Raw genomic sequence first — 115343 nt, 5'->3', positions numbered from 1 at the left:
TTGGAACCGCCCGCGGGCCGGAAGCGTCCGAGCGCCCAGTCCGCGAGTGCCGGCAAGGTGAGCAAGAGCACGCCGGGCACGTCCCACTTCCACTGGAGCGGAGCGCGCACGGCAAACAGGCCCACCATGGCGGCCAGGAGCACGGGGTACGTGCCCAGGCAGCGCGCGCAGATGCGCACTCCGCCCAGGACGTAGGTGCGGTTGTATTCATCCTCCCGGTGGTGGCTGAGCCAGAACACCCTGCGCTCCTTCCGTTGCGGGGGACTCCCCGGTCACTCGGGCCTCCGGCTCCGCCAGGAAGCAGGCGGCGGTGTGGCCATTGCCCAGCACATATAAAGGAGGCGTCTCGCGCCGACAGCGCTCGAAGGCGTGGGGGCAGCGCGGGTGGAACGCGCACCCCGGCGGCGGCGCCAGCGGCGAGGGCACATCTCCCTGGAGGATGATGCGCGTGCGCTTGCGGTCCGGGTCCGGCACGGGAACGGCGGACAGCAGCGCTTGCGTGTACGGGTGGCGCGGGCGGCGGTAGAGATCGGCCGCGTTGGCCAGCTCGACGATCTTCCCCAGGTACATCACCGCCACGCGGGTGGAGATGTACTCGACGATCTTGAGATCGTGCGCGATGAAGACGTAGGTGAGCTTCAGCTCGCGCTGTAGATCCACCAGCAGGTTGACGATCTGCGCCTGGATGGACACGTCGAGCGCGCTGATGGGCTCATCCGCGATGACCAGGTCCGGCCGCATGGCGATGGAGCGAGCGATGCCGATGCGCTGGCGCTGGCCGCCCGAGAACTCGTGGGGGTAGCGCTCCATCGCGTCGCGCGGCAGCCCCATCAGCTCCAGCAGCGCCAGCACCTTCTCCTCGCGCTCGCGCCCCCGAGCCAGTCCGTGGATATCGAACGGCTCGCCGATGATGTCGCGCACCGTCATCCGCGGGTTCAGCGAGGCGTACGGATCCTGGAAGATGAGCTGCATGCGCCGGCGCAGGGGCCGGAGCTCTCGCTGTGAGAGGCCCGCGAGTTCCTGTCCCTCGAAGCGGATGGAGCCGGCGGTGGGATCGATGAGCCGCAGCAACGTCCGGCCCAGGGTGCTCTTGCCGCAGCCGCTCTCCCCCACCAGTCCGAGCGTCTCGCCGCGCACGACGTCGAAGCTCACGCCATCCACGGCCTTCACGGTGCCACGCACGCGCCCCAGCAGGCCGCCGCGCACTGGGAAGTGCGTCTTCACGTCTCGGACCTGGAGGAGCGGCTCGGTCATGGCGCGGGCACCGGGTTGTGGCACGCGGCGGACTGCCCGTCACGCTTCAGCTCGAGCGGTGGATCCACCTTCCCGCATATCTCGAGCGCACGCTCGCAGCGATCCCGGAAGCGACAGCCCACGGGCAGCCGGCGCAGGCTCGGCACCATTCCAGGGATGGTCTTCAGGCGCTGGCGCCCTGCCCCGCTCTCCGTGTCCTGGAACGAAGGAATGGAGCGCAGCAGGCCCGCCGTGTACGGGTGCGCGGGCCGACTGAAGAGAGCGCGCACCGGAGCCTGCTCCACCACACGGCCTGCGTACATCACCACCACCGCGTCGCAGCTCTCGGCCACCACGCCCAGATCGTGGGTGATCAGCATCACCGCCATGCCGCGCTCGGCCTGCAGCCGCTTGAGCAGATCCAGGATCTGCGCCTGGATCGTCACATCCAGCGCGGTGGTGGGCTCGTCCGCGATGACCAGCTCCGGGTTGCACGCCAACGCCATGGCGATCATCACCCGCTGCCGCATGCCTCCGGAGAGCTGGTGCGGGTATGCATCCACGCGCTGCTCGGGCGCGGGGATGCCCACCTGACGCAGCATCTCCATCGCGCGCGCCTTCGCCTGCTTCCGATCCAGCTTCTGATGCAGCCGCACCGTCTCGCCGATCTGCTCGCCCACCGTGTACACGGGATTGAGCGACGTCATCGGCTCCTGGAAGATCATGGAGATGTGGTTGCCGCGGATGCGGCGCATCTCCGCCTCGGGGAGCGACAGCAGATCCCGACCCTTGAAGCGGATCTCCCCGCCCACCACGCGGCCCGGCGGATCAGGCACCAGCCTCATGACAGAGAGCGCAGTGACGCTCTTGCCGCAACCGCTCTCGCCCACCACACCCAGCGTGCCACCGGGTGGAATGGAGAAGGACACATCGTCCACCGCCAGCACCGAGCCCTCTTCCAAGGAGAACCGGGTCTTCAGGCCGCGGACTTCGAGGAGGGGTTCGCTCATGGGCAGGGGCTCGGGACGCAGCGGGAACCTCCCGGCACGTCCCTCACTTCCGGGACAGCTCGTCCAGGAACTCCTCCTCCTGGATGACCCGCTTCTTGATCAGCAGCCGGACGAGGGCCGCCACCATCTGCGCGGGCATGATCTTCTGCGTGGGAGCAGCCGGCTCCTCGCCTTGCGAGAGGCGCTCGAGATCATCGAGCACCGCCAGATCCTCCTCGGAGAAGTTCGGCGGCAGGTTGCGCTCGGGCGGCTTCACGTTCTTCGCAGCCCCGCCGAACATGATGACCGGCACCTTCGGCTGGTCGGGGCTCTCCGCCGCCTCGGGAGGCGGTGGAGGAGGCTTCTGCTGCGGCGAAGGCGGAGGCTGTGCCGGGCGCTTCTTCGTCCCGAGCAGATCGTCGATGAAGTCGTTGGCGGCCTCCTTGGGAGGAGGCGGCGGCGTGGCCGGCGACGGGGTCAGCAGCGGAGGCCGCGGCCGGGGAATGGGCGGAGTGTCCTCGTCGTGGGTCACCCAGTTGCCCTGCACCACGGGTGAACCGCGCTCGATCTTCATCCCGCCGTCGCCGTGCTCCTCGTCCACCGCCACGGCCTGAACGATGTCCAGCTTCTCCCCGCGCGCCTGGATGAGCGCGTTGTCGATGTCATCCGACGCGGCCACGTACACGCGGAGCGTCTTGCGGAGCTGGAAGCGCAGCTCGTCGAGCAGGGAGAGATCGCCCGGATCCTCCACCGCCACGTGGAGCCGCTCGTTCTTGCCCTCCTGCTCGAGCTTGAACGGGACGATGCGGTGCTCGGACTGGAAGTCGATCGCCAGCAGCGTCGCGACATCGTGAGGGATGTCCGGCAGCTCCACGAAGGGCAGATCGAACTGCGTGGCGAGCACCCGCGCGAGCTGCTTGGGGGTGATCATCCCCATGGACACCATCACCGAGCCCAGCCGATGGCCGCGGCCATAGGACCGCTTCTGGCCCAGCGCGGTCCGCACTTGTGCGTCCGTCGCGTAGCCAGCCTCGACCAGCAACTCGCCGATCTTCTTGCGCATGACCACGGATGTTACCGCTTCACCTTGGCGAGGTACTCCTCGCGCGTGAACACACCCTTCTCGATGAGCAGCTCCACCATGGCCTTGAGGGCCGCCACTTCCTTGCGCTGGACCTCCTCGACGGTCTTCAGCAACTCAGAGGGATTGCCCGAGGCCGCGGGCTTCACCGAGGGTACATCCGAGACGGAGGGGCGCGCGGGCGCAGGGGCGCCTCCCCCCACCGGAGCAGGCCGGGGCGGGGCCGACACCTGCTGCACCGAGCCGTCCTTCATGTTCTTGATGACCGTGCGGCCGTGCGCATCCATCACCTTGAAGTTGGTGTCCGCGTCGGCCAGCTCCGCGTTCTCCTCGTAGAGCCGGGCGTAGGCGCGGGCAATCGAGGTGCGCCCGGCCACGTTGGGCACGATGCGGCACTTGGTGATGGCGCGCAGTTCGTCCAGGTGGCGCACGTTGAGCGGGTCCGCGACGGCGACAACCAGCGTCTTGCCATCGTCACGCAGCTGCAGCGGGAGCACGGAGAAGTCCCGAGCCGTCTGCGGCGGGACCTTGGAGCGAACGTGCGGAGGGAGTGTCTGGACGGCGTCCAGGTTCACGGCCGGGATGTTGAGCTGCTTGGACAGGGCCCGGACCAGGATGTCCTCGGACACGAGGCTCATCCGGACCAGGATCTCTCCCAGCTTACCTCCCCACTTCGCCTGCTCCGCGAGGGCCGCTTTGAGCTGGCTCTCCTGAAGCACGTTCGCTTTGATCAGCAGTTCACCGAGCTTGATCTGTGCCATGTCGCATCCGGGGGGAAACCCGACAGTCCCCGTAAGGGGCCCATTTTAGACCGAGATTTGCGTTTGCAGGGCATTTCCCGCCGCAGAATTCAGGAGCCGGGCGGTCCGGAGGGCGAGGGAGCAGGCCCCGGGCCCACTTCCTTCCCCTGGGCGTCCACCTCCACCACCCGAGCACCCTCGGGGGGAGCCAGCTCGAAGAGGGTCAGGTCCGGAGGCCCGTTGAGCGCCACATCACTGTAGCGCAGGCGCAGCTCCGTCTGGGCCGCCTCGGCCAGGAGCTTCACCTCCTTGGGAAAGACCACGGAGCCCTGCTCCTTGAAGTTGCCGAAGGCCAGATCGTACGCGGGAATGCCGCGCACCTCGCTGCGGACCACCCGGTGATACCGGGTATGCACGTAGAGCGTCTGGGTGACGGGGCCTCGGAAGAGCTTGAGGACGTAGACGCCCTCGTCCCGATCCAGGGTGAGCGTCTTGCGCTCGGGGGGGATGAAGGCCACCTGCCCGAGCATCACGGCCACCAGCTCCTCGCTCGGCAGCACCACCGGCAGGAAGCGCGAGACGTTCTCGGGGCTTGCGGGGCCCTGGTAGAAGACGTTGCCGTCCGTCTGGTACAGCCCGAAGCGTTGGCCGTCCGACACCAGCGCGGCCACCGGACGGTTGAAGAAGTCAAAGGTCTCCATGTGCAGGAGGCTCGGCCGGGAGATGGCCAGGAACACCGAGAGGGTGCCACTGCCCTGGGGAGAGCTGACGTGCAGCTTGGCGTCTCCCTGGATTGTCACCAGGTTCTGCTGGGCCTGGGTCACCAGCTGATAGAGCTTTTCCGGGTCTTCGATGGGTCCCTCGGGACCGAACTCGATGCGGTGGGGACAACCGGAACAGACAAGGACCAGGAAGATTGCTGCAGCTGCGCGGTTCATGGCTTAAGTCTCGGTCCTCGCCGAGCCGCTTGGCCACCATTCCATGAGCTTGAACGAACTTCTCCACTATCTGCGCCTGGGCGGGGTCACCCTCGCCATCCTCCTGCTGGCCTCCGTCGTGGCGCTGGGGGTGGCCATCGAGCGTCTCATTGCCCTCTGGGGGGTGAGCGAGCGCTCCCGGACCCTCGGCGAGACGGTCCAGAAGCACCTGCTGCGCGGGGACGTGGCGGCGGCCCGGACTGCCGCCGAGCGCTCGGACGCCGTCGCGGCGGACATCTTCCTGGCCGGGTTCGACCGGATGGAGCGGGTGAAGCTGAACGGGGGCGGCGTGGAGTCGGCCGTCGAGCGCGAGCGGGCGCAGGTGGGCCTGAAGCTGCGGCGCAACCTGTGGGTCCTGGCGACCATTGGATCGATCACTCCCTTCGTGGGCCTGTTCGGCACGGTGGCGGGCATCATGAAGTCCTTCAAGGACCTGGGCCTGGACGTGGATGCGGGCGGTACGGGCGGCACGGCGGCGGTGATGACGGGCATCTCCGAGGCGCTGGTGGCCACGGCGGTGGGCATCCTGGTGGCCGTGCAGGCGATGGTCTTCTACAACTACTTCCAGGCGCGGCTGTCTCGGGTGCTGGTGGAGCTGCGGCTGATGGGCGATGAGTTCGTGGAGCTGCTGAAGGAGCGCCCCACTCCACCGGCTCCGGCCGCGCCTGCTCCCGAGGCGACGGCTCGCGGCGACGCCTCGCACGCCTGAGCGGAGGTTCCACCGATGGCGATGGGCAAGACTCCGGGGAACCGGGACGGCGACGAGGGAGACGAGGGCGTCTTCGCGGAGATCAACATCACTCCGCTCACGGACATCTTCCTCGTGCTGCTGATCATCTTCATGGTGACGAGCACGGTGATCGTCCAGCAGGGTCCGGGTGGCGGAGCCAAGGCGGGCCTGAAGGTGAACCTGCCGAAGGGCGGCGCCACGGACGTGACGGCGCGATCCACGGACCTCTCGGTGGCAGTGCTGGCGGATGGGCGGTACGTGCTGGGCGGCAACGTCGTCACCCAGGACGAGCTGAAGGCCGCCTTCGACAAGGCGAAGGGTGAGAACCCGGACACGCTCGTGATCGTCCAGGCGGACGAGGGCGTGCCGCACGGCACCGTGGTGGCTGTCATGGAGATGGCGAAGAAGGCGGGCCTGGCGCAGCTCGCCATCGGCGTGCGCGAGGGCGAGTAGCCGCGCTCGAGTCCCCGGGTTCCTTGAGCGAACGTAGAGGAGGGGCCCTGTCGGGCGCGGATTGCGCCAACCTGTATGCTTGTTGGACAGGTTCGGCCCCAAGCTGCCGACAGCGGGGAGCCCCAGCGGTTGTCCGGCGGAGACATGCGCTTCACCCGGCGGGACAGGATGCTTGCACTCGCCCCGCACCTACGTTCCGGCCTCCTTTCTCGCAGCAGGAGGTCGTCATGCGGTGTGAAGAAATCATGAAGCGCGACATCGAGTGTCTGTCTCCCCGGGACACGGTGGAAGCCGCCGCCCTGAGGATGCGGGACCAGAACATCGGCTTCCTGCCCGTCTGTGACACCTCGGGCAAGGTGCTCGGGACCCTGACGGACCGGGACATCGTCGTCCGCGTCCTCGCCGGCAAGAAGCCGACGAACACCCCCGTGGAGACCATCATGACGCGGGAAGTCGTCTCCTGCCGCCCTCAGGACGGCATCGAGAGGGCCGAGCAGCTCATGGCCCAGAAGCACAAGTCGCGCATCATGTGCCTGGACGACAGCAGCCGCCTGGTCGGCATCATCAGCCTCTCGGACATCGCCCAACACGTGGATGGAGCGCACGCCCTGGAGACGCTCCGGCAGGTCAGCGAACGCGAGGTCCGCGCCTGACCTCGGACGTTGGAACCAGGGGTTTCCCCTAGGCTTTTTCGGTTCTGGCGGGGCTGATCTGGAGTGCAACTTTTTTCCAGATCAGCCGATAATTCCGCCACCATGAAGACTTCCCGAACCGATACGCGCCCGACGACCACCCGCACCGACGCCGCGCGCGAGACGCCCAAGGCGCAGCCCCGCAACGAGCTCAAGCCCCAGGCCCGCGCGCTGGACGGCGGAGCCTCCTTGTTCGACTCGAAGGCCAAGAAGGCCCCGAGCGCCGAGGCTCTGGGCAGCGCGGCGATCGCGCTGCAGCCCTCGCGCGTGGCCCCGGGCAGCTTCCCGAGCGTGGCGGACGTCAAGGCCATCGCCGACATGAAGGATCCGGTGGCGCGCAACTACGCCATCACCCAGGGCTACCACGACTTGTCCAACGCACTGGGCGAGATGCTGGGCAAGGAGAACGCCAACTGGTCCACCTTCGCCACGTGGGCCTCGAAACAGGCCGGCACCAGCATCCGCCAGGAGGATCTGCCCAAGTTCCTCATGGACGCCATCAAGGGCTCGGGCCCGGTGGGCGAGGCCATCTCCAAGGCGGATGATGTGCTGCGCAAGCTGGGGCTGCCCGCGCTGCCCATCGGCGACATGGTGGCCGGCGCCAACGAGGCGCTCAACAACGTGAGCAAGGCCATCGCGGACGGCAACCAGTTCGTCTTCCGCGAAGTGGGCCAGGAGTTCGCCCGCTTCGTCGACACCTTCCAGAACGACACCCAGTTCGACAAGGCCAAGGTGGACGCCTACCTGGCGAAGTTCCCCGCGGACAAGCCGCTGCTCAAGGAAGCCTTCGGCACCTACGCCCAGGCCATGTTCGAGAAGGATCCGAACAAGAAGGCCGAGATGATGCTCCTGGCCAACGACAAGATCGGCCTGCACGAGCAGACGCAGCTCCAGCCCTTCATCGAGAAGGCCCTCAACAGCCCGGTGAAGGACACCTTCAAGAAGATCCTCGACCAGACCATCGACGCGGGCATCCAGGGGCTCCCCTTCGGAGCCAAGCAGGCCGCGCAGCTGCTCAAGCGCACGGGCGCGGTGGACGCCGTCGTCAACCCGCTGGTGGATGCCATGGCCGGTCTGTTCCGCCGCTTCTCCACCGAGCACATGATGAAGCTGGCCGTCCCCGGTGGCGCGCTCAAGCTGGGCAACGATCTGCCCCCGCCTCCGGAGTTCGCCAAGGACATCTTCCCCAAGGATCTGCGCTCCATCGAGAGCCCGGAGCTGAAGCAGCTGCTGTCCCGCCTGGACAAGTCCCAGGACAGCCTGAAGAACACCGGCGCCAAGGACTGGAGCAAGCTGGATCAGCGCATGAACTACATCGTTGACCTGTTCCGCTCGCGCCAGTCCGACCCGCACCTCTTCGATCAGCCGTTCGGCCGCGCCGGCCGCTACCCGGTGGCTCCTTCCGCGCAGCCGCGCGTCAGCTGAGCGGGTCGGTTTTTACCCCTTCCTTCCGGGGAAACTGGGTTCTTGGGAAATACTTCTTAATTTCCCGAATCCATGGAATTGGCTTATAACGCGCTTGCCCTGTGGCCGAGCGGCCACGGGGTGAGAAGCGTTTTTCGCTGATCCCCCACGAAAGGAAGTCCCCCGTGTCGAAGACCCCTCGTCATCTGCGTTGGCTGGTTGGAGGAGTTGTCGGTATCTCCCTGCTGAGTGCCTGCGGTGCCCCGGAGCAGCAGTCCGGTGACTCGCTCGATGTCAGCGCCCCTGAGGCCACCGCGGGCGAGGTATCTGTGAAGGTCTCCGTGGGCACCTCGTCCCTGGCCGCCAAGGACGACGTGCAGGTGACGGTCACCCTCACCAACGTGTCGGGCCACGCGGTGCGCCTGCTCAAGCGCAACACGCCGGTGGACGGCATCAAGAACGAACTGTTCTCCGTGACGCGCGACGGCGCGGCGGTGGCCTACATCGGCCGTCACTACAAGTGGGCGGCCCCGCAGGCCGAGGACTTCCTGACCCTGGGCGCCGGCGAGAGCGTCACCCGGACGGTGAGCCTGTCTGGCATCTACGAGTTCACGCAGACGGGCAGCTACGCCATCGCCTACGCCGAGGCGAACCACGAGGGCACCGCGCAGTTCACGTCCAACAGCGTGAACGTGTGGGTCGAGGGCCGCGCCAACACGCTGCCCGAGGAGTCCGGTGAGCGCGTGGTGTCCGACTTCGCCCTGTCCACCACGGGCTGCACCACCAGCCAGGCCTCGGGCGTCAGCTCGGGCTTCAGCGGCGCGAAGACGTACGCGACCAACGCGCTGAGCTACCTGACCAACACCACCCCGAGCGGCACGGCGCGCTACACCACGTGGTTCGGCACCTACTCGAGCTCCGGCTGGAGCACGATCAAGAGCCACTTCTCGTCCATCAGCAGCGCCTTCAACAACCAGTCGGTGGTCGTCAGCTGCGCCTGCACGGACAGCGCCTACGCCTACGTGTACGCGAACCAGCCGTACAAGATCTACGTGTGCAACGCCTTCTGGAGCGCGCCCACCACGGGCACGGACTCGAAGGCCGGCACGCTGGTCCACGAGATGAGCCACTTCACCGTGGTGGCGGGCACGGATGACTGGGCCTACGGCCAGAGCGCGGCCAAGAGCCTGGCCAAGTCCAACCCCACCAATGCGCGGGACAACGCGGACAGCCACGAGTACTTCGCCGAGAACACTCCCGCGCAGAACTGATCAGGCGCGGCAGGACTTGAAGTAAGGAAGGCGGGGGCGAAATGCCCTCGCCTTCTTCATTTCAAGGGACTCACTTCATGACTCGAGGACACGTCGGTTGGATCGCGCTGTGCTGCCTGACGCTCGGCAGCGGCGCCTGTACGGCACACAAGGAGGGAGCGGACATGACAGCCGCCCAGGAGACGGACGCCACGAAGCCGGGTGGCTCGCTGAAGTGCGAGCTGAGCGCGCCTCCGAGCGTGAAGGCCGGAGAGCCCGTGGTGCTGACGTTCCGGATCACCAACTCCACGGCGGAGACCCTGTACGTGCTGAAGTGGCGCTCACCGTTCGAGGGCGAGCCGCGCAGCAAGTTCCTGGAGATCACCCGCGACGGCGCCGAGGTGCTCTACCAGGGGCCCATGATCAAGCGAGGCAATCCGTCGGTGAACGACTACGCCACCGTGGCCGCGGGCACCACCGCCGAGATCAAGGTCGAGGCGTCGCTGGCCTACGACTTCTCGCAGCCGGGCAACTACCGCATCGCCTACGGGGGCCCGCTGATGGACGCCACCACCCAGCAGGCCGAGGTGCCTCGTCCCCTGGACCAGCACCGCTCCGTGCCGTTCCAGTGCCCCGAGGTGCAGCTGACGGTCACCGCTCCCTGAGCTCCCGCCGACCCTCTGAAACACGACGGCCACCCGGGTGAAGACCCGAGTGGCCGGTGTGGAACCGCCCGTGGCTCCCAAGTGGAGCCCGGGACGGACTACAACGAGGCCGCGAACGCGGCGTCGGGGATCTGCATGGCCGAAGCATCCTCCTGGGCCATGAGCCGCGCCGCCTGCTCCACGTTGGGCAGCACGTTGCGCGCGAACCAGAGCGCGCTCCACTTCTTGCCGTCGTAGAAGGCCCGGTCCGGATCCGTGGCCGACAGCTTCTCGGCCGACTTCTCCGCCAGCACCGCCGCGTCCAGCAGCAGCCAGCCCACCGCCACCTCGGACATCATCTGCAGGAAGCGGTTGGCCGACAGCGGGATGAGCGCGACCTTGCTCGGCTCTTGCGACCAGCCCAGCAGCGCCATGGCGCTCGACATGAGCCCCTCTTGCGCCGCCGCGAGCTGCTTCACCTCGGCCCCGAACGTCTTGTGCTCGCGGTTGGCCTCGATGAACGCGCCCACATCCTCCATGAACTGCTGGAAGTGCGCGCCACCGGCCTGGCCCAGCTTGCGGCCCACCAGGTCCATGGCCTGGATGTGGTTGGTGCCCTCGTAGATGGAGAAGATCTTCGAGTCGCGGCAGTACTGCTCCACCGGGTAGTCCTTGACGAAGCCCGCACCGCCATACACTTGGATGGCTTGCGCCGTCAGCCGGAAGGCCTGGTCGGAAGAGTACGCCTTCACCAGCGGAGTCAGAACTTCGACCTGGCCGCGGTGATAGGCAGCGCGATCATCGTCCTTGCCAGCCAGCTGCTTGGCCTTGTCCGTGTGCATGGCCAGCTTGACGATCAGCGCGCGCATGCCCTCCACGTGCGCCTTCATCTCCAGCAGCATGCGGCGTACGTCCGGGTGCTCGAGGATGGAGACGCGCGGCGCCGTCGGATCCTTGAACTTGGAGAAGTGCCCGCCCTGCTTGCGCTCCTTCGCGTACTCCAGAGCGTTGTAGTAGGCCGCCGAGGCCAGCCCCAGGCTCTGGATGCCCACGGCGATACGAGCCCCGTTCATCATCTTGAACATCTGGCTCATGCCGACGTGCTCGACGCCGCCCACCAGCTCGCCGACACACTTGTCGTTCTCGCCGAAGTTCAGCACACAGGTGGCCGAGCCGTTGATGCCCATCTTGTGCTCGATGGAGCCCAGGCTCACGTCGTTGGACTCGCCCGAGGAGCCGTCCGCGTTCACGCGCATCTTGGGAACGATGAACAGCGACAGGCCCTTGGTGCCCGGCGCCGCACCCTCCACACGGGCCAGCACCAGGTGGATGATGTTCTCCGCCAGATCGTGATCACCCGCGGAGATGAAGATCTTCGTGCCGCGGATCGTGTAGGAGCCGTCCGGGTTGCGGCGGGCGGTCGACTTGGCCGAGCCCACGTCCGAGCCCGCGTGCGGCTCGGTGAGGCACATCGTCCCGCCCCAGGTGCCGTTGAGCAGCTTCTCCACGTACTGCTTCTTCTGGTCGGCGGTGCCGCACTCGGAGATCACCTCCGCCGCGCCGAACGTCAGCCCCGGGTACATGTTGAAGGCCGTGTTGGCGCCGCAGAGCATCTCCTCCACCGCCACCTGCAGCATCGCCGGCGCGCCCTGGCCACCGTGATCCGTGGCCACGCCCACCGTCTTGAAGCCCTGCTCCCAGAGCAGCTTCCAGGCCTCCTTGAAGCCCTTGGGGGTGATCACGGTGCCGTTCTCGATGCGGCAACCCTCGCGATCAGCCGTGGTGTTCAAGGGCCCAAGCACCTCCTTGGAGAACCGGTAGGTCTCCTGGATCACGGCCTTGGCCTCATCGGGGCCCCATGCTTCGAAGGGCGCCTGTCCCGCCACCTGCTCGAAGCCGAACTGCTCGAACAGGGTGAAGAAGAGTTCCCGAAGGTCTGTCTTGTAGTGGTTGATTCCGGCGGACATGGCCTCTCCCATCAAAAGGGGCTCGCTGCCTGGCCATACGAATGGTCAGCGGCGCCCGTGAGACAGGAAAAGTGTTACGTCGATTGATTCTAGAGTCAACCGGAAGTGACGCCTCGCGTCGTGTAGCGGGCAGACGACTCCCGCCGGTGTGTCCGGAACCCAGCGAGAGTGCTGGGTTTTCATGCCCAGGGCTTCTGGGGATTACTTCTTCAGCTTCTTGGCGGCCGCGATGGGAGCCGGCGTCGGCGGCCCGGCAGTGGCCGTCTTCGCGGACTTCTTGGTGTTGTTCGGAGCCTTCTTGGCGCCCGTCTCCTCGGTCTCCGTCCCGTCGCCCTGCCCGCCTGCCTGGGGAGCGAGGATGCTCTCGCGCGGCACTTCCACGACGATGGGAGCCTGGCCCGAGCGCTGCCGGTTCTCGTCCTCCAGCGAGTAGAAGAGCTGGATGACGGACTGCCCCTTCATCAGCAGCTCGCCGCGCTGGTTCTCCGCCCAGAGATCGATCTCGACGAAGTAGCGGCCGCCGCTGCCGTGCCGGTCGCTCACCCGGCCCTTGCAGACCACGGTGTCGCCCGGCCACACCATCTTGATGAAGCGCACGCCGTAGCGGCGCAGCTGGCCGCCGCGCGCCCAGTCGCTGATGAGCTGGCCGAGCATGCCCATGATGAGCATGCCGGGGGCATAGACGGAGGGCATGCCCACGCTCTTGGCGTAGACCTCGTCCACGTGCACGGGGTTGTAGTCGCCGCTGGCCCCCGCGTAGCGGGAGAGCTGGACGCGATCCACCGGTGCCTTGGCCAGGGCCGGGAGCTCATCGCCGACCCGGACGGACTCGAAGTACAGCTTGCGCGCGGGCATCAGGCATTCTCCTTCGAGGCACGGACGATGAGGGTGCGGCGGGCGCGGAACACCAGATTGCCCTCCTCGTCACGCCCCTCGTCCTCGATAACGGCCACGTCCATCTTCCCCGCTGGGCCGCTGCGCTCCAGCACGTCCGCCACCTTGGTGGCCACGTAGATGCGGTCCCCCGCGAAGATGGGACGCTCGTACTCGAAGCCCTGCTCGGCGTGCAGCAGGCTCTTGATGCCCACCCCGAGCAGTTCTCGCAAGTCCGCCGCCGAGTGGAACGACGCGGGGAAGGTGGGCGGCGCTACGATGGTGGGGTAGCCGGACGCCCGGGCGTACTCCTCGTCATAGTAGATGGGGTTGTAGTCGCCGATCGCCTCCGCGAAGCGTCGGATGGAGCCCTTCTCCACCTCGTTGAGCGTCGGCGGCGAGGAGCGGCCAATCGCGTTCTTGTCCAGCATTTCCCCTCCCTGATGCTTCTCTTTAGCGACCGGCAGGAAGCTCGAGCACGGTCAGCAACCCGGCCTCGGCGGCCGTCAAGCGTGGCGCGGCATTGACCAGCGTATTCGCGGTGGCCCTGTCGCCCGCAATCCCCCCTGGGATCTCCACAACTACTTTAGGGTCCGCGTCGATCTCGATGCGATCCTTGGGATCGTCCGCACCGACAGCAATCGTCAACTCCAGCCGGACCCGCTCCTGCTCATCCTCCAAACCCACGACAGACTGGAAAATGCCCGCCACCCGCCCCTGGCGCACGGGAAAGGCACCGCCGGTGATGTCCTCTTCGGCCAGCACCGGAGCGACCTCCTCCTCATAGTCGTCGCAGTCCAGCCCGAGCCCCAGGGCGCACAGGGCGGCGGACTCCACCAAGCCCACGTGGCCCAGCTGATCCTTGTCCACCAGGGCGAAGAACTCGTCCTCGGTCAGCCCGGCGCCCACCTTGCGCTGCAGGGCCTCGCGCCGGGTGCGCGCATCCACCACGCGGGTGATGGAGACACGCCGCACCGCGCCGCACGCCTGCCCCGCCGTGGCGACGAGGCGATCCATCACGAAGCCCGGGTTGACGCCGGTGCCCAGCACCGCCACGCCGGCCTTCTGCGCGGCCTTGTCCAGCTTGGTGGCCAGCTCCGGGTACTTCAGGAAGGGGAAGGCCAGCTCCTCGCAGGTGGACACCACCGGCACGCCGAGCTTCAGCGCGTCCAGCAGTTGCTCCATGACCTGGGGCAGCCGTGATCCGGTGGCATGCAGCAGCACCGCGCCGCGACGGCGGCCCAGCGCGCGCTCCAGCGAATCGGCCACCTTGAGCTTCGGCGTCGGCTGACCCAGCACGTCCGCCAGGGGGCGGCCCGCGAGCTGGGGACTGGTGTCCACCGCACCAATCAACTCCACCTCGGCCGAGGCCAGCGCGGCCCGCGCGATCTCCTGCCCGATGAACCCAAGCCCCATGACCACCACCGGGACCGGCCCTGCGGGGGCTCTAGCCATCGGAGAACTCTCCAGAATTCAAGGGGTTAGACTCATTTACAACGTCGCCGCGCACCATAAACCACCCCCTGCCGGGCAGGCAAGCATGACGTGGCTGTCAAGGACGTGCGGAGCTGGCTATTTGCTAGCAGTTTCCCGGGTTTGCAAACCTGGACTGAAGTCCAATGTGAGGGGCCCCCCCCTGTCTGCTGCGGAGTGAACGCGTGTATAACCCTCTCCAGACTTTGTTGCTGGAGACCCTCATCTCATGGACCGCATCCTCGTGGTGGATGACGACGTGCGCATCCTCGCCGCGCTCTCGCGCATCCTCCAATCCGAGGGGTACGAGGTTGTCACGCACAGCGATCCCGTCCAGGCCGCCCGGGAAGAAGGGTTTCAGGTCGTCCTGACGGATTTCATGATGCCGTACCTCAACGGCATCGAGCTGCTGTCGGCGCTTCGAGAGAAGAACCCGCGCGCAGTGCGGCTGATGCTGACGGCGGCCGCGGACTTCCGCACCGCCTCGGAGGCCGTGAACCGCGGCGAGGTGTTCCGGCTGCTGGGCAAACCCTGGTCCCTGGCGGACCTGACGAGCAGCGTGCGGCAAGCCTTCGAGCACTTCCGGCTGGTGGAGGCCAACGAGCGGCTCACTCGTGAGGTGGCTCAAAAGAACGAAGAGCTGCTGAACATCAACCGGGATCTCGAGCGCCTGGTGGTGGAGCGCACCACGGGCCTGCTGGACGGGCTCATCAGCGCGCTGGACTACCGGGACACGGAGACGCAGTGGCACTCGCGGCGCGTGTCGCTGTATGCGCGGCGCCTGGCCGAGGAGATCGGCCTGCAGGGTGCAGCGCTGGATATCGTCGAGCAGGGCGCTCTGCTGCACGACATCGGGAAGATCGGCGTGAAGGACTCGATCCTGCTCAAGCCCGGTCCGCTGACGCCCGATGAGTGGGTGGAGATGCGCAAGCACCCGGAGTTCGGTTTCCGGATGCTGGCGAAGATGCCGTACCTGCACGAGGCATCGCTCATCGTCCTGCAGCACCAGGAGCGGTGGGATGGCAAGGGCTACCCGGCCAACCTCACGGGCGAAGCGATTGTGATTGGCGCTCGCATTTTCGCCATCGTGGACACGCTGGATGCCATCACCTCGGATCGGCCTTATCGCAAGGGCCGATCGCTGCAGGTGGCGCGCGATGAGATCGAGCGCTGCGGCGGCACGCAGTTCGATCCGGCGCTCGCGGCGGCGTTCCTGCGGATTCCGGACACGGAGTGGATACGCATCCGTAGCCAGGTGGAGGCCATGGAGGCCGAGGAACTCGAGCGTTTCAGCAACCTCCCCCACCCGCTGACCCCGGCGCCGCCCCAAAGGCAAGCCACCGGGAGCTGATGGGCCGTCAGGGCTCGGCGCGCACCTCGAGGATGACGTCTCCCTCGAGCAGCGCGTCCACTACCTCCATGCCCGACACCACGCGGCCGAAGGCCGTGTAGCGCCCGTCCAGGTGTGGCTGCGGGGTGTGCGTGAAGAAGAACTGGCTGCCCCCTGTGTCCTTGCCCGACAGCGCCATGCCGATGACGCCTCGCTCGTAGGGGATGCGCGTCACCTCGCAGCGGATGGAGTAACCCGGGCCACCCTCCCCGTCTCCGCGTGGATCTCCTCCCTGCGCCACGAAGTCCGGCACCACGCGATGGAAGGTGATGTCGCGGAAGTAGCCCTTGCGCGCCAGGGCGTAGAGGTTGCCTGAAGTGACTGGCGCCTCCCGCGAGTCCAGGGCCACGCTGAAGTCTCCCTTGCGCGTGCGGAAGGTGAGCTTCGCTCCATCCGGCGCATCGGATGCTCGGAATGCTCCCACCGGGAGTTCCACGCGTGCAGAGCGAACGGGCTGGCCCGTCAGGCCCGTGAGCAGCTCGGCCGCCACGCGCCGCACGTTGGCGTGCGAGTGCACGAGCCACGTGCGCAGGACAGGCTCGGCCTCCTTCCCTACGAGGGCCACGAGCGCACCTCCGACCGGCTCGGCCAGATCCGTCTCGTGAGGCACACGAGCCACCAGGGCCTGGACCTCGGGCAAGGCCTCCAGTGCCTTCATCTTGCCCGCCACGAGCGCGGCCGCCGCCGCAACCACCGGGTCCTCCCCCTTCATCAAAGCTCGCACGGACTCCAGCGCCTCCGGCACGGGACGGGAGCTCAGCGCATCCAGCGCGGCCATGCGCACCCGCGCGTCCGGATGGTTCAGCCACGCCACCGCGTCCTTCGCGCCTCCCTGCCCCGTCGTCTGCGCCACCTCGCGCAGTCCCAGCGCCAACCGCCGTGCCTCGGGGATCCGCTCATTTCCACAGCGCAGCACCTCGGCGAGCGCTCCTGTCTGCCGATCCATGGCGGCCGCCAGCCGGCAGTCGAGCCATGCCACGTCATCGAGCGCCACCTCCGAGGCTCCTCGCGATGCCTCTCGGAGCGAACGCCGCAGCTCCTCGAACACGGGACGCCCTGAAGGTGGGAGCCCTTGCTGGGCCACGGCCAGGAGCGCATGCCCCGCAGCGGAGTTCCCCGCCGCGACGGCGCTCGCCTGACGCTTCAAGCCGCGCAGCGCTTCCAGCGTGGCACACGGACCGCTGCAGCTACCCGAGAGCTTCGCCAACGAGCGCGCTGCCTCGGCGGCCACCCGAGCCATCGGGTCCTCCAGCAGCCGGCCCAGCACGTTCGCATCCTCCTGCCCTGCAACGTCCGGGAAGCCCTTCGCACAGATGGCTCGGACCTCGGGCGACGCGTCCGAGACACACTGGCGCAGGAGTTCCAGCGCAGCAGGACGCCGGACGTAGGCGAGCAGGTACGTGGCGCCGTACCGAGTCTCCTGAGACTGGGTTGCCGCCAGCAACGCGCCCACCTTCTCCACGGGCACGTCCGCGAGCGAAGCCCCTCGTCGCGCCGCCACGCCCAGGGCCAGCGCCGCGCGTCCCGCCACGCCCTCCCGTGTATCTCCCAGCAGTTCGATGAGACGCTGCACCGCGCCGGGAGTCGTCACCTTGCTGAAAGACTCCAGGAGCGTCCGCCGCACCTGCCCATCCGACTCCGTCACCTCGGCGGCCCGGAGCGCCTCCGTGAGCCGGGCCTTCATCTCGTCCGGCAGCGGCTCCCACGAGAGCGCCAGCTCTCCCGCCGCAAAGGCCGCCTCATCCCGAACCTCCGGCTCCCTGGCCGCCAGACTGGCGAGGATGACTTCGAGCGTCGCGGCATCCTGGATCCGAGCCAGCGCCCGCAGGGCCCGGACCTGCACCTTCGCCCCCCACTCTCCCCGCGCCCACGTCAGGAGCTGCCCCTCTCCCAGCGAGCGGCGATCCTCCCATTCCGCGATGCGAGCCATCGCCTCGGAGTCCGCATCCTTCGAGGGAGAAGCGCTCCGGAAGCACGCCGACAGGCTGGCCACGAGTAGCAGGCACGCACCGACGCGAGAGGGCGGGTAGGACATGAGGGGCGGCGTAGGCCAAATCTCCGCTGAAATCCAGGGGTTACAACCCAACACGTTTGACTTGAAAAACGCGGCGCCAGACAATGGAGTTCCGTCTTCCTCTCAGGAGCTCTGGCCCTGAAATGCCCCGGCTGTGGCACCCAGGTCGCAAATGGCACGTCCATCTGCCCCAAGTGCGACTACATCATCGATTCCTCGTTCCTCTCCTCGGAGCCGCCAGTCCCGGCGGGTGACCAGGAAGAGTCCACGGCCGCGTTCCCGGATCCTCGGAAGGCCGCGCCTGCCGCTCCTCCGGCGCGCACCGCGAGCTCCGGCCAGCAGCGCCCCGTCACCAGCACGGGCACGCGGCGTGTGACGACTTCGCCGGGCAAGACGGGTTCGCGCCCCGGCATCAAGGCGGTGACGAGCGAGACCGCCAAGAGCGCGGAAGGATCCCCGAAGAGCAAGACGAATGTGCGCGCGGTGAGCAAGACGGTCAGCCGCTCCGTCCCCGCAGTGCGCCCCGCTCCGGCGCCGCAGAAGGCCTCGGATCCCTTCGCGGAGCTGGACGACACGGAGCCGCGCCCCGCGCCGGAGTATCCTCCGTACCCCAACTCAGGGCAGAAGGGCTACGCCGGCCCCAACACCACCGGGAAGATCGTGGCGCCCGAGGAACTCATCTCGGATGCGCGCGAGTTCGTCGGCGAGCTGTCGCGTCCGGACAAGATCGCCTTCGCGGGAGCGTGTGTCGCCGCCCTGTCCTGCTTCCTGCCCTGGAAGGAGACGGCCGTGGATGGGGATGTGCTGGGGCTCATGAGTTCGGGCATCGGCACGCTGCTCGGAGCGGCGGTCGTCATCAGCGCCATCTTCGTCCGGGTGCGCCGGACGATGCCCAAGTTCAACCCCATGGTGCCCTGGGGAGCGCAGATCGGCATGTCGTTCTTCTGCGTCCTCTACACCGTCATCTTCCTGAAGATGTCGTTCATCAACACCGAGGTGCCCTCCGCCATCGGCAACCGGATGGTCCTGAACTCCTCCCCCAGCTTCGGAGCGTTCCTCGGACTGCTGGGGGCCATTGGAGCGCTGACGGGTTCGGTGCTGGGGTTGAAGGAGCGCTGATGCCCAGCGATACTCCTCTCTCCCGGCTCACGGCGGCGCTCGATGCGACGGTGGTGGGCCAACCCCATGTCATCACCGATCTGGTGACGGCCTTCCTCGCCCGCGGTCACGTGCTGCTGGAGGGCGTGCCGGGCGTGGCCAAGACGCTCACCGCGCGCAGCATGGCCGCCGCGCTCGGGCTTCAGTTCACCCGCGTCCAGTTCACCCCGGACCTGATGCCGACGGACATCCTCGGCACCAACGTCTTCCACCCCACGGAGAACGCCTTCCGGCTGGTGCGAGGCCCCGTCTTCACCGAGGTGTTGGTGGCCGACGAGATCAACCGCACTCCGCCCAAGACGCAGGCCGCGCTGCTGGAGGCCATGGAGGAGCGCCAGGTCACCATCGACGGCACCACGCACCCACTGCCGCCGCACTTCTTCGTGGTGGCCACGCAGAACCCGCTGGAGCTGGAGGGCACCTACCCGCTCCCAGAGGCCCAGTTGGACCGATTCCTCATGCGCGTGCGCGTGGGCTACCCGGAGGCGGACGCGGAGGTCACCATGCTGCGAGGCTTCCACCAGCGCGAGGGCCGGGCCGCCTCGGTGGAGCGGGTGCTGGACGTGGCCACGCTGACGGAGTTGCAGGCCCGAGCCGCTCGCATCACCTGCGATGAGTCCATCCTCGCCTACGTGGTGAAGCTCACCCGCGAGACACGGGCCAACCCGAGGGTGCGCCTGGGGGCCTCTCCCCGCTCGGCGCAGGCGATCCTGGCCGCGGCCAAGGCGCGCGCGGCGTTGCAGGGCTCGGACTTCGTCACCCCGGACGAGGTGAAGGCGGTGGTGCCCAGCGTCCTCAACCACCGCCTGCTCCTGAAGGCCGAGGCCGAGGTGGAAGGCATCACCCCGGACGAGGTGCTGCGGCAGACCCTGGAGCAGGTGAAGGTCCCCCGGTGAGCCTGGGCCGCCCCGTCCCCACCGGGCTCGCCGTGGCGCTGCTGGCGGCGACGCTCGTGCCCTCGGCCCTGGCCGTGGCCAGCCCTGCCTTCGCATGGTTGGCGCTGGCGCTCGATGTGGCCGTGGTGACGCTGTGTGTGGTGGACTTCATGCGAGCTCCTCGGGCCTCGGACGTGGAACTCCGGCGCGAGGTGGAGCCCATCCTGCGCTCGGGCGTGGACAACCCCGTGCACGTGGAGCTCACCTGCCTGCGTGGCGCGCCGATCCGCGGCGAGCTCCGGGACGAGGCTCCCGTGGAAGTGGCGGTGGAGGGGCACCGGCAGCCCTTCTCCGTGGCACCCGGCCTCCGGCCGACGCGAATCACCTATACGGTGCGACCACCGGCTCGCGGGGACGTGCGCTTCGGGGATCTCCACCTGCGGCTGATGGGCCCGCTGGGGTTGTGCGCGCGACAGGTCCGCATCCCCGCCGAGCGGGTGGTGAAGGTGTACCCGGATCTCACCGCGCTGACGCAGGAGGCGTTGGCCCTGGCGCGCGCGTCGGATGCACCCGCCGAGAGGCCCCAGCGCCGCCCAGGCGAGGGCCGCGAGTTCGAGTCCCTGCGCGAGTACCGCATCGGGGACGACTACCGCACCATCGACTGGAAGGCCTCCGCGCGGCGAGCCCGGACCATGGTGCGGGTGTACCAGCCAGAGCGGAACCAGCCGGTGCTGCTGCTGCTGGACTGTGGGCGCCACATGGCCGGCAAGGTGGACGGCCGCCGCAAGCTGGACCACGCGGTGGATGCGGCGCTGCGGCTGGCCAAGGTGAGCCTGGATGCCGGAGATCTGGTGGGCGTACTCGCCTTCGCCAGTGACGTGCGCAGCTACCTGCCCCCGCGCAAGGGCCGCGAGCACCTGCGCCTGCTCACCGAGGCGCTCTACCGCGCCGAGGCAGCTTTGGAGGAGAGCGACTACGGCCGCGCGTACGACTTCGCCTTCGCGCGCAGCTCGCGCCGTTCGTTGGTGGTGCTCTTCACCGACCTGGTGGACCCGGATGCCTCGGGCTCCCTGGTGGCGCGCACGCTCATGCTGAGGCCTCGCCACCTGCCCCTCGTGGCCTCGCTGCTGGACGAGGATCTCCAGGCCGCTGCCACGCTCGTGCCCCGCGAGCCTCAGGATGCCTACACCCGTCAGGCCGCCGCGCGCCTGGAGGATGAGTACCGGCGCACGGCGGTGACGCTGCGGGATGCGGGCGTACTGGTCGTGCGCGCCCCCGCTCGGGGATTTGGCGCCGCGGCCATCAACACCTACCTGCACGTCAAGTCGCGCGGAATGCTCTGAGCTGGCGCCCGCCCCGTGCGGACTGGACTCCGGCTCGGATTGCGGGAATCCTACCCACCTATCAGGTTGGCCCTTATCTGGCCGCCTTGTAAGGTGGGCACCATGGGAATTCGCAAGCTCCTCATGATCCGGCCGAAGGAAGCTCCCCCCAAGCAGGAGAGCCCCTTGAGCCTTCAGCTCCTGCTCCCGAAGCAGATCGGGATCTCAGCCGACAGGCTGGTGGAACCCTTGCACAAGCTGCATCCGTCGCTGGCACAGGTGCGCGCCGAGGTGCGCAGCGGCGCCATCGCCCCGAACGTGATGCAGATGGGGCGCGTGCGATGGAAACACCACGTCGTGCAGATCACGCTCGTGGACGCTCCCATGGTTCCCGAGGCCATGGAGAACACCGTGGCCATCTCCCACTACGGAGACGATCTGAAGACCCGGGCACTGGCCCACGTCTCGCACATCGTTCTCCTCTACCGAGGCGAGGAGAAGGACCCGCTCGAGCAGTATGTGGCACTCGCCATGATCGCGGTGGGGTTGGTGCCCCTGGGAGCGTTCGTCGTGGTGAACGCGAGCGCCTATACCTCCTTCCCCCTTCAGCCGCTGGTGCCCCACGCCGGGGGAGATGTGGACAAGCTGCTGCGGAGCCTGCCCCTGCCCTCGCTCTTCGTGGGCTTCGTGACGATGCAGGTGGTCGGATGGGACGGGATCTGGGTACGCACCTGTGGGGCGCCGTTGATGAACCTGCCGGACCTGGCCCTGCATGTTCGCGGCACTGGCGAGATCGCGCAGACTCGGGATCTGTTCAACGCCATGCTCCACACCATGCGCGACGTCGATACCCAGTTCGGCGAAGGGGACATGGTGCAGGATGGTGACCAGAACTGGATGTTGCGCAGACCCCGAGTGAACGAGCAGTTCCTCGACAGTCCCAGGATGCTCGTGCTGGTACCGCAGCACTGACTCCCTGTCCTCACGTCGCGAGAGTCATCGCGTTCCCGCCGTCAAGTCCATTGTGGGGGACCTCTTCAATTCGCACGCACCACCGCGTCGCTGATAAAGAACCGTGCCAATCGCTCCGGAGCCGATTTTTCGGCCTCGGCAAAGACCCCCTTTACAGGGCGATCTTGGTTCCCAAAATGTCGGCCGCGTCAGAACGGACGCGCCCGCCATGAGTGGCGGTGTGCTCGCGAATGGATGGAGACAGGGTCTTGGGTGCGGAGGTCGCACGGGGTTTGAGAGTCGAAGTCGAGGTGTCGGCGGCGGCGACGGCGGCGCGGAGCGAGGGAGAGCCTGGACGGCCTCTCACGCCCTTTCATGAGCGGCTGCTCTCGGAGGAACTCACCCTCCGCAGCGCGGACTCGCACCAGCGCATGGCCAACGCGTTGTCCGAGGCCAAGGTCGACCTCAACCCGCATCAGGTGGAGGCCGCGGCGTTCGCGCTCGACTCGCTGTCGCGCGGTGGCTGCATGCTCGCGGACGAGGTGGGCCTCGGGAAGACGATCGAGGCGGGCCTCACCATCGGCCAGCTCATGGCCGAGGGAAAGACGCGCATCCTCATCCTCGCCCCGGCCACGCTCCGGGCACAGTGGAACAGCGAGCTGAAGGAGAAGTTCGATCTCGAGTCCGTCCTCGTGGATGGCCGCACGGTGCGCGCCACCGGCAACTGCTTCGATCAGCCCTTCCCCGTCATCTGCTCGCACCCGTTCGCGGCCAACAAGGCGGCGCTCGTGGCGGAGATCCCCTGGGACGTGGTGGTCATCGACGAGGCGCACCGCCTGCGCAACGTCCACAAGCAGGGCCACAAGACGGGCCAGGCGCTCCGAGCCGCGCTCCAGGGCCGCCCCAAGCTGCTGCTCACCGCCACGCCCCTGCAGAACGACTTGATGGAGCTGTTCGGGCTGATGTCGCTGCTGGACGAGCAGATCCTCGGCCCCGAGCACGCCTTCCGCACCCGCTACCAGGTGGACCCGGAGTGCGGCGGCTTGAAGGAGGACGCCGTCGCCGAGCTCAAGGAGCGGCTGTCCCCCGTAGTCCAGCGCACGCTGCGCCGCCAGGTGCGCGAGTACGTGCGCTACACCAACCGCCGCAGCATCGTGGAGGACTTCGCCCCCTCACCCGAGGAGCAGGATCTCTACGAGAAGGTCAGCGAATACCTCCGGCGCTCGGAGGCGGCGGCGATCGAGCCGGGCAAGAAGACGCTCCTCACGCTCTGCTACCGCAAGCTGCTCGCCTCCTCCACCTACGCCATCGCCCCCACCCTGCGGCGGCTCTCCGACAACCTGGAGAAGCGCCTCGAGGCGGCCAAGCTCGGCGCCCAGGCCCTGGCCCTCTTCGAGCCCGAGGAGGCCAAGCAGTACGCCGAGGAGGGCGAGGAGTGGTCGGATGATCCCGCCAAGCCCACCAATGTCCGCCTGCTCCAGAACGAGGTGTGGGAGCTGAAGCAGTACGCGGATCTGGCCGACTCCATCAAGGTGAACGCCAAGGGAGAGGCGCTCAAGCGCGCCCTGGATCGCACCTTCACGGTCATGAAGGCGCACCAGTGGCCGGAGAAGGCGCTCATCTTCACCGAGTCCAAACGCACGCAGCAGTACCTCTTCAACCTCCTCTCGGACCACGGCTACCGGGGGAAGATCTCCCTGCTGTCCGGGGACGTAGCGGCCACTCCCGAGGAGCGGCGCGCGCTGGTGGACGACTTCCGCAACCGCTCGCAGATCCTCATCTGCACCGAGGCTGGCGCCGAGGGCCTCAACCTCCAGTTCTGCAACCTGGTGGTGAACTACGATCTGCCGTGGAATCCCCAGCGCGTGGAGCAGCGCATCGGCCGGTGCCACCGCTACGGCCAGCAGCGCGACGTGCTGGTCATCAACTTCCTCAACCGGCAGAACGCCGCGGATGCCCGCCTCTTCGAGCTGCTCGAGAAGAAGCTCAACCTCTTCGATGGCGTGTTCGGCGCCTCGGACGAGATCCTCGGCGCCCTGGAGAGCGGCGTGGACTTCGAGCGGCGCGTGCTCGACATCTACCAGTCCTGCCGCCGCCCGGAAGAGATCAACGCGGCGTTCGACAAGCTGCGCTCGGACATGGAGCAGCGCATCAGCACGCGCATGACCGAGATGCGCTCCGTGGTGCTGGAGCGCTTCGATGGAGACGTGCGCCGCCGGCTGAAGCTCGCCAGCGAGCAGACCAAGGAAGTGCTCGCGCGGCGGCAGCAGGAGGCTCGCGCTCTCACGGGCTCCGTGCTGGGCAAGGGCGCCTCGGGCCGGCTCCAGGTGGCCAAGGCCGCCTACGCCGTGCGCGACAGGACGCACGATGCCATCAACTACCTGCAGCTCGATGCGGCGGGCCTGCCCTCCCGGTTGGCGCGGCTGGCCGGCAGCGAGGGCTGGTGGTTCGTCTACAAGTTCGAGCTATCGGGCATCAAGCCGGAGGAGAAGCTCGTCCACCTGGTGCTCGTGCGCGAGAAGGATGGTGGCTTCCGAGCCCTGCCGGTGCCCGACGGCGCGCACTTCGTGAAGCTCTCGGCCAAGGTGGAGAAGCGCCGGCAGCCCGAAGGCGTCTCCGTCTCCCTCATGCAGGAGCAGGCCCTGCTCTCGGCCAAGGACGAGCTGATCCGCGCCGCCGAGCGCCGCAATGCCTGGGAACTCGACCGGGCCCGCGAGCGCGCGGATCGCTTCGCGGAGGACTGTCTGCTCGAGTCCCGCGAGGCGGTGGAGAAGGCTCGCGAGCAGTGGGTCGAGGCTCGCAAGGCGGTGATGGCCGCCGAAGAGGCCGCGGACCGCATCAAGGCCCGAGCCCACTCGGATCGCCTGGAGCGCGAGTACCGCAAGAAGCTGGCCTCGCTCCGCAATGAAGAGGAGAAGCGTTACGCCGCCAAGGACCGGCAGATCGCCGACCTGATGCAGAAGGCGAAGGTGACCGAGAAGCGCTCGCTCATCGCCTCCGCCTACTTCTGGCTGAGCTGATTCCTCTTCCACCGCTGAATTCCAGCAGGCTCGAACACCCTGCCTGTCTGGACATACATTTCCTTCCTTCCCCTCTTGATGTAGCAACCTGAAATACATTAGAGGTTCCTGTGCGCGGTGGTGCTCTACGCCTCAGGAGGAACGGTCATGGCCAGCAAGCAGCGGGATCCGGGTGCCCAGGCGTTCAGCGCACGGAAGACGGGCACCCGCTTCGCGATGAGTCCGAACCGGGAGCTCCCCTGGGACGCGGAGGAGGACGCCCATCAACTGCTGTCCGAGCTCCCTCTCCTCTCGCGAGCAGTCTCCAGCGCGGAGCTCAGGCAGCGCCGCCACACGCCGCTGCCGCCTCCAGTGCCCGACTTTGACGACGAGCCCAGCGTGACGCCCTCGCTGCGCGCGCCGAAGGATCGGCCGATGCCCGTGGCGGCGCCGAAGAAGCTGGCCGCGAAGCAGAGCTCGAGCATCACGGACTTCCTTCGCTCGGCCTTCACGCAGCGCCTGTATGGCTCCAGCCGCTACCAGTTGCGCATCGGCACGCTGACCTCATCCAAGGCCGGCGGCAAGCGAAAGCAGCGAGAGCCCCTCCTGCTCGCCCCGAGCCAGGAGACGCAGCCCGCGATCCTGTGCGGCTGGCTGGACGCCTCGCGCAAGCAGGCCCAGGTCCGCAGCTACGGCGTGATGGCGCTGATGCACGAGAACCGTTACGGCGACGAGCCCGACATCTCCGAAGAGGAGTATGAGCGCTTCCTCAACAAGCTGATGGATACGCTGTTCGACGGCGGCATCCGGCTGGTGCTCCTCGCCCCCGACACCGGCGACTTCGAGACGACCCAGTTCAACCCCGTGCCGCAGCCGCAGGTTCGCCAGCCCGCCGCTGTCGTGTCCCTGCCGCCACGGCGCTCCCCCCGCGCCAGGCTCACGGTGGCGCTCCTCGCGGCAGCGGCCTTCGCGCTGGGAATGGGCGCGGAGCACCTGTTCTCCAAGACGGTGCACGCGCCCTCATGGCTCCAGCATGTGGGGCTCGTCCGCCGCTGAGTAAGAGCCCCACCGTACACCGGTCCTGCGCTCTACTGCCCCGGTTGCTGCGTCCCCGTGCCCCCCACCTGCGGCTGGAGGACGCTGGTGCTGCCCGTTGAGGGCTGCAGCAAGGGAGAGCTCTCCAACGGCGGAGGCTGGTAGCCGTAGCTGGTCGCGGTCGGCTGCTGCAGCACGTAGTTGCTCATCGGCTGCTGGAAGCCCGTGCTGAGCGACGAGTCCAGGCCCGTGCTCCCGGTCAGGCTGCTGCCCGTCAACAGGCTGCTGCTCCCGATCATCGTGCTGCTGTCCGTCGACAAGCTGCTGGTGCCCGTGAGCGGTTGCTGGAGCTGATAGCTCCCCGTCAGGGGTTGCTGGAGCTGGTAGGTCCCCGTCAGGGGCTGTTGAACCTGATAACTCCCCGTGAGCGGCTGCTGAAGCTGATAGCTGCCCGGCGCCTGCTGCTGGGTACTGTCCGTCGTCTGAGCGCTCGCTGTGCTGGCCACTCCCCAGGCCACCAGAGCGGCAGTCGCTGCCAGAATTGTCTTTCGCATGGTCGTCTCGCCCGTTGTCCAAGCCCAAACATGGGCGTGCGAGCTCGCGCGAGCCAAGGGACCTGCGAGCCCTCGGCCCGTCGCCCGCGATCCGAGCTACCTGGAGCGCTTGAGGATGTAGTCCAACCCGCCCACGCGGTACCACCGGTAGCCGTAGCCCTCGAGCTCCACGCGGTGCTGCCCGCGCCCATCCGCTTGCGAGTGGTCTCCCGAGAGCAGGTTCGCCAGCATCCCTCCATTCGCGCTCCCGGCCCCGAATGTGACGCTCCGGCCCTTCGCGTCGAAGTTGTGGAGGAACACCACCCCGTTGTTCCGCCAGTCGTACCGCAGCGCCAGCACATGCGGAGAGCTCGTCTTCAGCACGCGCCACTCGCCCCAGCCGATCTCCGGACACTCCTTGCGCGCGCGGATGATGCGCTCGGTCCAGTTCAGCAGCGAGTTCGGATCCCTTCGCTGCTCCGCCACGTTCACCTTCGAGTAGCCGAACGGGCCTTCCTTGATCACCGGAAGGATCGTCTTCTTCGCCGCGGAGAAACCGGCGTTCGGCTCGGTGGACCACTGCATGGGCGTGCGGACCGAGGCCCGCTCCTTGAGCGATAGATCCTCCCCCATGCCGATCTCATCCCCGTAGCGCAGCACCGGCGTCCCCGGCAGCGTGAAGATCAGGCTGTAGGCCAGCTCCAGCCGCCGCCGATCTCCCTCGAACATCGGCGCCAGCCGGCGTCGCAACCCTCGATCGTAGATCTGCATCCGCGGCTCGGGGCCGAACTCCTCGAACACCCGCTGGCGCTGCTCCTCCGAGAGCCGCCCCAGATCCAGCTCATCGTTGTTGCGCAGGAAGTGAGCCCACTGCGAGGTCTCCTCCGTCACCCGCGTGCGATCGAGCGCCCGAGCCAGCCCGCGCACCTCCCCGGTGGCCAGCGCGCCGAACACGTGCTGGTTGACCAGGAAGTTGAACATCATGTGCATCCGGTCGCCTTCGTCCCCGAAGTACTCGACGTCCTTGTCCGGAAGCACGTTGGCCTCCGCGAGCAGGATGGCGTCCCCAGCCCGCCACTGCAGGAACGTCCGCATGTTCCGCAGCATCTCGTACTGCTCGGTGTGCCGCCCGTGAGCGCCCTCGCGCTGGATGACGAAGGGCACCGCGTCCATCCGGAACCCGGACACCCCCAATTCCAGCCAGAAGCCCATGATGCGCTGGAGCTCGGTCCGCACCTCCGGGTTGGACATGTTGAGATCCGGCTGGAAGTTGTAGAAGCGGTGGAAGTAGTACTCCTTCGCCTTCGGGTGATAGCTCCACGTGGTCTTCTGCACGCCCGGGAAGACCATGCCCTGGTCCGCTCCTTGAGGCTTCTGCTTCGACCAGATGTACCAGTCCCGGTACTTCGAGCGCGGATCCCTCACCGCCGCCTTGAACCACGGGTGCTGATCCGAGGTGTGGTTCACCACCAGATCCATCAGGATCCGGATGCCGTGCTTCTTCGCCTCGTGGGTGAAGTCGACGAAATCCCCCAGCGAGCCCATTCTCGGATCGACACCATAGTAGTCGGTGATGTCGTAGCCATTGTCCCGCATGGGCGAGGGATTGAAGGGCAGCAACCACACCGCGTTGACGCCCATACCCGCCAAGTAGCCCAACCGACGCGCGAGTCCCTCGAAGTCGCCCACGCCATCGCCGTTGGAGTCCATGAACGTCTTCACGTCCAGGCAGTAGACGATGGCGTTCTTGTACCAGAGATCGTCAATCATCCCCGGGCTTCCCCTGCACGGGGGAGGCCAGAGGTTTCAGCCGGACCCAGGTGGCGCCCCACCCTCCATCGGCCTCGCTGGCGGACTGAAAAGATTCCACTTCGGGGAGCTTCGGGAGCAGGCCGTGGACGGTGCGGCGCAGCGCGCCCGTGCCCTTCCCGTGGATGATGCGAACGTCGAGCAGGCCCTTCTGACGACAAGCCCACAAGTACTCGGTGACGAGATCCTTCACGTCCCGAGGCTGAAAAAGATGCAGGTCGAGGTTCCCATCGACGGGAAGTTCGACCACCTCATCTTCAGAGGGAGCTTCCTCCTCCGGGAGGAGCGGCGGGGACGGCGGCTCGCTGGTTCTGCGGGACATAAGCGCCGTCAGCTTCCTGCTTCCTCCGCTCGGCTTCGAGCCGGGCCTTCTCCCGAGCCTCGCGGAATTGCTGGGACAGAGAGGTGACTTCGGTCCTCAGGGCGGTGAAGTGTTTTCCCACGTCCTTCATGGTGGAGCCGGACCCCTGCTCGCGCGTCTGCCCACTGCCCGCGCCTCCCGCGGAAGTGAGCTGCACCACGATTGCCGCCATCATGAGTGGCTTCATGGATCCCTCTTCTAGCAAGAGGTGTGCACGACCTTCCAGGTCAACTAGGTGTAAAATTCCTTACGCACCCCCCTGTGACGCATCCCGGCGTTCACTAAGTACCTGATCCAGGCTGGATGCGAGCTTGAGAGCAGACAGGGGAGCACTGCCTTCGGCCTTGTTGTTGATGATGACAAAGGCTGGCCGCCCCTTGTGCAGGGCAGCGGCGCAGATACCGGCCAGGGCCTCGCGGGTCACGGAATCCTCGTCCACGAGGCGGTCAAAGGGGGCGAAACGGGCGTAGGCCTCCTCGTAACCGAGGTGCGGAGGCAGCATCCACCGGGCCACCAATGCGCGGGACTCGAGCGCCCGCGTGCGAACGGCCTGGTGAACCACAGGAGGCATGTGCCTCCAGGCCGAGAGCACCGGAGACACGCCCAGCTCCGCGAGCACCTGGGCGAAACCCTCTGTGAGGAGCTCGTCGTTGCGGACCTCGACTGCATAGAGAGGTCCGCGAGGCAGCGCGGCGAAGAAGGCGTGGAGCCGCTCGATGAAGCGCCCCGGGCCTCCGAAGCCTCGTGTGTCCTGGGGCGGGAACTGGAAGACGAGAGGACCGGCCTTCTCGCCGAGTCCTTCCACGAAGGGGGCCACCACCATGTCCGCGGCGTAGCTGGCCTGGAGGAACCGGTCGTTGGGCTGTCCCCGGTGGACGCCATAGCGCTCGTGCTGGGGGTAGCGCGCCAGGGTGCAGACCTCGTGGGCCTTCACGAGGAAGCGAAAGCCGGGGGGCACCTGGGCGGCGTACTCGGAGAAGGTGACGGCGGAGATGGGGCTGTAGAAGGTGCGGTCGATGCCCACCGTGCGCAGCACCGGATGCTGTGAGTAGGCCGCGAGTCCGTCCCGGGCGAGCATCGACTGAGCGGCCTCCCGGTCGTAGACGATGCCTGCCCAGCCCGGGAAGGCCCAGGACGAGGTGCCCAGGAAGATGCCTGGGGGCAGGCGCTCGCCGAGAGTGCGCACTTCCTCTGAGACGGGAGCCGGCCCCACAGGCTCCGCCTTCCGGGAGCGACGGGCCTGCGTCGGGGAGACGCCACCGGTGAAGAGATCGAGTTGAGAGGGATCTCGCTGAGACATGAGCACTCCGGGGTCCTGAGCATTCGGCCACCGGAGACACGTCCGGCAGCCCGTGGAAGCGGGGATAACGCTACCAGGGATAGAATGCATCAGGTCGGGTCAGAAGTGCCCAACTCTCTACGTTGTCTGCCGGGGCCCCAGGCAACCGAGCACACACACGTGCTCCCCACGGGAGCCACTGCGGGCGCCTACACCTTGAGGCGGATCGCGCCGGGCAGCATCGTCATCTTCGCCGGCAGCCGCCCCGGCACCTCGCCGTCGATCTCGATGAGCACCTTCTGGCCCTCGATGCTGTCGGCCTCGAAGGTCCGGCACTGCAGGCGCGTCGTCCCCTTCCACGTCACGTGCTCGCCGCTGTAGATGCCTCGCGACTTGAAGAGGAAGTCCTTCAGCGTGTAGCCGGACCAGATGGTGACGTCGAACACCCCATCGTGCGTCAGCGAATCCGGCGCCACGCACATGCCGCTGCCGAAGTAGCGCCCGTTGGCCACCGCCACCACGTTGATGGGCAGCACCTGCTCGGCCCCACCGTCCGCGCGCAGCTTCACCGTGGGCGGCTCGAACCCGAACATCCCCTTCACCGTCCCCCACACGAAGGCCATGTTCCCGCCCAACGACTTGTTGCTCAGATTCACCTCGTTCGCCACGAACGCACTCACCCCCAACGAGGTGATGTTCGCGAAGTAGCGCTGCTCCGGCTTCCCCTCGTGGTTGATGTACTCCACCAGCCCCACGTCGAAGGGCTCCGTCTTCTCCGTGCGCAACCGCGCCAGCGCCGACTCCAGCTCCAGATCCCACCCGAACGCCCGCCGGAAGTCTCCGCCCGTTCCGCGAGGAATGACGCCCAGCGCCGCGTTCGGGTTGATGGCCTTGCCGTCCTGGAAGAAGCCGTTGACCACCTCGTTGATGGTCCCGTCCCCGCCCACCGCGACGATGCACTCGTAGCCGTCCTGGAGGGCCTTGCGCGCAATGCGCGCCGCATCCATGGCCCCTGCCGTGAACTCCTGCCCGAACTCACCGATGGCCCGACTCACCTGGGCGGACAACTCCGCCCAGCGCTTACCCGTCTGACCACCGGCGCTGCGCGGGTTGACCACGAGGAACGTCTTCATTCAGCCCCTTCCCTCCTGCCTGGAGACGCCTGTTTACGTGCTGGCGGGGCTTCGCACCACTCCGCGACGCGAGCCGGTAGTCCAGGCCCCTCACCCCGGGGCGTCACCATACCTTGTTCGCATCTGCCTGGGCGGACGCACCCGCGAGGACACGCCGAGAGCCAGAACCCTCACCCAGCGTAAGCGCCAGCAAGACACAGAACAGGCAGAGCTCAGCAGGACGGGCCAGCGGAAAGTCCACGAGCGCTCGGACCGCCAGCGCCACCAGGGCGGCGACCGCGGCCCGGCCGCGTGTCTCCTGCCATTGACGCCCTGCGCGAAGGGCCAGCAGCACCAGGAGCATCCGGGGCACGACGCCCACGAGCCCGAGTTCCAGGAGCCACTCCAGGTAGTCGAAATGGGCGTGATCCTGCAGCGCGACAAAGCCCTCCTGCGCGGCAGAGCCCCCGTGCGCCCAGTACTCCGCCTCCCACGAAGGCCAGAGGACGCGGAAGCTCCCCGGCCCGTGCCCGAACATCGGAGCCTCCAGCACTCGTGGAGCGGCGACACGCCAGAGATAGAGCCGGCCTTCCACCACCGCGCCGAGGGATCGCCCCCACACAGCGCCCAGCAGCAGCACCACGCCCAGGATCGCAAAAACCACGGCCCTCCATCCGAGACGCCGCGAGCCCTCCAACCTCCCAGTCGGCTCCGAGCCACGCGTCCACACGAGGCTCAACGCTGCGGCGCCGAGAGCAGGCAGCGTGCCCCAGGACCGCGTCGCGGCCAGCGCGCAGAGTTGGAGGACAGCCGCAGCGAGCCAGAGCCGACGCCAACGGACCTCGTTGGCGGAGAAGAATTCCCCCACGACGAGGCACAGGCTGACTCCCAGGTAAGCGGCGACGAAGTCCGGGTTCCCCAGCGTCCCGTAGATGCGCATCCGCTCACCAGGATGGGAAGAACTCCAACCCATCCAGCGAAAGGGATCCCACCCGAGAAACTGGAGCACGGCGACCAGCGCCAGCGCGGTACCGGCGCCAGCCACGGCGCGCATGGGAGCTCGCGGTTCGAACGGAGCCTGCAGGAGCGCGAGCAGCACGCACCCCGCCGCGGCATCCAGCCACATCCCTCCCGGGCGTGCAGCGGGCCCGATCAAGGAGGAGAACGCCAGCGATGCGATCCACAGCCCGGCCAGGACTCGAGGGGCCAGGGGCGCGGGCCGCGAGGCCCCCACGAACGCGCGCAAGAGCAGCGCAGCGGAACCAGCGGCCACCAATCCGGTCTTCACGCCCGAGAAGGGAGTCTCTCCCCCGGGCACCACGGCGAGCGTCACCGCCGCAATCCAAGTGCACACCAGCCACCGGGAGAGCCTGTCCCCGCTCACTCCCGGCAAGCCGTGCTGCTCTCCCAGCCCCACCCTCCGAGCCAGGAGTTGCTACTTCGCGACGGAGACGGAGCCCGTCACCGCCACATCTCCCGGCGCACCACAGGAGTTGCCCTGACCCGTCACCTTGCCCTGGTTCACCTGGAGGTGCAGGGACTGGCAGCCCACGGTCCCGGCCGCCGCCTTCTCCTGCGCCGCCTGCCCCTTCGCCATCGCCTTGTCCGAGATGGTCTTCATCTGCTCCGTGTACTTCTGGATACAGGTGCCCATCTGGGCCGGAGGCAACTTCATGCAATCCTGCTGCATCTTCTGCTGGATCTCGGCCATCTTCTTCTGGTTGTCGGCACTGGAGTAATCCGCGCGAGCCTCCTCCATCGCCTGATCGGACGCGGCTGTCTCCTCGGCCGAGCGCTGCACCGTCACCCGGTAACCATCGGGCTCGCGCGTGACGCTCACGGGGCGGGTGCCCAGGGACTTGCCGTCCTTGCCGAACCACTCGGAGGTGCCGCTGACGAGCACCGTGCCCGGCTGGGACGTGGTGCGCAGGCGCGCCTTCATCCCGTTGGCCAGCGCCAACTGCCAGGTGTAATCGCCCACCACCTGGAAGGCCTGCTTGGTGGCCGACGCCAGGCTCACCGGAGAGATGATCTCCACATTGCACGAGCCCGGCAACGCCAGGGTCGTCACCCGCAGACGCACCTCCACGCGGGTCTCCGTCACCTTCTCCGAGAGGATCTCCGTGCCCGCGCACTCGGTGTTCGCCATGGAGCCCGGCAGGAAGCGCCCGTTCACCGTCAGGGTCGTCTCCGAGCCCACCGACACCGTGGGCACCTGGCCGCTCTCCAGCTTGATCTCCGGCGAGGGATACTTCGCGAAGAGGGCCGAGCGGTTCTTGTCCAGCCCCTGCGCGCGGCGATCCTTCAGGGCCTTCTTCTCGAACTCATCCAGGCGGTTCTGGTTGGCGGCGGACCGAACCTCGGCCGCCCCGAGCAACCCTCCCAGGGCCAGCACGGCCGCCAGGAAACGCGAGCGTTTCATGAAAGATGGACTCCTCGACGAGACTGGCTCACGGAATGGCCAGGTTGAGCATGAAGTAGATCCCCTGGAGGTAACGGTCCAGGGCATTCATCAACATGGGCAGCACCGTGATGATGGCCACGCCTCCGGCCACCGCCAGGAAGTAGAGCACCACCGAGTACTCCACCATGGCCTGGCCGCGCGCGCGCCGCAGCCACCCTGCCCGCCGGGCCACGGCTCGAGACTCAGTGCGCATCATCCCCTCCCGAGCCCCCGCTCTCGGGCTTGTAGCCCGCGGGCATCTTGATGCGCTCCATGATGTACTGCTTGTCGACCTGGCCCTTGTCCTTGCAGCTGCCGTAGCATGCATCGACGACCTGCTTGGCCTGGTCGGAGCACATCTGCCGGGCCTGCTTGTTGGCGGAGTTCGCCCCCTTCTTGCAGGGCTCCACCATCAACTTCTCCATCATCTCGCACTGATCGGTGCAGGTCTTCGGCTTGTCTGCCTCGGTGAGGACCGGCTCGGGAGTCTTCGGCTGCTCCGCCGTCTTCTTCTTTCCCTCGGCCAGCGAGCCCCCGGCAGCCAACAACACGCTCAGGGCCACGATGCGAATGGCGTTCACGCGGATGTCTCCTCTACTCGAGCCAGACGAGGCTCACGGCAACGGTGTTGGGATCGGTATGTGGACGGGCCGAGATGGTCAGCAGCACGCCTTCCTTCTCGAAGCTCTCGGAGTCCTGCTGAGCGCTCTGCCCGATAGGCGAGAAGCCCAGGCGAGGCAATTCGCTGCGGTAGAACGCACGCACGTTCTCCGGCGTGGAGCCATTGACCACGAAGAAGGCACTGCGCGAGGAGCTCCCCGGCTCCATCTGCTGGATGGCCGAGGCCGCCTCGGAGTTGGGAGGCACGGGCAACCCGCCGGGCAGCGCCGGCTTCTGCACCAGCATCTCCTCCGGATTGCCGACGGAGGCCAGGATGACGGTGCCCGAGCCGTTGGGCACCAGCGTCACCGTCTTGAGGTTCTTGCTGCTCACGGGCCGGAAGCTCAGGTAGCGCACCCCGGGCGCCTCGGGCACATCCCCCAACAGGGGCCGGAACCCCATGTGGACGAACGTCTCGTAGTACGCCTGGGCCACGTCCTGCGGCGAATCCTCCACGATGAGCGTGGCGATCTGCATCTTCGCGCCGTTGATCAGCGTCTGCTCGCCCATGGGCTCCGGGCGCCGGCCCTTGAAGACGCTGAACGAGAACGGATCCGGATCCACCGGCTCTGGCGCTTCCTGCTCGCTCTCGAGGAGCTTCTTGCGGACGTACTCCTTCCACTCCTCATTCGAGAGTTGCGGGGCCTGGCCCGGCTGGGGAGCAGCGCAGGTGCCGCCGCCTCCTGGTGCGCCACAAGCCGAGCAGGTGCCTCCCTGCCCCCCCGCGGGCTGAGCCGAGGCAGGAGCCGCCTTGGAGCTGGAGGCCCCGCTCGCCGCCTTGGCGCTGGGGCTCGCCGTGCCCGCGGCGAACGCGGGAACCGCTGCCCACAGGCACACCGCGACGCTGAAGGGCTTCAGAAGCAATTGGCGTTCTCCGCGTTCCTGCAACCCATGTAGAAGGGCCCGCGGGCGTTGGCCGCGGTGCGGTAGTTGTTGTTCGGACCCGAGTACGGCGTGGACAGGAAGTCGCCACTGCCCAGGCCGGCGCCCTGCTTCTGGCCGGGAGAGCGCGGCTTGTAGCGCGCCGTCAGGTGCACCCCGATGATGTTGGGCAGGACGTTGTTGGAAGAGGTTCCCGGCGGGACGCTCAGCACCAACATCAGCTTCTCGCTCGTCCCCTTGCTCGTGAGCTGTGCCGTGGCGCCCACCGCCGCGGTGTAGGTCGCCGCGTTGGTCCCGTTGCTCGTGTACAGGTACTGCACGCGCCGGAAGAACGGGTTGGCCTCGGGGCTGCTCGCGCTCTGGCCGATGGTGGGCATCGCGCTCTTGGGCACGCGGAGGTCCGCGCTCGCCAGCGCGCCGTTGTACCGGCCCAGTGCCTTCACATCGTCGCCGTTCTTGGCGCCGTTGCGCAGCGCCCACGTGTTGAAGCTCACGGACGCCGTCTCATAGGCCACGATGTTTTCCAGGTCTCCACCGTCTCCCTGCCACTCGTGCACGCCCTTGCCCGTGGTGTCCTTGCGCAGCTTCATCTTGGACATCTCCACCTGGGAGAACTCCTGCATGAAGTCCGAGGGGATGATGTAGTTGTAGATGTAGCCCTTGGCCCAGCACCGCACCTCACCGCCCGTGTTGTAGCCCGTGGAGGCGAACTCCTTCATGTTGAAGTCCACGGTCCAGTTCAGGTCCTCGGAAAGGCCACACTGGAACTGGGTGTCCGTCGGCTCATCCTCCTCTTCGTCCACGTCGTCCTTCTTCACGAAGCGGAACGAGTACTGGGCGCCAAAGCCCGTGTGGTGCTTCTTGTGGCCCGACTGTGAAGGGTACTGAGAGCCGTCTCCGTTGCCCCGGAGGTAGGTCTCCTTGCTGTAGGTGGTGCCATCGAAGGGGTCCGCCCCATCGTCCACCGCGGAGGTGTGATCGGCGTAGACGATGCGCACCGCCTTCGCGACGGTGGCCAGCTCATTCTTGTCGTTGTCCGACTTCGAGGAGGGAGCGCCGAGGCCTCCATCCTTGAACGCGCCGGGTTCGGTGTTGCGCGTGGTGAAGTCCCACACGCCGGAGATGACCGTCTCCTGGAGATCCAGCTTCAGGTAGGCCGCGTCCATCAGGAAGATGGCGTAGAGGAACAGCGGCACCAGGATGATGTTGAGGATGACGAACTCCACCATGGCGGAGCCGCGAGCGCGCCGGCCCTGGGTGGAACGAAGAGCCTTCTGACGAAGGGAGTGCATCCTTCACCTCACTTGACGTTGACGGCGCTGCCGTTGATGGCCTTGACGCCCATGACGAGCGCGGCGGCATTGCTATCCACCGAGCCCAGCACCAGCGCCTCCGCATCGGTGAGCGGTGCGAGCTTGGCGCGCCAGAAGGGGTTGAACATGTTGGGGTAGTCAGACCAGTCGCCGATCCGGTGGTAGTACACCATGGCCTTGGAGAAGGCCTTGGACCGGGTGTTGTTGCTCAGCGTCAGCTTGGCGTCCTCGGGCCCCACCTTCTTCATGGTGACGGTGCCCGAGCCATCCTTGGCCACTTCCCACGGACCGCGCTGGCCATACTCGTTGACCCGCGTGTCCGTGCTCACCGCCGCGAACACGGAGGGCTGGTTGAACGGGTAGCTGGTGCCGATGTTGAACTCCTCGAAGCGAGACATGTCCAGATCCACGTTGTGGTTGGAGCCGCTGTGAGGGTTGTTGAAGAAGCCCAGGAGGCCACCGCTGTGGCCGTTGCTGTTACCCGAGGAGAGGTTGCCGGGGGAGAGGGGGCCCGCGGCCGGCAGCGGCAGCGACATGGCGCCGTGCCTCCAGGTACCTCCCAGCATGGCCGAGTCGACCGACGTCAACACCGAGCCCCGGACGTTGTTGCCCGCATCTCCCTGGAGCGTGGTGGAGTACTTGCCATCCCGGAAGGCGGTGTGGCCTCCGACGGCGGGCAACTGCGCCACCGTCCAGGTACCCGTGGGCCCCATCCACATGCTGGCCTTCACCTTCTGGCTGATGTTCGGGAAGAGCATGGGGGTGGGCGGCACCGGTCCCAGAGGGCCCGAGCGGTTCCACGCGAACTCCTGGCGCGAGGCGTTCACCGTCTCGGCCATGATCTGCTTCTTCACGTTGCTGTTGCTGCTGAAGAGCCGCAGCCACTGCTGCTCGTTGGCGGCGGTCATCGCGCCCTCGTCCGAGGTGACGGACGCGGCCTGCTGCATGTTGTTGGTCTTCAGCGAGCCGAAGTTGCCACCCGTCAGCATGCTGATCACGGACCCCTTGGACGCCATCTGCGAGGCGCGAAGCATCTGGATGTGGTTGTTGAGCGACGACACCGCCTGCGTCGCGGGCGCATCCAGCTTCTTCAGGCTGCTGCCCATCTTCCCGGAGATGTAGTCGAGCGTCAGCCCCGCGGCGTTCACCGTCGCCTCGGCCCCATCGATGCAGTGCTGGAAGCAGCACGGCGCGCAGCCGAACGGCGTGCAGCAGCAGAAGCACATGTCGTACTCCTCCGCGGCGATGGCGCTCATGATGCCCGCGGCGCTCACCTTCAGGTCGGCAAGCATCGCCGCCTCGGACATGTACGCGTGCACGTTGGCCATGCCCACGTAGGACGAGGCGATGGCGCGGTTGGTGTACGCCAGGTAGTTGAGCGTGCGCGCCTCGGCGACCGCCATGGAGAACGCCTTGGCGTCCGCGTAGTTCTGCAGCTTGATGCGCTGCTGCACCGCCACCGTCACGTTGAAGGTGATGAAGGTGATGAGCGCCAGGACGAGCAGCGCCACGGCCGCCAGGATGATCATCTGCCCACGCGAGCGTCGGGCGCTGCGGGCGCGGGGATGGGCCAGAAGGGGTCTCAGGATGCGTCTCATGAATCAAACCTCACTCACGACATCATCTCGAAGCGACTCTCGAGAACGGGACTAGCCCGGATGGGCGTAGGTGATGCACTCGTTCTTCTCGGGCAGCGCGAAGCGGCCGAGGTAGAAATTGCTCTGCATGCGCATAGCGTAGCTGACGTTGATGGGCACCACGAAGACTCCCATCTGCGAGGCCCTGGCCACCTGGCCCACCTGGGTCATGCCCACGTCCCGCGGCACGCCGTTCTTGTTGGGCATCATCAGCACCGAGGGAAGGCTGGTGCCCAGGTACGCCTTGGTGATCACCCAGTTGGCGAAGGGGATGGGCATCCGGTACAGCAACTGGATCTGCACCACCAGGCGCAGCCGGTTGAAGCGCCGCAGGGCGTTGGCGTCCCGGATGTAGGCCGCGGGGAAGGCATGCACCGCCGGGTCGTCGAAGTCGACCTCGTTGTTGGAGCCCTCGCCTCCCAGCGCCTGCTGGCCGGCCCTACCAATGGAGTTGGGACCCGAGCCATCCAGATCGCCCTTGAGCGGGCCACAGACGACCGTCTTCACCATCTTGTCGCCGCTGAGCAGCCGGTTGTCGAAGCTGACGTGCCGGGCGAACTTCGAGATCACATCGCCCGTGGAGCTGGTGGGCAGAATGGTTTCCGAGCTGCTGACCAACACCGGCAACAGGTGCAGGATGGCCGCCGCCTCGATGGCGCTCGGATCCGCGTTGTTCATGGCCCCTACGCGCGCGGCCCGGTAGGCTGCGTACTTGGCCATCACCCGCGCCTGGGCCGTCAACCCCATCTGAAGAATGCCGAGAATGAAGAAGACGAAGAGGGGCATGACCAGGGCCGCCTCGACGGCCACCTGCCCGGCTTCGTTCCTCCCTCGGCGCTGCGAAACCAGCAGCGAAAAGACACCCATACTGTAAGCATGACAGCCACAGCCAACCTGAACCATCGGTCAACTTGCCGACGCTAGCCTCCGCTGCCTTCTCTTTTTCTCAAGAAGATGGAGAGGTTGCACGATAGGCCGGTCCGGCTGGTACAAGGAAGGGGCTCCGTGGAATTGGATCCCGGACGCACCGAGGAGACGTGCCCCGTGTCGGCTCGACGGAACGTGAGGGGGCTGTGGGTAGTGGGATGTGGGCTGCTCGTCCTGATGCCCATCCTGACCTGGGGTCAGGGCGCGAAAACTGAGGATCTGCCGGCGCGGGCCACCTACCTGCAGGCCCTGAACGACTTCCAACAGGGGCGCGGCTCGCTGCAGAACCTGTTCACCCTGGGCCGCGCGGCCGCCCGAGAGCAGTTGGAATCCGTCATCGCCTGGGACGCGGCGATGGCGGCCGGGAAGATCCCGAAGAAGCGGTTCGAGCCCCTGCTGCCAGGCTTCCACGTCGGCACGGCCGAGGCCCTCTATGTGTTCGCCGACTCGAACTTCTTCCTCGAGCTGGCCCGGCGGCGAGGGGACGAGACCGACCGCCGCTTCTTCGAGCTCCTCCATCAGACCTTCCACGGCAGCACCTCGCGCCTGTACGTGGAGTCCATCACCGACACGACGGCCTGCTACCACCTGGGCAGCCGGGAGTTCATCTCGCTCTACCGGGACTGGAGCCGGTTCAAGGCCGGTGCCCCCAAGGCCTATGCGGAGACGGCGTCCGAGGAGCTCCAGACGCTGGAACAGACGCTGCTGGTTGCCACGTGTGCCTGTGGCACCCAGGAAGTCGTCGATGCCGGGTTCGAGGCCTTCTTGAAGACGTTCCCCAAGTCTCCCATCGCGGCCCAGGCTCGAGCGCGCCTGGATCGGATCCACAACCACACCAGTGACATCCAGTTCCGGTGCGGACAGGAGCTGAACCTGGGTCAGCCCCTGCCCTACGGCGTGCCCACTCCCGTTCCCTAGATTCGCAGGGATCCTTCAATGACGGTGACGGCGGCGCCGCCGACGCGCGCCCGCTCGAGCGCCCCCGGGCGTCCCTTCACCTCGAGTTCCAGGCGACCCGGTTTGCCGATGGCATCGCCCTGCTCGGCGCGCACTCGGACGAGGCCTCCCGCCTCGGGCAGCTTGAGCACCCCATGGTTGACCAGGTACTCGGCCAGTGGCCCGTGCGCGGAGCCCGTGACGGGATCCTCGGCCACCCCGAAGCCCGGCACGAAGTTGCGCGCGTGCGTCACGCTGCTGGCGTCCTTGGTCTCTCGGCAGAAGACGAAGACGCCTTCGATTCCGTGGGGTTGGCCGGCCCGTACGAGCGCCTCGAACCGGGGCGCCAACGCCCACACGTCCTCCCGGCGCAGCAGGGGCACGAAGATCCTGTGGCCACCAGCCAGCACGGGCAGCGAGCGGTCCACCATGTCCACCGTCCCGCCCAGCAACGACATCACCACCTCGATGGGCAGCGGACTCTCACGCCACGGGGGCTGGGGGGTGACGATCCACACGCGGCTGTGGCCGGCTTCCAGCGGCTCCAGTTCCACGTCGTACGTCCCCGCGCCGCAGTCGAGCTGGAAGTGCCCGGCGCGCCCCAGCAAGCCGCGCTCGCTCAGCAGGTGGAACGAGGCCACCGTGGCGTGGCCGCAGAAGTCGATCTCCCGCGTGGGCGTGAAGTAGCGCAGCCGCACCGCCTTGTCTCCCGGGCGGGAGAGCACGAAGGCCGTCTCCGAGGCTGCCGTCGCCGCGGCGATCCGCTGCATGGCAGGGGTGTCCAGGCCCCCCGAGTCCAGCACCACGCCCGCGCGGTTACCGAGTCCAGGCGTCCGAGTGAAGGCATCGACGATCGAGATCTGCATGCGTGCTCCCTCCGAGTCACAAATTGTCCCAACACAATTTGAGCATTAGATGGATACAATAAATGCATTGCGCCCACGATTGCGTCAATTGTATTCATTGTCACCATGACAACTTGGGCACCGAAGCTCCAGGGGCGGGAGGGTCCGCTGTATCGGGCCATCGCGGACGCGCTGGCGGCGGACATCGAGGAGGGGCGGTTGGCTCCGGGCACCCGGCTCCCCACGCACCGCGAGTTGGCGGAGGTAGTGGGGGTGACGGTGGGCACCGTGACGCGCGCCTACGCCGAGGCCGAGCGCCGAGGGCTGATCGGCGGCGAGGTGGGCCGAGGAACCTACGTGCGGCACCGGGAGGCGCCGCGTCGCCTGCCCTCGCAGACCGTGGTGGCCGCGGACGACACGCTGATCGAATTGGGGCTCAACTGGCCCGCGACGCCGGAGGGAGATCCCGCGACGGAGGCGCTGCGGCGCACGCTGGGGGAGCTCCAGCACTCGCAGACGTTGCTGGAGATGCTGGCGTACCAGCCCCACACGGGCCTGCTGCCGCACCGCGAGGCGGGAGCGGAATGGATCTCTCGCTTCGGGATCACGGTGCAGCCCGATCAGGTGGTGGTGTGCTCGGGCGGGCAGCACGCGATGGAGGTGGCGCTCCAAGCCCTCACGCGTCCCGGGGACACCGTCCTCACCGAGTCACTCACCTACCCGGGCATGAAGTCGCTCGCGAACAAGCTTCACCTGCGGCTCCAGGGAGTGGCCATGGACGCGCAAGGCCTCATACCCGAGGCGCTGGAGGCCGCCTGCCGCGGTGGCGCGAAGCTGCTGTACTGCATGCCCAACTTGCAGAACCCCACCGGCGCGGTGATGCCGCCCGAGCGGCGTGAGCGCATCGCCGCCGTCGTGCGTGCGCAGGGGCTCACGGTCCTCGAGGACGACGTGTACAGCCTGCTGATCGAGGACCGCCCTCCCCCGCTGTGCGCGCTCGTGCCGGAGGCTGGCTACTTCATCGCGGGCGTCTCCAAGCTGATCGCCCCCGGTCTGCGCATCGGCTACCTGGCGGCGCCTCGGAGAGGCACGGAGCGGCTGGCGGAGACGGCGGGCATGGCCGCGCGCATGACGCCTCCTCTCACGGCGGAGATCTGCGCACGGTGGATCCAGGATGGCACGGCGGACGATCTCGTGGAGCGCCGCCGCCAGGAGGCGCAGGAGCGACTGGCGCTGGCGCGGGAGTTCCTCGGAGAAGCGATGCCCCCAGGCGTGCACGGTCCCACCTACCATCTATGGATGGAGCTGCCGACACACTGGCGGAGCGAGGCCTTCAGCGCCCAGGCCCGGCGCAACGGCGTCTCCGTCACGGCGTCAGAGATCTTCGCGGTGGGCCAGGCGGTGGCCCCGGGAGCGGTCCGAGTCTGCCTCGGACCGCCGCGCACGCGGGCCCTGCTCACCAAGGGGCTCCAGCGCCTGCGAGACACGCTCGCGGGCGGGCCGGCGCCCCTGGCCAACATCGTCTGAACCGGGCGGCTACTTCTGCGTCGGAGGCGGCACGGGGCGGACGTGCACCTCCTTGAGCTGCTTGTCGTCCACCTCGCCCGGCGCGCCCGTCATCTGGTCCGTGCCCGTCTTCGTCTTCGGGAACGGGATCACGTCGCGCAGGGACTCGACGCCGGTGAGCAGGAACGCCAGGCGGTCCATGCCCAGCGCGATGCCGCCGTGCGGAGGCGCGCCGAACTTGAGCGCGTCCAACAGGAAGCCGAACTTCGTCTTGGCCTCCTCGTCACTGATGCCCAGGGCCTTGAACACCTCGGCCTGCACCTTCGGATCATGCAGACGGATGGAACCGCCGCCAATCTCGAAGCCGTTGAGCACCACGTCGTAGCGGTGGCACTTCACGCGGCCCGGATCCGTGAGCAGGTACTCCACGTCCCCATCGTGCGGGCGGGTGAAAGCGTGGTGCGCCGCCGCCCACGTCTTGCTCTCCTCGTCGTACTCGAACAGCGGCGGGTTCACCACCCACAGGAACTTCCACTGGCCGCCGCTGCCGTACTCGGGGATCAGCCCCAGCTTCTTGGCCACGTGCACGCGCAGGTTCGCCATCACCGTGTGCACCAGCGACTCGCGGCCGAACTGGAACAGGATCAGGTCGCCCGTCTTCGCATTCACCTTCTGGTTGATCGCCTGCCGCAACGCGGGGCTGATCGTCTTGGCCAGCGGAGACTGCGTCCACTCGCCGCCCTCGCCCACCTTGGCGCGCGCCAGGCCCCGGGCGCCGGCCTGCTTGGCGAACTCCTCCAGCTTGTCGGACTCGGCGCGGCTGAGCGCCTTGTCCGCGGGGATGACCATCGCCTTGACGATGCCCTTGTGCTGCACCGCCTCGTACATGAGTGGCACGCCGCCGCCCTCGCCGTGCTCGCGGATCAGATCCGTGAGCACGGTGTGCTCCAGCCCGAAGCGCAGGTCCGGCTTGTCATTGCCGTACTTCGCCATGGACTCATAGAAGTCCATCCGCATGAACGGCGTGGGCACGTCGATGTCGAGGATCTCCTTCCACAGCTTCTTGATGAGGCCCTCGATGATGGTGAAGACGTCGTCCTGGGTGACGAAGCTCATCTCCACGTCGATCTGGGTGAACTCCGGCTGCCGATCCAGGCGCAGGTCCTCGTCGCGGAAGCACTTGACGATCTGGAAGTAGCGCTCGAAGCCAGCCACCATGAAGAGCTGCTTGTAGAGCTGCGGGCTCTCGGCCAGGGCGTAGAACTTGCCCGGGTTGAGGCGGCTGGGGACCAGGAAGTTGCGCGCGCCGCCGGGCGTGTACTTGCCCATGAACGGCGTCTCCAGCTCCAGGAAGCCCTTCTCCACCATGTACGCGCGCGTCATCGCGTTCATCTTCGAGCGCGTGATCAGCGACTGCTGAAGCGGCCGGCGACGCAAGTCGAGGTAGCGGTACGCCAGGCGCTTCTCCTCGCTCGTCTCCACGTTGTCCTCGATGAGGAACGGCGTGGGCTCGGAACGATTGAAGATGGTGAGGGCGTCCGCCTTGATCTCGATCTCACCGGTCTTCATCTTCGCGTTCACGTTCTTGCCGCGAGAGACGACCTTGCCCCGGATGCCGATGCAGAACTCCAGCCGGAGCTGGCCGGCCAGCTCGTGGGCCTCCTTGGCATCCGGCTCGAAGACGACCTGGGTGAGCCCCTCGCGATCCCTCAAATCGATGAACACCGCGCCGCCGTGGTCTCGCCGGTTCTGCACCCAGCCGAAGAGGACGACGTCCTGGCCGATGTGCTCCTTGGTGAGCTGGCCGCAGCTGTGGGTACGCTTGACCTCGGTAATGAACGGGACCGCCATGACACCGCCTGCGTTGTTGAGCGTTTCAGGAAGGAAGAAGGGGCGGCACCATACGGAGCGTAGAAACGATGCGTCAAGGAATCCGGAGAGCTGACCACCTGCCGCCATGCTGTGCGCTGGGGGTCCTCCTGACACTTGGAGCCCTGCCCGCGGGGGCCACGACGCTGACAGCCGAGGTGAGCGCCACCCAGGACTCCCGGGCGCTGACGCTGCTGGGGGACGTGGAGCTGAGCAAGGAGACGACCTTCCTCACCTTCGGCTACAGCGGCCTGCGCCCCCAGCCGGATACCGCCGCCAGCCACCAGCTCTCGGCGGGCCTGGACCATGCATTCAACCTCCACTGGCTCGTGTCCGGCAGCCTGCTGGTCGGCCTGCCGAAGACGACGAACACCCCGCTGGCCCAGGAGCGGCCCCGGCTCGGGCTGCCGGCGCTGGCGGCCCGTACCTCGTACAACAGCCAGGGGCTCTCGCTCACGGCGGGCTACGACTCGGGCGGGTTCTCGGATCTGGAGTACGGCTTCGACGTGGGCGTAGGCCTCACCCGCTATCCCCTGCGCCGGGCGCTCGTCGCCAGACAGGGTACGAGCACGCCTACCGTCGAGTTCCAGCATGAGGAGCACCTGGGCGTGCTGAGGCCTTCGCTCGGCGTGAGGCTGCTGCCCGGTACGAGCTGGGAGATAGGCCTGCGCGGCAGCGTCTACCTCTATAGCGAGGATCCGCTGAGCGCCGGCCAGTTCACCGAGGAGGAGCAGAAGGCACTGGCCACGCGCTACGCCCAGGCCGGCGAGGACCGGGTGCTCCAGCGGGAGTTCCTCAAGCGACTGTACCGGGACCTCGGCACCTCGGTGGCCGGGCGGCTGACCGAGGTGAACGCCATGTCGGGCCTGCCGAGCGCGCCCGCTCGCTTCGACGTGAAGCCCTCGGTCTCCTACCGGTTCAGCTCGCGCGTACGGGGGCAGCTCTCCTACGTCTTCACCCAGTACGTGACGGGCCAGGGGCTCAGCCACGTGCTGTCCGCCCGGTGCACCATACGCCTGGGGGAGCCCATCCGGGTGTGGGCCGCCGCAGCCCTGCAAACGGACGTGCCCGAGGATGAAGCCGCCCTCCACACCGGCCTCGCCACGCTCGGGATGGAGTACACCTTCTGAAGGCCCCGGGTGCCGTAGTAGAACGCGGGTCATGCATCGAACACTCATTGTCGCCGCGCTCATGCTGCTCGCCGCGTGCGAGCCCGTGGCACCGGACCCGCTCCGCGTTCGCGCCCTGGTGCTCTCGAGCAACGGCAAGTACGTGACGCAGGAAGTCACCCTCAACACCATCTCGGATCCGTTCCGCATGGAGGGCTCCATCGCGAACCTGATCGGCGGGGCGCGCATCGTCGCGGACTCGCAGGATCCAGAGCTGCTGGCGGCCACGACGGAGGACCAGCTCGCCCGCGCGCTGATCAAGTCCGAGGGCCGTCCCGTCACCGCCAGCTACATCGAGAAGGACGGCGTGCTCTGGCCGGCGGACTTCCACACCTGGAACCTCGTCACCGTCTATTACAACTTCGAGAAGGCGCACGAGTACTTCAACACGGTGGGCAACATCCCCAACGCGGACTTCGGCGGGCCCGCCACCGTCTACTACTTCCCCGAGTTCGTCCTGAAGGACTCCAATCCCGAGCCGATGAAGGACAACGCGCTGTTCTTCGCGCCCACGCAGTCCTTCATGGTGGTGCCCTTCGACGAGCTGCAGCGCGCCCCGCTGGCCATCAACTCCGGGATCATGTCGCACGAGTACTCGCACATGATCTTCAACAAGAAGGTGTACGGCGGGCGGCGGCTGCCGGATCCGCTCACCCTGTGGGCCAACGGCTCCTCCCCGGGCGCCAATCTGGTGAAGTCCCTGGACGAGGGCCTGGCCGACTACCACGGCTACGGCGTCACCTGCGAGAGCGCCACCGGGTGCGATGCGAAATTTCTGAGCACCTCCTTCGACCAAACGACGACCAACGACCGCGACCTGTCCAGGCAGGATCGGTGCATGGACACCTTCCTGATCGAGCAGCTCAATCAGACGTCCCTGTCCTCCTTCTCCGGGCAGGGGCTCGAGTACAAGGTGGGCTCCATCATCGCCAGCGCGCTGTTCCAGGCGGGTGAGCAGACGGGGCAGCGCAAGGTGCTCGAGCGCGCCATCGTCGCCTCCTACTCGGACGAGACATCGGACAACCCCGGCCTCCAGCAGCTCATCACCCTGAGCCTGAGCGATCAGACGCGCTTCAACCTCGTCTCCGTGACGGCGGTGATCGTCAACCACATCACGGACGTGCCGCTGAAGACGGCGGTGTGCAACGAGATGATCAACCACCTTCGCATCGATCCCGCCGCGCTGATCGGCCCTGGACTGCCCTGCCCGTCCGCCGCTCAGGGCACTGGCGCCTGCAAGTAGCCCCCACTCCATGAGGACTCCTTCCTTGCATTCCCGCCGACTGAGTCTGCTGCTCGGGGCGCTCGCCCTCTCCACTCCCGCGCTCGCCCTGGCCCAGGACGAGGATGACGCTCCCATCGCCTATCCGGAAGACGATCCCTCCGAGGATGCTCCCCGGAAGTTGCCTCGCCGCAGTGAGGATCCCACCGCGGACTTCGACCGCATGCGGGACGACGACGAGGCCGAGGGCGACTTCGAGCGCCTCGCGGGCGATGACGATCCGAACAAGGGCCTCGCGGGCGAGCTCATCCTGGGCGCCATGTTGCTGGACAGCTCTCAGGGCAAGTTCGCCGATGCCACTGTCGGCGTGGGCCTGCGCTTCACCTGGGAGTTCGGCCGCCTCCTCAACAACGAGCCGCTGCGCGAGACGGTCTGGGCGGACGTGCGCTGGATGACGGCGGGCCTGAGCAACGGCACCGAGCTCATCCACGGCAGCTCGCGCAGCCACTACTTCAGCGTGGCGCCGGCCTACGAGTACGTCTTCGGCGAGGCGAAGAAGTTTGGCATCTTCGGGCAGCTCGGCGGTGGCTTCGCCTTCCAGACCACCTCCCTCACCATCGGTGAGGAGATCACGCCCATCAAGGGCATGAAGCCGCTGCTGCAGTACGGGATCGGCTTCCGCGGCCGTCCCCGGCTCAACGAGAAGGTGAGCCTGTCCTTCCGCTTCGAGCTGATGCGCTTCCGCCGCGGTTATCTGGATGACACCTTCCTCGGAGGGAGCGTGGGTACGGCCTTCTGAGGCCGCCCGCTCCTTCTTGGGGAGTAGAACCGGGGTGGAAAGATTTTCCGCCTCGGGGTTCAGGAAATGCCTCCCTGCCTGCCTGGGAGGCCTTGCCATCCTCGGGCCTTGGTGGCCCGAGCCGCTGGCACACCTCGTGCTTAGGTTGGGCGTGGGTGGGGCGGATGAGCCATGCGACGGCCGCCGCCCCGAGGTGGGAGGCGAGCGTGATGAAGAGCGTGCAAGGCCGTCATCTGGATCCGGTCTGTGGTCGGCACCTGGAGGAGCCCGAGGGCCAGCCTTCGACGGAGTACAAGAAGCGCCGGTACTTCTTCTGCTCGGAGCGCTGCCGGCATGCCTTCGAGAAGCAGGCCGAGCGTTTCCGAATGAACGAGCTGGCCAAGGCCGGCGCGCTGCTGTCTCCCGGCCGCGTGCGCTGGGGCATCTCCTAGTGAACAGAGTCGTCACACGCGAACTCCAGTCGCGCACAGTGCGGAGGCCACACCAGTAGAGAAACAGATCCAGCCTCCGGGTGCTCGCTCAATTCGGCCAGGACTCGCTGGGCCCGCAGGGCCTGGCTCACCTGGAGCTACCGATGCGTCGACTGCTCTCGATCGCGCTGCTGTTGCTCGTGGCTTGCGGCAAGAACCCGGAAGGCTCTGGAGGCACACCGGACAAGACGCCGGAAGGAGACAGTGACTCTCCGGTCAGAATCCGAGGTTTGCTCGTGGTTCATGTCCCGGTGCGCCCGCCCTCGGACAGTCTGCTCGGCGCCTATGCCCTGCTCGGAGACGGGAGTCGGTTCCGCCAGCCCCTGGACGAGAACGGAGATGCCCGGTTCGAGGACGCCGCCATCGTGGGGCCACAGGACATCAGCATCGTCTTCGTAAGGCCTCCCTCCGATGCGCAGGTGGAGGTGTACACGCTGCTCGGGTTCAACCAGCCCGAGGCATGGCTCAACCACCCGTTCGGCTCCTCTCCCCAGCCCACGAAGCAGTCCACGGTCTCTGGCAAGACCACAGGCATGAGCGGGAGTGGCGAACTCTGGGTGCACAGCGTGGGGGACATGGGCTCGGACCACGAGACCATCGACGAGCAGGGCCACTTCAGCCTCGACGTGCTGGGCACTGCGTCCGGGCAGGCCACGCTCTTCGCCCAGGAGCGAGCCGTGGATGGAGACAGAAACCTCCTGCGCGTAGGACTCATGCGGGGCATCACCGTGGGCGGAGATCAGCCCGTGACAGGAGTCGAGATCGCGCTCGACCACGCGGTGGATCAGTCGCTCCAAGTCGGAGTCGAAGGGCTCCAGGCCTACGGCGAGAACGTCAGCGCGGACCTGAGCCACTACGAGGGGATGACGGAGCTCTTCCGCACCGATGCCTTCGGTCCCCTGCCCTTGCAGGTGAAGACCGTGGCGCGGACGCCGCCCTTCGATACCACGCGGGTGATGCTGAGCGTCCGGCTGGGCGGCCGTGAGCTGATGGGCGGAGAGGCGGTAGCGGAGATGCCCGTGGCGAGCATGGCCTCGGCCGCGAGCGTGAAGGTCCTGGCGCCCATGCTCTTCGACTCGCCGACGGTGGGACCGAAGAAGGCTCCGCCGGCCGTGGCTCGCTCCGGGCTCGTGGTGCGGTGGAGCGCGGACCCCGAGGCGCAGATGCACCGGCTGGGCATCGGCGGCGCAGCGGGTCAGGACAGGCGCATCACCTGGACCGTGTGGGCGCCACCGTCGATCACCTTCTTCACGCCCTTCATCCTCCCGGCAGAGGTGGCGCCCGTTTCCACGTTCCCCACGGGCCTGCACTCGATCGAGATCGACGCCTTCTCCCGCGCGGACGTGAAGGCCTTCGAGGACTTCTTCAGCCGGGACGAACTCCACGACGGTGTGGTGGCGCAACGAAGCACGAAGCTGCTGCGCTACGTGGACTTCCAGTAACGAACCCAAGCGAAGGAGCGCGGTGCGATGCAGCTTTGCCGGCTCCGCCACAGGAGATAGACAGCGGGCTCACTTCACGAGCGAGCCATGCCCCTGCCCATCTCTCGCGCCGACATCCGCGCTGCCTACGAGCGAATCCGCCCTCACATCCGCCGCACGCCGGTGTGGAACCTGCCGCCCGGCACGCTGGGGCACGACGGCCCGGTGAGCCTGAAGCTGGAGTTCCTCCAGCACGCGGGCACCTTCAAGCCGCGCGGAGCCTTCAACACCCTGCTCTCTCAGCCTGTCCCCAAGGCAGGCGTGGCGGCGGCCTCGGGAGGCAACCACGGCGCGGCGGTGGCCTACGCGGCGAAGCAGCTCGGCATCCCGGCCCGCATCTTCGTGCCGGAGATCTCCAGCCCCGCGAAGGTGGAGATCATCCGCCGCCTGGGAGCCGAGATCGTCATCGGCGGACAGCGCTATGCGGACGCGCTCGGAGCCTGCAACCAACACGTCTCCGAGACGGGCGCGCTGTCCATCCACGCCTATGACTCGGTGACCACCATCCAGGGCCAGGGCACCGTGGGGCTCGAATGGGAGGAGGACGCGCCCGGGCTGGACACCGTGCTGGTAGCAGTGGGCGGAGGCGGGCTGATCTCGGGCATCGCGAGTTGGTGGGCTGGGCGTGGCATCAAGGTGGTCGGCGTGGAGCCCGAGGGTTCGCGGGCACTGCACGCATCGCTCGAGGCCGGGCGCCCCGTGGACGTCACGGTGGAGTCGATCGCAGCGGACTCGCTGGGCGCGCGCAACACGGGAGAGCTCGTCTTCGCCATCGCGCGGGAAACAGTGGACCATGTGGCGCTGGTGACGGATGCGGCGATCCGCGAGGCCCAGCGAACGCTCTGGAGGGACTGGCGCATCGCCTCGGAGCCCGGCGGCGCGGCGGCGCTGGGGGCCCTGCTCTCCAAGGCCTACCGGCCCAAGCCAGGCGAGCGCGTGGGCGTGCTGCTCTGCGGAGCCAACGTGGAGCTGAGCAAGCTGGCGGAGATCCTCTAAGAGGACTCAGGCGGCGGTGCGCAGATCCTTGAGGCGCAGGGACACGCGGCGCTGGCCGCGGAAGGTGTCCACGCCCACCTGGAAGGCGAGGTCCACAGGGCCTTCGACGAGGGTGAGCCGGTCCGCCATGCCGAAGCCGATGGCATCCACCTCGGGAGCATCCACGAGGGCCAGCTTGAGGTGGGCCGAGCCATACCCCGTCTTCGGCGTCACCACGCGCGGGCGAGCCATCTGCCGACGGAGCACGAGCACGGGCTCGGGGTTGCCCTGGCCGAAGGGCCCGAGCTTCTGGAGCGCCTCCACCGCGCTCTCGTCCAGATCGCGCGGAGTCACCACCGCATCCACCTTGCAGCGGGGAATGAGGTCCTCAGGGGTGAGGCGCTGCATGGCGATGCGCTCGAAAGCCTCGCGGAAGGCCGGGAGCTTGTCGGCGTCGATGGTGAGACCGGCCGCGTGCTTGTGGCCACCGAAGCGGGACAGCAGATCCGAGCACCCGCTGAGCGCGTCGAACAGGTGGAAGGCCTCGATGCTGCGCGCGGAGCCCTTCCCCACCCCGTCATTCACCCCGACGATGACGGTGGGGCGGTAGAAGCGCTCCACCACGCGAGAGGCGACGATGCCGATGACGCCTGGGTGCCAGCCCTCGTTGTAGAGGACGAAGCCGCGAGCATGCTTGAGCGTCTCGGCCTGCTTGAGGGCCTCGGTGAGGATGGTGCTCTCGATGCCCTGACGCTCGGAGTTGGCGCGGTCGAGCACCTGGGCCAGCCGCCGCGCCTCTTCGAGCGAGTCCGCGGTGAGCATCTGGAGCCCGAGCGTCGCGTCATGGAGCCGGCCCGCGGCATTGACGCGAGGCCCCAGGCGGAAGCCCACCTGCCCGGCAGTAACAGGAGCATCCGGCTCCAGGCCCGCCGCCTCCTTGAGCGCCCGAACCCCGGGGCGGCGAGCGGCGGTGAGCTCCTGAAGGCCATGGGCCACGAGGATGCGGTTGGCCCCCGTGAGGGGCACCACATCGGCCACGGTGGCCATGGCCACCAGGTCCATGAGGGCGCGGAGGTTGGGCTCCTTGCGAGTGGCGAAGAAGCCGTCATCCCGCAGGCGCTTGCGCAGGCCCATGCAGAGGTTGAAGGCCACGCCCGCGGCACACAGGGTCTTGGTCGGGTACTCGCAGCCGGGCTGGTGCGGGTTGAGCACGGCGACGGCGGGAGGCAACGTGGCAGGTACGGTGTGGTGGTCCACGATGACCACGTCGAGCCCCAGGTCCCGGGCCCGGGTGATCTCGGGGGTGGCCGATATTCCGCAGTCCAACGTGATCAGGACACGAGTGCCCTCGGCGGCCAGCTTCTCGACGGCCTGGACGTTGAGCCCGTATCCCTCACCCAACCTGTGAGGAATGTAGGTCCCCGGCTGGGCCCCCAACTCTCGAAGGAAGAGCGCCAGCAGCGAGGTGGAGCACACGCCGTCGACGTCATAGTCACCATAGAGGGTGATCTTCTCGTTCTGGCGGAGGGCGCGGGTGATGCGCTCGGTGGCGGCGGCCATGCCCTTCATGCGGAAGGGATCGGGCAGATCCGCGAGTTTGTCCGAGAGGAAGGCGTGGGCGGCTTCGGGAGTGCGGTAGCCGCGGTGCAGGAGGATGCGAGCAGGCAGAGGATGCAGACCGAGCTCCCCGGCGAGGGACTTCGCCTGATCGTCAACCGTCTCGGGTAACACCCACCGCACCTTCGGACTCCTCTCCCGGGTAGGAACGCCCGGCCCGCCGATCTTACCGCCGAACAGGCATGACAATACCTGAATGGTCTGACCAGCGAGTGCCAACCTCAAGGATGACACTTCCCCTCCTGAACACGCGTTCAGGGAGGCGCTTGTGTGCCCTCTCGCGGGGGAGGCGCTGAGACTGAGAGCAAACACCCTCCCAGGTTCTAACGGCGTTCCGGGAGTTCGCTCGGACAGCCGCTCGGTCCCTCGCCCGGTCTGGGGAAGACGACGGGGGCACCGGTGAGCAGCTTGTGTGCACACCACCTGACGGAGGGAGGAAGGGATGCATCACAAAGGACTCAAGGTGATGGCGTTCGTGCTGGGACTGGGAGTCGCGGGAACGGCGCTGGCCCAAGAGGGAGAGCGCAAGGGCGGAGTGAAGGTGTTCCTGAGCGGCGGCGTGAGTGACTACACGGGCGACGTCGGAGAGAACATCAACACGGGGCCTGCGTGGGGTCTGACGGTGAACCTGCAGCCGCTGAACATCCTGGGCTTCGAGCTGGGCTACAACGGCTCGAGGAACACGGTGGACAACGTGCTGTTGCCGGACGCGACACTGACGCGCAACGGAGCGACGGGCCTGATCAAACTGGCGCCGCCGTTCATCGACGTGGTGAAGCCGTTCGTGGGAGCGGGCCTGGGCGCCTCGTACATCTCTGCGAGCGGGGGCGCGGGAGTGTACGACTCGGACCTGGTGGAGGAGTTGCCGGTGGCAGCGGGCATCGAGTTCAACAAGGGCGGTCTGACGGCGGGCGTGCGCGCCACGTACCGGTGGCTGCTGGATGAGAGCTTCGCGAACGGCGTGGACCTGGATAAGGACCAGGGTGGCCTGTTCGACGCCTCGCTGACGCTGGGCGGCCGCTTCTAGCGACCGGGATCGAATCCCATCGGTGACAGAAAGAGGGGCCGGAAACTGCTGAGTCTCAGCGGTTCCCGGCCCCGGGTGCTTCAAGTCCCTACGAGCGATGGAGTTCATATCGCAAGTGCGGGCCAGCCGAGGCGACCACGACCGTGAAAGTCTGCAACTCTGGTCGACAGATGATCTGAATCACGCGTTCTCTGCTGACCATCAGCACAGTTCAATCTTCCGTGTCGTCTCCAGAGGATTCTTGGGCTTTCAGGATATCAACGAGGGCTCTCGCTGCTGCCAACGTGTCGGGGTGCTCAGGCCCCAGCACCCGGCGACGCACCTCCACCACCGCCTCCAAGAGCTGGCGCGCCCCCGCCAAGTCCCCCTGTTCCATCCGCGTTACAGCCAAGTTGCCCATCGCCGTGAGCGTGTCGGGGTGCTCAGGCCCCAGCACCCGGCGACTCACCTCCACCACCGGCTCCAAAAGCTGGCGCGCACCCGCCAAGTCCCCCTGTCTCTTCAGCGTTACAGCCAAGTTGCCCATCGCCGTGAGCGTGTCGGGGTGCTCAGGCCCAAGCACCCGGCGACGCACCTCCACCACCGGCTCCAAAAGCTGGCGCGCACCCGCCAAGTCCCCCTGTCCCATCCGCGTTCCAGCCAAGTTGCCCATCGCCGTGAGCGTGTCGGGGTGCTCAGGCCCCAGCACCCGGCGACGCACCTCCACCACCGGCTCCTCAAGCTGGCGCGCACCCGCCAAGTCCCCCTGTTCCATCCGCGTTCCAGCCAAGTTGCCCATCGCCGTGAGCGTGGCGGGGTGCTCAGGCCCCAGCACCCGGCGACTCACCTCCACCACCGGCTCCAAAAGCTGGCGCGCACCCGCCAAGTCCCCCTGTCTCTTCAGCGTTACAGCCAAGTTGACCATCGCCGTGAGCGTGTCGGGGTGCTCAGGCCCAAGCACCCGGCGACTCACCTCCACCACCGGCTCCAAAAGCTGGCGCGCACCCGCCAAGTCCCCCTGTCCCATCCGCGTTCCAGCCAAGTTGCCCATCGCCGTGAGCGTGGCGGGGTGCTCAGGCCCAAGCACCCGGCGACTCACCTCCACCACCGGCTTCCGGTGCATTGCTGCAGCAGCGTAGTGGCCGAGCTCATGGAGTGTCCGCGAGAGGTCTTCTCGGGCCATCAGAGTATCCGGATGCTCCTCTCCCCACCTTCGCAGCCGTCCTTCCAATACTGTCTCTTGAAGCGTCAGCGCCTCCTTCCACCTTCGTTGCGCTGCAAGCGACAGGGCCAAGTAGCTCATGCTCCTGAGTGTCTCAGGATGATCTTTTCCCAACACATTCTCTACATCCTTTTGCGCTCGGTCCAACTGCCTGGCTGCGTTCCCCCAATCCCCCTGTTCCTGGAGCATTTGGATCAGTGTCCCGATAGCCTCCATCGTGTCCGGGTGATCCTCCTTCAACACCCAACGCCTGTCATTCACCACGCTCACCTGGAGTTGCCGTGCCTCCTCCCACCGCTTCGCCTGATGAAGCGTTCGCGCCAGATCGCTCCTCACCGTGAGCGTCATAGGGTGATTGGGCTTCAACCGCCGCTCCAGGAGCCCCAACACCCGCTTCTGGATCTCCCTGGCCGCACCCAACTGGCCGCTCTCTCGGAGAGTCACCGCAAAGTGTGCCTCCATTCTCAACGTGAATGGGTGCTCGGCCCCCAGGATCTTTCTCATGCGCTCGATGGCAGGAACCTGAAGCTCCCTTGCCTCCTTGCACTTCTGCAACCCTCGCAGCGTCTCCGCGAGCTGATCCATCACCACGAGCGTGTCGGGGTGATTCTCACCGAGAATCCGTTTCCTTGCCTCCAGTACCTGCTCCTGCAGTGTCTTCGCCTCATCCAGGTACCGCAGCGTATAGAGAGACAAGGCAAGGTCGCTCATCACCTCAAGGGTGGAGGCGTCCTGAGCCGCAGGAGTCTGAGAGAGCTGCCGCCGCTGCTCCAGCACCTGCTGTTGCAAGTCCTTCGCCTTATCCGCCCTCCCAAGCGCTCGCCAGATCGCCGCAACACGCGCCCTCGCTCGAACGGTGTCGCGGATGTCCGAGTCATCCTTGTGTGGTCTCTCCTCCCAAGCTGTCAGCACTTCCTCCGCGAGTTTGAGGGCCTCGCGCGGATTGCCTTGCTCCAGCACCAGCTCTGCCATGAGTCCCCGCACACGCAGGGTTCGCCAGTGTCGCTCACCATTGCGCCGTGCCTCCTCCAGCACCTCGCCGTAGAGTTTCTCTGATACGGGGTATTTTCCTTGTGCCTGGAGCGCCCGCGCCAGGACCACCTTCAGCTCGAGGATTTCGTCCGCCGCCGAACGAGGAGCGTGTTCCATGACACGCCGGACAATCCGCTCTGCATGAGGTGCCAGCCCACTGGCCAGCAGGAATCTCCCCAAGGTCCTACCTACAGGAAGTTCCTCTCCTCTAGAGGGACGCCGCAGCGTGTCCATAAAACCTTCGCTGACGAACCTCCTCGTCCAGGTATCCGACCCGGGAGAGGTGAGCCGCTCGATGACACTCTCGGCATGCGGGAGGCAGGCTTTCAGCAACGGCCAGGAGCTTGGCTCATTACCGTCATGTTGACCGATCACCGCGCCCAAGGCCCTGCAGGACTCCCTCAGTTCCTGGCGGGACCTGTCTCCGCGCTCACGAAGGAAGTCTACCAGCAACCGATGCATCTCCCCATACATCCCTACGCCCTCCACATCGTCCACGGGTGTGACGAAGTGGCGGTCCCGCAGCATCTGCAGACCCTTGCCCTCCACTCCTGGGGGCTCCAGCCTTTCCGCGAGCACGAGAGGCACCGGCTCGGCCCCCAGTTGCGCAATCAGCCGGGCCAGCTTCTGCTGGGGCTCGGTGAGCTTCGAGTAGGACAGCTCGAACGCCTCAAACACCCCCTCCTTCATGTCCGGTTCCTGGTGACGAACCCGCTCGAAATACTTTCTCACCGCCTCCACCGGCCGCTGATGCCGAACCGTCTCCAGCAATCCAGCGGGGGGCAACCCGTGCCACAGGGCCTTGTTGAGGATCTCCAGCGCCAACGGGTGGTACCCCACCCTCTTCGCCACCTCTAACGCGCCCTGAGTATCAAGCTGCGCGCGCACGGATTCATGAAGTTTCCAGGTCAACAGGATCTCCGCGGCCTCGGGCGGTAGTGCGGAGACCGCCAGCGCCTCGTCCTCGCCTGCCCACAGATCCCGGGAGGTAACGATCAGAGAGACCCTGCCGACGACAGGACACCACGTCTCCAGCGGAGGGCGCGGCCCCCCTCGCTGCGCTGACTCCGGCACGTTGTCCACGACGAAGAGGATGGGTCCCCGGCTGGCTGCGGCCTCCAGCGCCTCCGTCACCTCCTTGCGAATGTTCAGCGCCTCCCTCATCTCGGGACGCCGACAGACCTCCAGGCTCGGGATATCCTTTTTGAACCTGCGAAGGATTTCGTGGAACTGCTCCTCCAACAGGTCTGAGCTCACCGCCGCATCTACCCAGAACTGCCCGCCAGGATAGCAGCGCGGGCCGAAGCGGTGCATGTACTCCAGCGCCAGCCGTGTCTTGCCGAAGCCTCCCGCCGCGTGCAGGAGGACCGTGGCGGGTGCCCGAGGCGGCCCCCCTGTTCGCGAGCCCTGGAGCGCCTCGTGGAGCCGCCACACTTCCTTGTCGCGGCCCACGAAGTTCTCTTTCAGAGACTTGCGGAATTTCAGCATGTAGGGCGGCAGTGCCGAGCCATACCCGATAAACTCTGGCAGCACGCCCGGTTCCAACACGGGCGCTGTTGAGCCTTTTCCAGCACGCGGCGCGCGATCTCCAAACCGGATGTTCTCTACCCCGGTGGGAGAACCCGCTTCGAACAAGCGCTTCCCAGGGTCATACCAGCGCCGAAACCGGCATCCGTCATGCTCGCTCTCGATCTGTATGACCTGATAGCCAATGCGCAGATCCCAGTGCATGCGACCGTACTGGCCCACCCCCGCGCTCGCCCCTGCAACGACTGACAGGGTCCAGTCCCCTGCGGAGTCCTCCTCGTGCCAGTCAACGTGCTGGTGCCCATGCAGAGCGAGTTGGAACCGGTGCTTCTTCAGCCAGCTTCGGATCTCCGGTGCCCCCTCCATCACGCTCAAGTCTTTTCGAGTGCCTATGGGAGCGTAGAGATGGTGATGCATCACTGCGATCCGGAATGGAGCTTCTCCGCTCGTTGCGAGGAGCGCCTCGGCGCGTTCCCGCTGATTGATGCCCACAGCCCCGCCTACAAACAAGCCACGATCGTGGCCCTCACACGAGTTGAAGCCGATGATCTGGATGCCCAGTTCCCGGCACAAGTCGAACAGCTCTACCTGCTCATGCGCGGGCCTGCCGACAATCCAAGGTCGCAGTCCGGCGTAGAACCCTGTCCAGATACGCGAGAACAGCGAGTAACGCTCTTCGGCTGTCTTGGCATCTCGGACTTCGTCGTGATTCCCCGGTACCAGCACGAAGCGATCACGCGAGAGGGGAAGTTGCTCCGACAAATGAGTGAGGAAATCGATAGCCAGCGCTACTCCGCTCTCCTGCGCCCGGTCCAGCAAGTCCCCTGAGATGATGACGAGGTCTGGAACCCACCTGTTGCTTCGTAGATCCCCCAGGATGCTCGGGAGCAGCCCCCTGCGGTTGTAATCGGGTTCGCCATCCCGCAGGCTTGACCAATCAGTGGTGTTCCAATAGTGGGAGCTGGCAAAGCGCGCCGACGGTTCAGAGAAGTGCAGATCCGTCAGGTGAAGCACCGTCAATGGAAGCTTGAGCGGGTAGCGCTTCTCCTGTCCCGAAGGTGCTGTACCCTGATGCTGTTGGCCCCTCTGCTCATCAGGCATATCCATTGCGCCCCGTTGGACGTGGAATTGTCCAGTAGAGGGCGACTATAGATCGACGGGAAGAAGAGCTGCGTGGGGAGGACCATCCCCTTCACAGCGGCAACCCGTGGACGCCCAGGTTCCAGGAACTCTTCAACCGCGCGGGAATGATGAGATGGGAAGCAACCTGGCACGTCATCGTCCCTACAAGAAAGTCCCCGTAGCCTGGAGGCCTCCTCCGGAGACCATCCCATGCTTACTCGTCACCTGACTGTTGCGGTTCTCGTCTCGGTCTTTTCGACCGCGTGCAGTTCCTCACGCGCCGTGCGCCTCGACACGGGCCAGAATCGGCCCGTCATCACCCTTCCCCGCTCAACCGAGACAAAGCCTGTAGCGATGGAGCAACAGGAGTTCACACAAGCTCTCGTGAAGTGGGCCCGGCAGTACCCACTCCCTGCAGACCCGGAGAAGGCTGCTCGGCGGTTGTTCGATGTCCCTGCTCGCAGCGGCTGGTACGGCTACTCCCAGCAGCAGGGTGTTGTGCCACTGGACGGCCAACCTCCACCTTCTCAATGGGCCCAGGCAGACGTGCGCATCTCTCAGGAATACCTGCGCTTCTGCACCGCCAACCAACAGCCCGGCGACTGCCGCAAGGCTTTGCTCCACAGCCCTGTGCTCACCCAGGACGGCCGATACACCCTCGCCATGTCCTTCGCTCTCGAAGCCGTCATCCCCGAGATGATGGAGGCCTTCAAGGACATGGCTGACCCCGAGGCCATCAAAGCCTCCATCCTCTGGTCGATGAGCATCTACGCTGTGCTGTGGCTGGCACCCGAGCCGGTGTTCTCCAAGGGACTGGCAACGGTCCTCACGGCCACCTTCGTCTGCTACATCGGGGTGGACACGTTCTGGACGCTCATCCAGGGCTTCAGGCGGATGGTGGAGGAGTCGGATCACGCCACCTCATTCGCGGCGATCCGCGAGGCCGGGAGGAAGTACGGCAAGGTGATGGGGAAGAATGCTGCGCGGGCATTTGCCCTGCTGCTCACCGCTGCCATTGGCCAGACGGCTGCCAGCTTCTCGGCCAAGGTGCCCACGCTGCCTGGCTCAGCTCAAGCGTCAGCAGCAGGCGCGGCACGGGTGGGAGTCCGACTGACTGAAGTGGCGCAGGTGGAAGCCGTGACCGTGACCGCTGATGCGGTCACCATCGCCCTGGCTCCCAATGCGGTCGCCGCGACGGCGCAGAGCGTCCATGGAGTCGCTTCCGGACCGGTGGACATGGAGGGGCATGATCACCACATCGCCACGGACAAGTGGACCGAGGCCACCCACAGCGGTGGCCCATGGACGCCCCGCTTCCAAAAGATCTTCGACCGGGCCGGTATGTCGTTGAACGATCGGGCGAACATTGTCCGGCTCAGGGGCCACAAGGGGCCTCACCCGCAGGAGTACCACGAGGAGATCTACAGGCGGCTCGATGATGCAACGACCAGGTGCCGACCCATTCAGGCGTGCAGGCAGGCGCTGGAAGCAGAGCTTCGCGCGTTGGCCGAGGAGATCTCCACACCGGGTACACGGCTCAACCGGCTGGTCACCCGGAACCCATGACGGTAAGAAAGAGCCATGCTGAAGCGGTATTTCGATCTAGCGGACGATGTGTACCTGCCGGGGCGTTGGGAGTTGGGCCATCCCCTTGATCGCAACGGCCATCAGCTCGAAGACCCTTGGCAGTTCAGGGTGGGAGAGCCTGCCCCGTTCAAGGGCCATGTTCAGATTCCGGTCGAGAGATCCGGCATTCACCTCGACTTCTCGCACGCAGCCTTCAGTATCCCCGTCGTCCACGTCAGGGTGGCATCCCTTCTCGCGGAGATGGCTCCGAACGACGTGGAGATCATCCCCGTGGGGATCAACGGGCAACCGGATCGGTTCTGCATCCTGAACGCCACCCGTGTTGTTCGCTGCATTGATGACAAGACCTCCGAGGAGGTTCGGTACTGGAAGCCGGAAGATGGGAGGCCAGAGAAGACAGGGCAGTACCGCGCCGTGTATGGCATGCGCATAGACACCTCGAAGGTAGGTGACGCCAAGCTCTTCCGCACCTGGGGGTGGACGGTGGCGCTCATTGTTTCCGAGGACATCAAAGAGGCGCTGGAGCGCGCGGGCGTTACGGGTATGAAGTTCAAGGAGGTCACCGGCCCGAGTTCTATCAGTCCGGCGGAGCGTGAACGGAACCAGCGTCTCATCGAGTTGCGGGAGCAGACGGACGCCGCCCGCGAAGCCTTCTGGCGAACGCTGGGACGGTTGGACGAGGAAGCCATCATCCCTATCGTCGTGGGTGGCTCATGGCCCGCCCGGCGCCAGGTCTGGCGCATCATCCATCGTCCAGGTGGGCGCACCCTGCTGGTGACGGACGGACTCTCGGACTTCTTCGTGGACCGCGCGGAGCCGTCCGTGGGTTTCGGACTGGAGTTGGCCCTGGAGACAAACGAGCCCCTCCAGGAGGCCGAGAAGAGCTGGCCCCTGCTGCTCCTGGAGCGGGTGGCGGATGAGGTAGCGGAGCACGAACAGGTGCGCGAGAAGGTGAAGACGGGCTTGATGTCCATGGAGGTCTCCGGCAAGGGCATGCCCCAGTCGCTCGTCACCCAGAATGGCAGGGTGGGTGTGCTGCTGGGCATGGAGCCGAGCGTGCTCCCCAGGAGCTTCACCATGCCGTCCGGGGAGGTGCGGCTCGTCACCGTCAAGGCGCTGCTGCCGACGGAGCTGGCCTACCTCCTGGAGCACGGCAAGAAGGGCCGGGACGAGTTGCTGCGGCGATTCGACCGAGAGGGCCACGGACACCTGTCCCGCGTCAGGGAGTGAGACAGGGCGGGCTCACATGGACAGCGCGCCACCTCCAGTGCCGTCTCAAAAATGTCTCCAAAACTGGAGGGAACTCCGGGCGACAGGCGGGACTGGCGGGAACTGCCCCCGTGGATTCGAAGTGCCCGGATTCACTCACGATTCAGCGAAGGCGTGTGCCGTCGCGGGTTTAGGGCACTCTCCTCACCGACCAAACGGTTGACCCTCCTCGCTGTTTCAGGCGTGCTGCCGCCCATGTACTTGAAGAAGGCCGTTCTCACGAACATCCGTTCGATTGACGTGCTCGAGTGGGAACCTGCACAAGACCCCAACCCGGCAGGGTGGCACGTCATCATCGGGGACAACGGTGCTGGCAAGAGTTCGATACTTCGTGCCATGGCCCTGGCACTCGTGGGGCCGAGCGAGGCGATTGCCCTGCGCCAGGATTGGAACGAATGGCTGCGCTGGGGCACACAGTCGGGCTCCATCCGCCTCATTCTGGACTGGGATGAACTGAGGGATGCCTTCGTGGGCGAGGGTTGGATGCCCAAGAACGTCGATCTTCCCACGGAGCTGAAACTGGAACGCTCCAGCACGCATCCCGAGCAGGTACATCTCTCCCGGGTGCACGCGCTCCCTGATCCCAACCGCAGTATGTGGGGGGATGGTGACGGCGGGTTCAGTGCCTCCTACGGCCCCTTCCGCCGATTCACGGGAGGAGACAAGGACCAGGAGAAGCTCTTCTCTTCCAATCCCAAGCTGGCGCGGCACCTGTCCGTCTTCGGAGAGTCCGTTGCGCTGACGGAATCCCTGGAGTGGCTCAAGCTGCTCCAGTTCAAGAAGCTGGAAGGCGGCGGTGAGGAAGGAAGCCTGCTCGATGCGCTCAAGCGGTTCATCAACCAGCCAGACTTCCTTCCCCATGAGGCCCGACTGGAGTCCATCTCCTCGAACGGAGTGCGCTTCGTTGACGGCAACGGCTGCGACGTCCCCGTCGAGAACCTGAGTGACGGCTATCGATCCATTCTGAGTATGACCTTCGAGTTGATCCGCCAGCTCGTGAAGACGTACGGGGCGACGCGCATCTTCTCTCCCGGGGATCCCACGAAGGTGTCGGCCTCCGGCATCGTCCTCATTGATGAGATAGACGTCCACCTGCACCCCACCTGGCAGCGCCGTGTCGGCCACTGGTTCCGCAAGCACTTCCCGAACATCCAGTTCATCGTAACGACCCACAGTCCGCTCATCTGCCAGGCCGCGACAGTGGGCAGCATCTTCCGGCTACCCCGCCCTGGGAGTGAGGAGCGCGGAGGTATGGTCACCGGCGTCGCACGTGATCGCTTGCTCTACGGCACTGTCCTGGATGCCTACAGCTCGGGAGTCTTCGGAGACGTACCCACGCGCTCTCCCGAGGCGCTGGAGCAACTCGAGCGGCTCGCCCTTCTCAACCAGAAGGAGCTGGGCGAAGGGCTGACCAACGAGGAGCGCTCGGAGCAGCAAGCGCTGCGAACCCGGCTTCCGACCGCGGCCAGCGCGCTTCCGTCCCCCAGTGTGGAGGTTGCACAGAAGTGATTCGCCTCCCCAACATTCCATTGCCCGGCGAAACCCTTGCAGGTCTCGCGGAATACCAGCGCGAGGTGGACTCGCTGCCGGACTATGCGGCGCGTGTGGCTCGCGCCAAGGTGCGGTTCTCAGCGGTGAACCAGAAGGGCAACAGGACATTCGACAGCGTCAAGGAGACACTGGCGAAGATGAACTCTGGCGCTCGCCGCTGTGCCTATTGCGAGGACTCTCTCGCCAACCAGATCGAGCACATCCGGCCCAAGACGCTCTACCCGGAGCTTGTCTTCGCGTGGATGAACTACCTCTACGCGTGTGACTCCTGCAACGTGCACAAGAATGACCACTTCGCTGTCTTCGCGGATGGCACGGGAGTCCTGACGAGCGTGGCTCGGGCACGAAGGGCACCCGTCATACCGCCCATTGCTGGCAAGGACGTGTTCATCGATCCCCGGGTCGAAGACCCGACCGAGTACCTGGAGCTGGACCTGAGAGATACCTTCTGGTTCAGGCCCCGAGCGAGGCCAGGAACCGTGGAGAATGCTCGTGCCGACTACACGATTCGCGAACTCCAGCTCAACAGCCGGGACTGGCTGCCCCTGTCCCGGCGCTCAGCGTACTGGGACTACCTCGCGCACCTAAAGAGCTACATCCAGGACAAAGAGCGAGGACTGCCCCAGGAGCACCTCACCCGGTTGACTGATGAGGTGCGGGGGCGGCAGCACCCGTCGGTCTGGTTCGAAATGAAGCGCCAGAATACCTCACTGCCCGAGCTGACGATGGCCTTCGCGGCCGCGCCAGAGGCGCTCCAGTGGTGAGCGCTGTAAAGTTCAAGGAAGTGTAGCTCGTCGCTGCGTCAGTCTGCGGCGACTCCTCGGGCTACTCGGTCAGGCAAGGAGTTCACGAATGCAGTTCGAGGCAGTCCTTTTCGATTGTGACGGCGTCCTGGTGGACTCCGAGCCCATCACCATTGGCGTCCTGCGCGACATGCTGGAGGAACAGGGCTGGGCAATGAGCGCCCAGGAATGCATGGCGCTCTTCGTCGGCAAGTCGGTGAAGGAAGAGGGAGCCCTCATCCAGGCACACACCGGTGTGCCGGTCACGGAGGCCTGGCTCACACGGTTCCGCGAGCGGCGCAACGAGGCGCTGGAGCGCAACCTGGTGGCGGTGCGCAACATCCATGCGGCGGTGGCGTCCATCCACGCCAGGCACCAGGGCCGCATCGCCTGCGCCTCGGGCGCGGACCGCTTCAAGGTCGAGCTGCAGCTTCGCAAGGTCGGCCTCATCAACTTCTTCGAGGGGCGGATCTTCAGCGGCATGGAACTGGCGCGCTCCAAGCCCGCCCCCGACGTGTACCTGGCGGCGGCAGGCGCCCTCTCCGTGAACCCCGCGCGCTGCGCCGTCGTGGAAGACACCGTCACCGGGGTGACTGCGGGCGTGGCGGCGGGAGCAACCGTGTTCGGCTACAGCCCACCCGAGGCAGGCCACGATTCGGCCGAGGCCCTGCGCCGGGCCGGCGCGTCACACATCTTCACGGACATGGCACTGCTGCCCGCGATCCTCGAGCCCTCGTCCACGGGCCCACGGAGCTGAATCTCGTACCACCCCGCCTCCTTCCAGGATTTCTGGAAATGCCTGAATGGCGCGGATACTATCCGCCGCCACCACGCTGAAGGAATCGAGGGAGGCCGTCATGAGAGGTGGAGCTCGCGCGGCAGTTGCCGTCACGGTGCTGCTCTTTGCCTGTGTTGCTCACTCGGACGTTCCAGAAACCACAGGGGTCCGCCCGACGCTGGCGGGAACACAGTTCCTCAACCCAGACTCGTTCCTGAGCGGCTACGCAGAGCCCAACTGGTACAAGAGCAACATCCCCTTCTTCGAGGCTCCGGACCGCCAGATTCAGGACGTCTACTACTACCGCTGGTACGCCTTCCTGCAGCACATCCGCTACGCCACGCCCGGCGTCGGCTACATCGTGAACGAGTTCGTCAACTCGGTCTGGTACTCCGAGAAGTTCGACACCATCAACGCCGCGGCCGGACATCACATCTACGAGGCGCGGTGGCTTCGTGATCCCCGCTATCTGGACGACTACGAAACCTTCTGGCTCCGAGGCGGAGGTGGCGTCAGGCAATACAGCTTCTGGATCGCCGACGCCTTCTATGCGCGCTACCTCGTGAACGGTGACGCGACCTTCGTCAAGGACCTGCTCCCGGAGCTCGTCGAGAACTTCGAGGCCTGGTCGGATCACTACGAGCCCTCCGTCGGCCTCTACTGGCAGGTCCCCGTCTGGGATGCCTCCGAGTACACCATCGGCTCTTACCAGACGAACGACCCGTATCACGGTGGCAAGGGCTACCGCCCCTCCCTCAATGCCTATCAGTATGGCGATGCACGGGCCATCGCGAAGCTCGCGCAGATCACCGGAGATTCGGCGCTCGCCTCCCAGTACGAGAGCCGCGCCGCCGCGATCAAGGCCACCACCCAGAGCAAGCTCTGGGATCCGTCACGGAAGTTCTTCTTCCACATGATGCGGGACAACCAGGCCCAGGCATATCCCTACCCCGAGGGCACCTTGCTCGACGGCCGCGAGCACTTCGGCTTCGTCCCCTGGTACTTCAACATGCCGGACCCGGCCTACTCGGAGGCCTGGGCCTCCCTCATCGATTCGCAGGGCTTCGCCGCCACCTACGGGCCCACCACCGCCGAGCGCAGACACCGCCTCTTCATGAAGGACGCGGTCTCCGGCTGCTGCCGCTGGGATGGCGTCTCGTGGCCCTTCGCCACCAGCCAGGTGCTGACCGCGTTCGCCAACCTGCTCAACAACTACAGCCAGTCCTACGTCACCCGCGATCACTACTTCCAACTGCTCCGCGGCTACGCCCTCTCCCAGTACAAGAACGGCCGCCCCTATGTCGCCGAGGCGCTCCACCCCGACACCGGCCAGTGGATCTACGACGGCTTCAACCACAGCGAGCACTACAACCACTCGACCTACAACGATCTGGTGATCTCCGGTCTGGTCGGAGTCCGTCCCCGCGCCGATGACGTCTTCGAGGTGAATCCGCTCGTGCCGAGCACCTGGGCTTACTTCGCGCTCGAGAACATCCCCTATCACGGCCACCTGATGACCGTGCTGTATGACCGGGATGGAACGCGCTACGGCCAAGGCAAGGGGCTCCGCGTGTACCAGGACGGCGTCCTGCTCGCGACGGCCGCGACGCTCCAGCGGCTGACGGCCACGATGGCTGCTCCCGTGGCCGCCGCGAAGCCCGCGCGGCTGGAGAACTTCGCCGCCAATCCCTCCGCCAGCGGGTACCCGGAGGCGCTCACCTCCTATACCTACTCGAACGACGACAAGTGGGATGCGCTCGACGGCCGCATCTACTTCGATGACATCCCCAACAGCCGCTGGACCAACTATCAGTCCCCCAACGCCAGCGACTGGCTCGGAGTCGATTTCGGGTACGTGCGGAGCGTGGAAGAGGTTCGGCTCTACCTCTACAACGATGGTGGCGGAGTGCAGACTCCGGCCAGCTACGACTTGCAGTCGTGGAACGGCACGGCGTGGGTCTCCATCCCCAACCAGCAGAAGACTCCCGCCACGCCCGCCGGAGATGCACTCAACCGCATCTCATTCCCCGCGGTGAACACCCGCAAGCTCCGTGCCGTGTTCCAGAATCCGCCCAACGCCAAGGTCGGTGTGGTGGAGTTCGAGGTCTGGGGCCCGGCCTCGACCGAGTTCTCGGAGAACTTCGACTCCGGCAACTCAGCCCGGTGGACGGCCTACGGAGGAGCCTGGTCGGTGAGCAACGGTCAGTTCGCCGTCACCTCCGCGGGCGGAAAGGCCATCGCCAACACCGCCCGCTTCTCCGACTTCACCTTCTCGGCCCGGGTGACGTCCAGCGCCTCGGGAGACGCAGGACTCGTCTTCCGCGTCACCAACCCCGACGTTGGCAACGATGCCCTCAACGGCTACTACGTGGGGCTGGTTCCGCGTACCGGAGAAGTGGTCCTCGGGAAGATGAACGGAAGCTGGCAACAGCTCCGGAGCGCTCCCGCCTCGGTCATGGCCAACACGCCCCACCTGCTCAAGATCGTCGCGCGGCAGAACACCCTGCACATCTACGTGGATGACCTGAGCGTGCCGAAGCTCTCGGTCGATGATGCCTCCTTCACGGATGGGGCGATCGGTCTGCGCTCGTATCAATCGGATGCGCGCTTCGATGACGTGCGGATCACGAGCCGCTCGATCGCCGAGGCGGAGAGTGGCGTGGTGACGCACGCGGAGGTGCGCTCGAACGCTGGAGCCTCGGGTGGTGGGTATGTGGGGGGCATCGACTACGCGGACAGCGCCGTGGAGCTGCGCAACCTCGCGGTGGCGAAAGCGGGCCGGTACAGCCTGCGCATCACCTACGCCAACGGCACCACCAGCACCGCCACCCATTCCCTCTCGGTGAACGGCGGAGCCGCGCAGACGGTGGTCTATGCGCCGACGGGCGCCTGGGCGCGATTTGGTTCAGTCACCGTCGGAGTGACCCTCCAAAGTGGAGCCAACACCCTGCGCTTCTCCAAAGGCACTCAGTTCGCCGAACTCGATGCCGTCGAGGTCATTCCCCGGCTCTGACGCAGCGCGTGGAGGGGCCCCAACCCCGGGGCCCCTCGCCCGTCATGAGGCGGAGACTCGAGGCGTGGACACGTCCTCGGAGCGATCCTCCGCCCCCAGCGGCAGCTCGACCGTGAAGGTGGCCCCCTGGCCAGGAGTGCTGGCCGCCACGACCGTACCGCCGCTCGCCTCGACGATCCGGCGGGTGATGTAGAGGCCCAGGCCCAGGCCGCCGTAATGCCGACCCGACACCGCTCGCTCGAAGCGATCGAAGATGCGCTCGATCGCCTCGGTGGGGATGCCAATCCCCTCGTCGCGCACGGTCAGCCGGAGCCTCGAGTCCTGAGTCTCGAGCCGCACACGCACCGGCTTGCCAGGGCCGTACTTCAGGGCGTTGGACAACAGATTGTCGAGCACCTGCTCGAAGCGGGACGGGTCCACCCGGCTCACCACGGGCGAGGCAGCTTCCAGCTCCAGGGGACTTCCCACCCGCAGCGCCTCCGCTTCGAAGCGCGACATCGCGTTCCGGACGAGCTCCGTGAGCTCTACCCGCGCGGGGTGGAGCTCCAACCTACCCGCTCCGATGCGAGACACGTCGAGCAGGTCATCCACCAGCTCCACGAGCTTCTTCACCTGACGCCGAGCGATCTCCAGGTTGCGCAGGGTGCGCTCGGGGGACAGCACAGACGCGGGAGCCAGGAGCTCACGCTGGAGCGTCTGCAGCTTGAGGCTCAGCGGAGTGAGCGGTGTCTTGAGCTCATGGCTCGCCACCGAGAGGAATTCGTCCCGGGTGGCCACCGCCTTCTCGGCGCGCGTCAGGCTCTCGCGCAGCCGAAGGGCGTCGACCCACAACATCCTCAGCGTCAGCCCCACGCACGCCACCACCACCAGGGCGAACACCACGCGTTGCAGTCCCTCGGGCGGTTGCTCGACGAGCGGCGGCAGCAGTCCATCCACCACCATCACCCAGAGGTCCGTGCCGAAAGCCGCGATCATGTATCGCCGGAGCCCCGGCCGCTCCGCATACGGCAGCACCAGCGCCACGCCCGCGATGGGCATCATCAACAACCCCGCGAGCAGGAAGTGCACGAAGCAGGCGCCGATGACCACCATCACCAGCAGCGCGTATCCGCTCAGGAGCGCCGCACGCTCCCCATAACCCTGTTGAGCGAGGACACGGGCTCGCGCGAGCGCCACCGTGTAGATCCCGACCGCCACCGAGCCCCCCATGAGGGCGGTACTGCGCAACACAATCGCAAAGGCGATGTAGATGAGCAGGAAGCCCACCGCGATGGGCAACATGAGCTGGAGGAACTGTCGGAGCCGCAGCTGCTTCAGCGCCTCTTCGGGGGAGTCGGTCATCGCAAGTGGAGTCGATATGCAAGAGCAGCGGGCCCACGGCAACATGGATACCTGCCCATGTCATGGGAACCGCTTCCAGGAAGGAAAATGTTCACTCCAGGAAGCCCCCTCCTCTGAACAGCCGGCGGAGGGCTGCGTCCCCAGCGGGCGTGACTAGCTTGCCTTGCGGCCAGAATCCGGGGGCGTTGCGCCTGTTGCGGGATGCCCGTCATTGGGGCCGAGGGGTGGGAGGAAGATGCGGCGGCAGCTTCAGAACAGCCTCGAGAACTTGCAGCGCGTGTCGGATGTGGTCCGGGAGCTCGGCTGGCAGGCCCAGGCGCAGGCGCGGCGAAATGTCCTCGCGCTACGAACCCGAGGCACGGGGCGCTGGGGCGCCGTCTCCGTGGCATGGCCCCGAACCTATGACTGGGAGCATGCCGCCAAGTGGGCTGACCCTTTCAAGTGGGGGCTCGCCGAGCGCGCCCGGCTGGAAGAAGTGGACCTCCCGCAGAACCACGAGCGCGTCGTCCTCTTCGAGGTGGGCTACGCGGGTGCGCGCCTGCGCGTGGCGCTCGACTATGCGGACTCGCCGGAGCTGAACTCCGAGTGCCTGCGCGAGGTGGCGCTGTACTTCAAGATGCAGTACCGCCAGGCGGGCTACGGCTCACGTCGCGTGCTCCCGGCAGGGTATGTGCCTGGCAGCCTGCACCTATATGACTATCTCGCGCCCACGCGGGCGCTGAGGGACGAGCGCCGCTTCACCTACGACGTGTTGGGGCGCTTCGAGCTCGACTCCGCCTCGGACCTGCGGCGGCAAGCCCTGGAGCAGTTGGAGGCGCAGACGCGCTTCCGCTTCCACGGCGGGGCACGCGGGGTGCGCTACAGCCGCCTCCTGAGAGAGGTGGCCCTCTCGCGCGTGTGCGTGGACATGCCGGGCAACGGCGGCTTCGGCTTCCAGCTCATGGACTTCCTCGCCGTGGGGAGCTGCGTCGTCGCACCCCGCCACGTCCAGCTCCTCCCGGGAGGCCTGGTGGAGGGCGAACACGTGGTCTTCGTACGGCCCGACCTGAGCGATCTCGTCGACACGTGCGCGCGCTACGTGGAGGACACGGAGGCGAGCGAGCGCATCGCGCGTAACGCTCGCCACTTCTTCGATGCGTACCTGCACCGGCGAGCCCTGGCGGATGCCTGCCTGAGCACCTGCGTCCAGGCTTTGGAAGCCCACCCGAGCGCCTCTCCTTTCGACTGAGCCACCCATGCCAGCCAAGTCTTCGTCTTCTGTCACCACACCCCGCTCTCCTCCCCCGCGCCAGACGCCTTTCGTCGGGCGCCGCCTGCGCGTCGTCCATGTGATGCACGGGCTCCAGCTCGGTGGGCTCGAGACGTTCGTGGTCCGGCTCGCTTCCGCCGGGCGCGAGCTGGGCCTCGAGCCGCTCGTGCTGGCGCTGGGGGATGACGGCCCCGTACGAGACCTGCTCTCCGAGCACGAGGTGCCGTGCGTGTGGCTGGAGGGGCTCCCTGGACTGTCTCCCGGGGCGCTCCGGCGCATCACCCAGGAACTGCGTGCCTTCGAGGCCCACGTGGTGCACGGACATGACATGGGCCCCTGGCTCAATGCGGCGGCGGCTTCGCTGCTCTCGGGCGGCACAGTGCCCCTCGCCACCTTCCATCAGACGGCCCAGCCGGGCTCCAAGCTGCGTCCGCTGGCCTCGGTGGCCGCCAGCCTCTCCCCGGCGCTGATCGCCTGCGGCCGGGCAGTAGAGGAAGAGATCCGCGGCTGGGCACCCCGCTCGGCCCGCGTCGTCACCATCGAGAATGGTGTCCCTCTGCCCGAGCCCGCCTCGCCTCGCGAGCGCTCCGCTCTCCGGGAGCGCCTCGGGTTGCCTGCGCGAAGCATCGTCTTCGGCTACCTCGGCCGGCTGCACCCCGAGAAGGGCGTGGAGACGCTGGTGGATGCCTTCGCTCAAGCCTTCGCGCGCGAACAGAACGTGCACCTGGTCCTCATCGGTACGGGGCAGTTGGAGGGTGCGCTGCGCGCTCGCAACGTAGAGCGCGTCCACTTCCTGGGAGAGGTGCCCCACGGTTCGCGGCTGCTGCCCGCCTTCGACGTGTACGTGCAGCCCTCCCTGCGCGAGGGCCGCTCCCTGGCGCTCCTCGAAGCAATGGCGGCGGGCCTGCCCACGGTGACGTCAGACATCCCCGCCATCCGCGAGGTGCACGCGGCCGGGGAGACCGCACTGCTCGCTCCTCCGGGTGACGCGCGCTCGCTGGCGGGAGCCCTTCGCACCCTGGCCGCGGATGCAACCCAGCGCGCGGACCTGGGCCGCAAGGCGCGTGAGCGCTCCCGGGATCACTCGCTGGACACCATGGTCCAGCGCTACGCCACCCTCTACCGGGATGTGGTGAGCCGGTGGGAATGCTGACGCCTGTCCTCCACGTGCGCAGCTCCGGGGGTCTCTATGGCGCCGAGCGCTCCCTGCTGGCGCTGGCGGCCCACACGCCGCCGCCCTACGCCCCGCTCCTCCTCAGCCTGGTGGCTCCGGGGCGCCCGGACGCCCTCGTGCCCGAGGCGCGCAAGCTGGGATTGAAGGCCCTGCGCATCCCCGCCCGCTCCGGCTTCGACGCCGAGGCGATACAGGCCCTGGCCTCGGAGGCGCGCAGGCTCTCGGCCCGCCTGTTCCACGCACATGACTTCAAGGCACTCGCCCTGGCGCTGCCGGCCGCACGCTGGGCCGGGCTTCCGGTGGTGGCGACCTTTCATGGCGACACCGGGGAGAACCTCCTCGTGCAAGCCTATGAGGCAAGCGCCCGCCTCCTGGCCAATGCCGCGCAGGGCGTGGCAACCGTGTCCCGCGATCTCGAAGCACGCGTGCGCCGCTGGGCCCCTCTCGCGCATGTGGTGCACCTCCCCAACGGACTGGCACTGCCGCCGCCGCTCACCGCCGCCGAGGCCCGAGAGGCCCGGCGCACCTTGCACCTGTCCGAGACCGAGCCCGTCCTGGCGGTGTTGGGGCGCCTGTCTCCCGAGAAGGGACACGCGGTGCTCTTCGAGGCGCTGCGCCGCCTGCCCCGCCCACCGCTCCTGCTGATCGCCGGCGAGGGGCCCGAGCGCGCACGGTTGGAGGTGCTCGCTCGCGGGCTTCCGGTCCGCTGGCTGGGCTTCACCGCGTCGCGCCCCGTGTACGCGGCCTCGGACGCAGTGGTGATGCCCTCGCTCACGGAAGGCATGCCCATGGTGGCCCTGGAGGCGATGGCCTCCGGGCGGCGCGTGGTGGCGAGCACCGTGGGAGAGCTTCCGTACCTGCTCGCCCAGGGCCGGGGGGAGCTGGTCCCGCCCAGCCACCCTCACCTGCTGTCGCTCGCCCTGGCCCGCGTGCTGCGCTCGGTGGCCAACAGTGGGCGGGACTTCCGGGACGCGCGTGCCCACGTGGAAGGGCGCTACACGCCCGAAGCCGTGGGCCGGCGCTACGCGGATGAGCTCTACACGCCGGCCGTGGAGCGGTACGCGCGCATCAGCTCCGCTCCCACCTCGCCCCAGGCGTAGCGCTGGGCCAGGACACCAGCGCGCTGGGCCAGGACATCCGCCTCCGCCGGGTGGTTCCGGAGGTAGCGGAGCGCACGGGCGAACTCCTCATCCGAGTTGGCCAGCAATGCATCGCGCCCGTTCTCGAAGGGCAGCCCCTCGGCCGCCAGCGGGGTGGCCACGATGGGAACACCCGCGGCCGCGGCCTCGAGGAGCTTGAGCCGCGTGCCCGAACCCAGGCGCAGGGGAACGGCCGTGGCCCACGCTCCTTCCAGGAAGGGCGCCACGCTGGGCACCGTCCCCGTCACCACCAGGTTGGGCCGCTGGCACGCCTGAAGGCGGGCAGACGGATTGCGTCCGATGAGCATCAGCCGACTGGGAGCCAGCTCTGCCTCCACGCGAGGCCACAGCTCCCGCGCGAGCCGGAGGGCGGCATCATCGTTGGGAAGCCAATCCATCGCCCCCACGAAGACGACATCGTTGCGCTGCTCCAACGGGCGGGCCGCCCTCTGCAGGCTGGCGATGCGCACCCCATTGGGGACGACGTGAACGGCGCGAGCGCCCAGGCTCGTGAGCTGCTGGCTGTCCACGGCCGAGCAGGCGAGCACCAGATCCATCTGCTTCAACAGCTGGGCCTCGAGCCGAAGCACCTGGCGATGCTGCCAGCGCACCAGCGGCCTCAGCGGGAGCGGCGCCAGGGGCTCGAATCGCTCGAAGAGCGCGGACTCGACGTTGTGCTCGTCCAGCACGAGCCGGGCGTTCGGACAGAGCGTGCGTGCGACAGGAGCCCACTGAGCGGTGTGCAGATGATCGAAGTGGATCACATCCACGGGCTTGCGCGAGAGCATCTCCGTGAGCGCGGTGAGGGCCTCCTGGCCCAGATAGGACAGGTAGGAGGAAGGCACGCCCCGAGCGAGGCTGGATAGCAACTGGACAGGGCGCCAGGGCGAGCGGCTCGAGCGCGGCACCGTCCGCAGCGTGACATGCCGGCCCAGTTGGGCCCGAAAGCCCTCCACGTCCTCGCCGGGCCCGTGAAACGCGAGCACCGACAGCTCGCACTGCTGAGACAACGTTCGCACCAACTCCAGCGTCCGCAAGGTCCCCCCGCTCAAGGCGGGAAAGGGGACATACGGCAAGACACAGAGCACCCGTTCCGTACGGTCCGGTTGCACGGTCGGCGCGCTCGCAAGAGTCAAGGACAGCTCAGAACCCCATCGCATATGGAATGCCCCCCATCGAAGGCTGCTTCACCCCCTGAAATGCCTGGGCCTGGCGAGGTGGACGAAGGAAATTTTCGCGCGCTGGCTCCAGGCAGTGCCTCGGTGAACAAAGGTCCCGCATAGGCTAGGTTTTGGGTGCATCGGTTTTGCCTGCTCTTGGACAGGGACCTCTCGCCCATGCCTCTCCCGCCTCGTCGCGCCAGGATCCTCGGAGGCACCTTCGCCCTCCTCCTGGTGCTGCACCCCCTCGCTGCGTCCGCACAGCGACAGGACTCGGCCCAGGCCTATATCCGGGCGGCGCGCCGCTACTTCGAGAACCTCGAGTATGAGCGAGCGTTGCAAGCACTCGACCGCGCCCAACGCCGCGCGCGTACCAAGGATGACACCGTCGCCATCCTGCTCCACGAAGGCATCATCCTCGCCGAGATGGGCAAGTCGCAGGAGGCCACCGCTGCCTTCAAGTCCGCCCTCCGCCTGAAGCCCGATGCCCAACTGCCGCTGGTGGTCTCTCCCAAGATCGAGAACCAGTTCCAGCCCTTGCGCCAGGAGGCCATGAAGCACGCGGCGCACGCCACCGCGAAGGCCGCACCTGAACCCAAGCCCGCCACTCCCCCGCCCTCGATCGCACCTTCCGAGAACGTGTCCGCCACGCAGAGCGAGCCTGCTCAGGCCAATGTGTCCGCCCCTCAGAGCACGCCCACCCCGCGGAGCGCGCCCCTCCAGGAGGGCGTGTCCATCACGGAGAACGCGTCTCACGGAAGGGCGCTCGGACCGCGAGTGCTCGTCCCCGCCATCACGGGAGGCGTCCTGCTCATCGCGGGAGGAATCTCCTGGAACATGGCCCGGAGCGAATACTCGAAGCTGGAGCACGATGATCCGTCGCTCAACACGCGGGACGACGTCGATCACAGCGCCTCGCGGGGGAAGACCTTGCAAACCGTGGGGTTCGGCTTGCTCGGTGCGGGGCTCGTGGGGCTGGGCATCGCCACGGGCCTCTATGTGACACAGGAACCGGAGACGTCCGTGTCTCTCGCGGTGGGGACGGATGGCAGATCCGCTTTCATCCAAGGGAGGTGGCCATGAGGATCTGGACTCAGCGCTTGCTACTCCTGGCCCTGGTGCTGGGTGGGGCCTCCGGCTGCATGGACTTCGACCAATCCCGGGAGGCGTTCTGCCAGCGCAACCCGGCACGTTGTGGTCAGGAGCCGAACCCGCCGGACGGAGGAAGCGACGGGCCGCCGGAGATCGTGGAGCGCTATCAGTCGGCGAACGCCGCGCCCGCTGGGGGAACAATCACCCTGCGCGTCCGGGTCCGCGAGCGCTCGGGAGTCACCCTGACCTCTTCCTGGGTGAGCAATGTCGGCACGCTCGGCAGCCCCGTGAGCAGCACGACGCAGAGCGAGATCGTCTGGACGGCTCCGTCGTGCATGCCAGGCAATGCCGCCCCCTCCATCACGGTCACCCTCGCCTATTCACCGAGCCTCGTCTCTTCGGCGACGTTCCACATTCAAGGGATCGATTTCTGTCCAAGCTGGGCGGCCCTGCCGCCCCTGACTGGAGCCCGCTACCTCCACACCGCCAGCGTGCTGCCCTCCGGCAAGATCCTGGTGGCTGGCGGGTATGGCGCCGACGACGCCAGGCCCCTGGCGAGCGCGGAGCTGTACGATCCGGCCACGGGCACCTGGAGCACCACCGGCAACATGCTCGCACCTCGCGGAGACCACACCGCCACGGTGTTGGCCTCGGGGAAGGTGCTGGTCGCCGGCGGCTACAACAACACTGGAGCCCTGGCCAGCGCGGAGCTGTATGACCCATCCACCGGCCGCTGGAGCACCACCGGCAACCTCCCCGGTCCTCATGGCGACCACACCGCCAGCCTGCTGGCCTCCGGACGGGTACTCCTGGTCGGTGGCTTCGACGGAACCGTCGCCCTCAATACCGCTGCGCTCTACAACCCTTCCACGGGGGCCTGGAGCAACACAGGCAACCTGACCGCGGCCCGAGGGGATCACACGGCCAGCGTGCTGCCTTCAGGCAGGGTGCTGGTGACTGGCGGGTACTCCGGCATGGCCTCGCTGGCCAACGCGGAGCTGTACGATCCGGCGACGGGCACCTGGAGCGCAACGGGGACGATGAGTGTCGAGCGCAACGAGCACACGGCCAGCGTGCTGCCCTCCGGAAAGGTGTTGGTCGCCGGCGGTTACGGCAGCAACGGGGATTTGAGGAGCGCGGAGCTGTATGACCCGGCCGTCGGAACGTGGAGCCCTGCTGGCAGCATGACCCTGTCTCGCGCGAGCGCGACCGCGAACGTACTGCCCTCCGGAAAGGTGCTCGTCACCGGAGGAAGATCCGACACCGATACTCCCCATGCGTCCGCGGAGCTGTACGACCCAAGGATCGGTACTTGGAGCTCGACCGAGAGCATGAAGGCGGCCCGAGCGTCTCATACGGCCAGCGTCTTGCCGTCCGGAATGGTGCTGATCGTGGGTGGGAGCGACAAGAACAAAGCCCTGACCAGCGCGGAGCTGTATGACCCTGCCGCCAGCAGTTGGAGCCCCACCAGTTCCATGAGCACCAACCGCGCCGGACACACGGCGACCCTGTTGCCCTCCGGCAAGGTGATGGTGACCGGCGGGTACATGAACAGGGCGGATCTGTATGACCTGACCACCGGCACCTGGAGCCCTGCCGAGGTCCCGGCCACCCACCGCGGCGACAACAGTGCCACCCTCCTTCCTTCTGGCAAGGTGCTGGTGGCCGGCGGGTACGACGACAGCGAACTGAGCAGCGCGCAGCTCTACGATCCGGACACCGGCACCTGGAGCTCCACCGGCGCCATGGTGGCCCACCGTGGGGCGCACACCGCCCACCTCCTGCCCTCTGGAAAGGTGCTCGTCATCGGCGGATATCGCGATACAGGCCCCCTCGACAGCGCGGAGCTCTACGACCCGGCCAGCGGTACCTGGAACCTCACGGGCAGCATGACCGTGCCCCGTGGGGAGTACGTGGGCGTCGTGCTGCCCTCGGGCAAGTTGCTGGTCGCGGGCGGGTACAACAACGGCGGAGTGCTGAACTCCGCGGAGCTCTTCGATCCGGCCTCGGGCACCTGGAGCTCCACGGGCAGCATGGGCCTGCCGCGCCTCAAAGCCGCCGCCATCCTGCTGCCCTCGGGGAAGGTACTGGTGGCCGGAGGGGCTCCTGGCGACACTCCCGTCGCGACCTCGGAGCTTTTCGATCCGGCCACGGGTATCTGGGCCTCCACGGGAAGCATGGCCGTGGCTCGCGACAGCCACCTCCTCACCCTGCTGCCCTCTGGCAAGGTACTGGCCACTGGAGGGCACGGAGGCGGAACCGCTCGGGCCGAAGCGGAGGTGTACGATCCGACCTCGGGCACCTGGACTTCCGCTTCCCGCATGCATGAGGCCCGCGAGCGCCACACCGCCACAGTGCTGCCCTCCGGTAGAGTGCTGGTCACCGGCGGAGAGCAGAACGACACCACGACCGACACCGCGGAGCTGTACACCCCCTAGCGTTCGCTCTTCGACGCAGGAGGGCTCACGCGGAGAATTCTCTCGCGGTGGCGATGGGCAAGGTGAAGTGGAACGTGGCCCCCTCCCCGGGCTTCCCCTCCGCCCAGACACGCCCACCGTGGCGCGAGATGATGCGGCGCACGTTGGCCAGCCCGATGCCCGTCCCCTCGAACTGCTCGGCCGTGTGGAGCCGCTGGAAGACGCCGAAGAGCTTGTCCACGTACTTCATGTCGAAGCCCACGCCGTTGTCCTTCACCCATACGTGAGCTTCTCCCTGCTCCTCTTCGCTCCCCACTTCAATGACGGCCTCGGCCCTGAGCCGCGTGTACTTCAGCGCATTGGAGAGGAGGTTCTTGAGGGCGAGGCGCAGCAGTCCCTGGTCGGCCTGCACCTCGGGTAGGGCCGACGACACCCGCCACTCGATCTTCCGCCCCTCGGCATCGGGAGCGAGATCCCGCTGCACCTCCGTGAGGAGTTCGCGCAAAGCGACCCGGCCCTTGTTCAGCTCGGCCCGCCCCATGCGGCTGAAGGCCAGCAGGTCATCCACCATCCTGCCGCCCTGCCTGGCCGCCTCGGAGATGGTCGTCACGTAGCGGCGGGAGGTGGAATCCAGGGCGGAGCCCGCGCGTTTCTCCAGCAGCTGGGCAAAGCCCGTGATGTGGCGCAGCGGAGCGCGCAGGTCATGACTGACCGAGTAGCTGAAGGACTCGAGCTCCTTGTTGGCCTCCACCAGCTCCGCCGTGCGCTCCTGCACCCTGCGCTCCAGGTCCTGGTTGAGCCGCTTCACCTCCAGCTCGGCCCGGACCTGCTCGGTCATGTCGTGGCCCTGGACGAAGATGCCCGACACCACGCCGTCCGGCCCCCGGATGGGCTGGTAGACGAAGTCCACATAGGCATCCTCCAGAGGCAGGTCCGGGTGCCGCTGCAGGGCCACCTTCAAGCCCCGGCCGACGAAGGTCTCTCCGGTGGTGAACACCTGATCGAGCAGCTCGTAGAAGCCCTGGCCGTCCAGCTCGGGCAAGCCTTCGCGCACGGTCTTTCCCACCAGTTGGCGATGGCCGACGAGCCGGTAGTAGGCCCGGTTGATCAGCTCGTAGACGTGCTGCCGCCCCCGCAAGAAGCACATGAAGCTGGGGGCCTGATCGAAGAGGTGGTTCAGGTGCCGGCGCTCATCATCGAGGAGCTGGTTGGTCTGCTGGACTCGCTGGGCCCGGAGCAGAACGCCGGCCTCGATCTGCGCCGTGCGCGACGCATCCTCCCGCTCCACCTCGGCGGACTGGACGGCCTGCTTGAGTCGCTGCAGCTCCGTCACGTCCACGGTGTGTTGGAGGATGAAGGCCACTTCTCCCTGGGCGTCGAGCAGCGGCGTGTGCGTGGCGCTCCAGTAGCGCACTTCGGTGACGATGCCCGTCTCGGTCTGCCGAGGCACCCGGTAGGGGATGAGCGCCAGGGTATCCGGCTGTCGCAGGGCCAGGACGCGCTCGAAAGAAGACTTCAGCATGCGCCTGCTGGCGTTGTTGGGATCATCCGGATCGTGAGGGAAGGCATCGAGGACGTACCGGCCGACGAGATCCTCCAGCCGGCTGGCCGTGGTCTGCAGGTAGGCCTCGTTGGCCGCGACGTACCGCAGCTCTCGATCGACCACCATGTACGCATTGGACGAGAGGCGAAAGAGCTGCTGGAAATCCACCGACTGCATCTAGGGCCGCCTTCCTGGCGGGACACGCCTGGGCAGCGTCACGGTGAACAGCGTGCCCTCCTCCGGGGTGGAGCGCACCGCGATGGAGCCTCCGTGGGCGCGAACGATGCTCTCCACGATGTAGAGCCCCAGCCCGATGCTGCGAGTCTCCATGTCCACCTTGCCGGCACCGCGGCTGAGCGGCTTGAACAGGTGCGGCAGGCGTTCCGGGGAGATTGGCTCGCCCTGGTTGTGGACCTCGAGCACCACTGTGTCCCCTTCCCCGCGAGTACGGATCTCCACCGGCGTGCCGGCCGGTGAGTACTTGAGGGCATTTCCCACCAGGTTGGTGATGACCTGGGCGACACGGTCCGGATCCCATTCCCCGTGCGTGTCGCCCTCCCGGGTGAGCCGCAGCGTACGCGTCGGGTGGGTGTGCTCGAGTTCCTCCAGCACCTGGCCCGCGTGCGCGTGGAAATCCAGCGGCTTGACGGCCACCGGAATCCCGCCGCTGAGGCGGACCTGGGTGAAGTCGAGCAGGTCGCGGATCATCCGGGTGGCGCGATCGGCGCTGCTGAGGATGCGCCGCACCGAGTTGGAGCTCTTGTCGTCCAGCCCCTCGCGCCGCAGCAGCGTCGCGGCCCCCAGGATGATGGCGTTGAGCGGGTTGCGCAGATCGTGCGAGACGATGCCGATGAGCTGCTGCTCGAACTCGCCGCGGCGCCTCACCTCCTCCTCGGCCTCCTTCTGCTGGGTGATGTCGGTGACGAAGCCCTCGACGGACTCGACCGTCCCGTTGGCCCCCATCAGGGCCACGACACGGCACCACACCCACCGTTCCTCCCCCTCCCGGGTCCGGATCCGATACGTCCGGGTGAACTGCCGCTGCTCACAGGAAGTCGTCTCCGCCTCGTGGATGAGCCGCGCCCTGTCCTCCGGATACATGATGGAGGCCCAGGTGACGGGGCCCCCGGCATAGAAGTCCTCGGGCCGCCAGCCTGTGAGGGCCACGCAGCCCTCGCTCGCGAACTCGAAGGGCCACGGCGGCTGCGGGGCGCACCGGAAGGCCATGCCAGGCAGGTTGCTCATGAGCGTGGACATGGTGCGCTCACGCTCCCGGAGCCGCTCTTCGGCCCGCCGTCGCTCCACGCGCTCGGAGGCTTCGCGCAGGGCGCGCTGGACGCTGGGCACCAGCCGCTCCAGCCGATCCTTGAGGACGTAGTCCGTCGCGCCGCGCTTGAGCAGCTCGATGGCCTTCTCCTCCCCGAGGGCTCCCGAGACGAAGAGGAAGGGCACGTCGGGGCAGGCCAGGTGGGCCGCCGCGAGCGCCGCCACCCCGTCGAAACCGGGCACGTGGTAGTCGGAGAGGATGAGATCAAAGCGGCACCCGCTGAGTGCCTCGTTGAAGCCGGCATGGCTGTCCACGCGGGTGATCTCCAGGCGGAATCCGCTCTCCTCGAGCTGCGCGGAGATGAGCTCGGCATCCAGCGGGCTGTCCTCCAGTAGGAGCAGCCGCAGCGGCCTATCCAACTCGGGGTGGGTGGGTCCGTGCCTCGGTGCTGTCGCCGACTTCATGACCGTCCGTCCCGAGTACCGACTCCCGGGGGCGGTTGGTTCACCACTGCCCAGAAGAGGCCCAGTTCCTTCAAGGCCATGATGAACTCGGCGAAGCCCACCGGCTTCACGACATAGGCATTGACGCCCAGGCCATAAGAGCGCGCCAGATCCGTCTCCTGGCTGCTGCTGGTGAGCATCACCACGGGGATGAACCGGAGCGCGGGGTCCTTCTTGACGCGCTCGAGCACCTGCAGCCCGTCCACCCGGGGGAGCTTCAGATCGAGGAGCACCACGGCAGGCAAGCCGTCGAGCCGCCCCTCGTAGGCTCCCTGCTTATAAAGGTAGTCGAGCGCCTCCTGGCCGTCCTTGACCCACACCACCTCATTGGCCAGACCGCTCTCCGAGAACGCCTCCAGCGTCAACTCGGCATCATTGGGGCTGTCTTCCACGAGCAGCACCCGCTTGAACTCCGTCATCAGCCCTCCTACCCGTGCGGGAGAAAGCAGTGCTCCCGTCCCGCGCAGGCTGACCGAATGACGACGGTCCATCCACTGGATACAGGCACACTCCGTTCGCACCGTTGGCGTTTCAACCAACACACCGTGCGGCCGGATACCATCCCGAGGGGCTTCCGGCGCCGGGCCCCCTCCCGGCACCGGCGCGTGGAGGCCGCTACCCGCCGCAGCCGATCCGCTGCGTGCCGATGATGATGTCGTCGTACCAGAGCTCGTCCTGCTCGCCGTGGTAGGTCTCGAAGCCGAACCACGCCTTGGCGTACTGCGGAGACCACTTCGACAGGTTGGCGTTCCAGTTCGTCGCGTGGAGGCCGGTCATCTCGTTTCCATCGAACCACACGCGCAGTTCGTGGTCGGCCCCGTTGAAGAAGGTCTCCACGCAGTGCCACTCAGCCGCCCGGAGCTGGACACCCTGGTCGGGCTGGCCCCAAGGTCCGGAGAGCAACTCGTACTCCTTGTCCGGCTGAATGAGGTTCGTCTCGAAGACGTGCTGGTGGAAGCCGATGCGCACCATGCGCTTGTCGTCCGCGGCGCCCGCGCCAAAGTAGGTGCTGTGGCCTTCACCCATCGCGCTCTTCGAGCGCATGAAGACACGCGCGTAGAAGCTGTTGTTCTGGGGCGGAAACGGCTTGGTCGTGGTGAACAGCACGGAGCGGTAGCTGTCCTGGCCGGTGCCGACCACGTGCACCGACTTGGAGCCCGAGTGCGCCTGGGTGCCATCGATGGAGATGCTGCCCAGTTGGTTGAAGACCTGGACCTGCCACGTCGCCGAATCGGGAGCCCCTCCCACGGACGCCTGCTCGAAGTCGTCACACAGCAGCACGCCGTTGGCTCCACAGGCGCTCACTCCTGGGCCGGTGCCAGGGTTGTCGGTATCGGGCTCGCCCGAGTCACCGCACCCCATGGCCACACCCAGCACACAGCCGAACAGCCACCCCCATCCATTTCGTCGATGCACGGTCACCTGCCTTGGAAATGCGAAAAGTATACCTTCTGAGTCACATCCGGCGGCCAGCCACTCTATCTCCATGACGCCGTCCCGACGGCCCGTCTTGGAAGAGGGGAGCCACGCATCCATGAGTCCCGCGACTGTAGCCGTGGAACAGCGCACTCACTTCCTCATGAACACCTGGCCGTGCGGGCAGCGCTCGCTCACCCGCATCGTCGAGCTGGGCACGCTCTGCGATCTGATGGCGCAGCGCTCAGGAGCTCCGGAAGCCACGAAGCTCGCCGAGAAGGCCAAGAGCTTCCTGGAGAAGGCCAGGCATGCCGCCGACCGCAAGCGGCCACCTTGGGGCCGATTCGGGGCATTCATCGACGCCATCGAGACAAACATCCACGCGGCGATCTGCCTGATGCTGCGCTACATGCCGTTCAAGGACCTGCTGGGCTGGGTGCCCGAGCTCCTCGCCATCATCCAAGCGCATCTGCCCGCGCAGGATCCCCGCAGGACGGCGGTGGAAGGGCTGATGCGACGCATGGTGACCGGGCCGAAGGCCGGGCCCCCTGCCCCGCCGGGTGTGCCGGGTCAGGCTCCGCCGGGTGCGGAGCCATCCGTCGAGGACCTGAATGAGTCGCAGCGGGAGACCATCGTCACCGCGGTCCGTGCCGCCCTGGAGGCGCAGGAGCTCGAATACGTCCGGGTCCGCAGCTTCCGCAACATCGTCCACGGGATCACCGTCTGCCTGACGCTGCTCGCCGCCACCCTGGCCATCATCATGGCGGCGATGCCCACGCTCATCCCGATCTGCTTCGACCCCGAGGCGATGATCGTCTGCCCCACGGCGAGCGAGGCGAAAACCGCGCCAGCGGAGCGCGACCCCGACCCCTCATTCAGCCGGCTCGCGAGCCGCGCGGACTACTTCGTCATCGAGCTGGTGGGGCTCATCGCCGCCGCGATGGCCTCCACCGCGACCCTGCGGCAACTGCGAGGAACGTCCGTCCCGTTCAGCGTCCCCCTGGCCCTCGCGCTCCTCAAGCTGCCCTCGGGAGCGCTGACGGCGGTGCTGGGACTGCTGCTCATGCGGGGGAAGTTCATCCCCGGCCTGTCCGCACTGGACACCTCCGCCCAGATCATCGCGTGGGCCGTCGTCTTCGGCTACGCCCAGCAGCTGTTCACCCGGCTCGTCGACGAACGGGGCCACGCCATCCTCAACTCCGTGGGAGGCGCGGAGCACGGCACGCTCATGGACCAGCGAATGTCTCCCCCGCCACCGGGGACGCCCCCCTGACCTCGACGAGCGAAGGGCGCCCTCTGAACGGCTATCGGACCTGGATGGCGTCAGCGATGACGTAGGCCCCCGAAGTGGTCCAGCGGCTCAGCTGCACCTTGTTCCACCCGGCCGTGAAGCTCCACGTGCCGAGCGTGTTCCACTTGCCGCCGTTGAGCTGCTGGTTCACGTTCACCGTGGCCAGCTTCGTGCCGCTCGCGTTCCAGATGATGAAGGGCGCGGTCGTGGAGCGATCCGAGGCCGAGGTCCACCAGGCATCGATCGTCTTCGAGCCCGCCGCCGACAGGTAGAACCAGAACGTCGCCGGCTCCGACACCGCGGCCGTGGGCGAGGCGTAGTAGCCGCTGCCGTAGTACCCCGCCACGTTGGTGGAAGACGCCCAGCTCGCGCCCGCCAGCTCGACATAACCCTTGGCCGTGTCGTTGCTCGCGTTGTTGCTGTCGATGACCAGACCCGAAGGCGTTCCCCCGCCCGTCGTCCACAGGTACGTCACGTTGACCCAGTCGTTGTTGCTCATCCCGAGGTCGGTCCAGAACGTCCCGTCGGCGATATCGATGCCCGCGGGGTTGGCGGGACGACGCCCGAACTGATCCAACCCGCCGTTGTAGCCGTCCTGGTAGGCGGCCTGGGACTCGGGCTTGCCCTGCGGCAAGTCCTTCCACATCTCGCGGGCGCTCGAGGGGTTCCAGTAATCATCCTTCGTGTTCCAAGGCCCCACGTCCCAGACGGACGTCGTCACGCACTTGCCATTCCCCGGGTAGCACACGCGCACCTGGTACTCGCTGCCTCCGTTGCTCGCGAGGGCCCGGCGCGATGGCAGCGCCACGAAGCGATCGTTCGACTTGATGACGTGACCGTTGGCGGTGGTGCCACCCACCAGCCCCTCGCGCGTGGCGAACACACGGTACGTCAACGCCGCCAGCGGCTGGACCTCCTGCTGGGAAGGGTCCGCCTCCAGCGTTCCCTCCAACTGGACCTCCTGCACCGAGGGCCCGCGGCCGTGCTCGTCCGCCACGAGCGCGAGCCGCACCTGCACCTGCGTGCCGGCAAGGGGCAGCCGCACGGCCTCTCCCGAGCGTGTGGTGCGCCACTCGCTCCAGGCCCCGCTGGCCGTGCGTACACGGATGTCCACTTCAACTTCCATTCCTAGAGAAGCCTTCGCCTGAAGCAGAGGCCGGATCGTGTCCACGGGCTGCTCCAGCGTGCGAACCGGAAGGGTGTAGAGCCCCGTGAGCCGCTGGAGCCCTTCAGGCCGGCGCATGACCGCATAGGGCTCGAAGAGCAGACCCTCTTGGGTGCGCACAAGTTCTCCCGTGCCCTCGCCGGTGGCCAGATCCTCCGTCCAACTCAGGACGCGGGCACCGCGCGCCGGAGAAACCTCTCCAGGTGTCGTCGCCGGCTGTGAGGGGGACTCCGCCCACGCAGCGCCCTCCCAGAGCGCGACTCCCAGCATCAGCGTCATGAAGGTGGATTGCAGCTTCGAGGCCATCGCTCAGCTCCCTGAAAATTGAGAGAGCCGTGATAGCACCGCGCTCCGGGAAATCCAGAAGGACGTCTCTCCGCAACACAGCCGACCCATCTCGAATCCCAGACACGCTGACGCGCGTAGCCAATCAATGACAGGAGAAGAATCCACCTGGAGTCCGCTCGTATGGCAATGCATTGCAAGAATTACTGACTCTCCGCAGCCGACGTGTACTCCCTGCCCTTAAGTGCTATCTCCCTTGTGGCTACACGTCACCTGTTGGTTTTCAGACGCTGTCTCCCCCCCTCTTCACCAAAATCAAACAGCAAGGCTATTGTCCCCGGAGTAACAGAAAGCCCGGACATTCGATGTCCATCGGGCTCGCCTGCGGGGGAAATGATGCCAGTCCAAGGAGAGGGACGATTCCTCATCGTCCGAGCGCAACACTGGACGTGTGCGTTGCCTCTCTCCGAAGTCGCGGAGACTCTACGGCCGCTGCCCCTCTCCCCCATGGCGGGTGTGCCCCCCTTCCTGCGAGGCGTATCCATCATTCGCGGTGAGCCCACTCCCGTGATTGGGCTGGCCTCGCTCCTGGGGGGCACGGACTCGCCCGAGGGCGGACGCTTCGTCATGATGCGCATCCCCGAGCGCCGTCTGGCGTTGGCCGTGGATGAGGTGATCGGGCTGCGCAGTCTCGACGTCGCGGAGCTGGGCTCCGTTCCCCCGCTGCTGCGAGATGCCGCCGGAGGGCACCTGGAGGTGTTGGGGACACTGGACGGAAGACTGCTCGGGGCGCTGAGCACGACCCGTCTGCTGCCCGAGGCGCTCTGGGACTCGCTGGTGAACCGGGGAGAGACAGCATGATGCGGCCCGAGGAGGGAATCGACCGCCTTGCCGCCCTGGTGGAGCGGCGCCTCGGGCTGGTGCCGGCCTCCTCGACGAAGGAGGAGCTGCTCGCGTTCCTGGAGGAGAAGGCTCCCCGCAGGCAGTGGGAGGCATATCTCGACAGGCTGGAGTCCGCCGGCACGGGTGACGCCGAGCTGCGCACCCTGGCCGAGCGCCTCACCGTGGGAGAGACCTACTTCTTCCGTCACCTGGTCCAGCTCGAGGCGCTGGTGGAGCAGGTGCTGCCCACCCTGCAGCAGCGTGGCCGCTCCGCGCGAGTGCTCTGTGCTGGGTGCTCCACGGGCGAGGAGGCCTACTCGCTGTCCATCCTCGCGCGGGAGAGCGCCCGGGTGGATCCCTCGCGCCTCTTCATCACCGGAGTGGATCTCAACGCCCGCTCCATCGAGCGGGCCCGCCGGGCCCACTACGGGCCCTGGGCCCTGCGAGTCACGCCCCAGCCCTTCCGCGAGCGCTGGTTCCAGGCACTCCCCGACGGCACGTTCGTGCTCAGTCCCGAAGTACGGGACTCGGTGTTCTTCGAGGAGCGCAACCTGCTCGACGAGGCGCCCGACTTCTGGGCCGCGGGCGCCTTCGACGTCATCCTCTTCCGCAACGTCCTCATCTACTTCTCGCCCGAGGCGGCCCGGCGCTCGCTGAGCCGGTTCGAGCAGGCCCTCACGCCCGGCGGCTTCCTGTTCCTCGGCCCCTCGGAGACGCTGCGAGGGCTCTCCGAATCCTTCGAGACGGTGCAGGCCGGAGATGCGTTCTACTTCCAGCGAGAGCGCGTCCGGCCCGACATCCCTCGCACGCCCCCGCGTCCCTCCCCTCCCCTCCGAGCGGCCGAAGTCACGCCGACAACACCCACAGGGGCCAGGAACCGGCTGAAGGGCCCAGAGCGCGCCTGGCGGCTCCTCGAAGAGGAGCGGTATGCCGAGGCCCGTGCGTGGCTCGAGGCCCTGCCCCAGCACGAGCGGGAGCAATCCCTCTCAAAGCTGCTGAGCGCCGCGCTCCACCTCCAGTCCGGAGCCTTCCGCGAGGCGGAGCGGCTGGGCGAGGCGCTCGCCGAGTCGGGAGTGCAGGCCGCCGAGGCCCACTACCTCCTGGGGCTCTGCCGCGAACAAGCGGGAGACGGGCACCACGCCCGGGCCCGCTATGAGCGCGCCGTGCACCTGGAGCCCACCTTCGCGCTCGGCCACCTGCGCCTTGGCATGCTGGCGCGCCGCGAAGGAGCCGCCACGGCTGCCCGCGTGGCGCTGCGGCTGGCGCTCATCCTGCTCGCTCACGAGCAGCCCCTTCACCTCACGTTGTTCGGCGGAGGCTTTGGCCGCCATGGATTGATGCAGGTCTGCCAGCGCGAGCTGTGGGCCTGCCTGGAGGCTGCATGACGTCCCGGGAAGACATTTCCCATCGGCTCGCCACACTGAAGGCGGAGTTCGACGCCTCCTTCGCGCGCCCGGCGCTCCGGGCCGAGGCGCGATGGGAGGTGCTGCTGCGCCTGCGCGTCGGAGGCTCTCCGCTGGCTGTGTCCCTGGAGCGGCTCGCGGGAGTGCATGCCCTGCCCCGGGTGGTGGCCCTGCCGGGCAGCCCTCCGGGACTGCTGGGCGTGGCGGGCCTGCGCGGGCAGCTCGTGGCGGTGCATGATCTGGCGGCGAACCTGGGCCTGCCTTCGGACGAGAATCCCGGCTGGCTGCTGCTGTGCGACAAAGATCGCCACCTGGGCCTGGCGGTGGGCGGCTTCGAAGGCCAGCTGCGCGTCGCGCCGGAGCAACTCCTGCCCTGCACCGACTCCGCGCCGCGGCCTTTCTTGAACAGCACCGTACTGCGCCCAGGCGAGGCGCCGCTGCCGGTGCTGGACATTTCCTCTCTGGCAGACGCTCTGCTGGACGGAGCCTCGGCTCCGCGAGCCTCGAGGTAGCGCATGCTTCGGAAATTGACGGTGGGCCAGCAGGTCGCCGGTGGCTATGCCGCGGTGACCGTGATCATGGTGCTGATCTCCATCGTGGCGCTGAAGGCCAACAAGGAGTTCACCCAGTCCAGCCAGGGCCTGTCTCATACCTACCAGGTGATCGCCGCGCTGGATTCCATTCCCGCCACCATGCGGATGGCGGAGATGGGGACGCGAGGCTTCGTCATCACCGGGCAGGATGCCTACCTGCAGCCATTCCAGGAGGGCGAGTCGACGATCCACCAGAACCTCGACGCGCTGCAAAAACTCCTGGAGGACACCCCAGACCAGCTCCGGCGGCTGGCCACGATCATCCCGGGGCTCGAGACGCGCCTGGGGGAGATGCGCACCGTCATCTCCACGCGCCGGGAGAAGGGCTTCGAGCCAGCCCAGCAGCTCATCCTCAACGCCAGATCCCAGCAGTTGGTGAGCGAGCTGCGCAAGCGGGTGGAGGAGATGACCGCCATCGAGAGGGACAATCTTGAGCAGCGGAACAAGCAGGCCGCGGAGAACGCACGATTCCTGAACGCGCTGTCGCGGTTCGGAGTCATCGGCATGCTGCTCGTCATGGTGGGCGCGGGCCTGTACATCACTCGCGGGCTGAAACGGCAGATCGGCATGGCGGTGGAGCACGTGCAGAGCTCCTCCACCGAGCTGCAGGCGGCGGCCACGCAGCAGGCGGCGGGAGCGCGCGAGCAAGCCGCAGCCACGACGGAGGTGTCCACCACCGTCCGGGAGCTGCTCTCCACGTTCCGGCAGATCGCCGGCAACGCCCAACAGGTGTCCCGGGCCGCGGACGAGACCGTGGGGGCCACGCGCACGGGCGCGCAGACGGTGGACCGGGCTCGCGAGGCCATCGAGACGGTGCGCCGCCAGGTGGACGTCATCGTCAACCACATGCTGGATCTGGGGAAGCGCTCCCAGGAGATCGGCGGCATCCTGGACATCATCAACGAGCTGGCCGAGCAGACGAACATCCTCGCCATCAACGCCACCATCGAGAGCGCGGGGGCCGGCGATCACGGCCGGCGCTTCGCGGTGGTGGCCGAGGAGATCCGCAAGCTGGCGGACCGGGTGGGCGCCTCCACCAAGGACGTGCGCACCCTCATCGATGAGATCCGCGCCGCGGCCAACACCACCATCATGGCCACCGAGGATGGCTCCAAGGCAGTGCTGAACAGCACGCGGCAGTTCGTCGACGTGGCGGACACCTTCAAGCGCATCGCCGATCTCACCGGCGCCAACCTGGACGTGGCGCGGCAGATCGAGCTGAGCACGCAGCAGCAAACCTCCGCCGTGGAGCAGGTGAACAGCGCCATCCAGCAGGTGGCCGTCACCGCGAAGCAGACGGAGATCAGCTCCTCGCAGACGCTGCAGACCTCCACCCACCTCATCCAACTGTCCCGGCAGCTCTCCACGATCGTGGATGCGCGCCATTCAGCCTCGATATGAGTCCTTCATCCGGCGTCTTCGGCCACTTCCAGGTAGAGGCCCGTGAGCTGTTGGAGCAGCTCGGCCACGGCTTCGTGTCTCTCCAGGAGGGGGCGGAAGACGCACGGATGGTGCCCCAGCTCTTCCGCTGGGCGCATACGCTCAAGGGCGCGGCGCAGGTGGTGAAGCAAGTGCGCCTCGCGGAGATGGCGCATGCGGTGGAGGACGCGCTCGCGCCATACCGGGACCGAGGCGAGCCCCTGCCGCGCGAGAGCCTGGGAGACTTCCTCCGGCTGGTGGGGCAAATGAGAGCGGCGTTGGCGGAGCTGACATCCCCCGCCACGCTCGCCTCGGAGTCTCGGCCGATGGGCCCCGCTGTGGAGACGGTGCGCGTGGAGCTGGCCGCGCTGGACGAGCTGTTGGACGGGGTGGCCGAGGCCGTGGTTCAGCTGGGAGGATTGCGGCAGGCCGTGGAGGCCGTGGGCCATGCCCGGCACGCCTCCGGGGGATTGCTGGAGCAGCTCACCTCGCCCGCGGCAACGAGCGCCACGCCCGCTGAGCGGGCCCGGTGGCTTTCTCGCACGCTCGCCGTGGCCGAGGGGCTGAATGATGCGCTCTCGCGAGCAGGCCGCTGGCTGGATGGAGGACTGGGCAAGGCGGAGGGGGAGCTGGTTCAACTGCGCGATGCCAGTCATGCGCTGCGGCTGGTGCCCACCTCTTCCCTCCATGCCGCGCTGGAGCTGGCGGCGCATGAGGCCGCGGCCTCGCTGGGCAAGCGGGTCTCGCTGCAACTGGAAGGCGGAGACGTGAGGTTGGACGGGCACGTGCTGGCCGCCGTGCGGCAGGCCCTGCTCCATGTCGTGCGCAACGCGGTGGATCATGGGCTCGAGGCTCCCGAGGAGCGCCTCAGCCTGGGCAAGCCGGAGACCGGCCGCATCTCGCTGCGGGTGGAGCGGCATGGCGGACGGGTGCGCTTCACCTGCGAGGACGATGGACGTGGCGTGGACCTGGGACGCGTGCGCAGCGCGGCGGTGGAGCGAGGGCTCGTCACGCGGGAGGAGGCCGAGTCCTTCGACGAGCAGGCGCTGCTCGAGTTGCTCTTCCGCGCGGGCTTCAGCACCGCCTCGGCCGTGACGGACGTGTCCGGCCGCGGCGTGGGGCTGGACGTGCTCCTGGACACGGCGCAACAGTTCAAGGGCGAGGCAAGCGCCACCAGCCGCCCCGGCCTGGGCGCCTGCTTCCAGTTGGAGGTGCCTGTCTCGCTCACCTCGCAGGAGGTGCTGGAGGCCGAGGCCGGAGGCCAGCGGGTGCTGCTGCCGCTGCACGCGCTGAGTGCCTCGGTGCGCCTGCCGGGCGAGGCGCTCACGTGGACCGGGCCTCGCGCCACCTTCACCCACGAGGGCCGCGCCCTGCCCTTCCTTCCCCTGCTGGCGGCGCTCGGCCAGCCCGAATCGGCACGCGCACGCCCCTGGTCCGCGGTGGTGCTTGGCAGAGGACAGGAGCAGGTGGCTGTCGGCCTGGACCGGATGCATGGCATCCGCCGCGTGGTGGTGAAGCCTCTCCCACCTTCCGTCCCCCGCCTGCCGCTGGTGGCGGGCGCCAGCTTCGATGCCCAGGGCGAGCCCCTCCTCGTCCTGGACATGGCGGGCGTGGCGCAGCAGGTACGCCAGGGCGCGGCCCACCTGGTCGAGCCTCGCGTCACACACCACCGCCACATCCTCGTCGTCGACGACAGCGTCACCACGCGGATGTTGGAGCAGAGCATCCTCGAGTCCGCTGGCTACACGGTGGACCTGGCGGCTTCGGGCGAGGAGGGCATGGAGCGGGCCCTTCGGAACCGCTACAGCCTCATCATCGTCGACGTGGAGATGCCGGGGATGAACGGCCTGGAGTTCACCCGCAGACTCCGGGGCACTCCCGCTTTGGCGGCGATTCCCATCATCATGGTGTCGTCCCTGGCGACGGAGGAGGCCCGGAAGCAAGGACAACAAGCGGGCGTCTCCGCGTACATCGTCAAGGGCGAGTTTGATCAACCTGGCTTCCTCGCCACCGTGGCGCGCCTGTCCAGTGGGCCGGAGGAGCCGGGGAATGGATCCTGAGTTCACGTTTCTGAAGGGAGGGGCTTTATGAAACCCAAGGTACTCATCGTCGATGACAGTGCGACCGTCCGAGCGGACCTCGAGGGGGTACTCACCCCAGCGGGGTTCGCGACGAGCGCCTTGGGGAGCGTAAGCGGAGCCCGCAAAGCGCTCGCCGAGATGCGGTTCGATCTGGTCATCCTCGACGTCCACCTGCAGGACGGGGACGGGGTGGAGCTCCTCATCCAAATACGCTCCGAGGAGCGCACCTCGCATGTCCCCGTGCTCCTGCTCTCGACGGAGGCGGCCGTGCAGGCCCGGCTTCGCGGACTGGACCGGGGGGCCAACGACTACGTGGGCAAGCCGTACGATCCCTCCTACGTGGTGAAGCGGGCCCGGGAGCTGACGCTGGCGCCGCTCAAGTCGCTGGAGTCCGAGCCGAAGCTGGTGGCCGCCGCGCGCCGCCGCCGGGTACTGGTGGTGGATGACAGCCCCACCTTCCTCCACGCAGTGGTGGAGGAACTGCGCAAGGACGGGCACGACCTCATCGCCGCCGCCTCGGCCGAGGAGGCGATGCCGATGCTGAAGGCCCAGACGGTGGATTGCATCCTGATGGATCTGATCCTGCCGAAGATGGACGGCATCGCCGCCGCGCGCCTCATCCGCGCGGATCCCAAGCTGGCCACCGTGCCGCTGCTGATGTTCACCGATCTCTTCGAGAGCAAGAGGATGGCGGAGGCGCTCGCGGCCGGGGTGGATGCGTTCTGCCCCAAGGCGAGCGATCTGGGGCTGCTGCGCGCCCAGGTGCGCAACCTGCTCCGGAGGGGCAAGGAGTCCGAGTTCCCCACCCCACCTCCGTTCCGGGCTCCCGCGAAGTCCGAGTCGGATCCAGGCACGCTGTTTGCCCGGGTGGTGGCGCTCAGCGGGCTGTCGACCGTGATTGCCAACACCACCATCGCGCGTGCGTGCCACCGCGCCCACGTGGACCCGGAGATCCTGGACGCCGACAAGCTCACCGCCGCCCTGCCCTTCATCCGGGAGGCGCTGCGCGTCTTCCTCACCGAGCATGAGACGCGCATGCGCATGGTGGCCATCGAGGATCTGACGCACCAGGGACGGTGGCTGACGGCGGGGAACAGCCGGTAGCCGGCTCGATCGAGTGAGCGGTGCGCTACCGGCCCTCGGAAGCGGGAGTCTGCTTGGGTGGCGTGTTGATCTTCCGGCCCAAGCGGCGCGCCAGCTGCTCCTCGATGCCATCGAGCTTGATGGCAATCCCCATGCGCTCATGGGCGCTCGTCGAGCGCACCAGCAGCTCATGAGACTGATCGAGCTGCTCGATCAGGCCCAGACGATCCTGGGGATTCTGGACGTTGTCGAGCAACCACGTCTTCATGTCGCGCACCCGCTGTTCGAGCAGCTCGCGGGAAATCGGTTGTTGCAAACGCATTTTCTTCAAATCGAGCGCGGGGTCTCCTGGCACGGACTTCACGGGTGGCGATTCCGCCGCCGAGGGCACCGCGACGACCGAGACCGTCGGCGGAAGGGGCGCAGAGGGAGGAGGCGACGGTTGCGGCGCGGCCACGACGAACTTGCACAGCCGCTGCCCCGCCCTGGCTTCGCATTCCACGAGAGAGATCTTGCCCGTGGGCAGGTGCTGGACCTTGACGAGGTGCCATCCCTCATAGGTCTCCACCCACCCGCCACTATCGAGCTGCTGCCCGTCCAGTTGCAGAATCCGGACATCATCGGGTTTGCCTCGAGGTTGGACCTTCACGCGCCGGATCGTGAAAGAGACCGCGCGGCGCTCATTCGCGGCGAGTTGGAGGGTCCTCGACTGATTGAAGTTCTTTCCTCGCATCACTCCAGAGACCTCGAGCTTCATCCGTCCGGGTTTGATGCGCCCCTCCCAGGGGGTGTTTCCCTTCAGCGTGCTGTTGATCCACACCTGCCCGGGAAGGTTGGACTCCACCCGCAGCAGAGCCTGCCCCGACAGGTCCGAAGTGCCCGTTGACGCACTCTCTCCACTCACAACAGGCTCGGGTTGCGGCACCTCAGGGACGGCTTGCGGCGCAGGCTGCGGGACCTCCACGACCGGGTCACCCGATGGAGGCGGAGAAGACGGTGCCTCCGGGAGCGGCTCCCGAACTGCTGGAGAGGGAATGTCCTCAACGGAACGCTCGGGTTCCCTGGAGAAAACCACCACCGCCACGGCCAGGAACCCGAGAGCGCTCACGGCCAGGACCAGCGGCCAGCGCCAACGAGAACGGGTGACGAGCCGCAGCGACGCTTCGAGCCCAGGATCCTCGCGAGACACCGGGGTGAGGCGTGACCGATCCAAAGGCTCGGTCGGGCCCTCCGCCTCCTTCTTGTCCGGAGCGTCCAGCGGCTCAGGCGGCGCCGGGATGAGGGCCGCGATGGGAGGGAGCACCTTCTGAGACCGGGAGAGTTCCTGGGAGGCAGGTAGCGCGGCGCCTCGCCCCACCCCGGAGACATCCCGCGACACCCGGCCCACCGCACGAGGCTCCGGTGCGGACAGGGCCTTGACCAGTTGGGCAATCTGGTGCGCGCCCACAGGCTCACCGCATTGGAAGAGGAAGCGCTCGAGATCCGTCTGCATGTGGCGGCAACTGTCGTAGCGAGCCTCCCGCTTCTTGTGGAGCGCCCGCTGGATGACATGCACCAGCGGCTCGGGAACGCCTGCGCGCAGCGCCCGGATGTCCGCCGGAGGCCCATGGACGATGAGCTGCGCAAGCACGGCCTCCGACTCGGCCGTGAAGGGCTTGCGGCTTGCGACGAGCTCGTAGAGCACCACTCCGAGCGCATAGATGTCCGCCCGGAGATCGATGGGAGTGCCCAGCAGATACTCAGGAGGCATGTACGCCAGCTTCCCCTTGAGCACCCCACTGCGAGTCTGTTGCCCCACGTTGGCGGCCTTGGCGATGCCAAAATCCACCACCTTCACTCCGCCCGTCGTCGACACGAGGATGTTGTCCGTACTGATGTCGCGGTGGATGAAGCCGATGGGCGCTCCGGACTGGGGATCCGTCAGCTCGTGGGCATAGGCCAGCCCCTCGCAGGCCAGAGAGACGATCCGGGCAATGAGCGGATAGGAGATGGGCGTACTGCGCTGGAGGGCTCGCCGCGCGAGCGTCCTCAGGTCGAGCCCTTCCACGTACTCCATGGCGATGAAGTACGAGTCCTCCTGCTCGCCGAAGTCGAAGATCTGGACGACGTTGCCGTGGTTGAGGCGCGCAGCCAGCTTGGCTTCCGTCAAGAACATCTCGACGAACTGCGGATCCTCGGCCAAGTGCGGCAGGATGCGCTTGACCACCAGCTCCTTCTCGAAGCCCCGGGGGCCAGCGGCCTTGGCGAGAAACACCTCGGCCATGCCACCCGTCGCCAGCCTGCGCACGAGCTGGTACTTGCCCATCTGCTCCAAACGGCCTCCCTCCGTGGAGAAGACAGCTCCACGGGTGGGATCACTCCACGCCCATCTCGCCTCCGGGTCACTGCTCCCACAGGCGTATTTCCGGCTCCCGAACGCTGAGCCTGGAGGCCGTGCTGCCCAGCGAAAAGAATGGATGAAAACGCAGACGCCCGGGGCCATGGGGCTCCCGGGCGTCCGGACTTCACAGCGGATTCAGCGTGAGGCTAGTAGGTGCCCTTCATCGTCACGTTGGTGTACGCGCTGTAGCCGTACGAGCAGGCGTACCAGGTTCCGGCACTCGGGTTGGTGACGCTGCAGCTCTCGGTGTTGGTGGAGCCTTCCGACTTGCAGTTGTAGGTGCCGGTCGTGGGCTCCGCGTTGAACCGGACGTACAGGTCCGAATCACCCGTGTTGCTCGTCTTGCCTGCCGTGTTGAAGACCAGCGAGGTCTTCCCGGACGGCACGGTCAGCGTCCAGCACGTCATCGAGCTCTTGGCGCCCGAGTACTGAGCCGACTCCACGCCGTTGGTCAGCGTATTGCCACCCGTACCACCACCGTCCGTGGGCGGCGGGGTGTTGCCCGTCGTCGCGCCCTTGGCCAGCTCACCCAGGAAGGACACCGCGAGCTTGGCGAACTTCACCGAGTTCGTCGCCGTGCCGCCCATGTACGTCAGGGTGTCGCCCGTGGTGTGGATCTGCGGGTTGTCCGTCGTCATCGTCGCCTCGAAGGGCATCGTGGACGGGTAGCCCGCGCTGTACCACGAGGCGTGGTCCGAGCAGGCGTAGCCGCAGGTGATGTTGGTGTACGTCGTGCCCGGGATGTACGTGCTGATCAGGCTGGTGGTGAAGCTGTTCAGCGTGGCGTTGGTGTTGTCCGTCACCATGCCGAAGTCGTAGCTGGAGCCCTTGTAGTTGGTCATGTCCAGCTGCAGCACGCCCACCACGTTCACGCCGCTGCTCTTGAACGAGTTGGCGATGGCCTTCGAGCCATACAGGCCCACCTCCTCACCCGCGTAGGCCATGAACTTCACGGTGCGCGCCGGCTTGTAGCCGTTGGCAACAGCCACGCGGAAGGCCTCGGTGATGGAGGCGACACCCGAGGCGTCGTCATCCGCGCCCGGCGCCTTGCCGGTGGTGGGGCTGCTCTGGTTGATCGAGTCCAGGTGCCCGCCGAGCACCACCACCTCGTTGGGCAGCGTCGTGCCGGTGATGGTGGCGATGACGGACGGCTGCGTCCAGGTGTGCGTGAACAACGCCACCGAGATGTCCGAGCGCCCGGAGGCGATCGTCGTCCACTGGCTCTGCAGCCACGTGGCCGCGTCCTTGCCCGACTGCACGTTGTAGTAGCGGTTGTTGTAGTTCGTCGACAGCGAGTTGATGGTGTTGCGGATGTTGAGCTCCGCCACTCCGCTCAGCATCGCGTTGACCGAGGGGCCGTTGTTGATGAAGTAGCTGACCGCGCTCGGGGCCGGGGCCAGCGCGGCGGTGGTGGCGCGCTCCACCTCCTCCAGGGCCTGCGTCTCCGAGTCATGGGCCACGAAGCCCGCACACCGGTTGAGCTTGGAGTGGATCACTCCCGCCAGCTTCACGATCTGCGACTCGGGAAGGCGCAGCGCCACCACGCCGCCCTTCTCACGCAGCGGCGCGGAGAGCTCCACGCCATCGCTCTTGAAGGACTCGCGCACCGTCGCCAGTGCATCCGAGCCGATGGTGATCCACACCATCTTCTCCTTCGGGGACTGCTGCGGAGCCTCTGCGAACGCGGGGGTGGCACAGGCAAGGAAGGCAACGGTCGAAACAACCTTCTTCAACGTCATACGCAACATCTCCTCGGCGCAGGACTTCTGGTTGGGGGATTCCTGGAACCTGTCTTTTGCGGATTGATGTAAAGGCAGGCTTATTGCGCCAAGGCGGGACCTTAATGAAATTCCGGGAATGTGCACAGAAACCGGACGCACTCTGTGCGGCAGTCCCCCATGACCCGTCCTGGAGGGCAGTGCCCTCCCAGGGGAGAAACGTTCATGTCTTTGAGTTCAAAACTCCCACCGCTCGAGCGCCTCGCCCTCTCCGTGGGATGTCTGCTCTTCGTGGCCTGCGGGCATGCAACGCAGCGCGGCACCTCGCCGCAGCCCATCATCGACGTGCACTTCCATGCGATGGCGGCGGATGAGCAGGGCCCTCCGCCGCTCGCGATGTGCGTCTCCGGCAAGAACCTCCCGGCGTGGGATCCAAGCCAACCCTGGCCCGAGGCCTTCATCGGATGGCTCAAGAAGCCGGAGTGCCAGGATCCCCTCTGGTCACCCTCGACGGATGACGAGTTGCTGCGGCGCAGCATCGAGATCCTGCGGCGCTACAACATCACCGCCCTGACGAGCGGCCCCGGAGCGGGAGTCGTCGAGCGCTGGCACGCCGCGGAGCCCGAGCGAATCATCCCCACGCTGTTCCTCAACGTGGCGGACCAACCCCCGTCCGTGGAGACCGTGCGGCAGTGGTTCAAGGAGGGGCGCTACAAGGCGCTCGCGGAGGTGGCGAACCAGTACGGTGGTATGGAGCCCAACGATCCCGCCTTCGAGCCCTACCTGGCGCTGGCCGAGGAGTTGGACGTGCCGGTCGGCATCCACATCGGGACGGGGCCCCCGGGAGCGCCGTATCTGGGCTTCGACAAATACCGCGCCCGGATGCACTCGCCGCTGGCGCTCGAGGAGGTGCTCCTCAAGCATCCCCGGCTGCGCATCTATGTCATGCACGCGGGCTGGCCGATGCTCGACGACATGCTCGCGGTGATGTGGGCTCATCCCCAGGTCTACGTCGACACGGGCGTGATCATCTACGCGCTGCCGAAGGCCGGCTTCTATCGCTACCTCCAGCGCCTGGTCGAAGCGGGCTTCGGCCGCCGGGTGATGTTCGGCTCCGATCAGATGGTGTGGCCCGAGGTCCTCCCCCGAGCCATCCAGCTCATCGAAGACGCGCCCTTCCTCAGCGCCGAGCAGAAGCGCGACATCCTCTACAACAATGCTGCACGTTTCCTGAGACTTGAGCCTGCCGCGACAAAATGAGGATACGTACACACATGTAAGCAACTTCCAGAGGGCCCTGGCGACAATTTCTCAAACTCTTGGAGATCGCCATGTCCCGGATCGACAGTCTGCGTGCCCCCGTTCAGCCCCCCACCCGCGAGCCGCAGAGCGCGCCCAAGCAGGCGCTGCAGCAGGCTCCGGCGACTCAGGCCACGGGACACTCGGGCGCCTCCTCCTTCCAGGCGGCCAACACCCGCGCCCTGACGGGACCGGGCTCTCCGGCTCCGAGCGGGGCTACGAAGCTGACCGCCAACGATCTCGGCGTGCTGGCCCAGGATCAGGGCAACACCAACGCGTGCGGCACCACGTCGCTGGCCAACGTGATGACGTACTGGGGCAAGCCGACGACTCACGACGAGATCGACAAGTCCATCCGCGCCTTCAACGTCTTCACCGCGCCGGACAAGATCGTCGACTACGCGCGTGACAACGGCATGCGCGCCGAGATCAAGACGGACGCCGGCATGGATGATCTGGCGAAGATGGTGGATCAGGGCGTGCCGCCAATCGTCCTCATGGACCCGGACAGCGGCTCCAACGCCAACCTGCACTACATGACGGTGACGGGCTACGACCGCGACGCGAGCGGGAAGATCAGCGACGTGGTGGTCGCCGACAGCGCGGGCGGCAACCGCTACACGATGCCGGCGGACGAGTTCCAGAAGAAGTGGGGCGATCTGAAGATGGGCGGCGTGAGCACGGGCCTGAGCAACGTGATGATCAGCACGGTGCCCAACGACGGGCGCTCGGTGGTGGGCGGAGATGGAGTGTCCCGGAAGGCCTCGGACATCCAGCTGCCCGAGAGCAGCCTCGGCAGCGACATCAAGTCCGGCTTCGCTCGCCTGGCGGCCAACGGCATCTCCAACGTGACCCACGCCGCCGAGAAGATCTCGGACGGCGCCAAGAAGGTCTGGCACTCCATCTTCGGCTGAGGCGCGCTCAGAAGCCGGTGAGCACGAAGATCGATCGCCTGCCGTTCACGCAGTAGGCGATCGACTTGCCATCCGGGGACACGTCCACGTCCTTGAGAGCAAAGCCCTCCTTCAGCATCGAGCGGGTCGGCGCGGCGCCTCCTGCCTGGAGCGTCAGGAGCTCGATTCCATCATCGGTGATCACCGCGATCCTGTTCCCATCCGGGAACCAGTCGGCCGAGGTGAGGTAGTTGTCCGTGGCGAGCAGGCTGATGGTGGTGTCGGTCTCGAGATCCCGGAGGCGAACCGTATCGGTCGAGTAGTCGAAGTAGAGCAGCTTCTTGCCATCCGGGGAGAAGCGGAGCCCATAGGCGTTGTCCTCCGTGTCGAGTTCCCGCGTCGTGCCATCCGAGAGCTTGAGCAGCACGGGGCGGAACTCGCTGAAGACCAGGTACTGGCCGTCCGCAGACACGTCGAGGCCCTTCGTGAATCCGAAAGGCTCATAGACCACATGCGGCGTCCCGCCCGTGGAGGGGACTGAATTCACTCCGTCCTCGCGGGAGAAGAAGATCTCCTGGGTGGTGGGATGCCACGCGCTCTCACAGAAGGTGTCGCAGCCATCCGCGAGGACCTTGAGGTTCTGTCCATCGCGATCCACCACCGCGAGCGAGTCCTCCTGGTCGGTATTGCCGTAGTCGAACGAGATCCGCAATCCATCCGGAGAGAAGCGCGGCGAGTTGGCGGTGATGCCCGTGGGCATCGTGATCTCCTTGACCTGGGGTCCCGAGGGGTTGTCGTCCGGCGGAGAATCGTCGTCACCGCCACATGCACCCAGAGCCAGAACCACAGCAACGGTCAAACGATACAGGGGAACCTCCTTGAAAAAGGGGGGGGCATGATACTCCCCTCGAAGGTTCAGGACCTGCGACTGCGAGTGATTGGGCGACATCCTCCATGGCACGCGTTAACGTCGTCCGGAGGGAGTGCAAGGCATGACAGCCCATCTGGACTGGCGCGCACGGCTGGCGGAACGGGGATTCGCGGGGGCGCGGCAGGCGTCGTGCATGCACGGCGCCGCGGTGCTGCGTTCCTGGGGTGAGTTCCCCGCTGCTGAGGCCGCGCTGAGCGAGTTGCTCGGGCGCTTCCCGGAGGACGAAGGCGCACTGCGGGCGATGATCCGGCTGCTGGGCGAGACGGGCCGCGCGGAGGAGGCCGTGCCGCTGCGCCGCCGCCTCCATGCCCGGCGCTGCCGGGAGCTGGGCATCCCCGAGGAGCGGCAGGACGCGGCCATCGCCTTTCTGGAGGCTGCCGAAACGGGCTCCACCCTGCCCTCGCGCGCGGCGGAGACCTATGTGGCCGCGCTCTTCGATCAATATGCCTCCCACTTCGACGACAAGCTGAGAAGCGAGCTCGCGTACCGTGCTCCAGAGCATGTCCTCGCCGCCGTGCAAGAAGCGCTTGGAGGGCGGCGCGAGCTAGCTGTCCTGGATCTCGGCTGCGGCACCGGGCTGGCGGGAGTGCTCCTGCGTCCCTTCGCGCGCCGCCTGGAGGGCATCGACCTGTCGCCGGGCATGCTGGAGCAGGCACGTGCACGAGGAGTCTACGACGCCCTCCATCCCGGGGAACTCCACGCGCTGCTCGAGGCATCCCAGGGACCCTATGAGCTCATCGTCGCGGTGGATGTCCTGGTGTACCTGGGTGCCCTGGAGCCGCTCTTCGAGCGCGTGGCCCGACGGCTCGCTCCTGGGGGACTGTTCGCATTCACCGTGGAGAAGGACACCGAACCGGGGTACCGGCTCCAGCCCACCGGGCGCTACTCCCACCACCTCGACTACCTGCGTGCCTGCGCCCGGACCGTGGGACTCACTCCGGTGGTGGAACGGGAGGCCGTGCTGCGCACCGAGCGGGGCCAACCCGTCTGGGGGCACGTGGTGGTGCTCCGGGCCTGAGGCCCATGCACTCACTTGGGGACGATGCGAATCTGGAACAGCCTCGGCCAGAACTTCCCGGTCACCCACAGCCGTTCCGTGGCCGGGTCGTAGGCAATGCCGTTCAGCACGTCCTCTTTCCCTGACCGCTCGCTCGGCACCAACAGCCCCGTGAGATCGATCCAGCCCTTCACCTGCCCCGTGGCCGGATCGATCCGCGCGATGAGATCCGTCCTCCACACGTTCGCGTAGATCTCTCCCTTCACGTACTCGAGCTCGTTGAGCAGAGAGACCTCGCGGCCTGCATCCGTCACCGTGATGCTGCGCTGCACCTTGAGCGTGGCCGGATCCAGGAAGCGCAGCGTGCTCGAGCCATTGCTCATGATGAGTGACGAGCCATCATCGGTGAGCCCCCAGCCCTCGCCCTTGAAGCTGAACTGCCCCGTGGGCTGGAACGTCGCGGCGTCGTAGATGAAACCGACGTGAGAACGCCAGGTGAGCATGAAGAGCTTCCCGCCGAACAGGGCGATCCCCTCACCGAAGTACTTCTGCTCCAGCGCGAGACTTCGCAGGACCTGCCCTGTCTCGAGCGCCACCTCGCGCATGCTGGAACTACCGTTGAGGCCCGTGCTCTCGTACAGCCGCCCCTCTCGGTAGACGAGCCCCTCGGTGAAGGCCCGAGGATCATGCGGCCAGCTCTGGACGACCTCGAAGCCCTGTGTCGGCGCGCCTTGCGAGGCCCCGTGGGCGCTGCTGCAGGAAACCAGCAACGCGAGCCCCAGGAGAGGCATCAGCCCCCTGAGGAACACCGGCCCTCGACACCCACTGCCCAGGCTCTGGATGCTCATGACCTCTCCTCGCGAGCGCTCGGGCCCGGAAGAATAACCGAAGCGGACCCTCGACCGGGAGCGTGAGCACACAGCTCAGTCCTCGACGACCACGGTGAGCGGCGGGCTCACCTCGGGGTGCCGAGACATGGCCGCGGTGATGACGTGCTTTCCGGGCGTCACGCTCCAGCGGTACTCGTAGGGATAGGACACGGTGGCCACCGGCACCCCATCCACGAGCCACACGATCGGCTCGGTGCTGGGAGTCACCTCGGCCGCCAGCCGCAGCGTCGACGCGGAGGCCGGCGTGTCCGGATCGAAGAGCAGCCGCACCTGGCCGCGAGGTTCGCGGATGACGACCTTCGGTAGCACGGACTCCTCACGACTCGGGCAGAGGGGACTCTCCTGCCGAGGAGACACATCGAGGTGCTGGCTCCGTGCCCACTGCGTATAGATGTCCGGCAGATCCAGCATGACCCGGGAGATGACCTCGGACTCCGGACACGAGAGCCCCGCTCGAAGCCCGTTGCGCCGGTCCAGCTTCACCTTCGCATGGAACGGACAGGGCTCCGTGGGGGCGGTGCCAGGCAGGAACCACTCGCTCTTGCGGTGCGGGCAATCCGTGCTGGCGAGCCTCCCGGACAAGGGACAGATGTCCACTGCCACGGCCCGCTCGGGCGGCGGGAAGGTGTCGAGCACGGGCTGCCACGGACGGTGGTCCGCCATCACCCGATCCATGATCTGGTGCGCCGCGGCAGCCGCGCCGCTCGCTCCGCCCACTCCCCGCATGCGCCGCCAGTCGTGATTGCCGACCCAGACCGCCACGAGCAGCCGGTCACTGAAGGCCACGGTCCAGGCATCCCGGTAGCCCTGGCTCGTGCCTGTCTTGACCGCGACGGCATAGGGGAAGTCGAGCGCCCCGCCGACGGGGAACATGGGCCGGCGCGCCAGCGGATCCGAGAGGATGTGCCGGATGAGCTGCGCGGCCTCGCGGTTGAGCAGGCGCCGCGAGGGAACCTGCGGTTCGTCCACGAAGCGGCGCAGCGGCAGGCTCTCGCCCTCGCGAGCGAGGACACCGTAGAGCTGGGCGAGTTCCTCCAGGGTGACGGGCAGGTTGCCGATCGCCAGTCCCAGGCCATAGCGATCCGGCTCCCAGCTGATGTTTCCCACGCCCGCGTTCTCGAAGAAGCGCAGGGCGGGCTCCACGCCCACCTCCGAGAGGACCCTCAAGGCGGGGATGTTGCGCGAGTTGCCCAACGCCTCGCGCAGGAGCATGGGGCCCATGAAGGTGTGGTTGATGTTCTCGGGCAGGTACGCGCCGCCCGTGTCGCTGCGGACATCCATGGGAGTGTCGGGCAGCTCGGAGGCGGCGGTGAAGACTCCCTTCTCCAACCCGAGCGCGTACAAGAACGGCTTGAGCGCCGAGCCCGGGGAGCGCCGCGTGCGCACGAAGTCGATCGCGCCCTTGTGCTCCTCGGAGAAGAAGTCGCGCGAGCCCACCCACGCGAGGATGTCTCCAGTGGCGGTATCCACCACGAGCGCGGAGGTGTTGCCCGCCCCCGAGTCCTCGATCCGCGCCAGGTTGTCCCTCAGGATGGCCGCAGCCTGCTCTTGAATCTCCAGATCGATGGTGGCGACGGAGATGGGGCTCTGCCGACGCTTCGCCTGCGCGCTCCACTCGAGCACCGCGTGCAGCGCCTCGGGACGACGGCTCGGGCGCGGCACGATGCCCAGATCCGCGCTGAGCGATTGCTCCAGCTCCACCGCCGACAGCAGGCCCTTCGCGTGGAGCTCTCGAAGGATGCGGTGGCTGCGCTTCTTCGCGCGCCGCAGTCCAGCCGGGCTCCAGGGATTCATGCGGCCCGGCATCTGCGGCAACCCGACGAGGAAGGCGGCCTGAGCCCACGACAGATCCTCGGCTGGCTTGTCGAAGTACAGCCGTGCCGCGCGCACCACGCCGTGCGCCCGGTTCCCGTACGGCGCGATCGTGAGGTACTGCCGGAGGACCTGCTCATGCCCATGCTCATGGATGAGCAGCAGCGCCTCCAGGGCCTCGGACATCTTCCGGAGCAGCGTGCGGCTCCCAGGATCCTGCATGCGTGCCACTTGCATCGCGAGCGTGGACGCGCCCGAGATGACTCGGACGTTCCTCGCGTTCTGCAGGACCGCGCGTGCGACGGACGGCAGATAGACGCCGGGGTGTTCGTGGAAGTGCTGGTCCTCCGTCACGATCGTCGCCGCCACGATGCGCTCGGGCATGACGTAGGGCAGCGGCCAGTAACCGAGCTCTCCATCTCCCGCGGGCACCTCACCGAGGTAACGCCCCCGACGATCGACGACGAGCCGCGAGGGCTCCACGATACGGAGCTGGTCATTCAGGGCGTGCACGTACAGCGCCCCTGCGCAGGCCAGCAGCGCCGAGAGCGCCAACCATGCCCGCCTCGAACGAAGCCGAGGCACGAGACGCAGGAGGGCGTCCGCCACTGTCCGCCTAACGCTCATGCTCTCCCTGGATCAGGATGCGCATGCCTTCACCCCGGCCACGCACATCCTCGCGGTACATCTGCTCGGCATAGGGGGCGGGGTGGACGAACGAGCCCTCCGTGGCCGCGCGGACGCGGAAGTGGAACGTGTGCGTCCCCTGCGGCAGTTGCAGGAAGTAGTAGCGGACCTCGTGATCCAGCCGCTGCACGTAGGCCGGAGCAATGGAGTCCGCCTGCGAGGGCTGCGCGTCCGAGCTGGCGTTCTCGAGCGCGGGGTTGAGTGGCTCCAGGCCCGCGGCGAACGGCACGACGAGCGCGACATGGGGCCGCACCTGATCGTTCACGAGCTGCGCGTGGACTTCGAGGATGTCCCCCACCTTGAGGATCTGCGTCTCGCCTGCCTTGTCCTGGAAGCGCGTCTGATCCGAGCCATCCGCGTGCAGATGCGTCTCGCTGCGAGACACGAGGAAGCCTCGCTGCTGGGACGTCACCTTGTCTCCCGGAGTGGAGGGGACGTACTTGTAGGCGACACGCACGCCCACCGGTCCGCCCGTCACCGTGGCCTCCTGCGGCTTGTCCGTGGCCAGCGTCACCTTGGCCGTCTTCACGTCGCCGTTCACGGTGAGTGGCTTGCCGGAGGTGAGCGCGATCGTGGTGTTGGGCACGTTCGGCCTGGCGTGATCCAGGTAGAGCGCCAGCGCGGCGATGGCGCGCCGGTTCTCGTAGGTGCTCTGGAAGCCCTGGGTGGCATTCGCATACGAGAGGAGCGCATCGCGCATCAGATCGTGTCGGGTGTCGTCCGGAGCCAGGCGCAGCAGTGCCTCGAAGACGGAGGCGACCATCGCCGGCCGGGACGAGAGGAAGCCGTAGCCCCAGTAGCTGCGTCCTTCCTGGATGCCCTCGAAGGTGGGCTTGCCGCGATTGAGCTTGATGATCACCCGATCCCACAGCTCGCTCCGCAGCGCATCCAGGTTGGTGCGATAGGTCTTCGGGTCCCGCGACATGGTGCTCGCCAGGTCCGCGAGTGCCATCACATCCATCCGCTCGCGCTGGTGGAACATATCGACGAGGTAGTGCTCATCCGCCATGCCCGCCCACGAGAGCGCGCGGAGAGCGGCGACCTGCTGGTTGTAGCGCCAGTCCGGAAGCAGCCCGGCGTAGTCGCTGCGCAGCACGCGCTTGAGGGCCTCCGACGCACGGTCCAGGAGCTTCGCCTCCACGGGCAGGCCTGCCTTCTTCGCCGCATCGAGGAACTCCACCGCCTGCGCTGTCACCTGCACATCTCCCGGGCCACCGGGCCAGAACGCGAAGAGGCCGCTGGCGTCCTGGTAGGAAGGCATCTCCTCCTGAAGCCGCTTCACGTGAGCCCCCACCTGCTTGGAGAAAGCCGTTGCCGCTCCGAGCTTCTGGAACAGCGAGGCCTGCACGACGTCCGGGTAGAGCTTGGACATCTTCTGCTCGAGACAGCCGTGCGGGTACTCCGCCAGGTAGTCGAGGCTCGCGAAGAGCTCCAACACGCCGGGAATGGACGCGGCGATCACCTCCTGTGACGCGGTCCCGGGACGGACCGGCTCGGGGATGGGCTTGAGCGCCGTCTTGCCGGCCTTCAACGTGTCGAAGTACGCGAACTGCTCCGCCACCCGGTCGGGGAGCACGGGGATCTGCACCTCGAAGGCGTCCCCGGCCTTGTCGGCCTTGCGCTCCACGTCCACGCGCACGGTGAGCGACTGCGGCTTGGAGACGTCCGCCTCCTTCACCTGGATGGGCGTGACGAAGGACATCGCCTTGTTGAGCAGCAGGTCCACGCCCTGATTGAAGGGCCTGGCCTCCACTGGTCCCGAGAGCTGGATGCTCACCGCGCCAGGACCGCCGTTGCCTTCGACCACGCGCCCCACCGCTCCGCCCCAGAACCGATCTCCCTGGCGGACGAAGCGCGGCAACTGCGGCTGCACCAGCACCGGCAGCCGGACCTTGAGAGTCTGCTGCTTGAAGCCGAACCGCTGGCCTCCCGAGGCCGCCACCGCGCGCACTCGGAAGTTGGTCAGATCGTCCGAGAGCGGCACCTCCACGGTGAGCCGACCGGACGCGGGCACCTGCACGGTCGCCTGGTAGAAGGGCACCGTCTGGAAGTTCTTCCGGACGATCCGCTTGCCGCTCATTGCGTTGGCCTCCTCCTCGTTACCATCACCGCCGGGATCCTCCTGTTCGAAGAGCTTGCCCACGAGGCTGTTGCGCGTGTCCCGCAGGGTGGTACCGCGAGAGTTCCGGGTGATGAATGCGCTGAGCGGATCCAGCGGGCCCTCCTGCGCGAGCGAGAGCACCGCCTCGTCCACCAGCCACAGCGTCACCTCTCCCGCCAGGCCGCCTCCGCGCTCATCCTTCAGTGAGATCTCCACGGGGATCTTCGTTCCCGGCCGGGCCGTGTCCGTGTGCTTGAGTTCCACGGCCACCTGGTTGCGGACGGGCTCCACCTCGACGTCGATCGATGCCCCGAGCGTCTGCGGCCGGTAGCGTGCATCCTCCGTCTTCCCCTCCCCCAGCCGGCCGCGCATCAGCGCCACGTGCACGGCGATGTTCGGGACGTGGTTCGGCTTGATGGGGAGCTCGTACACAGCCTTGCCGCCGGAGACCTCGCGCCAGGTGTACGTGTTTCCACCCGGCTCCTCGACGACCACCAACGCGCGGCCCTGCTGGAACGGGCTCTGGATGATGATGCGCGCGGTGTCACCCGGCCGGTACTTCGGCTTGTCGGTGGCGAGCTCGAACACTCCCTGCCGCGGCTTCTTCCACGCGACAGGCGTCTGCCCGCCCACATACAGGTCCGCATTGAGCGTCTGCACCCGGCCCAGCTTGTCGCGAGCGATCAGCTCCACCACATACACGCCCGCCTCCTTCAGCGCGAAGGAGGGCTGCACCGACTGCAGGTCGGTCTTCACCACCTGCTCGTTGAGCTTCACGTCCTCCTGCTCGGTGACGTACCGGGCGTCGCCCGTGGCGAAGTGTGTCTCCCGGAGCTGGCTGTGCCAGACACGGCGATACAGCCGCACCGTCACGTCCTGGCCCTTGACGGCCTTGTCATCCACGCCGACGGCGATGATCTCCGGCTTCAGCTCGAAGGGCTTGTCCGAGTACCGCGGCAACTTCATCCCCAGCACGAAGGGAGGCAGCGCCTTGACTTCGGTGACGGCGGAGACCGGCTGGTTGTCCGCGCCCGTCACCGTGGCCTCGAAGCGGTAGACACGCGCGCTCCCGTCCAGGTCCAGCGCCGGGTTCACCTGAATCTCGTCCGCGCCGCCGTCGTCCAGCTCCGCGTTCCGGCTGATCGTCTCCGGCGCGCGGCTCTGGCCCTCCCGGGCGAACTGGGTGCTGGACGCGAAGAGGAACCCCTCGCGGCCCTTGGGCACGTAGTAGTGCGGCCGACGCGTCACCGTCCACGCGATGGGCTGGCCGGACACGTTGCCGCCCGCGTAATAGCGAGCCACCGCCTTCACCTTGAAGGGCCCATCCAGCCGCACGGTGCTCGAGGAGGACAGCTGCACCTCGAACTGGGGCACGCGGTACGCCTCGATCTGGAACGTGCGGCGGGCGACCTCCTCCTGGGTCTGCTTCTCCCTGATGACGACCTGGAACTCGCCCGTGGGCACGTCCTTCTCCGCGAACTCTCCGGAGATACCGAGCGCACTGTACTTGGCCGGCACCTCCCAGGCCTGGTCGCCGCCGGGCCCCAGCACCCACAGCTCGTAGGCGCCGGAGTCGACCAGTTGCAGCTCGCCGCCGGTCTTCCGCCGCACATAGCCCTTGATGAAGACCTTCTCGCCCGGCTTGTAGATGGGCCGCTCGGTGAAGACGAACCCGAGGCGCGCATCGTTCTGCGGAGACGGGATCTGCTGCCCGATCCACTCGAGGAATCCCGAGGACGGGGACCAGTGGTTCCGGGCGAACGCGGCCGGAGGAGCGCGCGGATCCAGCACCAGGATGTCCTCCCCGCTCTGGACCGAGATGCGCTTGATGCTCTGCCAACCCTGCTGGGGCGAGAGCACTGCCCGCCCTCCATCATCCGTGGTGAGCGCATGCGAGAAGGGCACGGAGATCGTCTGGCTGGGACGCTTGGGGTCCGGCGCCTCGCGCATCCCCTCGAAGAGGATCTTCGCGCCACGGACCTCCTTGGCGTCATCCAGGGTGCGGACGAAGAGCACCGCGCGGTCCCGCTCCTCCACCGCCGTGAGCGACAAGTTCGTCACCTGCACGCGGACATAGGCGCGCTCGGGCGCCCCCGTGAGCCTGCGCAGACCCACCAGGTACGAGCCCGGGCGCTCGCGCCCCACGGCCTCGTCCAGCAGCCGCCCCAGATCGAGCCCGAACGCCGTCGTCCCGCTCTTGTTCGCCAGGGGCAGATCCACGACTCGCGAGATCAGCGGCGAGCCCAACAGGCGGATGTGCGCCATCAGCTCATCGGAGCCGATGTACCCGGACGAGTTCGCCGGAATGGAGGGCTCCTCGCCCGGGAAGGGCGGCGCGCTCTCCTCGTTGATGACGACCGGGCTCTCGGGGAAGGGCCAGAGCCCCGTGTGGAGGGGATCCACCCGGTAGATGCGCACGTCCGCTCGCGCATCACCGTAGCCCTGGAGCGGCAGCATCCTCGGCCCCTTCGACTCGACGATCGCATTCGCCTGACCCCAGCGCAGGAACGCCGCCTTCCAACCGAGGTGGAAGAACACCTGCGCGTCACCGGGATCGCGAAGGGGCCGGCCACTGTCATCCTTGATGGGCGCGGCCGAGATCCGCATCTGGTAGAGCGTGTCGGGGACGAACTTCCCGCGCAGCGCCACGCGGCTGCCGTAGCTCTCGAAGTGGAGATCCGGGACCGCGGGCTCCAGACGAACCAGCTTCTTGAGCGCGGTGAGCGTCAGGTCCTGCACGTCGGCGGAGAAGGCAAGCTGCGGCAGGTCTCCCTGGTTGCCGCACGAGAGCGCCATGTCCCGAGGCACCGAGGCTCCACCCGTCAACGCGAAGGTGGACGCGCCGCACTGGATGGACTGGAGGTGGAAGGCAGGCCGGGTGGAGAGCCGCCCGGTCCAGAGCGTCTTGCCCTCCTCGCCGAGCGCCAGGCTCACCGTCACGCGGAGCTGCTTGCCCTCGGGCACGTCCTCGTCGAGGGTGATCGCATAGACGGCCGGGCTGCGCTGGTTCTCACGCGGAAGCTGGGACAGGTTGAAGTCCTTCACCACGCGGGTGGGCGAGTCGGCCAGGCCCGGCAGATCGCGGATCTCGAGCGTGAGCATCTGCTTGAGCGCGGCGAGCGGCAGCGGCTGAGGGAACGTGAGCGTCAGGGTGCGGAAGGGCCGCAGGCCCGTGCTGTCCGCATAGGGGTTCATCCTGGACGGCGCGGACATCATCGTCGCCAGCACCTTGCGCGCGCCGCGAGCCTCGAAGGCGAAGCGCTGCAGCGGAGGCCAGGGCTCGGCGGGCCGGAACTGGAGCGTCTTCTTGTCCGCCCAGAAGTACTGACCCGGCCAGGCCGGAGTGATCTTCAGTAGCTTCGCGCCGTCATCCGCGGGCCGCTTGCCGGGGCCCTCGTTGTCGGAGAAGTACACGGTGACGGGATCGAACCCGCGCAGGAACTGCTCGGGGAGGATCCGGGTCGAGCCGCCCTCGGGACGCTGGCTCTCGTCCGCCGGGCGGTAGTCCTGGGCCGCGGCGGGCAGGACCGCGAGCAATGCGAGGAGCGCAAGGGCTCTCGGGGAAACGGCAATCACGGGTTCTCTCCAATCCGCTGGAAGAAGTCGCGCAGGTACTCCTCGGGGACGTCGGCCTTGGCGCCGGCGAGGCCCACGAGGACGGGCTTGAACTTGAGGGGCTTCGCCTGGGGGGGCGCATGGATGGCGAGCAGCCAGGTGCCCTTGTCGAGTTGCAGGAACTGCTGGCAGCCCTCGCCGAGCACGCGCTGATCTTGATCGAGCACGGAGCACTCGAGGAGCTCCGCCGGCACTTGCAGGCCCAGGCCGATCCGACCGGGAGACTGCGTGGAGAACCGGAAGAAGCGCGTCTGGGACGGGGTGATCCAGCTCTCCTCGCTGGCCACTCCCTCCTGCAATTCCCTCACAGGCTCTTGTGTCCAGGTGACAGTGCCGGAGAGCGGGCGATCCGCGAAACCTCGCACCACCAGGCGGTAGGTGCCCGCCTTGAGCACGGAATCGAATGCACAGCCCTTCTCGCTGCCCTGCACCTGAAGCACCGAGCTCCCCTGGGCAAGTCCACACACGCCTGCATCCGCCCGGAGGTGCACTACCGCGTCGGACACGAGCGTGAGGGAGCGCTCCACGCGAGCGCCGGACAGCTTGAGCGCCTTGGCCGCGGGCAGATCCGCCCCGGCCTGAGCCGAGAGGGCTCCGAGCGCGGCACTCCTCAGCTCCGCGGGAGGAGTAAGCACGGCGCGCACGCCCCCGACTCCCAGATCCAGCACGGCCTCTCCCGAGCGACCCGCTGGAATCCGGGCTTCGCAGCCCTCCAGCCGTGTGCCGTCATCGAGCGTCGTCACACAGCGGAGCGCACCGGCCACCGTCAGCAGCCGGGGAACGGGCTGCGAGGTAAAGGCGAGGGGCTGCTGGCTGGGCGCGGAGTTCACCCGCTCATACAAGCGCTCCAGGTTCTCTCGAAGCGGAGCTGGGTCGATGGCCACCACCTCCGCCTGGGTGCGCGGCTCCTCGGGGGAGTACACGAAGATCGAGCCTCCCTTGCCCGTGAGCACGCACGCCGCGAGCGTCGGAGCGGGCGCGCACAAATCGACCGCCGTACCCTTCTCATCCACCTGCACCGCCCACGCATTGCGAGGCAGCGAGAGTTGCACGCGAGTTGGAGTCGAGGGCATCCGAAGCTGGAGCGCCGTCCCTTGCGACCAGGTGAGGTTCTGCAGTCCGGGCTGCAGCCCTCCCGCGGCCGAGGGCACCGGAACCGAGAGCCGGGTCACGCTCGCCTCGCTCGCACTGAGCGCGGGCGTCCACCAGCGGGCCAGGGACTGCTGCGTGGGGCCGGTTGCCGCCACGCACATGAAGTCATCCTGCCGCGACGTGCCGCCAACGAGCGAACAGGCAGGGTTGCTCCGGTCTCCCACCTGCACACGGGCCATGAAGAGGTGCAGCGAAGGAGCGCGCGTGGACTGCCGCAGCAGCGACACGGCACGGGAGAGGCGCACGCGCTCGGTCTTCGGACCGTCGAGCGCATCCACCACCTCGTTGAGTTTCAGCGAAGCCTCCTGGCCACCCGCGCCGCTGAAAATCCAGTCTCCGGCCTCCAGGGAGACTTCTCCCGCGCACTTCTCCAGGGGTCCCTTCTGGCCCGCGGGCAGGCAGTAGAGCCCGGCACCGGTCTGGTACCGGCCGGCCTGAGAAACCTTCGTCAGCGCGGCTGCGCTCGCCGCGATGCTCCCGCCCGTGGAGGGCACCACCGCGTGGGTGATCAGCGCCGTCGTCACCTGGGCGCTGCTGGCCAGCGTCCATACCCGGACACGCCATGTGGCGCCGCCAGGACGAACGAGCAGCATGCACTCGCGAGTGTCGAGCTGCCGAGTAACAACCGCGCCCTTCTCATCCTCGAGCGCGCAGGAGATGGGCGTCTTGGCACGCAGGGCAACCTCCTGCACCACGTTGTCGCCCTGGGTGGGGAGCGTCGCGCGCTGCACGCCGGCATCCAGCTTGAGCGTCGCCTTGTCCGCGAGCACTCCCGCGTCCGTCACCTTCGCCACCGCCACGGAGACGCGCGTCGGCCCGGGCTGCTGCGTCTGGCTCTCGAGGACGAGCGTGTAGTCGCCCGCGGCGAAAGGCTCGGCGATGGCGCAGTTCCAGTCCGCGCCGCGATCCGAGTTCTCCACGACCAGGCGTTCCTCGCTGTCGAAGATGCGGCAGCGAACATCCGTGTCCCCCTTCGTGGAGAGGCGCAGCGTTCCCTCGGCGGGCAGGCGCAAGGGGATGCGGCCCGGTGAGGACGCGGCGCGGACGATCCCAGGCGCCAGCGTGTCGACGCGGAGGTAGATCGCATAGGTGATCGCCACATCGCCGCGGCTGTGCTCGGTGATCAGCCGGTAGCTCCCCGGTTCGAGCGACAGCGTCCGGCCCGTGGGAGCCGGTGCATCCGCCTCCGGCAGCGTCTCCGCGGAGGCAGGCGGGGAGTCAGAGTTCTCTTCCCCCTCGGCATACTCTCGCTCGGGAGGAGGCTCCTGATAGCTCTCCTCGGACGAGCCTTCCTCGCTCTCGCCCTCCCCTTCGTCGGAAGCAGGTTCGGGAGGCGGTGCGTACGCGCGCACCCGGGGCACGGAAGCACCCTGGGGCCGCGTCAGCTCCGAAGTCATCGGTGCAATCGTCTCGACGGGCTTGAGCTCGTTGTCCGCGCCGACCCGGTACAGGCGCCCCTGCATCCCATGGGTCAGCGCGAAGGCCACGTCCAGTTGGGACAGCAGCTCGAACGAGAACTCGTCCTTGCCATCCTTGCCCAGCGCTACGCGAGACCACGCATTGAACGGCAGCGCGTGCACCTTGTTGCCCTTGAGGGTGACGGTGGGCCGCACCCGCTCCAGCGACGTGCGGCGCATGCTCTCCACCGTGAGCGGGAGCTGGGTCCACAGATAGTTCCCGGACGCCAGGGTCATCGTGCTGGTGCAGGGCGCGGGGATGGGCACCACCGGCCAGCCTTGCGGATCATCGAGCCGGCACTGGAGCGCGCCACTCTGCGCGGCGGTGCTCAGCGTGTACTCCGCCCGCTTCGGCACTCGGAGCTTCTGCTGGATGAGGTCGCCCGCGTCCGCGCGGAAGAAGATCTCGGCCTCGCCGCCCAGCCCTTCGGCGGACTTGACCGAGCGCCGCTCGAGCAGCACCGAGCCCCGTCCCCGGCTCTGGCCCACCGTGCGCACGGTGAGCAGGTAGCGCCCGGGCCGCAGGTACGAGGACACGAGGCAGTTGCGCCCTCGCCCTCCGCCCGACGCGGCGCCGACCTCCTGCACCACCGGCGTCCGGATGCGGCACTCGGTGGAGAGCAGGCCCTCCGTCGTCACATGGTAGAGGCCCGCATCCTTCACATCGAAGAGCAGGGAGTGGGCCTGATCCCGATCGAAGTCCAGCCACATGGAGGTCGAGGGCGCGAGCACCGGCAGCGGCGCGAGGTTCGGGCTGAACGCCACCAGCGGTGGAGGCGCGGAAGGTGGAGGCGGAGGCCTGCGCAGCGACAGGGTGATGGCGGAGGTCCCCGGGTTCTCGAGCGTGAGCTCTCCGGAGCTGCCCGGCAGCGCGCAGGTGCCACCCTTGGCATCCCCCTTCGTGTCGCCGAGCGCACAGGTGAACGGCTCGCCACTCAGCGAGCGGATCTCCACGGGCCGGCCTCCGCTCAGCGGAACCTTCAGGCTCTTGCGCCCGTCGAGCACCAGCGCCATGGGCTCGCTCAAGGTGAGCGGCAGCGGGCGGAGGAACAGGCCTCGCAGCGCTCGCTCCGAGCTGCGCGTGCTGCTCAGCACATAGCGGGATTTGTCCCCCAGCCGCACCGAGGGGAAGAGGCAGGACACCTTGGTGGGCGTATCCGAAGAAGGCTGCGGTCCGTCCGCGGCGAGCGTCACGTTCTCGATGCCCTCCGTCCCGCCGTACAGCCGCAGCTCGTACATGCCGGGAGTCGCGGGGACGGCCACACGGCAGGTCTTCGCGTCCGGCAGTGTCTCCGTGAGCCGCGTGAGCTTGTCTTTGTCGTAGCGGAACAGCTCGCAGCGGGTCTTCCGCTCCCCGGCGGTCTGGAAGACGTAGCGCGCGGAGCGGGTGATCTCGAACTGCAGCGTGGCGGAGTTACCGTTGTAGTTGAACGACCGGCGGAACGGCGCGTCAGGGCCCACCTTCAGCAGATCCCGCCCCTGCAACAGCGAGTCCCCCTGGGTGAACACCTGGCTCAGCGAGCAGCCCACAGGCGCGCTGTCCTGATCGAGCGGCGTCTCATGAATCCCGACGAGGTAGTCGCCCCCCTTCACCACCTCGAAGCCCAGCGACTGCGCCCCGCTGCCGTAGACCCCATCCTCCCACCGGTCCAGCAGGAGCCGCGCCCACCGCAGCGTCAGGCGAGCACCGGGCTCGCCGCGGATGAGTGCCACCCGGCCGCGCTTGCTACCGGACGAGGTGCCGCACTCGGGCACGAGCGCCTTGCCGTCGATCTCGCAGGTAGCCTCGGCCGAGGAGAACACGTTGGTGGAGCCATCGCTCCCCACGGGGTGCAGGCTCAAACGCGTGGTCGTCTTCGAGTTCCCCTCGCGCGAGAGGAAGAACGCCTCCGGCTCCTCGGGGAACTCCAGCGTGGCGAGCCCCGTCTCCGGCAGGGTGAGGGTGGCGATCCGATCCGCGGAGGCCTTCGGGAACCCCCACGAGACGGTCAGCCCCGAGTCATCCGCCGTATCGCTCTGGGTCCACACCGCGGAGTTCGTCCCGTACGCGGTGAGCAGGTACACGCCCGGTTCGAGCATGGACTCGAACCACCACTCGTGGATCGGCTGGCCGGGATGGGGGCGCGGGCTGGTGTCACGCGCGGCGAGCGGCTCCAGCCACTCGCCCGTCCGCCACAGCCGCACGTCGCCCGCATGCCGCCCGGCGATGCGCAGCGTCACCGGCTGGCGCTGATCGATCTTGAGCCAGTACGAGGCCTGCTGGCGCGGCTTGAGGTTCTGCTTCACCTCGCGCCGGGGCTCCAGGCGCAGCGGAGACGGATTGAGCTCCGTGTACGGCGTCACCGACAGCGTGACGTTGCCCTTGCCCTTGGCCTTCGAGTTCAGCCGCAGCTTGTACGTGCCCGCGTCCAGCAGCAGATCCAGCTCGCAGCTGGAGCGCCCCACCTGGCCCGAGTGCTCGAAGGGCCCGCGGACGTGATCGACGATGTCACAGGCCGTTCCGGCGGGGCTCTGGGCCTTGACGATGTACCGGCCGGCCTTGTCGAGCGTGAGGATGGCCTCCTGGGCTCCTCGGGCGGGGACGGTCGCGGGAGAGACCGAAGCAGCGTGGAGCAGGAGAAGGGGAAGCGTCAGCAGCGGCAGGCTCATAGAGGCTTTCGCGCGAAGTTTGCGCGCAGCCATAGCAGCAAGGCGTGGGCCAGTTCACTCCCCCCTCGGACATTTCCCGGCTGTGGCAGACTTGCCGCGAGTCCGTGGCCCACCGACCGCGAGTGTTTCACTCCATGTCTCGAATCCTTGTCCTTCTGTTCCTCATGACCACCACCGCCGCCCCCTCAGACACGCCCGGTTGGAGCGACCGCCAGGCCGAGGAGATCCACGCGAGGACCCAGACGATCCGGCTCGCGCCCGATCTCACCCCTCTCACGGAGGGAGAACGGACCGCGGTCTCCAAGCTCCTCGAGGTGGGGCGGATCTTCCAGGATGTCTATGAGGACTCCCGGCACCGGCAGGCGCTGGATCTTCGGAAGAAGCTGGAGGGTCAGAAGACACCCCTCGCGGAACAGCAGCGGACGTTCTACCGGCTGTTCCAGGGGCCCATCGCCAACACGCTGGAGAACCAACGGGTGCCCTTCCTCCCCACGGATCCGGTCGTCCCCGGCAAGAGTGTCTACCCGTGGGGGATCACGAAGGACCAGGTGCAGCAGTTCCTGGAGCGGCACCCGGAGCAGCGGGATTCGATCCTCGATCAGCGCACCGTCGTCCGCCGGGCGGAGGCCTCGTCGTTGAAGAAGGATCTCGACACGCTGAAGCACTACCCGGTGATCGACGGGCTCCACCCGAGGCTGGGCGAACGGCTCCGCGCACTTGCCGCGAAGCCGGATCCGGCAGCGCTGTATGCCGTGCCCTACGCCGTGGCCTATGCGCCGCAGATGACGAAGGCGTACGGACTGCTCTGGGAGGCGGCCGCTGCCGTGGAGCGCACGGATCCCGAGTTCGCCGGCCACCTGCGCAACCGCGCGAGGGATCTGCTCTCCAACGATTACGAGTCCGGGGATGCCTCGTGGGTGCGAGGCCGTTTCCAGCGGCTCAACGCGCAGATCGGAGCCTACGAGGTCTATGACGACGAGCTCTTCGGCACCAAGGCGTTCTACTCGCTCAGCGTGCTGATCCGGGACGACGCCGCGACAGCTCAACTGGAGAAGGCGCTACAGGGGCTGCAGGCCTTCGAGGACAGCCTGCCCTACGAGCCCCACAAGACGGTGAGCTCGGACATCCCGGTGGGCGTCTACCAGGTCATCGCGGACTTCGCGCAGGCGCGAGGCACCAACACCGCCAGCATCCTGCCCAATGATCCGCTGCATGCCCGCCGCTATGGCCGGACGATCCTGCTGCGGGAGAACATCATGAAGCACCCGGACCTCT

At 67.2% G+C, this 115343-nt stretch carries 87 protein-coding genes (2 of these 87 cut by a window edge); 44 read left to right on the top strand and 43 right to left on the bottom strand.

Features of this window, described 5'->3' with window-relative positions:
- The 6 genes from KY501_RS00660 to KY501_RS00635 all read right to left on the bottom strand — a co-directional run.
- Positions 1–239, bottom strand: partial view of a DUF2085 domain-containing protein gene (locus KY501_RS00660; protein ID WP_224360375.1) — the 5' portion only. It extends 169 nt beyond the left edge of the window; only the first 239 of its 408 coding nucleotides appear in the window; it begins with the start codon at positions 237–239; its stop codon lies off the left edge, out of view.
- Positions 208–1254, bottom strand: a complete 1047-nt coding sequence (locus KY501_RS00655; protein ID WP_224360374.1) for an ABC transporter ATP-binding protein — start codon at positions 1252–1254, stop codon at positions 208–210. The genes KY501_RS00660 and KY501_RS00655 overlap by 32 nt, the downstream gene beginning before the upstream one ends.
- Complete coding sequence (locus KY501_RS00650) at positions 1251–2243, bottom strand: ABC transporter ATP-binding protein (RefSeq protein ID WP_224360373.1); 993 nt, start codon at positions 2241–2243, stop codon at positions 1251–1253. Before KY501_RS00650 ends, KY501_RS00655 begins: the two co-directional genes overlap by 4 nt.
- A gap of 43 nt (positions 2244–2286) precedes the next feature.
- On the bottom strand, positions 2287–3285 hold the full coding sequence (locus KY501_RS00645; RefSeq protein WP_224360372.1) for a GspE/PulE/PilB domain-containing protein: 999 nt from the start codon (positions 3283–3285) through the stop codon (positions 2287–2289).
- Between the two features lie 11 nt (positions 3286–3296).
- Positions 3297–4064, bottom strand: coding sequence for a cyclic di-GMP-binding domain-containing protein, MshE-related (locus KY501_RS00640; protein ID WP_224360371.1), 768 nt, complete (start codon positions 4062–4064; stop codon positions 3297–3299).
- Between the two features lie 89 nt (positions 4065–4153).
- A complete protein-coding gene (locus tag KY501_RS00635) occupies positions 4154–4981 on the bottom strand; it encodes a DUF4292 domain-containing protein (RefSeq protein WP_224360370.1) in 828 nt (275 codons plus the stop codon).
- 43 nt (positions 4982–5024) lie between these two features.
- Between KY501_RS00635 and KY501_RS00630 the strand changes: the two genes are divergently transcribed.
- The 6 genes from KY501_RS00630 (at position 5025) to KY501_RS00605 (ending at position 10214) form a co-directional block, all read left to right on the top strand.
- A complete protein-coding gene (locus KY501_RS00630) occupies positions 5025–5729 on the top strand; it encodes a MotA/TolQ/ExbB proton channel family protein (RefSeq protein ID WP_224360369.1) in 705 nt (234 codons plus the stop codon).
- A 15-nt stretch (positions 5730–5744) separates the two neighbouring features.
- Positions 5745–6203 (top strand): ExbD/TolR family protein, encoded by a 459-nt coding sequence (locus KY501_RS00625; RefSeq protein ID WP_224360368.1) that lies wholly within the window; start codon positions 5745–5747, stop codon positions 6201–6203.
- Between the two features lie 227 nt (positions 6204–6430).
- A complete protein-coding gene (locus tag KY501_RS00620; protein ID WP_224360367.1) occupies positions 6431–6856 on the top strand; it encodes a CBS domain-containing protein in 426 nt (141 codons plus the stop codon).
- Positions 6857–6958: 102 nt separating this feature from the next.
- Positions 6959–8320 (top strand): hypothetical protein, encoded by a 1362-nt coding sequence (locus KY501_RS00615; protein WP_224360366.1) that lies wholly within the window; start codon positions 6959–6961, stop codon positions 8318–8320.
- 164 nt (positions 8321–8484) lie between these two features.
- The gene (locus KY501_RS00610) at positions 8485–9570 is read left to right on the top strand and encodes a M35 family metalloendopeptidase (RefSeq protein WP_224360365.1); all 1086 of its coding nucleotides are present in this window, start codon (positions 8485–8487) and stop codon (positions 9568–9570) included.
- 164 nt (positions 9571–9734) lie between these two features.
- Positions 9735–10214, top strand: a complete 480-nt coding sequence (locus KY501_RS00605) for a protease (RefSeq protein ID WP_224360364.1) — start codon at positions 9735–9737, stop codon at positions 10212–10214.
- Positions 10215–10312: 98 nt separating this feature from the next.
- On the opposite strand, the gene KY501_RS00600 is transcribed toward KY501_RS00605, so the two are convergent.
- From KY501_RS00600 to KY501_RS00585, 4 genes are all read right to left on the bottom strand, one after another.
- On the bottom strand, positions 10313–12160 hold the full coding sequence (locus tag KY501_RS00600) for an acyl-CoA dehydrogenase (protein ID WP_224360363.1): 1848 nt from the start codon (positions 12158–12160) through the stop codon (positions 10313–10315).
- A gap of 201 nt (positions 12161–12361) precedes the next feature.
- Positions 12362–13015 carry a MaoC family dehydratase gene (locus KY501_RS00595; RefSeq protein ID WP_224360362.1) on the bottom strand — a complete coding sequence of 218 codons (654 nt, stop codon included), beginning with the start codon at positions 13013–13015 and terminating at the stop codon, positions 12362–12364.
- Positions 13015–13464, bottom strand: coding sequence for a MaoC family dehydratase N-terminal domain-containing protein (locus KY501_RS00590; RefSeq protein WP_224360361.1), 450 nt, complete (start codon positions 13462–13464; stop codon positions 13015–13017). The genes KY501_RS00595 and KY501_RS00590 overlap by 1 nt, the downstream gene beginning before the upstream one ends.
- Positions 13465–13486: 22 nt before the next feature.
- Positions 13487–14488 carry an NAD(P)H-dependent amine dehydrogenase family protein gene (locus KY501_RS00585; protein ID WP_224360360.1) on the bottom strand — a complete coding sequence of 334 codons (1002 nt, stop codon included), beginning with the start codon at positions 14486–14488 and terminating at the stop codon, positions 13487–13489.
- 247 nt (positions 14489–14735) lie between these two features.
- Between KY501_RS00585 and KY501_RS00580 the strand changes: the two genes are divergently transcribed.
- Complete coding sequence (locus KY501_RS00580) at positions 14736–15857, top strand: HD domain-containing phosphohydrolase (protein WP_224360359.1); 1122 nt, start codon at positions 14736–14738, stop codon at positions 15855–15857.
- Positions 15858–15864: 7 nt separating this feature from the next.
- On the opposite strand, the gene KY501_RS00575 is transcribed toward KY501_RS00580, so the two are convergent.
- Complete coding sequence (locus KY501_RS00575; RefSeq protein WP_224360358.1) at positions 15865–17931, bottom strand: peptidylprolyl isomerase; 2067 nt, start codon at positions 17929–17931, stop codon at positions 15865–15867.
- Positions 17932–18282: 351 nt separating this feature from the next.
- Here KY501_RS00575 and KY501_RS00570 point away from each other — a divergent pair, with 351 nt between their 5' ends.
- The 6 genes from KY501_RS00570 to KY501_RS00545 all read left to right on the top strand — a co-directional run bounded on the left by KY501_RS00570 (position 18283) and on the right by KY501_RS00545 (position 26271).
- The gene (locus KY501_RS00570) at positions 18283–19029 is read left to right on the top strand and encodes a hypothetical protein (protein ID WP_224360357.1); all 747 of its coding nucleotides are present in this window, start codon (positions 18283–18285) and stop codon (positions 19027–19029) included.
- A complete protein-coding gene (locus KY501_RS00565; RefSeq protein ID WP_224360356.1) occupies positions 19029–19964 on the top strand; it encodes an AAA family ATPase in 936 nt (311 codons plus the stop codon). The genes KY501_RS00570 and KY501_RS00565 overlap by 1 nt, the downstream gene beginning before the upstream one ends.
- The gene (locus KY501_RS00560) at positions 19961–21286 is read left to right on the top strand and encodes a DUF58 domain-containing protein (RefSeq protein WP_224360355.1); all 1326 of its coding nucleotides are present in this window, start codon (positions 19961–19963) and stop codon (positions 21284–21286) included. The genes KY501_RS00565 and KY501_RS00560 overlap by 4 nt, the downstream gene beginning before the upstream one ends.
- 102 nt (positions 21287–21388) lie before the next feature.
- Positions 21389–22237, top strand: a complete 849-nt coding sequence (locus KY501_RS00555; protein WP_224360354.1) for a hypothetical protein — start codon at positions 21389–21391, stop codon at positions 22235–22237.
- 230 nt (positions 22238–22467) lie between these two features.
- Entirely contained in the window at positions 22468–25236 is a 2769-nt protein-coding gene (locus KY501_RS00550; protein ID WP_224360353.1) for an SNF2-related protein, read from the top strand.
- A 147-nt stretch (positions 25237–25383) separates the two neighbouring features.
- Positions 25384–26271 (top strand): hypothetical protein, encoded by an 888-nt coding sequence (locus tag KY501_RS00545; RefSeq protein WP_224360352.1) that lies wholly within the window; start codon positions 25384–25386, stop codon positions 26269–26271.
- A 32-nt stretch (positions 26272–26303) separates the two neighbouring features.
- On the opposite strand, the gene KY501_RS00540 is transcribed toward KY501_RS00545, so the two are convergent.
- The 14 genes from KY501_RS00540 to KY501_RS00475 all read right to left on the bottom strand — a co-directional run bounded on the left by KY501_RS00540 (position 26304) and on the right by KY501_RS00475 (position 39146).
- On the bottom strand, positions 26304–26804 hold the full coding sequence (locus KY501_RS00540) for a hypothetical protein (RefSeq protein ID WP_224360351.1): 501 nt from the start codon (positions 26802–26804) through the stop codon (positions 26304–26306).
- A 96-nt stretch (positions 26805–26900) separates the two neighbouring features.
- Entirely contained in the window at positions 26901–28553 is a 1653-nt protein-coding gene (locus KY501_RS00535) for an alpha-amylase family protein (RefSeq protein ID WP_224360350.1), read from the bottom strand.
- On the bottom strand, positions 28546–28914 hold the full coding sequence (locus tag KY501_RS00530; RefSeq protein WP_224360349.1) for a Smr/MutS family protein: 369 nt from the start codon (positions 28912–28914) through the stop codon (positions 28546–28548). The genes KY501_RS00535 and KY501_RS00530 overlap by 8 nt, the downstream gene beginning before the upstream one ends.
- Entirely contained in the window at positions 28850–29140 is a 291-nt protein-coding gene (locus KY501_RS00525; protein ID WP_224360348.1) for a hypothetical protein, read from the bottom strand. Before KY501_RS00525 ends, KY501_RS00530 begins: the two co-directional genes overlap by 65 nt.
- Positions 29141–29200: 60 nt before the next feature.
- On the bottom strand, positions 29201–30253 hold the full coding sequence (locus KY501_RS00520) for a DUF72 domain-containing protein (RefSeq protein WP_224360347.1): 1053 nt from the start codon (positions 30251–30253) through the stop codon (positions 29201–29203).
- Positions 30254–30441: 188 nt separating this feature from the next.
- Entirely contained in the window at positions 30442–31365 is a 924-nt protein-coding gene (locus tag KY501_RS00515) for a diacylglycerol/lipid kinase family protein (protein WP_224360346.1), read from the bottom strand.
- Between the two features lie 103 nt (positions 31366–31468).
- Entirely contained in the window at positions 31469–32728 is a 1260-nt protein-coding gene (locus tag KY501_RS00510) for an O-antigen ligase family protein (protein ID WP_224361050.1), read from the bottom strand.
- Between the two features lie 51 nt (positions 32729–32779).
- Positions 32780–33766 (bottom strand): hypothetical protein, encoded by a 987-nt coding sequence (locus KY501_RS00505; RefSeq protein ID WP_224360345.1) that lies wholly within the window; start codon positions 33764–33766, stop codon positions 32780–32782.
- A 28-nt stretch (positions 33767–33794) separates the two neighbouring features.
- Positions 33795–34004, bottom strand: coding sequence for a hypothetical protein (locus KY501_RS00500; protein WP_224360344.1), 210 nt, complete (start codon positions 34002–34004; stop codon positions 33795–33797).
- Positions 33991–34368: a hypothetical protein gene (locus KY501_RS00495; RefSeq protein WP_224360343.1), complete on the bottom strand. Its 378-nt coding sequence runs from the start codon at positions 34366–34368 to the stop codon at positions 33991–33993. The genes KY501_RS00500 and KY501_RS00495 overlap by 14 nt, the downstream gene beginning before the upstream one ends.
- 13 nt (positions 34369–34381) lie before the next feature.
- On the bottom strand, positions 34382–35311 hold the full coding sequence (locus KY501_RS00490) for a hypothetical protein (protein WP_224360342.1): 930 nt from the start codon (positions 35309–35311) through the stop codon (positions 34382–34384).
- The gene (locus tag KY501_RS00485; protein WP_224360341.1) at positions 35302–36621 is read right to left on the bottom strand and encodes a TadE/TadG family type IV pilus assembly protein; all 1320 of its coding nucleotides are present in this window, start codon (positions 36619–36621) and stop codon (positions 35302–35304) included. The genes KY501_RS00490 and KY501_RS00485 overlap by 10 nt, the downstream gene beginning before the upstream one ends.
- Before the next feature lie 8 nt (positions 36622–36629).
- Positions 36630–38240, bottom strand: coding sequence for a pilus assembly protein TadG-related protein (locus KY501_RS00480; protein ID WP_224360340.1), 1611 nt, complete (start codon positions 38238–38240; stop codon positions 36630–36632).
- 51 nt (positions 38241–38291) lie between these two features.
- Positions 38292–39146 (bottom strand): TadE family protein, encoded by an 855-nt coding sequence (locus tag KY501_RS00475; protein ID WP_224360339.1) that lies wholly within the window; start codon positions 39144–39146, stop codon positions 38292–38294.
- A 177-nt stretch (positions 39147–39323) separates the two neighbouring features.
- Here KY501_RS00475 and KY501_RS00470 point away from each other — a divergent pair, with 177 nt between their 5' ends.
- A complete protein-coding gene (locus KY501_RS00470) occupies positions 39324–40124 on the top strand; it encodes a hypothetical protein (RefSeq protein WP_224360338.1) in 801 nt (266 codons plus the stop codon).
- On the opposite strand, the gene KY501_RS00465 is transcribed toward KY501_RS00470, so the two are convergent.
- Positions 40121–41008, bottom strand: a complete 888-nt coding sequence (locus KY501_RS00465) for a PhzF family phenazine biosynthesis protein (protein ID WP_224360337.1) — start codon at positions 41006–41008, stop codon at positions 40121–40123. The two genes, KY501_RS00470 and KY501_RS00465, sit on opposite strands and share 4 nt — an antisense overlap.
- Positions 41009–41113: 105 nt before the next feature.
- Here KY501_RS00465 and KY501_RS00460 point away from each other — a divergent pair, with 105 nt between their 5' ends.
- Positions 41114–42514, top strand: coding sequence for an aminotransferase-like domain-containing protein (locus KY501_RS00460; protein WP_224360336.1), 1401 nt, complete (start codon positions 41114–41116; stop codon positions 42512–42514).
- Between the two features lie 9 nt (positions 42515–42523).
- Here KY501_RS00460 and aspS read toward each other — a convergent pair whose 3' ends face one another.
- Complete coding sequence (gene aspS / locus KY501_RS00455; protein ID WP_224360335.1) at positions 42524–44344, bottom strand: aspartate--tRNA ligase; 1821 nt, start codon at positions 44342–44344, stop codon at positions 42524–42526.
- Positions 44345–44412: 68 nt separating this feature from the next.
- Here aspS and KY501_RS00450 point away from each other — a divergent pair, with 68 nt between their 5' ends.
- The 6 genes from KY501_RS00450 to KY501_RS00425 all read left to right on the top strand — a co-directional run bounded on the left by KY501_RS00450 (position 44413) and on the right by KY501_RS00425 (position 50499).
- Positions 44413–45492, top strand: coding sequence for a hypothetical protein (locus tag KY501_RS00450; RefSeq protein WP_224360334.1), 1080 nt, complete (start codon positions 44413–44415; stop codon positions 45490–45492).
- Between the two features lie 31 nt (positions 45493–45523).
- Positions 45524–46774, top strand: a complete 1251-nt coding sequence (locus KY501_RS00445) for a hypothetical protein (RefSeq protein WP_224360333.1) — start codon at positions 45524–45526, stop codon at positions 46772–46774.
- Between the two features lie 25 nt (positions 46775–46799).
- Positions 46800–47552, top strand: a complete 753-nt coding sequence (locus tag KY501_RS00440; protein ID WP_224360332.1) for a hypothetical protein — start codon at positions 46800–46802, stop codon at positions 47550–47552.
- A gap of 209 nt (positions 47553–47761) precedes the next feature.
- Positions 47762–47983, top strand: a complete 222-nt coding sequence (locus KY501_RS00435; RefSeq protein WP_224360331.1) for a YHS domain-containing protein — start codon at positions 47762–47764, stop codon at positions 47981–47983.
- Positions 47984–48126: 143 nt separating this feature from the next.
- Positions 48127–49464, top strand: a complete 1338-nt coding sequence (locus KY501_RS00430) for a hypothetical protein (RefSeq protein ID WP_224360330.1) — start codon at positions 48127–48129, stop codon at positions 49462–49464.
- Positions 49465–49551: 87 nt separating this feature from the next.
- Entirely contained in the window at positions 49552–50499 is a 948-nt protein-coding gene (locus KY501_RS00425; RefSeq protein WP_224360329.1) for a threonine/serine dehydratase, read from the top strand.
- 6 nt (positions 50500–50505) lie between these two features.
- Here KY501_RS00425 and recJ read toward each other — a convergent pair whose 3' ends face one another.
- The gene (recJ, locus tag KY501_RS00420; protein WP_224360328.1) at positions 50506–52218 is read right to left on the bottom strand and encodes a single-stranded-DNA-specific exonuclease RecJ; all 1713 of its coding nucleotides are present in this window, start codon (positions 52216–52218) and stop codon (positions 50506–50508) included.
- A gap of 319 nt (positions 52219–52537) precedes the next feature.
- Here recJ and KY501_RS00415 point away from each other — a divergent pair, with 319 nt between their 5' ends.
- Positions 52538–53122, top strand: a complete 585-nt coding sequence (locus KY501_RS00415) for an outer membrane beta-barrel protein (RefSeq protein WP_224360327.1) — start codon at positions 52538–52540, stop codon at positions 53120–53122.
- 211 nt (positions 53123–53333) lie between these two features.
- Here KY501_RS00415 and KY501_RS00410 read toward each other — a convergent pair whose 3' ends face one another.
- Positions 53334–57896, bottom strand: coding sequence for a tetratricopeptide repeat protein (locus tag KY501_RS00410; RefSeq protein ID WP_309242936.1), 4563 nt, complete (start codon positions 57894–57896; stop codon positions 53334–53336).
- A 318-nt stretch (positions 57897–58214) separates the two neighbouring features.
- On the opposite strand from KY501_RS00410, the gene KY501_RS53835 reads away from it, so the two are divergent.
- The 6 genes from KY501_RS53835 (at position 58215) to KY501_RS00380 (ending at position 66984) form a co-directional block, all read left to right on the top strand.
- On the top strand, positions 58215–59570 hold the full coding sequence (locus tag KY501_RS53835) for an AHH domain-containing protein (RefSeq protein ID WP_444881603.1): 1356 nt from the start codon (positions 58215–58217) through the stop codon (positions 59568–59570).
- A gap of 15 nt (positions 59571–59585) precedes the next feature.
- Complete coding sequence (locus tag KY501_RS00400) at positions 59586–60821, top strand: imm11 family protein (protein WP_224360325.1); 1236 nt, start codon at positions 59586–59588, stop codon at positions 60819–60821.
- 234 nt (positions 60822–61055) lie between these two features.
- Positions 61056–62369, top strand: coding sequence for an AAA family ATPase (locus KY501_RS00395; RefSeq protein WP_224360324.1), 1314 nt, complete (start codon positions 61056–61058; stop codon positions 62367–62369).
- Entirely contained in the window at positions 62366–63175 is an 810-nt protein-coding gene (locus KY501_RS00390) for an HNH endonuclease family protein (protein WP_224360323.1), read from the top strand. Before KY501_RS00395 ends, KY501_RS00390 begins: the two co-directional genes overlap by 4 nt.
- Before the next feature lie 88 nt (positions 63176–63263).
- Complete coding sequence (locus KY501_RS00385) at positions 63264–63950, top strand: HAD family hydrolase (protein ID WP_224360322.1); 687 nt, start codon at positions 63264–63266, stop codon at positions 63948–63950.
- A gap of 100 nt (positions 63951–64050) precedes the next feature.
- Positions 64051–66984: an MGH1-like glycoside hydrolase domain-containing protein gene (locus KY501_RS00380; protein WP_224360321.1), complete on the top strand. Its 2934-nt coding sequence runs from the start codon at positions 64051–64053 to the stop codon at positions 66982–66984.
- 42 nt (positions 66985–67026) lie between these two features.
- On the opposite strand, the gene KY501_RS00375 is transcribed toward KY501_RS00380, so the two are convergent.
- The gene (locus tag KY501_RS00375; RefSeq protein ID WP_224360320.1) at positions 67027–68325 is read right to left on the bottom strand and encodes a sensor histidine kinase; all 1299 of its coding nucleotides are present in this window, start codon (positions 68323–68325) and stop codon (positions 67027–67029) included.
- Between the two features lie 235 nt (positions 68326–68560).
- Here KY501_RS00375 and KY501_RS00370 point away from each other — a divergent pair, with 235 nt between their 5' ends.
- From KY501_RS00370 to KY501_RS00360, 3 genes are read left to right on the top strand one after another with little or no spacing between them, the layout of a single operon-like run.
- Positions 68561–69553: a glycosyltransferase gene (locus tag KY501_RS00370; RefSeq protein ID WP_224360319.1), complete on the top strand. Its 993-nt coding sequence runs from the start codon at positions 68561–68563 to the stop codon at positions 69551–69553.
- Positions 69554–69560: 7 nt separating this feature from the next.
- On the top strand, positions 69561–70727 hold the full coding sequence (locus KY501_RS00365; RefSeq protein WP_224360318.1) for a glycosyltransferase: 1167 nt from the start codon (positions 69561–69563) through the stop codon (positions 70725–70727).
- A complete protein-coding gene (locus KY501_RS00360; protein ID WP_224360317.1) occupies positions 70721–71848 on the top strand; it encodes a glycosyltransferase family 4 protein in 1128 nt (375 codons plus the stop codon). Before KY501_RS00365 ends, KY501_RS00360 begins: the two co-directional genes overlap by 7 nt.
- On the opposite strand, the gene KY501_RS00355 is transcribed toward KY501_RS00360, so the two are convergent.
- The gene (locus KY501_RS00355; protein WP_224360316.1) at positions 71785–73047 is read right to left on the bottom strand and encodes a glycosyltransferase family 4 protein; all 1263 of its coding nucleotides are present in this window, start codon (positions 73045–73047) and stop codon (positions 71785–71787) included. The genes KY501_RS00360 and KY501_RS00355 overlap by 64 nt on opposite strands.
- Before the next feature lie 177 nt (positions 73048–73224).
- On the opposite strand from KY501_RS00355, the gene KY501_RS00350 reads away from it, so the two are divergent.
- Positions 73225–74130 (top strand): tetratricopeptide repeat protein, encoded by a 906-nt coding sequence (locus KY501_RS00350; protein WP_224360315.1) that lies wholly within the window; start codon positions 73225–73227, stop codon positions 74128–74130.
- Positions 74127–76577 (top strand): Kelch repeat-containing protein, encoded by a 2451-nt coding sequence (locus KY501_RS00345; protein ID WP_224360314.1) that lies wholly within the window; start codon positions 74127–74129, stop codon positions 76575–76577. The genes KY501_RS00350 and KY501_RS00345 overlap by 4 nt, the downstream gene beginning before the upstream one ends.
- Positions 76578–76602: 25 nt before the next feature.
- Here KY501_RS00345 and KY501_RS00340 read toward each other — a convergent pair whose 3' ends face one another.
- The 4 genes from KY501_RS00340 to KY501_RS00325 all read right to left on the bottom strand — a co-directional run bounded on the left by KY501_RS00340 (position 76603) and on the right by KY501_RS00325 (position 81285).
- Positions 76603–78276, bottom strand: coding sequence for a PAS domain-containing sensor histidine kinase (locus KY501_RS00340; RefSeq protein ID WP_224360313.1), 1674 nt, complete (start codon positions 78274–78276; stop codon positions 76603–76605).
- Positions 78277–79830 carry a sensor histidine kinase gene (locus KY501_RS00335; RefSeq protein ID WP_224360312.1) on the bottom strand — a complete coding sequence of 518 codons (1554 nt, stop codon included), beginning with the start codon at positions 79828–79830 and terminating at the stop codon, positions 78277–78279.
- The gene (locus KY501_RS00330; protein WP_224360311.1) at positions 79827–80288 is read right to left on the bottom strand and encodes a response regulator; all 462 of its coding nucleotides are present in this window, start codon (positions 80286–80288) and stop codon (positions 79827–79829) included. Before KY501_RS00330 ends, KY501_RS00335 begins: the two co-directional genes overlap by 4 nt.
- Positions 80289–80484: 196 nt before the next feature.
- Positions 80485–81285: a hypothetical protein gene (locus KY501_RS00325; RefSeq protein ID WP_224360310.1), complete on the bottom strand. Its 801-nt coding sequence runs from the start codon at positions 81283–81285 to the stop codon at positions 80485–80487.
- 118 nt (positions 81286–81403) lie between these two features.
- On the opposite strand from KY501_RS00325, the gene KY501_RS00320 reads away from it, so the two are divergent.
- Positions 81404–82558 (top strand): hypothetical protein, encoded by a 1155-nt coding sequence (locus tag KY501_RS00320; protein WP_224360309.1) that lies wholly within the window; start codon positions 81404–81406, stop codon positions 82556–82558.
- 31 nt (positions 82559–82589) lie between these two features.
- Here the strand turns inward: KY501_RS00320 and KY501_RS00315 are convergent, their stop codons facing one another.
- The gene (locus tag KY501_RS00315) at positions 82590–84047 is read right to left on the bottom strand and encodes a DUF8814 domain-containing protein (protein ID WP_224360308.1); all 1458 of its coding nucleotides are present in this window, start codon (positions 84045–84047) and stop codon (positions 82590–82592) included.
- A gap of 372 nt (positions 84048–84419) precedes the next feature.
- Here KY501_RS00315 and KY501_RS00310 point away from each other — a divergent pair, with 372 nt between their 5' ends.
- Genes KY501_RS00310 through KY501_RS00285 form a run of 6 tightly spaced genes read left to right on the top strand, consistent with a single transcriptional unit; the run spans position 84420 to position 91508 of the window.
- A complete protein-coding gene (locus KY501_RS00310; protein WP_309242935.1) occupies positions 84420–84887 on the top strand; it encodes a chemotaxis protein CheW in 468 nt (155 codons plus the stop codon).
- Positions 84884–86293: a CheR family methyltransferase gene (locus tag KY501_RS00305; RefSeq protein ID WP_224360307.1), complete on the top strand. Its 1410-nt coding sequence runs from the start codon at positions 84884–84886 to the stop codon at positions 86291–86293. The genes KY501_RS00310 and KY501_RS00305 overlap by 4 nt, the downstream gene beginning before the upstream one ends.
- On the top strand, positions 86290–86823 hold the full coding sequence (locus tag KY501_RS00300) for a chemotaxis protein CheW (RefSeq protein ID WP_224360306.1): 534 nt from the start codon (positions 86290–86292) through the stop codon (positions 86821–86823). Before KY501_RS00305 ends, KY501_RS00300 begins: the two co-directional genes overlap by 4 nt.
- 3 nt (positions 86824–86826) lie before the next feature.
- Positions 86827–88305, top strand: a complete 1479-nt coding sequence (locus KY501_RS00295) for a CHASE3 domain-containing protein (RefSeq protein ID WP_224360305.1) — start codon at positions 86827–86829, stop codon at positions 88303–88305.
- On the top strand, positions 88302–90383 hold the full coding sequence (locus KY501_RS00290; RefSeq protein WP_224360304.1) for a hybrid sensor histidine kinase/response regulator: 2082 nt from the start codon (positions 88302–88304) through the stop codon (positions 90381–90383). The genes KY501_RS00295 and KY501_RS00290 overlap by 4 nt, the downstream gene beginning before the upstream one ends.
- Before the next feature lie 27 nt (positions 90384–90410).
- Positions 90411–91508, top strand: a complete 1098-nt coding sequence (locus KY501_RS00285; protein WP_224360303.1) for a response regulator — start codon at positions 90411–90413, stop codon at positions 91506–91508.
- A gap of 25 nt (positions 91509–91533) precedes the next feature.
- Here the strand turns inward: KY501_RS00285 and KY501_RS00280 are convergent, their stop codons facing one another.
- Complete coding sequence (locus KY501_RS00280) at positions 91534–93792, bottom strand: serine/threonine protein kinase (RefSeq protein ID WP_224361047.1); 2259 nt, start codon at positions 93790–93792, stop codon at positions 91534–91536.
- 221 nt (positions 93793–94013) lie between these two features.
- Positions 94014–95606, bottom strand: a complete 1593-nt coding sequence (locus tag KY501_RS00275; protein WP_224360302.1) for a M20/M25/M40 family metallo-hydrolase — start codon at positions 95604–95606, stop codon at positions 94014–94016.
- Between the two features lie 204 nt (positions 95607–95810).
- Between KY501_RS00275 and KY501_RS00270 the strand changes: the two genes are divergently transcribed.
- Positions 95811–96845, top strand: a complete 1035-nt coding sequence (locus KY501_RS00270; RefSeq protein ID WP_224360301.1) for an amidohydrolase family protein — start codon at positions 95811–95813, stop codon at positions 96843–96845.
- Positions 96846–96916: 71 nt separating this feature from the next.
- The gene (locus tag KY501_RS00265) at positions 96917–97798 is read left to right on the top strand and encodes a C39 family peptidase (protein ID WP_224360300.1); all 882 of its coding nucleotides are present in this window, start codon (positions 96917–96919) and stop codon (positions 97796–97798) included.
- A 7-nt stretch (positions 97799–97805) separates the two neighbouring features.
- On the opposite strand, the gene KY501_RS00260 is transcribed toward KY501_RS00265, so the two are convergent.
- A complete protein-coding gene (locus tag KY501_RS00260; RefSeq protein WP_224360299.1) occupies positions 97806–98636 on the bottom strand; it encodes a WD40 repeat domain-containing protein in 831 nt (276 codons plus the stop codon).
- Positions 98637–98769: 133 nt separating this feature from the next.
- On the opposite strand from KY501_RS00260, the gene KY501_RS00255 reads away from it, so the two are divergent.
- Positions 98770–99726: a class I SAM-dependent DNA methyltransferase gene (locus tag KY501_RS00255; RefSeq protein WP_224360298.1), complete on the top strand. Its 957-nt coding sequence runs from the start codon at positions 98770–98772 to the stop codon at positions 99724–99726.
- Between the two features lie 11 nt (positions 99727–99737).
- Here the strand turns inward: KY501_RS00255 and KY501_RS00250 are convergent, their stop codons facing one another.
- From KY501_RS00250 to KY501_RS00235, 4 genes are all read right to left on the bottom strand, one after another.
- Positions 99738–100553, bottom strand: a complete 816-nt coding sequence (locus tag KY501_RS00250; protein ID WP_224360297.1) for a glutaminyl-peptide cyclotransferase — start codon at positions 100551–100553, stop codon at positions 99738–99740.
- A 75-nt stretch (positions 100554–100628) separates the two neighbouring features.
- The gene (gene pbpC / locus KY501_RS00245; RefSeq protein WP_224360296.1) at positions 100629–103034 is read right to left on the bottom strand and encodes a penicillin-binding protein 1C; all 2406 of its coding nucleotides are present in this window, start codon (positions 103032–103034) and stop codon (positions 100629–100631) included.
- Positions 103024–108771 (bottom strand): alpha-2-macroglobulin, encoded by a 5748-nt coding sequence (locus tag KY501_RS00240; protein WP_224360295.1) that lies wholly within the window; start codon positions 108769–108771, stop codon positions 103024–103026. Before KY501_RS00240 ends, pbpC begins: the two co-directional genes overlap by 11 nt.
- Entirely contained in the window at positions 108768–114068 is a 5301-nt protein-coding gene (locus tag KY501_RS00235) for a hypothetical protein (protein ID WP_224360294.1), read from the bottom strand. The genes KY501_RS00240 and KY501_RS00235 overlap by 4 nt, the downstream gene beginning before the upstream one ends.
- Positions 114069–114202: 134 nt before the next feature.
- Here KY501_RS00235 and KY501_RS00230 point away from each other — a divergent pair, with 134 nt between their 5' ends.
- Positions 114203–115343: the 5' portion of an NUDIX hydrolase gene (locus tag KY501_RS00230; protein ID WP_224360293.1), read on the top strand. 617 nt of this gene lie beyond the right edge of the window; the window shows 1141 of its 1758 coding nt (coding positions 1–1141); it begins with the start codon at positions 114203–114205; its stop codon lies off the right edge, out of view.

Origin of the sequence: Hyalangium versicolor (assembly GCF_020103695.1) — a bacterium.
In the GTDB taxonomy this organism is placed as follows: Bacteria; Myxococcota; Myxococcia; order Myxococcales; family Myxococcaceae; genus Hyalangium; species Hyalangium versicolor.
The sequence above is the reverse complement of the archived record's forward strand: the minus strand, read 5'-3'. Positions and strand labels throughout refer to the sequence as shown.

Bases quoted from the DNA above. Each gene is read 5' to 3' on its own strand.
- KY501_RS00655 (WP_224360374.1), bottom strand. From the start codon at position 1,254: ATGACCGAGCCGCTCCTCCAGGTCCGAGACGTGAAGACGCACTTCCCA.
- KY501_RS00650 (WP_224360373.1), bottom strand. From the start codon at position 2,243: ATGAGCGAACCCCTCCTCGAAGTCCGCGGCCTGAAGACCCGGTTCTCC.
- KY501_RS00645 (WP_224360372.1), bottom strand. From the start codon at position 3,285: ATGCGCAAGAAGATCGGCGAGTTGCTGGTCGAGGCTGGCTACGCGACG.
- KY501_RS00640 (WP_224360371.1), bottom strand. From the start codon at position 4,064: ATGGCACAGATCAAGCTCGGTGAACTGCTGATCAAAGCGAACGTGCTT.
- KY501_RS00635 (WP_224360370.1), bottom strand. From the start codon at position 4,981: ATGAACCGCGCAGCTGCAGCAATCTTCCTGGTCCTTGTCTGTTCCGGT.
- KY501_RS00630 (WP_224360369.1), top strand. From the start codon at position 5,025: ATGAGCTTGAACGAACTTCTCCACTATCTGCGCCTGGGCGGGGTCACC.
- KY501_RS00625 (WP_224360368.1), top strand. From the start codon at position 5,745: ATGGCGATGGGCAAGACTCCGGGGAACCGGGACGGCGACGAGGGAGAC.
- KY501_RS00620 (WP_224360367.1), top strand. From the start codon at position 6,431: ATGCGGTGTGAAGAAATCATGAAGCGCGACATCGAGTGTCTGTCTCCC.
- KY501_RS00615 (WP_224360366.1), top strand. From the start codon at position 6,959: ATGAAGACTTCCCGAACCGATACGCGCCCGACGACCACCCGCACCGAC.
- KY501_RS00605 (WP_224360364.1), top strand. From the start codon at position 9,735: ATGACAGCCGCCCAGGAGACGGACGCCACGAAGCCGGGTGGCTCGCTG.
- KY501_RS00600 (WP_224360363.1), bottom strand. From the start codon at position 12,160: ATGTCCGCCGGAATCAACCACTACAAGACAGACCTTCGGGAACTCTTC.
- KY501_RS00595 (WP_224360362.1), bottom strand. From the start codon at position 13,015: ATGCCCGCGCGCAAGCTGTACTTCGAGTCCGTCCGGGTCGGCGATGAG.
- KY501_RS00590 (WP_224360361.1), bottom strand. From the start codon at position 13,464: ATGCTGGACAAGAACGCGATTGGCCGCTCCTCGCCGCCGACGCTCAAC.
- KY501_RS00585 (WP_224360360.1), bottom strand. From the start codon at position 14,488: ATGGCTAGAGCCCCCGCAGGGCCGGTCCCGGTGGTGGTCATGGGGCTT.
- KY501_RS00580 (WP_224360359.1), top strand. From the start codon at position 14,736: ATGGACCGCATCCTCGTGGTGGATGACGACGTGCGCATCCTCGCCGCG.
- KY501_RS00575 (WP_224360358.1), bottom strand. From the start codon at position 17,931: ATGTCCTACCCGCCCTCTCGCGTCGGTGCGTGCCTGCTACTCGTGGCC.
- KY501_RS00565 (WP_224360356.1), top strand. From the start codon at position 19,029: ATGCCCAGCGATACTCCTCTCTCCCGGCTCACGGCGGCGCTCGATGCG.
- KY501_RS00555 (WP_224360354.1), top strand. From the start codon at position 21,389: ATGGGAATTCGCAAGCTCCTCATGATCCGGCCGAAGGAAGCTCCCCCC.
- KY501_RS00550 (WP_224360353.1), top strand. From the start codon at position 22,468: ATGGATGGAGACAGGGTCTTGGGTGCGGAGGTCGCACGGGGTTTGAGA.
- KY501_RS00545 (WP_224360352.1), top strand. From the start codon at position 25,384: ATGGCCAGCAAGCAGCGGGATCCGGGTGCCCAGGCGTTCAGCGCACGG.
- KY501_RS00540 (WP_224360351.1), bottom strand. From the start codon at position 26,804: ATGCGAAAGACAATTCTGGCAGCGACTGCCGCTCTGGTGGCCTGGGGA.
- KY501_RS00535 (WP_224360350.1), bottom strand. From the start codon at position 28,553: ATGATTGACGATCTCTGGTACAAGAACGCCATCGTCTACTGCCTGGAC.
- KY501_RS00530 (WP_224360349.1), bottom strand. From the start codon at position 28,914: ATGTCCCGCAGAACCAGCGAGCCGCCGTCCCCGCCGCTCCTCCCGGAG.
- KY501_RS00525 (WP_224360348.1), bottom strand. From the start codon at position 29,140: ATGAAGCCACTCATGATGGCGGCAATCGTGGTGCAGCTCACTTCCGCG.
- KY501_RS00520 (WP_224360347.1), bottom strand. From the start codon at position 30,253: ATGTCTCAGCGAGATCCCTCTCAACTCGATCTCTTCACCGGTGGCGTC.
- KY501_RS00515 (WP_224360346.1), bottom strand. From the start codon at position 31,365: ATGAAGACGTTCCTCGTGGTCAACCCGCGCAGCGCCGGTGGTCAGACG.
- KY501_RS00505 (WP_224360345.1), bottom strand. From the start codon at position 33,766: ATGAAACGCTCGCGTTTCCTGGCGGCCGTGCTGGCCCTGGGAGGGTTG.
- KY501_RS00500 (WP_224360344.1), bottom strand. From the start codon at position 34,004: ATGATGCGCACTGAGTCTCGAGCCGTGGCCCGGCGGGCAGGGTGGCTG.
- KY501_RS00485 (WP_224360341.1), bottom strand. From the start codon at position 36,621: ATGCACTCCCTTCGTCAGAAGGCTCTTCGTTCCACCCAGGGCCGGCGC.
- KY501_RS00480 (WP_224360340.1), bottom strand. From the start codon at position 38,240: ATGAGACGCATCCTGAGACCCCTTCTGGCCCATCCCCGCGCCCGCAGC.
- KY501_RS00475 (WP_224360339.1), bottom strand. From the start codon at position 39,146: ATGGGTGTCTTTTCGCTGCTGGTTTCGCAGCGCCGAGGGAGGAACGAA.
- KY501_RS00465 (WP_224360337.1), bottom strand. From the start codon at position 41,008: ATGCAGATCTCGATCGTCGATGCCTTCACTCGGACGCCTGGACTCGGT.
- KY501_RS00460 (WP_224360336.1), top strand. From the start codon at position 41,114: ATGACAACTTGGGCACCGAAGCTCCAGGGGCGGGAGGGTCCGCTGTAT.
- aspS (WP_224360335.1), bottom strand. From the start codon at position 44,344: ATGGCGGTCCCGTTCATTACCGAGGTCAAGCGTACCCACAGCTGCGGC.
- KY501_RS00450 (WP_224360334.1), top strand. From the start codon at position 44,413: ATGCGTCAAGGAATCCGGAGAGCTGACCACCTGCCGCCATGCTGTGCG.
- KY501_RS00445 (WP_224360333.1), top strand. From the start codon at position 45,524: ATGCATCGAACACTCATTGTCGCCGCGCTCATGCTGCTCGCCGCGTGC.
- KY501_RS00435 (WP_224360331.1), top strand. From the start codon at position 47,762: ATGAAGAGCGTGCAAGGCCGTCATCTGGATCCGGTCTGTGGTCGGCAC.
- KY501_RS00430 (WP_224360330.1), top strand. From the start codon at position 48,127: ATGCGTCGACTGCTCTCGATCGCGCTGCTGTTGCTCGTGGCTTGCGGC.
- KY501_RS00425 (WP_224360329.1), top strand. From the start codon at position 49,552: ATGCCCCTGCCCATCTCTCGCGCCGACATCCGCGCTGCCTACGAGCGA.
- KY501_RS00415 (WP_224360327.1), top strand. From the start codon at position 52,538: ATGCATCACAAAGGACTCAAGGTGATGGCGTTCGTGCTGGGACTGGGA.
- KY501_RS53835 (WP_444881603.1), top strand. From the start codon at position 58,215: ATGCTTACTCGTCACCTGACTGTTGCGGTTCTCGTCTCGGTCTTTTCG.
- KY501_RS00400 (WP_224360325.1), top strand. From the start codon at position 59,586: ATGCTGAAGCGGTATTTCGATCTAGCGGACGATGTGTACCTGCCGGGG.
- KY501_RS00395 (WP_224360324.1), top strand. From the start codon at position 61,056: ATGTACTTGAAGAAGGCCGTTCTCACGAACATCCGTTCGATTGACGTG.
- KY501_RS00385 (WP_224360322.1), top strand. From the start codon at position 63,264: ATGCAGTTCGAGGCAGTCCTTTTCGATTGTGACGGCGTCCTGGTGGAC.
- KY501_RS00380 (WP_224360321.1), top strand. From the start codon at position 64,051: ATGAGAGGTGGAGCTCGCGCGGCAGTTGCCGTCACGGTGCTGCTCTTT.
- KY501_RS00375 (WP_224360320.1), bottom strand. From the start codon at position 68,325: ATGACCGACTCCCCCGAAGAGGCGCTGAAGCAGCTGCGGCTCCGACAG.
- KY501_RS00370 (WP_224360319.1), top strand. From the start codon at position 68,561: ATGCGGCGGCAGCTTCAGAACAGCCTCGAGAACTTGCAGCGCGTGTCG.
- KY501_RS00365 (WP_224360318.1), top strand. From the start codon at position 69,561: ATGCCAGCCAAGTCTTCGTCTTCTGTCACCACACCCCGCTCTCCTCCC.
- KY501_RS00360 (WP_224360317.1), top strand. From the start codon at position 70,721: ATGCTGACGCCTGTCCTCCACGTGCGCAGCTCCGGGGGTCTCTATGGC.
- KY501_RS00355 (WP_224360316.1), bottom strand. From the start codon at position 73,047: ATGCGATGGGGTTCTGAGCTGTCCTTGACTCTTGCGAGCGCGCCGACC.
- KY501_RS00350 (WP_224360315.1), top strand. From the start codon at position 73,225: ATGCCTCTCCCGCCTCGTCGCGCCAGGATCCTCGGAGGCACCTTCGCC.
- KY501_RS00345 (WP_224360314.1), top strand. From the start codon at position 74,127: ATGAGGATCTGGACTCAGCGCTTGCTACTCCTGGCCCTGGTGCTGGGT.
- KY501_RS00340 (WP_224360313.1), bottom strand. From the start codon at position 78,276: ATGCAGTCGGTGGATTTCCAGCAGCTCTTTCGCCTCTCGTCCAATGCG.
- KY501_RS00335 (WP_224360312.1), bottom strand. From the start codon at position 79,830: ATGAAGTCGGCGACAGCACCGAGGCACGGACCCACCCACCCCGAGTTG.
- KY501_RS00330 (WP_224360311.1), bottom strand. From the start codon at position 80,288: ATGACGGAGTTCAAGCGGGTGCTGCTCGTGGAAGACAGCCCCAATGAT.
- KY501_RS00320 (WP_224360309.1), top strand. From the start codon at position 81,404: ATGAGTCCCGCGACTGTAGCCGTGGAACAGCGCACTCACTTCCTCATG.
- KY501_RS00315 (WP_224360308.1), bottom strand. From the start codon at position 84,047: ATGGCCTCGAAGCTGCAATCCACCTTCATGACGCTGATGCTGGGAGTC.
- KY501_RS00310 (WP_309242935.1), top strand. From the start codon at position 84,420: ATGATGCCAGTCCAAGGAGAGGGACGATTCCTCATCGTCCGAGCGCAA.
- KY501_RS00305 (WP_224360307.1), top strand. From the start codon at position 84,884: ATGATGCGGCCCGAGGAGGGAATCGACCGCCTTGCCGCCCTGGTGGAG.
- KY501_RS00300 (WP_224360306.1), top strand. From the start codon at position 86,290: ATGACGTCCCGGGAAGACATTTCCCATCGGCTCGCCACACTGAAGGCG.
- KY501_RS00295 (WP_224360305.1), top strand. From the start codon at position 86,827: ATGCTTCGGAAATTGACGGTGGGCCAGCAGGTCGCCGGTGGCTATGCC.
- KY501_RS00290 (WP_224360304.1), top strand. From the start codon at position 88,302: ATGAGTCCTTCATCCGGCGTCTTCGGCCACTTCCAGGTAGAGGCCCGT.
- KY501_RS00285 (WP_224360303.1), top strand. From the start codon at position 90,411: ATGAAACCCAAGGTACTCATCGTCGATGACAGTGCGACCGTCCGAGCG.
- KY501_RS00280 (WP_224361047.1), bottom strand. From the start codon at position 93,792: ATGGGCAAGTACCAGCTCGTGCGCAGGCTGGCGACGGGTGGCATGGCC.
- KY501_RS00275 (WP_224360302.1), bottom strand. From the start codon at position 95,606: ATGACGTTGAAGAAGGTTGTTTCGACCGTTGCCTTCCTTGCCTGTGCC.
- KY501_RS00270 (WP_224360301.1), top strand. From the start codon at position 95,811: ATGTCTTTGAGTTCAAAACTCCCACCGCTCGAGCGCCTCGCCCTCTCC.
- KY501_RS00265 (WP_224360300.1), top strand. From the start codon at position 96,917: ATGTCCCGGATCGACAGTCTGCGTGCCCCCGTTCAGCCCCCCACCCGC.
- KY501_RS00255 (WP_224360298.1), top strand. From the start codon at position 98,770: ATGACAGCCCATCTGGACTGGCGCGCACGGCTGGCGGAACGGGGATTC.
- KY501_RS00250 (WP_224360297.1), bottom strand. From the start codon at position 100,553: ATGAGCATCCAGAGCCTGGGCAGTGGGTGTCGAGGGCCGGTGTTCCTC.
- pbpC (WP_224360296.1), bottom strand. From the start codon at position 103,034: ATGAGCGTTAGGCGGACAGTGGCGGACGCCCTCCTGCGTCTCGTGCCT.
- KY501_RS00235 (WP_224360294.1), bottom strand. From the start codon at position 114,068: ATGAGCCTGCCGCTGCTGACGCTTCCCCTTCTCCTGCTCCACGCTGCT.